Below are 114,070 nucleotides of genomic sequence, written 5' to 3' on the forward strand. Positions count from 1 at the left end.
TTCATCGACAGTTCCTGCATGCCGGTGGTCACTGCGGCGCCCAAAGCCTTGCCGGCCTTGGCGCGCGCCTTCGACAGTTTTTTCGCTTCGGTGAGGAAGGCTTCTTTAGCTTGGGCAACGGCTGCGTGCAGACTGTCGAGATCGGCTGCGGCGTCGAGCGCGGCAAGTTGCGCGCGGCGCGCTTCGTGTTCTTCCGGCAGCGTCTCCGGCTGCAGGCGGAATTTGCGCGCGGCCGAGTGCAGCGCGTCGAGACGCTTTTCGACCTGGGCGAGCCGGTCGGGATCGAGTTCGAGCTTCTGCGCGTAGTGGCTGAGCGAGTAGGCCGCTTCCTGCAACTGGATCTCGGCCGGTTCCAGTGCCGCCAGCACGTCGTTCAGTGCCGGGTCGATCTCAGCGAGGTCGCGCACCTTCGATATGATCGAGGCGAGATGCGTGATCATCGCCTCGTCCGATTCGGACAACGCACCGAGTGCCCCTTGAACGCCGTCGATCAGATTGGCCGAATGTGACAGGCGCCGGTGCTCCGTGTTGACCTCTTCCCATTCGCCCGGTTGCGGCGAAAGTTTGTCCAGTTCCGTGAGCTGCCAGGCGAGGCGTTCGCGCTCCAACTGCAGTTCGCGGTCGCGCGTTTGCGCATGCTCGACAGCCTGGACCTTTTCGCGCCACGACCGCCATGCACGGGAGACGGTTGCCGCGGTTTCCGTGAGGCCGGCATGGGTGTCGAACAGTTCGCGTTGCGCGTCCGGACGCATCAGCAACTGGTGGGCATGCTGTCCGTGGATATCCACCAGCATCTCGCCGACTTCGCGCAACTGCGTGAGCGTCGCCGCCGTGCCGTTGATGAACGCCCGCGAGCGGCCGTTCGCATCCACCACGCGACGCAGCATGACGGTGTTGCCGTGATGGCCGTCGTCGGCTGTCATGCCGAGCGCCTGGTCGTCGAGCCATTGCTCGACTTGCGCATGAGTCTCGAACTCCGCGGTGATGTCGGCACGGCTTTCGCCGGTGCGCACGACGTTCGCGTCGGCGCGGGCGCCGAGCGCGAGGGCCAGTGCGTCGATCAGGATCGACTTGCCGGCGCCTGTTTCGCCTGAGAAAACGGTAAAGCCGCTGTCGAATTCGAGATCGAGCGCGGCGACGATGACGAAGTCGCGTATCGAGAGGTGGCGAAGCATGGAGGTCGTCTGATGAGCTTGATAGTCAGGGTTCGGCAGCGGCGGCGTTCGCGTTCCGGGGGCCGGCCTTCCGGGGGCCGGCGTTCCGGTGTTCCGGCCCGGCGGTCCGGCCGCTCAGGGCTTGGTATCTTCTTCGTGCGACGGGTATTCGTTCCAATGCAGCTTCTTGCGCAGCGTCGCGAAGTGGCTGTAGCCGACCGGGTGCAGCATCGGCACCGTATGACGCGAGCGGTGCACTTCGATCGTGTCGCCCAATTCCAGCGAGGTGAACGACTGCATGTCGAAATTGACGTTCACTTCGCGGCCCGAGACGATCTGGATGCTCACCTTGGAGTCGTCCGGCAGCACGATGGGCCTGTTCGACAGCGCATGCGGCGCGATCGGCACCAGCACGATGCCTTGCAATTGCGGATGCAGGATCGGCCCCTGCGAGGACAGCGCGTAGGCGGTCGAACCCGTGGGCGTGGCGACGATCAGGCCGTCCGAGCGCTGGTTGTACATGAAGCGCCCGTCCACCGAGACATGCAGTTCCGCCATCCCCGAGAAACCGCTACGGTTGACCACCACGTCGTTAAAGGCCAGCGCGTGATAGATCGGGGTGCCGCCGCGCATGATGCGGGCTTCGAGCAGCATGCGTTCCTCCCGCTCGAATTTGCCAGCAAGCATTTGCGGCACGATCTCGCGCATGTCGGAGATCGGAATGTCGGTAATGAAGCCGAGCCGCCCGTGGTTGATGCCAATCAGCGGCGTGCGGTAGGGCGCAAGCTGGCGGCCAATGCCTAGCATTGTGCCGTCGCCGCCCAGCACCACGGCAACGTCGGCACGCGCGCCGATCTCGGCGGGACGTAGCGCCGGATAGTCGATGACGCCGATTTCGGCAGCCGTGTCGGCTTCGAACACAACCTCGAAGCCGCGTCTGGCGATGCACGAGGCGAGCTCGGTCAGCGGCTCGCCGATGCCCGGCGTATTGTTGCGCCCGACGAGCGCGACGGTCTTGAACTGGCTGGTCACTTGCATGCCGGCATTACACCATAGGTAGAGGCTGAAAAGAATCGCAGACAGACCCGGTAGGGCGCCTGCGCAAGCAGGCTGCCAGCACATGGGGCGATTATCGTTAGAATGGTGAAGCCTTGATGACACTCGTGCCGGTTGTAGACCGGCGGCGCGAGATAGTCAGGGGTTGGCGCCGTTAGCGCTCGCTGTAGTCGCGTCATTGAGCTAAAATTTTCCGTCATGCTAGATCCTCGCGCACAAACCCTCCTCAAAACGCTGATCGAGCGCTATATCGCCGAAGGTCAGCCGGTCGGCTCGCGCACGTTGTCACGCTATTCCGGCCTCGAACTGAGTCCGGCGACGATCCGCAACGTGATGTCCGATCTCGAGGACCTGGGGCTCGTGATCAGTCCACATACTTCGGCGGGTCGAATCCCGACGCCGCGCGGCTACCGGCTGTTCGTCGATACCATGCTGACGGTGGAATCCGCGGCAGACGAAGCAGCGGTCATGCGCGCCGTCAAGACTACGCTGCAGGCAGGCGAACCGCAGAAAATCGTCGCCGCGGCGGCCAGCGTGCTGTCCAATCTGTCGCAGTTCGCCGGCGTGGTGCTCACGCCGCGGCGCAGCCACGTGTTCAAGCAGATCGAGTTCATGCGCCTGTCGGACAAGCGCATCCTGCTGATCATCGTGACGCCCGAGGGCGACGTGCAGAACCGCATCATGGCGACCCAGCGTGACTTTTCGCCGTCGCAACTGGTGGAAGCCTCCAATTACATCAACGCGCACTTCGCGGGCCTCTCGTTCGACGACGTGCGCCGCCGCCTGCGCGAAGAAATCGACGAGCTGCGCGGCGACATGACCACGCTGATGCACGCTGCGGTCACGGCCAGCACGGATGAAACCGACACCGGCGAACACGTATTGATTTCCGGCGAGCGCAACCTGCTCGAAGTCGCCGACCTGTCGTCGGACATGGCGCGCTTGCGCAAGCTGTTCGATGTGTTCGACCAAAAGACCAGTCTCCTTCAGTTGCTCGACGTGTCGAGTCACGCCGCGGGCGTGCAGATTTTCATCGGCGGCGAGTCGAATCTCGTGCCGATCGAGGAAATGAGCGTGGTGACCGCGCCCTATGAGGTGAATGGCAAGATCGTCGGCACGCTCGGCGTGATCGGGCCGACCCGTATGGCCTACAACCGCGTGATTCCGATTGTCGATATCACCGCGCGGCTGCTTTCCATCACGCTCAGCCAGCAGTAATTCCTGGCACCTGCAGGCTGCGGCACCGCATGCTGCAAATGATGCGGGACGGCGCGCGGCTTGCCAATTGGCCGAATGGCCAGGGGGCCCTGGCGGACCTTGCCACGGACCGCGCCGCTATAATGAATCCCACCTGAACCGACTCCCCGCCTAAAGCGGTTACCTCTGCTGCCTATGCGCTTCGACCTCGAGCGGCCATCACAGAACGCCACGTCACACCGTGTCGCCGTGTTGCTGATCAATCTCGGCACGCCCGACGCGCCGACGCCGCGTGCGGTCCGTCGCTATCTTGCGCAGTTCCTGTCCGATCCTCGCGTGGTCGAAATTCCGGCGCTGCTCTGGCAGGTGATCCTGCGGGTGTTGATTTTGCCTTCCCGCAGCCGTGCGTCAGCAAAGAAGTACGCGGCCGTGTGGATGCCGGAAGGCTCGCCGCTGCGTGTCTTCACGGAGAAGCAGGTAGAAGGGTTGCGCCATCTGTTGCAACTGAACGACTACACGGTGCTGGTCGACTACGCCATGCGCTACGGCACGCCGGGCATTCCGGCCATGTTGAACCAGCTCAAGCTGGCGGGCGCCGAGCGCGTGCTGCTGATGCCCATGTATCCGCAATACTCTTCGTCGACCACGGCCACGGCTTTCGACGACGCCTTTTCAGCCCTCAAGCGCATGCGCAATCAGCCGGAAGTCCGCACGGTGCGCCAATACGCCGATCATCCGGCGTATATCGCCGCGCTCGCTGCTCAGGTGCATCATTACTGGCATCAGCACGGCCGGCCGGACTTCACGGCGGGCGACAAGCTGGTGCTGAGCTTTCACGGCGTGCCCAGGCGCACGATGGATCTCGGCGATCCGTACCATGAGCAATGCCAGCAGACCGGCGCGCTGTTGACGCAGGCGCTGGGATTGACGCAAGTGGAATGCCGCATCACATTTCAGTCGCGGTTCGGCAAGGCCGAATGGCTGCAGCCGTACACCGCACCCACGCTGAAGGAATTGGGCTCGGCGGGTGTGCGGCGTGCCGACGTGTTCTGTCCGGGCTTTACCGCCGATTGCCTTGAAACGATTGAAGAAATTGGCATGGAAGTACGCGACGAGTTCCTGCAGGCGGGCGGCAAGGAGTTCCATCGGATTCCCTGCGTGAACGCCTCGCAGCCGTGGATCGCCGCGCTAGGCGAAATCGTCGCGCAGAATCTGCAGGGCTGGCCCGTGCAAGCGGCGCCGGTGCCGCACACGACCGGAGCTTAAGCAGGCTCATGAATTACAGGATTTCAACCGAACCGGGCGCGAAGCTGCGCATCGACAAATGGCTTTGGGCGGCGCGCTTCTTCAAGACCCGCTCGCTGGCGGCGGACGCCGTCGACAAAGGGCATGTGCGCATCGGCGGCGCCAGCATCAAGCCGGCCAAAGATGTGCGGGTCGGCGACCTGGTCGAGATCGAGATCGAACGGATTGTATGGCAGGTGGAAGTGCTGGGCGTGTGCGACGTGCGTGGCCCAGCCAGCGTCGCGCAGACGCTTTATGCGGAAACCGAAGAGAGCAAGGCGAAGCGCCAGGTCGAGCAGGAGCGGCGCAAGACGTACCGCGAACCGGCCGCCGCTTTACACGGCAGGCCGACCAAGCGCGACCGGCGCACTATCGACAAACTTTCAGGTGGGGATTGAACAATTGTTCCATCGCCGCGTGCACACCGCCGTACTCGGTGGTGTGATCGTTGACGGCCCCGGACATGCAGATGGTCGTGGTGCCCGCGATCAGTACCAATGCGACCACCGATATTGCAAAGGTCAGTTTCACGGTACTCCCCTTGGGAAGATTCAGAACGGAAACGGGCAAATAAGGTGGAATTGCAAGAAATCGGTAAGGTTCGCGTTAGATTAGGGTTAACGTGTCTTTTCCGACGCTTTATTGGAGCATAGGCCACTTGGTTAGCGCACTCAATCTCGATCTGATTGCGACGCAATAATGGTTGTAACCGGGCATTTCCGCCGCCCGTCCGTGGTGCGAAAAGTTCCGGGAGAGGCGCTTGAAATGGGCCTTTCCGGCCCCATCTGCCGTTTCGATACGCGTTTACGCATCAAGCTGTGCACCAAGTTGTCTGTGGCAATTTTGCAACGCACAAATTGAGCTAGCTTTGACGCGTTGCCGCCACCGTTAGCTTTAACTTTTTATCGACTTTCAGCGACATGGAAAACACGCAAGAAAACCCGACGAGCCAGAATCCCACGCCCGCCGACGAAACCGCGCGCCAGGCCGCGGAGGCCGCAGCATCCCAGCAGGACGTGGCTGCAAACGCGGCGCCTGAAGCGCCGGCAGCCGGTGCGGAAGCCGCATTGGCCGAAGCCGAGGCGAAAATTGTCGAGCTGCAGGAGAGCTTCCTGCGGGCGAAGGCTGAGACTGAGAATGTGCGCCGCCGCGCCCAGGAAGATGTCGCCAAGGCCCACAAGTTCGCGATCGAAAGCTTTGCTGAGCATTTGCTGCCGGTGGTCGACAGCCTCGAAGCAGCCGTTGCCCACTCGTCCGACGACCTGCAAAAGGTCCGTGAAGGTGTCGAACTCACGCTGCGCCAGCTCTCCGGCGCGTTGGAGAAGGGCCGCGTCGTCGCCCTGAACCCGGTTGGCGAGAAGTTCGACCCGCACCGTCACCAGGCTATTTCGATGGTGCCGGCCGAACAGGAGCCGAACACCGTTGTTGCTGTGCTGCAAAAAGGTTTCGTGATCGCCGACCGCGTGCTGCGTCCGGCCCTCGTGACCGTCGCGGCGCCGAAGTAAGCATCACAGGCCGCATCGCAAGCCGTTTATCAGCCGTCTGTTCCGCCTGACAGGTACCGTCATGGCAACGTGCCCGTTGATGCCACCGCGTTCGCCGTTAGGTGGTTTCGCGGCAACGTCTACGAGCATCGCGAACCAGGCCGGCGTTTCATGCTTCACGGCGTGCCCACCGGGTTCTTCTTTTACCGCGGCAAGCGGCTCGGCCGGGCAACCGGCTGGCACGGCCTCGGGCAGCTCGAGACGACGGTCGCGGCCGCGCGGGAAAAGATCCGGGTGGCCAATGCGGCCGGTAGCGCGACCCATGGTGAAAAAAGCGGCAAAAGTTCGGCCGATTGAAAAAAATTAAAGACCGCATCGCAAAAGAGGTCTTGAAAACGATGCGGACGCACTTATGTTCAGTGCAGGTAGGAATTGAGAGCGGATCGCTTTACCGCCAACTGGGCAAAAAAGGCGATTCCCGCAGCGATCAAAGTCAGGAGATTAGTAAAAATGGGCAAAATCATCGGCATCGACCTCGGCACGACCAACTCGTGCGTGGCGATCATGGAAGGCAATTCGGTCAAAGTGATCGAGAACTCGGAAGGTGCGCGCACCACGCCGTCGATCATCGCTTACATGGAAGACGGCGAAATTCTCGTCGGCGCGCCGGCTAAGCGTCAGTCGGTCACGAACCCGAAGAACACGCTGTACGCCGTCAAGCGCCTGATCGGCCGCCGTTTCGAAGAAAAGGAAGTGCAGAAAGACATCGGTCTGATGCCGTACAAGATCATGAAAGCCGACAACGGCGACGCATGGATCGAAGTGCGTGACCAGAAGCTGGCACCGCCGCAAATCTCGGCGGAAACGCTGCGCAAGATGAAGAAGACCGCTGAAGACTACCTCGGCGAGCCGGTCACGGAAGCAGTGATCACGGTTCCCGCGTACTTCAACGACAGCCAGCGTCAGGCAACCAAAGACGCAGGCCGCATCGCCGGTCTGGAAGTGAAGCGGATCATCAATGAGCCGACCGCAGCCGCTCTGGCATTCGGTCTGGACAAGGCCGAAAAGGGCGACCGCAAGATTGCGGTGTATGACCTGGGCGGCGGCACGTTCGACGTCTCGATCATCGAAATCGCGGATGTGGACGGTGAAATGCAGTTCGAAGTGCTGTCCACGAACGGCGACACGTTCCTTGGCGGTGAAGACTTCGACCAGCGCATCATCGATTACATCATCGGCGAGTTCAAGAAGGAACAGGGCGTCGACCTGTCGAAAGACGTGCTCGCGCTGCAACGCCTGAAGGAATCGGCTGAAAAGGCGAAGATCGAACTGTCGTCGAGCCAGCAAACCGAAATCAACCTGCCGTACATCACGGCCGACGCGTCGGGTCCGAAGCACTTGAACCTGAAAATTACGCGTGCCAAGCTGGAAGCGCTGGTTGAAGAGCTGATTGAGCGCACCATCGAACCGTGCCGCACGGCGATCAAGGACGCAGGCGTGAAGGTCGGCGAAATCGACGACGTGATTCTGGTCGGCGGTATGACCCGCATGCCGAAGGTGCAGGACAAGGTTAAGGAATTCTTCGGCAAGGATCCGCGCCGTGACGTGAACCCGGACGAAGCCGTGGCTGTTGGCGCCGCGATCCAAGGCCAGGTGCTGTCGGGCGACCGCACGGACGTTCTGCTGCTCGACGTGACTCCGCTGTCGCTCGGCATCGAAACGCTTGGCGGCGTGATGACGAAGATGATCAACAAGAACACCACGATCCCGACCAAGCACGCACAGGTCTACTCGACGGCTGACGACAATCAGGGCGCCGTGACGATCAAGGTGTTCCAGGGCGAACGCGAAATGGCAGCAGGCAACAAGCTGCTGGGCGAGTTCAACCTCGAAGGCATTCCGCCGGCACCGCGCGGCACGCCGCAGATCGAAGTGAGCTTCGACATCGACGCGAACGGCATTCTGCACGTCGGCGCGAAAGACAAGGCGACCGGCAAGGAAAACCGCATCACGATCAAGGCGAACTCGGGTCTGTCCGAAGCCGAAATCGAGAAGATGGTGAAGGACGCCGAAGCGAACGCGGAAGAAGATCACAAGCTGCGTGAGCTGGCCGATGCCCGCAACCAGGGTGACGCGCTGGTCCACAGCACGAAGAAGGCGCTCACCGAATACGGCGACAAGCTGGACGCCGGCGAGAAGGAAGCGATCGAAACCGCGCTGAAGGACCTCGAAGAGACGCTGAAGAGCAATTCGAGCGACAAGGCCGCGATCGAAGCCAAGATCGAAGTGGTGGCGACCGCCTCGCAGAAGATGGGCGAGAAGATGTACGCCGACATGCAGGCTGCGCAAGGTGCCGAAGCTGCGGCAGCGGGCGCGGCAGGTGCGGGCGCATCGGCGGGTGGCGCGAGCCAGCAGCAGGACGACGTGGTCGACGCCGAGTTCAAGGAAGTGAAGAAAGACTAAAGCCGGGTCGCAATTGGACCGTAAAGCCGCACACAACACTGTGTGCGGCCCGGCTGCAAAACGGTTTGCTCCCGTCCGGGTGCATGAACCTGCAAAGCGGTTATCGCGCCTGGTGAGCCTTTTTGGGCTCTCCGGGCACATTTGTTTTATGGAGGGCGTTGTCTGAGCCGCGTAGAAAACGGTTTGAACAGCGGCCGGACGAGTCGCAAGACTCCAGCATTCAAGAGGAGCCACCGCGCCCCATTGCGCGAGTGGCGTTGAACCGATATGGCGAAACGGGATTACTACGAGGTTCTGGGCGTCGCAAAGAACGCGAGCGACGACGAAATCAAGAAGGCTTATCGCAAGCTTGCGATGAAGCACCACCCTGACCGCAATCCGGGCAACAAGGATGCGGAAGGGCATTTCAAAGAGGTGAAGGAAGCCTATGAAATGCTGTCGGACTCGCAAAAGCGTGCTGCGTACGATCAGTACGGCCACGCGGGCGTCGATCCGAACATGGGTGGAGCCGGCGCGCAAGGCTTCGGCGGTTTTGCCGATGCGTTCGGCGATATTTTTGGCGACATTTTCGGCCAGGCGGCCGGCGGTGCCGCACGCGGCGGCGCAGGCCGTGCCGGCCCGCAGGTGTATCGCGGCGCCGATCTGCGCTACAGCATGGAAATCACGCTGGAACAGGCCGCACACGGCTACGACACGCAAATTCGCGTGCCGAGCTGGGTGTCGTGCGAAATCTGTCACGGTTCGGGCGCGAAGCCCGGCACCAAGCCGGAAACCTGCCCGACCTGTAGCGGTTCGGGTTCGGTGCGGATGTCGCAGGGCTTCTTCAGCATCCAGCAGACCTGCCCGAAGTGCCACGGCACCGGCACCTATATCCCTGAACCGTGCGGCCATTGCCACGGCGCGGGCAAGGTGAAGGAAACCAAGACGCTGGAAGTGAAGATCCCGGCTGGTATCGACGACGGCATGCGCATCCGCTCGGCCGGCAACGGTGAGCCGGGTATCAACGGCGGTCCGTCGGGCGATCTGTACGTCGAGATTCACATCAAGCAACACTCGGTGTTCGAGCGCGACGGCGACGACCTGCATTGCCAGATGCCGATTCCGTTCACCACGGCGGCGCTCGGTGGCGAAATCGAAGTGCCGACTCTCGCGGGCCGCGCGAGCTTCACGGTGCCGGAAGGCACGCAGTCGGGCAAGACGTTCCGTCTGCGTGGCAAGGGTATCAAGGGGCTGCGTTCGAGCATTGCCGGCGATCTGTACGTGCATGTGCAAGTCGAAACGCCGGTCAAGCTCACCGAGCCGCAGCGCGAGTTGCTTCAGCAATTCGAGAAGGCACTCGTGGAAGGCGGTGCGCGGCATAGCCCGCAGAGCAAGAGCTGGTTCGATCGGGTGAAGAGCTTCTTCGATTAATGGCAGTTTGATTTGGCGGCAAGCATGACGGCAGATGAGCGCGACGCAGTGTTCGCGTTGCTCGACGATTGCGACGCGACGGCGGCGCGCCGTTCGAGTCGTCTGTACACGGGTTTTGTGCATGAACGGGTTTGCGCGGACGCCGCGCAACTTGAAACCGTGTGCGAGACCGTGGCCGCGGATACGCGGCGTGGTTTGCATGCGGTCGTGCTCGCCGACTACGAGTTTGGCCGCTGTCTTCTCGACGGTGGCCAAACTCACCGGGTATTGAACGAAACGCAGCGTGGCGATGCCACGCTGCGTTTTTTATTGTTTGGACGTTGCGAGAAACTGTCGCGCGACGATGTCGATACATGGCTCGTGGAACGCGATGGCGGCGCGGCCGAGGCGTCGGTAGCGGGCACGGCGAATGTGCGCGCGAGCGTCGATCCCAAGCAATTCAATGAAGCGATCGACGCGATCCATGCCGCCCTGCGCGCGGGCGATTCTTATCAGGTCAACTACACGTATCGGCTTGGTTTCGATGTATTCGGCTCTCCGACCGCGCTTTATCGGCGCCTGCGGGCCCGTCAGCCGGTGCCGTACGGTGCGCTGATCGCGTTGCCGGGCGACGCGTGGGTGCTGTCGTGCTCGCCGGAATTGTTTATCGAAAAGGAAGGCGCCATGTTGCGCGCCCGGCCGATGAAAGGCACGGCGCCACGATCAGCCGATCCCGTGGCCGATCGCCATGCCGCCGAGTTCCTCGCAAACGACCCGAAAAATCGCGCCGAGAACGTGATGATCGTCGACCTGTTGCGCAACGATCTGTCGCGCGTGGCGCAGACGGGTTCGGTAAATGTGCCCGCGCTGTTTTCGGTCGAGCCGTATGCATCGGTCTGGCAGATGACGTCGACGGTCCATTCGACATTGCGCGCCGGTACGTCTTTCGCCGAGATCATGCGCGCACTGTTTCCATGCGGCTCGATCACCGGTGCGCCGAAGCATCGCACGATGCAATTGATCGACGAGCTCGAAAGCACGCCGCGTGGACTCTACACTGGCGCGATCGGTTGGCTCGATGCGCCTGCGGTTGCTGCCGAAGTCGCCGCCACTTCCAGTGCCAACACTGCTGTTGACGCCGCTGGCGTCACCACTGTCGCAGTAGCATCTTTAGGCGCCACGCCCTCAGTCACTGCAAGCAACACCGCCTGCGGCGACTTCTGCCTGTCCGTCGCGATCCGCACTTTGACCTTAAGCCCGACCGCGCAGCAGGGTGAGCTACAAGGCAAGATGGGCGTGGGCGCGGGTATCGTGCTCGACAGCGTCGCCGCCGATGAATATGCGGAGTGCCAATTGAAGGCCCGCTTTCTGACCGGCGCCGAACCGGGTTTCGAGCTCTTCGAAACGATGTATGCGACGCGGGAAGAGGGCGTGCGGCACCTGTCGCGCCATCTCGCGCGACTCTCGGCGAGTGCCGCGACGTTGGGTTTCAAACTCGACGGCGAAATTGAAATTCGCGCGCAAATCGCAGGGAAATGTGCGGCGTTGCCAGCGCAAACCCCACACCGTATGCGCCTCGCGCTGAGCAAAAATGGCACCGTACACATCACTGCGGCAGTGCTGACGCCGCTGGCCGACTCGAAGGTCGGCGTGCTGCTCGGGCCGGACCACGCGTTTTCCGCGACGAACGCCAATGATCCGCTGCTGCACCACAAAACCACGCGGCGCGCCGAATACGATCGCGGCTGGCGCGAAGCGGAAGCGAAGGGTGCTTTCGACACGCTGTTTTTTAACGAGCGCGGCGAGTTGACCGAAGGGGGCCGGTCGAACGTGTTTGTGAAGCTGGCCGGACGGTGGTGGACGCCGCCATTAAAGTCGGGCGTGCTGCCCGGGATCATGCGGGGTGTGCTGCTAGAGGATACGAGCCTTCAAGCGGCTGAGCGTGTGCTGACGCGGGTCGATGTGCAGAATGCCGAAGCGCTTCTGGTGTGCAACGCACTGCGAGGCGCGGTACAGGCGCACGTGCTGGGCTAAGGTCGGGCTAAGGCTTTGTGATGCTACGCGCTGCAGGTTTTGAGCGTCGCGTGCCGCTGCATTGTCTCAACTGTGGCGAGCCGGCACGAAGCGGATCATCCATCCGGACAGGCGTGCGAGCCATGTGGATTCCCGCACGTCATGCGGTGCGGTGGCGTGGTTGCGGATTTCCGCTACGTCGATCAGGCAAAAGGGGCTCATGGTCATCTCTCTTCGGCGAGCGGCAAAGCCGCGTTAACAAGGTAGACGAAGATAGACGACCAGGTTCCTAGGCGATATCAGACGGGTCCCAAAACAGGCGCGAATGCGCCTGATTAATATGATTCGCTAGCAGGCCGGCTGCTTAGAACGTGTGCTCCGGTCCCGGAAACGAGCCGTCCTTCACCGCACGTACATACGCTTCCACGGCGGCCTGGATGTTCGGCTGCCCCTGCATGAAATCTTTCACGAAGCGCGGCCGCTTGCCAGGGAAAATGCCCAGCATGTCGTGCAGCACCAGCACCTGACCCGAGCACTCCACGCCTGCACCGATGCCGATCGTCGGAATCCGCAATTGCTTCGTGGCTTCACTCGCGAGCAGCGTTGGGATCGCTTCCATGACGATCAGTTGAGCACCCGCATTCTGCACGGCGAGCGAGTCGCGCAACAACTGGCTCGCGCCCGCTTCGGTCTTGCCCTGCACCTTGAAGCCGCCAAACGCATGCACCGATTGCGGCGTCAGACCGACGTGCGCGCACACCGGAACCGACCGTTCGACCAGAAAGCGCACCGTGTCCGCGAGCCACTCACCCCCCTCGAGCTTCACCATCTGCGCGCCGGCACGCATGAGTTCCACCGAGCTCCTGAAGGCGTCCTCCGGCGTGCCGTACGTGCCGAACGGCAAGTCGGCCACCACCAGCGCCGAGGGCCGCGCCCGCGCCACGCTCGCCGTGTGATAGGCGATCTCGGTCAGCGTCACCGGCAGCGTAGTCGTCTGGCCTTGCAGCACGTTGCCGAGCGAATCGCCGATCAACAGCACGTCGACGCCCGCGCGATCCAGCAGTGCGGCGAAGCTCGCGTCGTAACAGGTCAGCATGGCGATCTTTTCGCCGGCGTCGCGCATCGCCTGCAGTTTCGGCACGGTGATGGCGTTCCGGCTCGCTTCCTGCAAATAGGTCATGGGGAAGATCCGTAGAAAAAAGAGAGGGCGCGCCGCTTAAAGCGACGTGCCTTTGACAAAGAATTCCTTGCGGCCGCGCATGGTTTCGATGCGTTCGGCGAGTAGTGCAAGGTCCGCGTCCGAGTCGAGCGGATTCAGATGTTCAGCGTTGACCGTCAGCACAGGTGCGCGGTCGTAGTGATAGAAAAACTCGTTGTAGGCGTCGCAGAGTGCGTGCAGATAGGCATCGGAAATCTGCAGTTCCATGGGCACGGCGCGCTTCTGGATCCGCGCAAACAGTACTTCAGGACTGGCTTGCAGATAGACCACGAAATCCGGCGCAGGCCCGCTCACGTCGAGTCGTGCGGCGAGCGCGCGATAAAGCTGCCACTCGTCTTCCTGCAGCGTCAGACGCGCGAAGATGTCGTTCTTCTGCGTCATGAAATCGGTGATCAGCAGTTTGCCCGCCACATTCGCGGCCACCACTTCCTGGACCTGCTGCGCGCGCTGCAAAGCGAAGTGCAATTGCGTCGGCAGCGCATAGCGCGTCGTGTCGCGATAAAAGCGTTCGAGAAAGGGATTGTCCTGCGGCCGCTCGAACAGTTCCTGCATCGACCAGCGCTGTGCGAGCCGCCGTGCGAGTGACGTCTTGCCGACGCCGATCGGCCCTTCGATCGCGAGATAGCCGAAGGGCGGCCGCAGTTGCGGTGCGGTGACCGTGAGCGGTGGCGAACTCATTCGCAACGGCCCTTGTCCGCAGCAGGGGCGCCGGCATTCAATGCATTGAGCATTGGACACTGGCAAGGCCCCTTCACCTTTTCGATGCGTTGATCGCTCACGCGGTCAAGCAACGCCTCGGCACGGCCGTGTTGCGGGATGATCAGCGCTGCGTCGATTTCGACGAGCGGCACGAGAGCAAAGGCGCGTTCGATCAAACGCGGATGCGGCACGATCAGATCGGCTTCGTCGATCGATTGATCGCCGTAGAGCAGAATGTCCAGATCGAGCGTGCGCGGTGCATTGCGAAACGGCCGCTCGCGGCCGAACTGATGCTCGATCTTGTGGCACAGCGCAAGCAGATGCCGCACGGGGAGCGTCGTTTCGACCTTCACGACGCAGTTGAAATAGTCGTCACCGCCCGCGTCGATGGGGGCAGTGCGATACAGGCTCGACTTGGCGAGCACGGAGATGGTGTGCTGTTGTGCCAGGCACACCACCGCGTCTTTCAGGGTCTGGCGCGCGTCCCCGAGATTCGCGCCGAGGCCGAGATAGGCAACCGTCATGGCATAACTTCCTGCAACTATCGTTCGACGGCTACAGCCAACGCTGTGTCAGTCTTCGTGCGGGCCGTCATGGCCCGCGTCGTTGACTGTGCGTTCTGGCGAACCGCCCTCCATTCCGTCGCCCGGTTTGCGGGTTCTGGCGCCACTGCTGCGCCGCCGTCGTTTTCTGGGGCTTCGGTCCTTCCCGCCTTGCGTGAGCAAGGTCTCACGCGCAGCGACGTCTCCTTCGATGAACTCCGTCCACCACGCACCGACCGACTCTTCGAGTTCGCCCGATTCGCAGCGCAACAGGAGGAAATCATACCCCGCTCTAAATCTTTGGTGTTCCAGCAGCTTCAGGGCGCTTCTTCCCGAGCGTTTCTCGAGGCGCAACTGCAGGCCCCAGATCTCGCGCATATCCGATGAAAAGCGCTTGTGGATCGCGAGTTTCTCGGTTTGCATGTCGAGGACTTCGTCCATCGCGCGATGCAGGGCCGGCACCGGATATTCACCGTTCGCTTCAAATTGTTGCCAGCGCGTCTGGACGTCGTGCCACAGCAGCGTGGCGAACAGGAAGCCCGGCGAAACCGGCTTGCCGGCCCGCACGCGGGCGTCCGTATTGGTCAGCGCGAGCGTGATGAATTTCTCGCCGATCGGCTGTTCCAGCACCACGTCGAGCAGCGGCAGAAGGCCGTGATGCAGGCCTTCCTGGCGCAGACGCTTCAGACAGGCGAGCGCGTGGCCCGACAGCATCAGCTTGAGCATTTCGTCGAACAGACGCGCGGCCGGCACGTTGTTGATCAGATCGGCCATGTTGGCGATCGGCGCGCGGGTCGTGTCTTCGATCTCGAACTCGAGTTTGGCGGCAAAACGCACCACGCGCAGCATGCGCACCGGATCCTCGCGATAACGGGTCGCCGGGTCGCCGATCATGCGCAACAGACGTGCGCGCATGTCGGCCATGCCGTTGTGATAGTCCAGCACGGTTTGCGTGGCCGGATCGTAATACATCGCGTTGATCGTGAAGTCGCGGCGCGTGGCGTCTTCATGCTGCTCGCCCCAGACGTTGTCGCGCAGCACGCGGCCGCTCGCGTCCACCGCATGCGTGCGGCGGTCGAGCTCGTCGCGCTTGAGGCGGCGCGGCGGCGCTGCGTCGGCCGCGGGCGGATCGACCAGCGCGCGGAACGTCGAGGTTTCGATGATTTCCTGGCCGAACTGCACGTGCACGATCTGGAACCGGCGGCCGATAATGCGCGCGCGGCGGAACAGCTTCTGGACCTGTTCGGGCGTTGCGTCGGTTGCGACGTCGAAGTCTTTCGGCTTGATGCCGAGCAGCAGATCACGCACCGCACCGCCGACGATAAACGCGCGATGCCCGGCTTCCTGCAGACCCTCGGTGACGCGAATCGCGTTTCTCGAGATCAGCGACTGATCGATGCCATGCACGTCGTGCGGAATGATGACCGGCACGTCGGGGTCCCGCACGGCTTGGGCGGCGGGGCGCGCCGGCTTACGGCGCGCTTTGCTGGCGCTGGACGCGTTGCGTGCCGGTGCCTCGCCGGTTTCGTCTGCTTCGGCGGGCGGGGTGTCGTCAGCGGGCGCCGAGTCCTGGCCGAATAGCTTGCGGATAAGTTTTTTGATCACGAGGGTTGGAAGAGTTCGAGGATGCGCCAGCCTTTGGCCTGCGCATGGGCGCGCAATGTGTCGTCGGGATTGGTCGCGATCGGATCGGTGACCTTGTCGAGCAGCGGGATGTCGTTGTGCGAGTCGCTATAGAAATAGCTGTGCTCGAAGTCGCTCCAGGTCTTGCCAAGCGATGCCAGCCACGCCTCGGTACGGACGATCTTGCCTTCTTTGTAGCTCGGCGTGCCGGTGGGGCGGCCGGTGTACGGCGAATGCGGCTGGCCGTCGACGGTTTCCGCCTCGCAGGCGATCAGCGCATCGACGCCGAACGCCTGGGCGATCGGGCGGGTGATGAATTCGTTGGTCGCGGTGACCACGCAGCAGAGGTCGCCGGCTTCACGGTGCTCCCTGACCAGCTCCAGCGCGACCGGAAAGATCGCCGGCTTGATCACTTCATGCATGTATTGCGCGTGAAGGTCGGCAAGCTGGGCGCGCGTGTATTTCGCGAGCGGCGTGAGCATGGCGATCAGATAAGCGTGAATGTCCAGCTTGCCGGCTTTGTAGTCGGCGAAAAAACGGTCGTTTTCACGAGCGAAATTTTCGGCGTCGACCATGCCTTGTTTCACCATGAAGCGGCCCCATTCGTGGTCGCTGTCGGTGGGAATGAGCGTGTGGTCGAGGTCGAAGAGTGCGAGGTTAGCCATGGGGGCCTATTTTACTTGAAGCGGCGGGTGACGCAGATGAAGGGGGTGCCGTGCGCCGATCATCGGCGTCGGGCGAGGCCAGCATGGTGCGTAGAAGCGGCAGCGTGACCGCGCGTTTCTGTTCGAGCGAGAAGCGATCGAGTGCGTCGAGCAACGCCATCAGGCTCGGCATGTCGCGGCGAAAATGCGTGAGCAGGTAGGCGGGGACGTCGTCGGCAAGCATGAGGCCGCGCTCGCGGGCCGCGTGCTTCAGCACGGCGGCTTTGCCTTCGTCCGGCAGTGGCGCGAGGTGAAACACGAGGCCCCAGCCGAGGCGCGTGCGCAAATCTTCGCGCACCGTCATGCCGATCGGCGGCGCATTGCCCGCCGCGACGAGCGCGCTGGTCGGATGCGCGCGCACTTCGTTGAACAGGTTGAACACGGCAATCTGCTGCGCCGCGGACAGGCCGTCGCAATCGTCGATCGCATACAGCGCGACGCGCGGGTCGAACGTGAAGGCGGCAAGGCTGCTCTGCGGACCGGCAAAGCGCGCATGGCCCGGCGGCGCTTCGTGGACCAGCGCCTGCAGCAGATGCGTGCGGCCACTGCCGGCTTCGCCCCAGATGTAGAAGGTGCGATCGGCCACTGGACCGGCCGCGAGCGCGTTGTCGAGCTCGCGCAGCCGTGTGACCAGCTCGGCGTTGGCGCCGGCGAAGAAATTGTCGAATGTCGATGGCGGCGGGGTGCCGAGATCGAGCGTCAGTTGACGAAGCACAGTAGGTTAATGCCGAAAATGAGGCTTAGGCCGCAAATGGCCCGGACTTCGGGCCCTGAAACGTCAATAAAGAGTCAATGACTCAGTTGTTGTAAAGCGTGCTCGCCAGATAGCTTTGACGCAACTCGCGCATCGCTACCGACAGAATGGCGCTGACCGGTAACGCCAGCAACACGCCGAAAAAGCCGAACAGCTGGCCGAACGCGAGCAACGCGAAGATAACCGCGAGCGGGTGCAGGCCGATCCGTTCGCCGACGAGGCGCGGCGTGAGATAAAAGCTCTCCACGATCTGACCGACGCCGTAAATCAATGCGACGGCGCCGAAGCCGTACCAGTCGCCGAACTGTAGCAGTGCCGCGAGCAGCGCCAGCGCGAGCCCGGTTGCGAAACCGATGTACGGGATGAACACGGCAAGGCCCGTGAAAATACCCACCGGCAGCGCGATCTCGAAGCCGGCGACGGTCAGCGCAATCGCATAATAGACCGCGAGCACTGCCATCACGAGCAACTGGCCGCGCAGGTATTGCGACAGCATCTGGTCCATGTCGCGCGCGAGTTGCAGCGTCTTGTCGAGCCAGCGGCGCGGCACCACGATCTGCATGCGCGCGAGCATGCGGTTCCAGTCGTACAGCAGATAAAACAGCACGAGCGGCACCATCACGAGGTTGCCGACCACCGTCATCATCACGTTGCCGCTGGTGCGAACGGACGTCCACACATACAGCGCGACTTGTTGCGCGCTGCCTTCGAGCTGCCCCATCACCAGATCGCGGATACTGGCGAAATCGAGCGAGTCGGCAAGGCCCAGCATGGCAAGCTTGGGCTGCAGCCAGGCGCTCACGTGTGCAAAAAGCACGGGCACTTGTTGCTTCAGCTGCGGGCCTTCTTTCTGGATGACGGCCAGCACCAGCAGCACGAGCAGCGTCATCAGCAACGAGAACAGCAGCATCATCAGCAAGGCGGCGAGTCCGCGCGGCACACGGCGGCGCACCATCCACGCGACACCCGGTTGCAGAATGTACGCGAGAATGGCGCCGAGCAGGAACGGCGTGAGGACCGGACTCAGTAGCCAGAGCAGAATGCCGACAACCAGCGCGATCGCCAGCCAGATGAAGGCGCGGCGCTGCACAGGCGTCAGGATCGAGGAGTTCTGTTGCAAAGTTGTTTCCCAGGTGTCGTCCCGACCGGAAGATTCAGGATGATTCAAATTCCAGCCAGACGGCCGGCATCGGGTAAAATCGCATTTTACCGACCTTCTTGCCCTTCCCCATGAATCAACCGAAATCCGCCCCTGACGCCCAAGGGTTGTCGTATCGCGACGCCGGCGTGGACATCGACGCGGGCGACGCCCTTGTTGACGCGATCAAGCCCTTTGCCAAAAAGACGATGCGCGACGGCGTGCTGGGCGGCATCGGCGGGTTTGGCGCGCTGTTTGAAGTGCCGAAGAAGTACAAAGAACCGGTGCTCGTGTCGGGCACGGACGGTGTCGGCACCAAGCTGCGCCTCGCGTTTCAACTGAACAAACACGACACCGTCGGCCAGGATCTGGTGGCGATGAGCGTCAACGACATTCTGGTGCAGGGCGCCGAGCCGCTGTTCTTCCTCGACTATTTCGCTTGCGGCAAGCTGGACGTCGCTACGGCGGCAACGGTCGTGAAGGGTATCGCGCATGGCTGCGAACTGTCCGGCTGCGCGCTGATCGGCGGCGAGACGGCTGAAATGCCGGGCATGTACCCGGACGGTGAATACGATCTGGCCGGATTTGCAGTCGGCGCGGTAGAAAAGAGCAAGATTATCGACGGCAGCACGATCGCCCCGGGCGATGTGGTGCTGGGGTTGGCTTCCAGCGGCATCCATTCGAACGGCTTTTCGCTGGTGCGCAAGATCATCGAGCGCGCGCAGCCGGATTTGAACGCGGATTTTGATGGCCGAACGCTCGCCGACGCGCTGATGGCGCCGACGCATATTTATGTGAAGCCTTTGCTGGCCTTGATGCAGCAGATCGCTGTGAAGGGTATGGCGCACATCACGGGCGGCGGGCTGGTCGAGAATATTCCGCGCGTTCTGCGTGAAGGCCTGACGGCTGAGCTGGATCACACTAGCTGGCCGATGCCGCCGCTGTTCTCGTGGCTGCAGAAGCACGGCGGCGTGGCGGATGCGGAAATGCACCGCGTGTTCAACTGCGGGATCGGGATGGCGGTGGTGGTTTCCGCCGCTGATGCCGACGCTGCGATCGCGTCTTTGTCGGCTGCTGGCGAGCAGGTCTGGAAGATCGGCGTGATTCGCGAGAGCGCGGCTGGTGAAGCTCAAACGGTAGTTATCTAACCAGCCAGCTTCACCCAAGGCTGGTTTGCCTGCGCGGCGCACGGAAAGAAAGCGCCGCGCGGGCAAAAACCTCAAATCAGTTCTTCAATCAAGCTGACGACCTGCGCAGTCGCGCCAGGATCGCAGCAATCAACCACAACCCGCTCTGTCATGCTGCGCAGCCACGTGAGTTGCCGCTTGCACAATTGCCGGGTAGCAAAGACCCCTTTATCCCGCATGGTCGAATAATCGACCGCCCCGTCGAGATATTCCCAGACCTGCCGATACCCCACGCAGCGCATGGACGGCATCTCCGGTGACAAGTCCCCGCGCGCGCGCAATTTCACCACCTCGTCGATAAAGCCGTCGGCCAGCATGGCATCGAAGCGCTTTTCGATGCGCGCATGCAGCACGCTCCGGTCGGAAGGCTCAAGCGCAATCGGCACGAAACGCCACACCAAAGCGGCGTCATCCGTGCGAGCGGGTGCCGCCAGCAACGCGGACATCGCTTGCCCGGTCAGCATGAAAACTTCGAGCGCCCGCTGAATTCGCTGCGAATCGTTCGGCGCGAGTCGCGCAGCCGTAACGGGATCGACAGTGGCAAGCCGCGCATGCATCGCCGGCCAGCCGTCACGTGCGGCGTCGGCATCGAGCGTCGCACGCACGTCGGCATCGGCGGTGGGCAGGTCGTTGAGTCCCTGAGTGAGCGCCTTGTAGTACAGCATGGTCCCGCCGACCAATAACGGCAGCCGCCCGCGCGCACTGATCTCGCCGATCAGGCGCAACGCATCGCTGCGAAATTCCGCCGCCGAATACGCGTTGGCCGGATCGACGATATCGATCAGATGATGCGGTGCCACCGCGCGTTCTTCCGGCGTCGGCTTGGCGGTGCCGATATCCATCTCGCGATACACCAGCGCCGAATCGACACTGATGATTTCCACCGGCCGCCGTACGGCCAGCGCCAGCGCGGCGGCGGTTTTGCCGGATGCGGTGGGGCCGAGCAGGCAAGGGACTGTCGTGGGGGCGCGAGAAGTCATCGGCAGGACGGCGCGCGCCGGATAAGCGTAATCAGGTGCACCGTTATTGCCCGCGCATGAACAGCCGATCGAGATCGGACAGCGTCAACTGATACCACGTCGGACGCCCGTGGTTGCATTGGTCGGCGCGCTCGGTCGCCTCCATCTGGCGCAGCAGCGCGTTCATTTCATCGAGCGTCAGGCGCCGGTTCGCGCGCACCGCGTGATGGCAGGCAAGTGTGCCGAGCAGTTCGTGCTGACGCTCGGTCAACACGCGTGAACCGCCGAAGGCATGCAGGTCGGAGAGAACTGCGCGAGCCAGTACCTGCAAATCGGCATCTTTCAGCAAGGCGGGCACGGCGCGGATCGCAAGCGTGGTCGGCGACAGCACGGCGAGGTCGAAACCTAGTGCGTCCAGTGTGTCGCGCTCTTCTTCGACCGTGCCGATTTCGATCGGATCGGCCTGCATCGTCTGCGGGATCAGCAGCGGCTGCACGGCGATCGTGCGATCGGCCAGCGCATTCTTGAACTGCTCGTACAGGATGCGCTCGTGCGCGGCGTGCATATCGACAATCACCAGCCCGTGCGTATTCTGCGCGAGCACATAGATGCCGTGAATCTGGCCGAGGGCGAAGCCAAGCGGTTGCTCGTCTGAGGCATTGAACGCAGGCGATGCGTATGGCCCTGAGGTGTTGTACGGGGACGGCCCTTCCGCAGCCGAGTCGCGCGCTTCGAACAAGGTCGCGCCTTCCGCCGTGCCGGTGTTCGTGTCTCTACGGCCGAAAAGCGCGTCGTAGAACGCCAGCGGTTGGGCAACCGGCAGCGTGCCTTGTGTCATGCGCGCCTGGCGCATCCAGGTATTGCCTGGCTGCGAGGATCCGAATCCGCTACCCATCCCACCGCCGAGGCCGCCCGCGCCGGTGCCGAAGCCACCGCCGGCTGCGCCTGGGCCCGCACCGCCCAGCGGCGTAGCGCCGAACGAAGCCGGCCCACCCGGCGACGCTTCCAGATGCGCCGCATGCCCGCCGGCGGTCGTTTCCGGCGACGCGCCCGCGTGCCGCGCCAACGCGCGCTGCACCGCGTGGAACACGAACTGGTGGATCGAACGTGAATCGCGAAACCGCACTTCGATTTTCGACGGGTGCACGTTCACATCGACCGCTTCTGGCGGCAGATCGAGAAACAGCACGTAGGACGGATAGCGGTCGCCGTGCAGCACGTCTTCGTAGGCGGCGCGCACGGCGTGCGTGAGCAGCTTGTCGCGCACGAACCGGCCATTGACGAAGAAATACTGCTGATCGGCACGCCCGCGGCTCGCGGTCGGCAGCCCGGCGCAGCCATAGACGGCGAGCGGTCCGGCGGATTCGTCGAGCGGCAGATGAGCCGTCGCAAACGTCTCGCCCAGAATCTTCGCGACCCGCGCAGGCGGCTCGCTGGCATTCCAGTGTTCGACCGCCTTACCGTTATGCAAGACCGAAATCGCCACATCCGGCCGCGCCAACGCAGCGCGGCGAATCTGTTCGAGGCAATGGCCGAGTTCGGTCTGCTCGCTTTTCAGGAATTTGCGGCGCGCGGGCGTGTTGAAGTACAGCTCGCGGACCTCGATCGTGGTGCCCCGGGTACCGGCAGCGGGGCTCAGTACACCGGTTTGCGCGTCGACGCGAACGGCGTGCGGCGCCTCGGCGGTGCGGCTCGTGATGGCCATCTGCGCGACCGACGCAATCGACGCCAGCGCTTCACCGCGAAACCCCAGCGTGGCGACCGCTTCCAGTTCGGCGAGCGAGCGGATCTTGCTGGTCGCGTGACGCATCAGTGCGAGCGCGAGTTCGTTTTCGGGGATGCCGCAGCCGTCGTCGGTGATCGAGATACGTTTGACACCACCTTCGTCGAGCAGGATGCGCAGCGTCTGCGCGCCGGCGTCGAGCGCATTTTCCAGCAATTCCTTGACCACCGAGGCCGGCCGCTCGACCACTTCACCGGCGGCAATCTGGCTGATCAACTGATCGGGAAGGGGCTGGATCGCCCGCAACGGGCGTGAGACGGGCGCGGCGGCGGAAACTGCGGCCGCGTCGGCGGTGCCGGCAGGCGTTTCGGAGAATTCTGACATGGCGAAATTATAGCGATTCGGCGCGAGCAGTTTTTTTATCGCAACGGGGCACTTTCGGTATCATGACGCGGTCAATTTCCGGCGGCGAGCACGCGCTCGCTGCGCATCACCGGCAAGGCTGCTGACGCCGCCGTTCCCGCCACGGTCATATTCGCTTAATAAAGGACGCTTTTTGGACACGTTGCTACACTTCGTCAACCTTGTCTTGCATATCGACAAGTTTCTGGGCGACTTCATTCACGTGTACGGCACCTGGGTCTACGCGGTGCTGTTTCTTATCGTGTTCTGTGAAACCGGGCTGGTCGTTCTGCCTTTTCTGCCAGGCGATTCCCTGCTGTTCATCGGCGGCGCGTTCTGCGCGAGCGGTGAAATGAATCTCGGCCTGCTGATCGTGCTGCTGCTTGTTGCGGCGGTCGCCGGCAATACGGTCAACTACATGATTGGGCGGGCCATCGGACCACGGGTGTTCAATTCGCACATCCCTTTCCTTGAGCGCTTCCTCGATCGCGCCGCGCTGCAGAAGACCCATAACTTCTATGAAAAGCATGGCGGCAAGACGATCGTCCTGGCGCGTTTCATTCCGGTGGTGCGCACCTTCGCGCCGTTCGTTGCCGGCGCATCGGAGATGACGGTTAGCCGGTTCCAGTTGTTCAATATCCTTGGCGCGCTGTTGTGGGTATTGCTGCTGGTGTTGCTCGGCTACTTCTTCGGCAACATTCCGTTCATCCGTCAATATCTGAATGTGATCGTGCTGGTGGGTATCGGCGCGGCGGTGGTGCCGGTTCTGCTTGGCGCGCTGTGGAAAGTGACGCGTAAGAACGCCGCGGCCAAGCCGGGTAGCCGCTGACGCCTCGCGTAGTATGAAGCTAGACGAACAAACGGCGTCGCGAATCTCGCGACGCCGTTTTCGTTTGGTGCGGTCTGGTTCCCGATGAGTTGGACCGTTGAGGCAGCGAAGAAATGCTTCACCTTAGCGAGCGTCAACCTCAGTCCAGAGCGCTAAGCTCCGATCGTGCTCAACTGACGATACGCGGCGCAAGCGGCGTTTCCGGTGTCGGATAACCTGCATCCTTGAATGTCTGGATGATCGAGCGGTTGGTGTCGAAGTAGACCTGCCAGTAATGGTCGGTGTGCGTGTAGGGCCGCACGCACAGCAACGGTCCTTCCGGCGTGAAGCTCAGCACTTCGATATCCGGTGCAGGACTCTCGGCCACGTTAGGAATCTGCGTAACGGCCGCCTTCAGCCGGCTCATCGCATCCGTAGGATCGACGCCGTTCGCAATCTTCGCGGTCAGCTCGACGCGCCGCACCGGCAATGCGCTGTAGTTCGAGATTGTGTCCGAAAAGATCTTGTTGTTGCCCACGATGGTTACTACATTGTCCGGCGTCACGATGGTCGTGCCGAACAGCCCCAGTTCCGAGACCGTGCCCGTGACACCGCCCGCCATGACGAAATCGCCCACCTTGAACGGCCGTAGCACCTGCATGAAGATGCCTGCCGCGAAGTGGGCGAGCAAGCCGCCCCATGCGGTGCCGATTGCAAGACCGAGGCCGGCGAGCAAGGCGGCGAACGAGGTAGTCTGGACGCCGAACACTTGCAGGATCGCGAGGATCAGCAGCAGGTTCAGCAGCGCGCCGAGAATCGAACCGAGGTAGTGAGCGAGGGTTGGATCGACGCGGCCGTTTTTCGCCAGCAGTTTGCGAAGCAGGCCGGTGATCAGGCCAATGACCCAGCGGCCGACGACCCACAAGACAATCGCGCCGAGTACCTTGGTGCCGAGGTCGATGCCTCGAGTCATGATGAACACGCGTACGGTATCGAGATCCAAGATGTTCCTCGCTGGTTAAGTTGCCTTCGACTGATTGAACGACGGTAGTGCAATACAGCGGCAAATGCCCGGCAGCGGGCGCAGACGGTAACTCTCAATCTTCGGAAGTTATACGCGACGGCGCGCGCAGACGCAAGGTCCGTTCCCGTTGATGATGCGGATTGCGTGAAGGAAGAAAACGGACCGCGTGGGATTACATCGGCAGATGTGATTCGGAGTACGAGGACGTGCGAATGACCAGCGTGTTGTTGTTCGTTTTGGCGGCGCGCGCGCGACGTGCTGCGTACTGCCACGCTAACGCTGCAATGGCCGCCAGCACGTACGAGCTGTCGCGTTCGAAGAATGCGCTCGACGTGCTGAAATGGCCATAGCGGCTCTGCGCGTCGGCGAACACGAGAAAAGTCAGCGCGGCGTCGAGCAGCAAGGCCGCCAAGGCCAGCGCGACGAAAATATGCGCGCCATTGAGCGCGGCGCCGGGTACGAGCCGGTTGCACAGATGACACACGCACAGCACGATAGCCAGCAAAGTTAGGTTCGAGACGAGGTCGAACAGAAAATTGGTCATGGTGACGGAATGAACGCGCAGGGATCTGCGGTGTTGCCAAAGCGTCTGCTCACGCAGCGTTGCAGCGTGATTCGCAGAATCGGCGGCGATCATTGCACGTCTTTACATCTCAATAAATGTCAATGTTCGGAGTCCGTTGTATCTGTTCAGAATCGAAGAGGCGTGATGTAGGAATGTCCTCGTCCTTGCCTGCGTCATGATGATAGGCGCTGTGAGAATGTTTCACGCCCGTGCGAAAGACCGGGGCGATATCGCTTCGATTCCGTCGGTGTCGCGCGTCACATCAGAAGTGGTACGAAAGGCCAATTTGCAGCGTCGGATACCACCGATAGGGCGAGGCTTTGTCCCTCAGTTGTTGCAAGCCGGTCGCGATGATCTCCTGGCACATGGCGGGACCCGCGGCCTGAGTCAGAGCCGGCGACAACGTATAGGACGAGCGCGGTACGCCATAAGCGACGCCGAGATCGACCACCAGGCCGAATCCTTTGGCTGCGGGTTGCAAGCCGTAGCCCACGCCCAGATAAGGCATCACGGTAGGGTACTTGACGGTGGCGGTCGCATATTCGCCCGGAAAGGCCGGCGTGGTCGTGCCTTTGAATGTGTAGGTGCCGTTCGTGGGAACGGAATTGCCGCTGACCTCATCGTCCGTGAAGCGAAGGCCGGCGGTGACGCGAAAGCCGCTGTTCGACCACGGGAACAGATCGCCGTAGAGACCTCCCTAGCGAAGACGCACGCTGTCGTCATAGCGATTTCCGCCTACCGTAAAGTCATGCGAGAGGTTGATCGCGTTGAAGTCCGCGTGTATGCCGGACCAGGACGTGACGCTCAGCGCCGCGCCGATGCCAACTCCGAGCGTTCCGCCCTCGATGAATACTTCCTGAGCGTGCGACGTTTCGATCGAGATTGCCAAACCTGCTACCCAGATTACTTTTGCAGTGTTCATGGGCGCCCCCTGGGCGGTTGGGCAGCGGGGTCGTTTAGCCTGGCAGCCCTGTCTCCTGGTCTTTTTTTTGGGGCGCTCTTCCGGCACCGTGAAGCGATCATGCTTGCGCAAGACGTGGGCGGTCTGTGGGGTGCCGAACTATTTTGGGGATCGAGCGGGGAGGGCGATTCGCGGCCCACAAAAAGAAAAGGGCTTGCGACGCTGACGCGTGCAAGCCCTTGAATCTTTTGGTAGGCCGTACGGGATTCGAACCTGTGACCAACGGATTAAAAGTCCGCTGCTCTACCAGCTGAGCTAACGACCCAAAAGAGAAGCGAGATTATAGCGATAGCACCGATGGGCTGTCAACCCATGGCGGTGAGTCGAGCTATCCGCACTTCAGATAGTGAAAAGCCCGAGGTATTACTACCCCGGGCTTTCCAGCGAGAGGCGCGCGTGGCTGTTGATTTGGAGACTGCGTGGCCACTGCGCGTTACGCCAACTGCTAAACCTTCTACGACTACTTGATCTGCGACAGCTTGCTCTGAGCCGACTGCGCGACGTCCGAGCCGCCGTACTGCGCGACGATCTGCTCCAGCGTCTTCTTGGCCGCGGCCTTCTGACCTTGCTCGAGCTGATTGTTCGCAATCGCGAGCAGCGCATCCGGTGCGCGCGGATGCTGCGGGTAGTTCTTCACCACACCTTGCCAGGTCGCCGTCGAGCCCTTGTAGTCACGCAGCGCATACAGTGCGTTGCCGAGCCAGTACTGCGCGGTCGGCTGGTAAGGGCTGTTCGGATACTTGGAGATGAAGCTGCGGAACGACGCCGCCGCATTCTTGAAGTCGCCGTTGCGGAACAGCTGTGAAGCCGCGTTGAACGAATCGGTTTCACCCGGCTGCACCTCGCCCTGGACGCCGTCCACCGTCTGTTGCTGCGGCTCGAATTTCTTCAGCCGCGTATCCAGATCGGTGTAGTAGTCCTTCTGCTGTTTTTGCAGCGTAACGAGTTGGTTGCCCATATCCTCGTTCTGCCCACGCAACGTCGCGACCTGCTGATTCAGCTGATCGAGGCGGTTGGACTGATCGAGGATCGTGCGCTGTGCGGCCGACAGTTGGCTCGACAGGCTATCAGTCTTCGATCGCAGATCGAGAATGGCCTGGCGGGCCTGATCGTCGTCGAAGATGCCCGCATGCGCGGGCACAGCCGCGAAGGCCGTGCCCGCGACGCAGGCCGCTGCGGCAAACCGCAGCCAGGAGAAACGATGCGTCATTCGGCTCATCACCTGTTACTTACTGTTGGTACACGAGGTCGGCGCGGCGGTTTTGTGCCCACGACGATTCGTCATGACCGGTCGCCTGCGGCTTTTCCTTGCCGAGGCTCACGGCTTCCATTTGCGAGTCCGCCACGCCCATCAGCGACAGCGAGCGGCGCACAGCTTCAGCGCGCTTCTGGCCGAGTGCCAGGTTGTACTCGCTGGTGCCGCGTTCGTCGGTGTTGCCCTGGATCAGGACGTGACGTTGCGGATGGCTCTTCAGGTATTGCGCGTGTTGTTGCAGCAGCGATTGGTAGTCGTCCTTGACCGAGTAGCTGTCGAAGTCGAAGTAGATGCTGCGCTTGGCGAGCGGGCTGTTCGGATCGTTCAGCGGATCGACGTTGACCTGAGCGACATCAGTCGGATTCGGTTGCGTCGAAACTGCACCACCCTTGTTAGCGTTTTCGTCGAGCTTGACGCCCGAGTGACATGCAGCCAGCGCACCGACCATCAATACGGCAAATGCGAAACGAAGTTTTGACATCATTTTGTTACTCTCCTTGTGTTATTGCATCAACAATTACTGCATAAACGGGCCCCAGGACGGCTCGCGTACGCTGCCACCCTGAACGGACAGGACCTGCCGAGTGCGACCGTCGGTCGATACTGCGGCCAACACGCCACGGCCGTTCACCTCTGTGGCGTAAAGAATGTACTGACCGTTCGCCGCGAAGCTCGGCGATTCGTCATGTGTGGTGTCCGTCAGTCCCGTGGCCGTATTGCCTTGCAGGTCCTGGATATACAGTTTGAAACCGCCGCCGACACGCGAGATATAGGCGAGTTGCTTGCCGTCTGGGCTGACGCGCGGGCTCGTGTTGTAGTTGCCTGTGAAGGTCACGCGCTGCGCGGCGCCGGCGTTCTCGCCCTGGGCCGACATCTTGTAGATCTGCGGTTGACCGCCGCGGTCGCTGGTGAAATAGATCGACTGGCCGTCAGGAGAGAAGCACGGTTCAGTGTCGATTGAAGTGCCTTGCGTCAGGCGCCGCAGACCGCTGCCGTCCGCATTGACGGCGAAAATCTGCGTGTTGCCGGTGCGCGAAAGTGCGACGGCCAGCGTGCGGCCGTCCGGCGACCACGCCGGCGCACTGTTGTTACCCTTCTGGTCCGATACGATCACGCGGCGGCCCGTAGGCAGGTCGTGGATATAGACGATTGGCTTCTTCTTTTCGAACGAAACGTAAGCCACCTTGGTGCCGTCAGGCGACCATGCCGGCGAGATGATCGGCTCGGGGCTCGACAGCGCGATGTGCGCGTCCTGGCCGTCCGAATCGGAAATCTGCAACTGATAACGGCCGCCGGTCTTGATGACGTACGAGAGGCGCGTGGCGAACACGCCGCGGCCGCCCATCAGCTTCGCGTAGATGTAGTCCGCGACTTTGTGCGCACTCATGCGCAAGCCGCTTTCCGGGCTCACCAGCACGAGGCCGCCAAGGCTTTCGCCCTTGACCGTGTCGTACAGTTTAAAACGCACTTCATACTGGCCGTTCGGCAAGCGGTTCACGCTGCCCGACACGAACGCGTTGGCGCCCTTGGCCTTCCAGCTGCCGAGGTCGACGGAATCGGTTTCAGAGACCGGCGTGCTGCCCGCGTCGATATTGGTGAATTTCCCGCTGCGTTGCAGATCCTGACGCACGATCGTGCTGACCTGCTGCGGCGAGTTCGCTTCATTGGCGAAATTCGCCGTTGCGATCGGAAACTGCGTGGACCCGACGCCCGTCACGAGGACGTTGAGTTGCGCGTTGGCGGCGCCGCCAACGGCGATCAGGCACGATGCTACAAGTGTCCGCAGGCCTAGCTTGGTCATCAAACTCATGCTGAATGGTTTCCCCAAAAACGGTTTTACTAACACTTCATGACAGCAGAGAGACCCGAGAATATCTAATTCGTTCCCGGCCGCGCCGCGCTGGGCGGGGCGCGGCGTCTGCTGTCAACTGACTGTCAAATTGCTGCAATCACCCTGCCGGGCGCAACGTAATCTTGAAGCTGGTCGGCGTCTTCCCATCGATATCCTGAGGCATCGGATTGGAGCGCTGGACGGCCCGCAGTGCCGCATCGTCCCACGCCGGGTTGCCGCTGCTGCGCGAGATCTGCGCGTCCAGCAGCGTGCCCGTCGGCGAGCAGCGCACGGAGATGACGGTCTCCAGACCTTCCGTTTCACCACCCCAGGAGATGTTCGGGCGCACCACACGACGCACCTTGTCGGCGTAACCCGGCGACGTCGACGTGCCACCCGAGCCGCTACCCGTGCCGCTCTTCGCAAGCCCATTGCCGGTCGAGCCTTCGCCGCCCGCCGAACCTTGCATCTGGGCAAGCCGCGCACGCCGCTCCGCGTCCAGCTTCTTGGCTTGCGCCGCAGCATCGGACTGAGCCTTGGCTTTCGCCGCTTTCTGCGCGTCGGCCTTCTTCTGCGCGTCAGCTTCGGCCTGTTTCTGCTGCTCCTGCTGCTGCTTTTGCTGATCGGCCAATTGCTGCTGTTTCAGTTTCTCGGCCTGCTGCTGTTGCTGTTGCTGTTGTTGCAACTGTTTCTGCTTGGCCGCCGCGGCTTTTTGCGCGGCGAGTTGCGCAGCCTGATCGGCCGCCAACTGCTGCTGGCGCTTCGCATCGGCTTCCTGCTGGGCTTGCAGCTTCTGCTGACGCTGCTGCTCAGCCAGTTGTGCCTGACGGGCGGCTTCCTGCTGCTGGCGTCTCTTTTCCTGCAGCGCGATGTCGGCCTGTTCGTCCGGCAACGGCGGGGCAGGGGCTACCGGTACGGGCGGCGGCGGAGGTTGGCGCGGGATGGCCGTATCGGGCACCTCGGTCCATAGTTCGGCTTCCGCGCCGGCCGGCGTGCTGTTCTGCCATTGAATGCCGTGATACAGGAAAAATCCGAGCAGCGCATGCATCACCAGCGCGAACGCAAAGGCTCGCCCGGTGCCGCGTTCACGCGGTGGCTGGAGCGGGTATTCGGAATTCTTGCGGATCATTGCGATTTGACGAGCAGTCCAACGCGCTTGACGCCCTGAGCTTTCAACTCGGACATCACATTCATCACGACTTCGTACCGCACGGTCTTGTCGGCAGCGATCACGACCGGCTGGTCGGGATGCGATTGCGCGCGGTCGGCAATGAAGCCGTGCAGGTCGGCCTTCGTCATGTCTTCCTGTTGCTGCGCGCCTGCGTCGTCCTTGTATTTGACGCTCATGTTGCCGTCTGCGCGAATATTGACGATTACAGGCGGAGTCTGCTGCTGCGGCGCGGCGCCGCCGACGGTCGGCAGATTGACGATCGACGGGGCGACCAGCGGCGCGGTCACCATGAAGATCACGAGTAGCACGAGCATCACGTCGATGTACGGCACGACGTTGATGTCGGCCATCGCGCGGCGCTGACGGGAGCCGCGCATGCTGGAGGAAGAGCCTGCCATCGTGGACTCCTTACTGTGCCTGACGCTGCAAAATGTTAGAGAACTCTTCGATGAACGTCTCGAAGCGGATCGCCAGACGGTCGATGTCGTGCGCGTAGCGGTTGTAGGCGACCACAGCCGGAATCGCGGCGAACAGGCCGATTGCGGTGGCGGTCAACGCTTCGGCAATACCCGGCGCGACGTTCGCAAGCGTAGCCTGCTGCACGTTGGCGAGGCCGCGGAACGCATTCATGATCCCCCAAACCGTGCCGAACAGACCGATATACGGGCTGACCGAGCCGACCGACGCGAGAAATGCCAGATTGGCCTCGAGCACATCCATTTCACGCTGGAACGCGGCGCGCATGGCGCGGCGTGCGCCGTCGAGAATCGCGCCTGAATCGTTCAGGCGCTTTTCCTTGCCCTTCAGGAATTCGCGCATGCCGGACTCGAAAATCCGTTCCAGTGCGCCGATCGTGTGGCGATTGTTCGCGGCGCTCTGATAGAGCGCCTGCAGGTCGCCGCCCGACCAGAAATCGCGTTCGAAGCGTTCAGTTTGCGCGCGCGCCCGGCGGATCGCAAACCACTTGCGGAAGATGAAAGTCCACGACAACAGCGACAGTAGAAGCAGCAGCGCCATGACGGCCTGCGCCAGCAGGCTCGCATTGAGTACGAGGGAAATGATCGAAAGATCTTGTGTAGTGTTCATAAAGGTTCGTTTTAACGTCCCGGAAGGGGGCGTCCGGCTGCAAGGTCACTCGAAGCTTGCCGTGAGCAAAACGGAAGCATCGGCAATATTGCAAGCCGAACCATGCTTTGTGTTGCTTGATCGATATGAGTTCACTGGCCCCGTAACAACGGGGTTCAGTCGTTGTCCGTTGACAGACCGCGGTCGTTCACGTTCGGCCCGCGCCGCAAAGCAGCGAGAACCGGCGGAGGAATCGCGGCCGGCCGCAGCGCAATGCGGTCGACACAGCCGACCCTGATGGACCCGGTGGCAAGCAGCGTGCCGTCCCGCCACGCTTCCTGCGCAAAATCAACAGACGCGCGGCCAAGACGCTCGATTCGGCTTACGACTTTGACGACGTCGTCGAGCCGGGCCGGCGCCCGATAGTCGACCGCGGTGCTGCGCACGATGAAGATCGCGTCCGCTTCGTCGGCCAGCCGGTTCTGGTCGACGCCGCACGCGCGCAGCCATTCGGTGCGCGCCCGCTCAAAAAATTTCAGGTAATTCGCGTAAAACACGATGCCGCCGGCGTCGGTATCTTCGTAGTACACGCGGATTGGCCACGTGAAGCCGATTTCCGTGCCGGGCTGGCTGGTCGACATATTCATGCCGCGCATTTTACCGGAACGCACCCCCCGAGGTCTGTTTCAAGATGTGCGCCCCGCCCGGCGGGCCTCAGCCGCAATTTCAGCCGCAATTTCAGCCGCGATGAACCGACAAAGCGGAGAAGGATTGGGCCACCGGCATCAGCTCGATCGTGTTGATGTTGACGTGGGCAGGCCGGGTGGCGATCCAGTAGATCGAGTCGGCGATATCTTCGGGTGTCAACGGTTGTACGTTCTCGTACATTTTGGCCGCTCTTTCGTCGTTTCCGCGGAAACGCACGTTCGAGAATTCGGTGCCGCCGCACAGGCCCGGCTCGATATTGGTCACGCGCAATGCCGTACCGGCCAGATCGGCGCGCAGATTCAGACTGAACTGGTGCACGAACGCCTTGGTGGCGCCATACACGTTGCCGCCCGCATACGGCCAGCTGCCGGCCGCCGAACCCAGGTTGAAAATGTGGCCGCGGTTGCGCTCCACCATGCCGGGCAGGAGGGCGTGCGTGATCTGCACGAGGCCCGTGCAGTTGGTCTCGATCATGGTGTTCCATTCGTCGAGGTTCGCCTTTTGCGCGGGCTCGACGCCGAGCGCGAGGCCGGCGTTATTGACGAGCACGTCGAGCGCGGCGAAATCGGCGGGCAGCGAGGCCGGCACGGCTTCGACGGCGGCGCGGTCGCGCACGTCGAGTTCATACGGCAGAAGGGCGTCGCCGAGTTCGTCGGCGAGTGCCTGCAGGCGGTCCTTACGGCGCGCGGTGGCGACGACACGATGGCCGCCCTTGACGAAAGCGCGAGCGATAGCGGCGCCGAATCCCGCGGACGCTCCGGTGACGAACACGATCATTGCGGTTCCCTGGCTGGTAAAAGAGAAAGGTCCCAAGCCTACTTCCAATGCGGCGCTGCGGCAAGGATGAACCAGCCGTAACGAGCGGCTGTGGCAGGGGCGCGGAGTGGGTTCCGGGCGCGCTTTCATCAGACCTTTGCGCGCCGCCCGCACCGGTGCCATAACCGGCTGCGCGAGCGCCCGCCGGTCCGGCAGGAAGCCGGTTGCCTATTCGATCCTCTTCCAATAAACTAACGCGCTCATCCCTGCGTGACTGGCGATAGAACCGGTTCAAGCAATCGGGTTCAAGGTGGAACAACCCACCGTGAAGCGCAGGGTGCCGTTTTGCCGTTCGCCTGGGCAGCCGTGATCCGCGCGCATTGATCTGCGCTGGCGGTGGCTGTCCTGCCTTGCGTGTGCGGCGACTCTCCATCCGCCACGTCAGGGCTGGCCCAGCCGCCAGCAGCGCTGCGTACCCTCTACGCAAGATTCGGCGCACGATCCGGTCAACCTGAACACACTCAACGGAATCCGTATGTTTGACAGAGCCCAAAGCACCATCGCCAACGTCGATCCTGAACTCTGGAAGGTCATCGAGCAGGAAAACCGCCGTCAGGAAGAGCATATCGAGCTGATCGCGTCGGAAAACTACACGAGCCCCGCCGTGATGGCTGCGCAGGGCTCGCAACTCACCAACAAGTACGCCGAAGGGTATCCGGGCAAGCGCTACTACGGCGGTTGCGAATATGTCGACATCGCCGAGCAACTGGCGATCGACCGCGTCAAACAACTGTTCGGCGCTGAAGCCGCCAACGTGCAGCCGAACTCCGGCTCGCAGGCGAACCAGGGCGTGTTCTTCGCCATGCTCAAGCCGGGCGACACGATCATGGGCATGAGCCTTGCGCACGGCGGTCACTTGACGCACGGTTCGCCGGTCAACATGTCGGGCAAGTGGTTCAACGTGGTGAGCTACGGCCTGAACGAAGCCGAAGACATCGATTACGACGCGGCCGAAAAGCTCGCACAAGAGCACAAGCCGAAGCTGATCGTGGCCGGCGCATCCGCATTCGCGCTGCGTATCGATTTCGAACGCATGTCGAAGATCGCCAAGTCGGTCGGTGCGTACTTCATGGTCGACATGGCGCACTATGCCGGCCTGATCGCCGCGGGTGTCTACCCGAATCCGGTGCCGCACGCCGACTTCGTCACCACCACCACGCACAAGAGCCTGCGCGGCCCGCGCGGCGGCGTGATCCTGATGAAGGCCGAGTTCGAAAAGCAGATCAACTCGGCCATTTTCCCGGGCATTCAGGGTGGTCCGCTGATGCACGTGATCGCCGGCAAGGCCGTCGCGTTCAAGGAAGCTCTGTCGCCGGAGTTCAAGGCGTATCAGCAGCAAGTCGTCGAGAATGCGCGCGTGCTGGCTGAAACGCTGGTCAAGCGCGGTCTGCGCATCGTCTCGGGCCGCACCGAAAGCCACGTGATGCTGGTCGACCTGCGCGCGAAGAAGATCACGGGTAAAGCAGCGGAAGCTGCGCTCGGCGCCGCGCACATCACGGTCAACAAGAACGCGATTCCGAACGACCCGGAAAAGCCGTTCGTCACGAGCGGCGTGCGTCTCGGCTCGCCGGCCATGACCACGCGCGGTTTCGGCGTCAAGGAAGCGGAGCAGGTGGGTAACCTGATCGCCGACGTGCTGGACAACCCGGAAGACGCAGCCACGATCGAACGTGTGCGTGCGCAAGTCGCCGAGCTGACCCAGCGCTTCCCGGTTTACCGCTAAGCCGCCATGCACTGCCCCTTCTGCCGTCACGCCGATACGCAAGTTGTGGATTCCCGCGTATCCGAAGACGGCGCCACGATTCGCCGGCGCCGCCGCTGCCCGGCCTGCGACAAACGTTTCACGACGTATGAGCGGGTCGAGCTGGCGTTGCCGTCGGTCGTCAAGAAGGATGGCAGCCGCACGGAATTCGATCGCCGCAAGATCGTCGCAAGCATGCAATTGGCGCTGCGTAAGCGCCCGGTGGCAGCGGACGCGATCGACGCGGCAGTCGCCCGCATCGAGTATCAACTGCTCGGTAGCGGCGAGCGCGAGGTGCGCAGCGAGCGCCTCGGCGAACTCGTGATGAACGAGTTGCGTGCGCTCGATACCATTGCCTATGTTCGTTTCGCCTCTGTCTACCGGCGCTTCGAAGACGTCTCCGAATTCGAGGACGTGATCGAAGAATTTCGCCGCGCATCTTCTCCTCCCAAGCCGTCCCGCAAGCGTTGATTGCTGTCGCGCCTGAAATTGCGCGCCAGTTTTTGTTGTCCGCTGCGTAGGTTCGCGCATCTGCATCTCCGCTCCCGTTATGGTTCGTCATGCGTGCATTTTTGCGCGGGATAGCGTCCGAGTGCCACCTGGCCATTCGGCCGATTGTTGAGCCGTTTGCGAATCGCTAGATTGGCTGCATTCTTTGAAACGATCAGGGATGCAGATGAAATGGGATGCAGTCTGTTTGAAGCCGCAGCGCGGCTTTACGCTTGTCGAAACACTGGCCGTTGTCGCGCTTCTGGCGGTGATCGCGGTGATGACGACACCGTCCTTCGTTGCGTGGCACCTGCGGGACCAGGTCGACGCACGCGCGAAAGCGCTTGCTTCAACCCTCGCGTATGCGCGCAGCGAAGCATTGCGCCGTGGGGCTCGCGTCACGGTGTGCCGAATCGACGCGGCGCGCCGGTGTCTTGCCGCAGGGCAAGCTTGCGGCAATGGCGTCACCGACTGGTCGTGCGGCTGGGCCGTATTGGCCGAGCGCGGTGGCACGTTCTCGCTGCTGCGTGCGCATCCCTTGCTCGCAGCGGTCAGCATTACCGGGACGCAGACAAATCTCACGTTTACGCCGCCGGCGGGGCAGTTGATCGGCACCTTTCGCAGCTTCGATATCGCGCCGCGTGTGCCGTCGAAAGCGACTCAGGGCGACAAGTGGCGGCGTTGCATCCGCATCGCGGCGGGCGGGCGCGCGCGGATTGTCGAGGGCGCGTGCGGAGCGGCATCATAAATCTATACCCGTTGAACCTATGGGTGCGCAGCTATCCAGCAAGGCGCACAACAAGGTATAGAGGCAGCTCGCTGATTGAAGTGATGCTAGCCGTTACCCTGATGGCGGTGACGGTGCTCGGGTTGATCGCCGGTCAATTGTGGACTGCGCGCGAAGCCCGTGCGACGGCAATGCGCGAGCACGCAGCATGGATAGCCGATTCCATCGTCGAAGCGATGCGCGAGCCCTCAACAGGCGATGCTGCGACCAGGCAATGGCGCACGCGTGCAACGGCTCTGTTGCCGCACGGCGAAGCGTCGATCGTGGAAAGCGGCGGGGTGTCCGCCGCACGTGTCACGTGGACGGCCCTGCGTGATGTGCCGCGTGCCGACGATGTCATCGACAAGCCCGCGTCGTGCGGTGGCGCGGATGTTCCCGCGGGCGCCTCATGCGTTGCGCTGGCGTTCGTGAAATGACCCAGCGTAGGGTTATTGTGCGTGGCCACACGCTCGTCGAGTTTGTGATCGCCATTGTGCTGGGGCTGGTGGTGACCGCCGGCGCGGCCTCGCTCTATACAACTCAGCGTAGCGTGTTCGAGCGCGCGGGTGACGCGATGCGAATCCGCGAAGCCGGCCTGACCGCGCTGACGTTGATGGGCCAACAACTTCAAATGGCCGGCTTCGTGCCCGCGGGCGTCGCGAGGTTCAATAGTCCGCCGCCGTTATTCGGTTGTTCGGGCGGCCGCCCGACCGGTGCGGATGATAGCGTGGCCTGCGAGGCGTTGCCGAACCGCTCGGACGGTCTCGTGGTTCGTTATGTCGGGGACAACGTTTCGACGTGGCCGTCAGCGACCGGCCAATCGACCGACTGCCTCGGTCAAGCTGTAACGAACACCAGTGCGGCACTTGGCGGGCAGGGCGTGTTGGTGGTCAACCGATACTTCGCCAGGGTCAGTGGTTCGACGGGCGAGCCCGAACTTTACTGCGAAGGCAATGCAAGGCGGGGTCCGCGCAACCGCTGGTGGAAGGCGTCGAACGCGTGCGGCTCAAGTACTGGCTGGCCGGCGGGCTGACTGCAATAGATGCGGCGGCGGTGACGGCCGGTCAATGGGCAAAGATCGTCGCCGTCGATCTCTGCGTGCTCGTTCGCGGCGCTCCGCAAGGACGGCGTGTGCGCTATGTCGATTGCGACGGCGTGAGCGCGCTTGGTGCCGACATGCGGGCGCGGCAGGCTTTCTGGCGGCGGGTAGCGATACGCAATCACGCGGAGGATTCCCTGTGACAGGAGGACCTTGCAATGCAACGCAGCGCGCGGCGTCGAACCATGGGGCACGTCTTATCCGTACACGTCGTCGATCACGGGTTCGCCATAGCGGTACCGTCTTGCCGATCGTCCTGCTGATTTCCGCGATGATGTTGACCACCTCCGCAGCCTGGTTCGAAACATCGCTTGCGGCGGCGCGCGGCGCTAACAACGTTCGCGACTATTTGCAGGCATTTCATGCCGCGGATTCGGCGCTGAACTTGTGCGCCCGGAGCGTGATTGCCGCGGCAGGTTTCGAGCCGCAGCCAGTGGCGTCGCTCGCACCCGGTGAGCCGACGCAATGGAAGCGCGAAGCCGCGTTCGAGGCTGGCGCCGTCGCGCCTGTCGCGCAATGGCCCGGATCGCTGCGTGCGCCGCAATGTTTGATCGAAGCGTGGCGGCTGAGCACGCGCGCCGATGCCCGGGCCTATTTACTGACTTCGCGTGGTTTTGGCCGGACCAAAGAGTCGCAGGTCTGGTTGCAGATGGAACTCGTGATCGCAGGTGAGCAGACCGAGCACCATTGGCGTCGCGTCGCCGCACGCCCATTTTGACGGGAGGGTCATGACGAGGCCGCAACCATCCGCATTCACGCTTTTGGAACTGATGATCGCGCTGGCGATAGCTGCCACGCTGGTTGTGTTTGCCGTGCCCTCGTATCGGAGCCATGTCGCGCGAACACACAGGGTCGACGCGGCGTCCGCCCTTTATCGGGCAGCGCAATTCGTCGAGGGCGCGGCAAGCGACGGCACTGCGACATTGCCCCCGGGTCTGGATCAGGCGCCGCAATTCGGCACGCCAATCTACCGGTTGCACGTCCTGCCGGCGGACGACACAAACGGTTGCTATTCGGTAGAGGCAGCACCGACCGAAATCGGCCCTATGCGCGACGATGCTTGCGGCATCTTCACCCTGGATGCAACAGGGCTGCGCGGCAATAGAAGCGGTGCAAGCGGAACAGCGCCGGCAAGCGGCGAGTGCTGGAATACGAGCTAGGATGCGCCACTGGCGAGCGAGCCAACCAGGGAATCGAAACTCAATGGAAGGCAGGCAGACCGTTCTTGCGCGGCGCTTCAGTACCCGCTATCGACGGCCCTTTCCTTGTCGCGGGTAGACGCGGCGGAATCATTCTTTATCTGCTGCCAGATTCGATAGGCTTCCCAGCCGGCAAGTGCAAGGCTGCCCCATTTGAGCGCGGGTTTTGCACCCGCTGCAATGGTCGCGCGCAGCGGTTTGGCCAATAGCAGCGAAGCGATCGAACTGATGAACGGATACTGTTTGAGGAGTGCGCCGATGCTGCCCGCGTTGAGAAAGCTCGTCTTCGATCCGCTGCCCGTGCGCATGCCACCGAAGCCCGGCACAATGAATTTGAGCCAGCTGAAGCGCGTGACGGCCTGCCGCAATTGGGTGGTTGCCTGAGCGAGTTCCATGCGCTCGACATCCGCGCGCACCATCAGCAGTTCCTTGCGTAGCGCTCGCAGGTGCGGCGCACTCAGATCTCTGACCTGGGGGCGTCTGTTGCGGAAGGCGGTATCGGAATGGGTTTGGCTCATGGCGTGTCGGCGGCAGTGGAAGTGGGGCGGTAAAACTGTGCTGCGAATCGCTCGAGATGTTGACGAAGTATCTGCGAAGGCGCAGGGCGTTGAGGCACGCCCATGAGCCCGTTACGCTTGCCGCATCACGGTTTGCGGAACAGGTCGCGGTCTTTTTCGAACTCGGCAAGGGTGGCTTCGAACACCATTGGGGCATTGCGCAAACCGCTGCGCGCTTTCAGCGCACAGGCTATTCCTGCAATGGCATAAACCACTGTGATGCAGGCGAGCGCTTGCCATCGGTAGGTGTCCCAGAACGCGATGGCGATCAGCGCCGTCAATGCGATCAAAGCCATCGTTGCGAGCATCATGGCCGCGAGGCCGAGGAACAGCACGCCGAGCAGACGGTCTTTTTCTTCGGCGAGTTCGATGCCGACCAGCTCGAGCCGCGTTTGCATCATGGCAAACACGGATCCGATGATACGGCGCAACGGACTATGTTCGCCGTGCTGCGATTGTGATTCGATCGTCATGGCTTTGGGCGTTGCGCGTGAAGGCCTAAGCGGCGCGTGAAAACGAGCGCGCCAAGAGAAGCGGACCGGCCAGACGTGCGCCGGTCAACTCGATTCGCGGGTGTGCCGGACGCGGTTTGCCCGGCAGCGTTACCCGTGTTACTTGCGGTTGATCAACAGCCCAAGCAGAACGCCGACGCCCGCCGCGATGCCGATGGATGCCCACGGATGCTCATGCACGTAGTCGTCGGTGGCGCGTGCGGCCTTCTTGCCTTTCTCGACCACCACGACCTGCACGTCAGCCGCTTTTTCCTTAGCCTGCTTCAGGCGCGAAAGCGCCGTTTCACGCAGTTCCGAGGCGCGCTCGCCGGTGGCACTCGCGGCCTGTTTCAGCAAATCTTCAGCGTCCGCGAGGACGGTTTTGATATCCGACATCAATCTCTCCTTGTTGACTTCCGACATTGACAGCTCCCTTCGTCTCACGCCACGCGTGAATCGTAACCAAAGAAACGGCCGCTGGCGAGCGCAGCGCTCAATTCATCAAAATGAACGCACGAACCGTTCCCGGTTGAAGCAAAGTCTTAAAAACTCCACCTTTGCGGCACCACGCAGCAAAGCTTGTTTAAGATGGAGTTGATCTGTCCCGCAAAGTTTCCACTAAATCGGTGAAAATTACAAAAACGCATAAAGTAGTGACGCAATGTTGGTTCGTTGTGCACTGTCACGCCCTTATGCTGTAGTTTTGCCGGGCGCACTCTAGTGGGGCGCAGCGGGTGGATGCTTACGAGGAATATCCGAATACCATCTAGGAGTTGCACTATGAGTCTACGTCTTGGCGATATCGCACCGGATTTCGAACAGGAGTCGAGTGTCGGTCACATCAAGTTCCACGAATGGCTGGGCGATAGTTGGGGCGTGCTGTTCTCGCACCCCGCTGACTTCACGCCGGTCTGCACGACCGAGCTGGGTTTGACGGCGAATCTGGCCAGCGAATTCGAAAAGCGCAATGTAAAGACGATCGCTTTGTCGGTCGACAGTGCTGAATCGCACAAGGAATGGATCAAGGACATCAACGAGACGCAAGCCGCCAATGTCGGCTTCCCGATTCTCGCCGACGGGGACCGCAAGGTCTCTGAGCTGTACGACATGATCCACCCGAACGCCAATGAAACGCTCACGGTCCGGTCGCTGTTCGTGATCGATCCGAAGAAGAAGGTGCGTTTGATCATTACCTACCCGGCCAGCACGGGGCGCAACTTCGATGAAGTGCTGCGCGTGATCGACTCACTGCAACTCACCGACAATCACTCGGTCGCCACGCCCGGCAACTGGAAGCAGGGCGATGACGTGGTGATCGTGCCGTCGTTGAAGGACGAAGAAGTCATCAGGCAGAAATTCCCGAAGGGCTACAAAGCGCTGCGTCCGTACCTGCGTCTGACGCCGCAGCCGAACAGGTAAGCGGCTGATGAGTCGCGAAGCGCGCCGTTAGCTTCAACGCGGTGCCGCAACGAAAAAAGGCCGGTTCGAAAGATGAACCGGCCTTTTTCTTTTCTACGCTTCGATTTTCTATCCAGCGGCCAGGACGAAACACCGCCATCAACGCAATTGGCGCATCAGAAAAACGCCTGAATTCCCGTCTGCGCGCGCCCGAGAATCAGCGCGTGAATGTCGTGCGTCCCTTCATACGTGTTCACGACTTCCAGATTGACCAGATGCCGCGCGATGCCGAACTCGTCGGAGATGCCGTTGCCGCCGAGCATGTCGCGCGCGAGCCGTGCTATGTCCAGCGCCTTGCCGCACGAATTGCGCTTCATGATCGACGTGATCTCGACGGCGGCCGTGCCTTCGTCTTTCATCCGGCCGAGGCGCAGCACGCCTTGCAGGCCGAGCGTGATTTCGGTTTGCATGTCGGCGAGCTTCTTCTGGATCAACTGGTTCGCGGCGAGCGGCCGGCCGAACTGCTTGCGGTCCAGCACGTATTGACGCGCGGTGTGCCAGCACGCTTCAGCTGCGCCGAGCGCGCCCCAGGCAATACCGTAGCGCGCCGAGTTCAGGCAGGTGAACGGACCGCGCAAGCCGCTGACTTCGGGGAAGCGGTTCTCTTCCGGCACGAACACATCGTCGAGAACGATCTCGCCGGTGATCGACGCACGCAGGCCCACCTTGCTATGGATGGTCGGCGCCGACAGCCCCTTCCAGCCCTTCTCGAGAATGAAGCCGCGAATCGCGTCTTTACCGTCTTCCTCGAGCTTCGCCCACACGACGAACACGTCGGCAATCGGCGAATTGGTGATCCACATCTTCGAGCCCGACAGCGAATAGCCGCCGTCGACCTTCTTCGCCCGCGTGATCATGCTGCCAGGATCGGAGCCGTGGTTCGGTTCGGTCAGGCCGAAGCAGCCGATCCATTCGCCGGTGACGAGCTTCGGCAGGTACTTCTGCTTTTGCGCTTCCGAGCCGAACTCATAGATCGGCACCATGACGAGCGACGACTGCACCGACATCATCGACCGGTAGCCGGAATCGACGCGCTCCACTTCACGCGCGATCAGGCCGTATGCCACGTAGTTCAGGCCGGGGCCGCCGTATTGCTCGGGAATCGTCGGGCCGAGCAGGCCAAGTTCGCCCATCTCGCGGAAGATTTCGATGTCGGTCTTCTCGTGACGGAACGCCTCGAGCACGCGCGGCTGCAGCTTGTCCTGCGCGTAAGCGGCGGCGGCGTCGCGCACCATGCGTTCGTCTTCGGTGAGCTGCTGATCCAGCAGCAGCGGGTCTTCCCAGTGAAACTGCGCGGCCTCTGCCATGACGTATCTCCTGATTCCTTGCTTGACTAAAACGTGTCTGAGCTTGACTTAAGTTCCGCTATGCGAAACAATGTTTTGCAAACCACAACCGAGTGTATCACCACATGCTGCCCACATCCACTCTCTCCGAACCGCTCGACGAGCGCAAATTCGTCGTCGCCCTCGCACGTGGGTTGGACTTGCTGCGCGCGTTCAAGCCGGGCGAAACGATGCTCGGCAATCGCGATTTCGTCGAACGCACGGGTTTGCCGAAGGCGACCGTCAACCGTTTGGCCTACACGCTGACCGTGCTCGGCTATCTGCGGCTCGACGAAACCCTGGGTAAATATGCGCTCGACGCCGGCGTGCTGTCGCTCGGTTTCGCGTTGCTCTCGGGCACCGACACGCTCGAACTCGCGCGCCCGCATATGCGCACCTTCGCACGCGAAGTGGGCGCGGCGGTGTCGCTCGGGTGCCGCGACGGCCTCGACATGATTTATCTGGAGACAATCCGCAGCGAAACCGCGCTGACGCTCGGACTCGCCTCCGGTTCGAAACTGTCGATGCTGACCAGTTCGATGGGGCGCGCGTATCTGGCGGTACAGCCGTTGGACGTGCGTGCCGCGTTGCTGGTCGAGCTTAAGAGGGCCGCGGGCAAAGAGGGCGCTGCGTTGCTAGCAGACGCCGAAAAGGAAATCGAAGCCTTCGCGCAGGAACGCTGCTGCTATTCGTTCCGCGCATGGCATGACGACGTGAACGCGGTCGCGGTGCCGTTTCGCGAGCCGCGCGAAGGCCGCTGGCTGGTGCTGAGTTGCAGCGGGCCGGCGTCGTCGATGGGGGAGGCGGTGTTTAGGGAGACGGTGGCGCCGCGCCTGAAGGCGCTGGCGCGTCGCCTCGGTGATACCGGCTAAGCGGGGTTAAGTGCCTGGCAGCGAACCCAATCACACCGCCCGATCATGATAGTGCGCGGTAAACAGCGGCCCTTGCACGAAGCGCACATCGTACTGCTGCAGCGCGACGAATTGCGGCTCATCCACCACCCGATTGAAGATCAACGGAATCCGCAGCCGGCTCGCATAGCCGACTAGCGGCTTCACCATGGCATCGCGCAACGCGATCGCCGCATCCATTTTGATGAAGTCGAGCCGCGCCGTTTCCGACACCGACAGAATCTGCCCCGCGTTCGACAGATTGCCCGCCACCTTGAAACCATAGCGCTGATAGCTCGTGGTCAGATAGCCGAGGAATGTCTTGTGCGCAACCGCCGCCGCCGGCAACTCGATCACCACCCGCGACGGGTTCAGTCCGAACGACACCAGCACGGTTGAGAAATGCCGTCCGTGGTCGTACTTGACGCTCTTGAGCAGGCGCTCGTGCACGCGCAGAAACAGCAGCCCGTGGCGCTGCGCACCGAAGAAATTGATTGCGTGCAGCGCGCGTGACATGCGGTCGAGCGCGACCAGTTTCTGATCGTCGGCGATCCGCTCGAACGGATCGAAAACATCAAAGGGCGCGCCGTCGAGACGCTGCGTGACCGCCTGAAACCCAAGCTCATCGCCGAAACGATCCACGCCCTCGGCGCCCGACGACAATGACTGCGCCAACGCATGCACGCTGATATCGAAGATCGGCTCATAGCTACTGGCGAGTTCGATGCCGTCGAACTGCGCCAGCGCGATCTCGCTATGCACGCCGGTTCCCATCACCAGATGTTCGCCGAGAAATGGGTGATCGGCGGCGCGTGCAATCAGGTTGGGGATGGTCGGCGGAATCATGTAGGCGTGTGGATGGCGATAGGTAAGCGCTCAGCGCTCGGCAACGCGACTTGGTTGCCTCATCCACTGATGGTAGCAGTCCGGACCGCGCGCACTTGAACAAAATGCTCATAACGTTATCGGCCGAACGCTTGTCGCCACGGGCTGCCGGCGCTTTCGTGGCTCGCTTTCAGGGTATACGTTAATTTCACTATACGTAATTAGTTTTACCATACGTAAATTGCAGCGTGGCTGCGACGGCGGTGTTGTGCTCCGCGTTGCTGGTGATCGCGCTGGCTGCGGCGACGCGCCAACGTGGCAGCCCATCCGAGCCGCGAACGGCCTGAGACAGACAGTGCACGTCGACAGATCAAGTATCAACGGAGAACCTTGTATGAATACCCAAACCCGCACGCCGAATACCGCCAGCTCGCGGCTCGAGATCGAGCCGGGCTACCAGTCGGGCTTCGCGAACGAATTCGCGACGGAGGCCTTGCCGGGCGCGTTGCCCGAAGGCCGCAATTCGCCGCAACGCGCGGCTTATGGCTTGTACGCCGAGCAATTGTCGGGCACCGCGTTCACGGCGCCGCGCGGACATAACCGCCGTTCGTGGCTGTACCGGATTCGTCCGGCGGCGGTTCATAAGCCGTTCACGCAACTGCCCTCGGACCGGCTCGTCGCCAACTTCGCCGAGGTGCCGCCGACGCCGCCGAACCAGTTGCGCTGGGATGCCTTGCCGATGCCCACCGAGCCGACGGATTTCGTCGACGGCTGGGTGACGATGGCGGGCAACGGTTCAGCCGAAGCGATGAACGGCTGCGCGATCCACCTGTACGCGGCGAACCGCTCGATGAAGGATCGCTTCTTCTACAGCGCCGACGGAGAATTGCTGATCGTGCCGCAGGAAGGCCGCCTGCATATCGCCACCGAAATGGGTCAACTCGATGTCGAGCCGTTCGAAATCGCGGTGATTCCGCGAGGTGTGCGCTTCGCGGTGAGCCTGACGGATGGCACGGCGCGTGGCTATATCTGTGAGAACTTCGGCGCGCTGCTGCGTCTGCCGGATCTTGGCCCGATCGGCTCGAACGGCCTGGCCAACCCGCGCGACTTCCTTACGCCGCATGCCGCTTACGAAGATCGCGAAGGCGACTTCGAGCTCGTCGCCAAGATGAACGGCAATCTGTGGCGCGCGGACATCGGTCACTCGCCGCTCGACGTGGTCGCGTGGCACGGCAATTACGCACCGTACAAATACGATCTGCGTCGCTTTAACACGATCGGTTCGATCAGCTTCGACCATCCGGACCCGTCGATCTTTCTGGTGTTGCATTCGCAAAGTGATACGCCGGGTGTCGACACGCTCGACTTCGTGATTTTCCCGCCGCGCTGGCTCGCGGCCGAAGATACGTTCCGACCGCCCTGGTTCCATCGCAATGTCGCGAGCGAATTCATGGGCCTCGTGCATGGCGTGTACGACGCGAAGGCCGAGGGCTTCGTGCCGGGCGGCGCGAGTCTGCACAACTGCATGACGGGTCACGGGCCGGACGCGGACACTTTCGAGAAAGCGTCGCATAGCGATACGTCCACGCCGAAGAAAGTTGGCGACACGATGGCCTTCATGTTCGAAACGCGCACGCTGATCAAGCCGACCCGTTTCGCGCTCGAAACCGCGCAATTGCAGGCGGATTACTACGAGTGCTGGCAAGGTCTCAAGAAACACTTCAACCCGGAGCAACGATGAACGCATTGAGCGATCTTCAGGCGACGCTCGATCCGTCGCGCAAGAGCTGGGTCGAGTCGGCTAACGACTCGACCAACGATTTTTCGATACAGAATCTGCCATTCGGCATTTTCAGCGATAGGACCAACGACGCGCGTCGCGTGGGCGTGGCGATCGGCGATCAGATCGTCGATCTGAGTGTCCTCAAGTCCGCCGGCTTGCTCAAGCTCCCAATCGCCACGGCCGATCAATTCGTTGCGACAAAAGACCGGGCGTTTGAGCAGGACACCCTCAACGATTTCATTTCGCTTGGCCGCGATGCATGGCGCAGCGTGCGCATCCAGTTGAGCAATCTGCTGGCGCGCGACACCGCGACCTTGCGCGACGCCGCCGCCTTGCGTTCGAAAGTGCTGGTGCGCCAGGCTGATGCGCAACTGCATCTGCCCGTGCAGATCCCGGGCTACACCGATTTCTATTCGTCGAAGGAGCACGCGACGAACGTCGGCTCGATGTTCCGCGATCCGAAGAATGCGCTGTTGCCGAACTGGTCAGAGATGCCGATCGGCTACAACGGACGCGCCTCGTCGGTGGTGGTGAGTGGCACGCCGGTGCGGCGTCCTAACGGCCAGTTGAAACTGCCGGATCAGGAGCGTCCGGTGTTCGGCGCATGCCGCAAGCTGGATATCGAACTGGAGACGGGTTTCGTGATCGGCGGCGGCAATGTACTGGGCGAGCCGATTGCCTGTGCCGATGCCGAAGCGCACATCTTCGGCATGGTGCTGCTGAACGACTGGAGCGCGCGCGATATTCAGCAATGGGAATACGTGCCGCTCGGTCCGTTCAACGCGAAGACATTCGCGACGACGATCTCGCCGTGGATCGTGACGCTCGACGCGCTCGAACCGTTTCGCGTCGAACAGCCGACGCAGGAGCCACAACCGTTGGCGTACTTGCGTCATGATGGCAAGCACGCGTTTGACATCACGCTGGAGGTGACGCTGCGGCCGCAAACGGCAAAGCAGGCAACCACGATTTCGCGGACCAACTTCAGGCACATGTACTGGACGATGGCGCAACAGCTCGCGCATCACACGGTATCGGGCTGCAATACGCGGGTTGGCGACCTGATGGGCTCGGGCACGATCAGCGGCCCGACGGCCGACTCATGCGGCAGCCTGCTCGAGTCCACATGGAACGGCAAGAATCCGTTGGAATTGAAGGAGGGCGGCACACGAGGATTTATCGAAGACGGCGACGAACTGACGCTCGCCGGCTGGTGCCAGGGCGATGGCTACCGCGTGGGCTTCGGCACGTGTGTGGGAGAGATTCTGCCGGCGCAGAAGTAACGGGCATGGACAATGTCGCAGAGGTAACGGCGTACAAATAAGCTCGCTGGTCCACAATAAAAAACGGGGAAGCCATGATGGCTTCCCCGTTTTCGTATGGGCACGTTACGCAACGCGTTACGACATCAAACCTGAAGTGTGCCAAGGCACTTCGCCGAGGCGACGCTGATGGCTCCCACCACGTTCAAACGAAGCCATGGGTTTGCATGATGAACCCTTCCGGCGAGCACGCAGTGCGAGGCGGGAAGCATGACTGCTTTGTCACCAGGGCGGAATGTGCGAGAGCACGGATTCCAGATGCACCACTACCGTGGCTGTGCGGGGGACCCGCTTATGAGCTGGCGGTGTGAGCCGCTTTCTTTGCTTATCTTTCTTTGCGGCGGCAAAGAAAGTAAGTGCCGCCCCGCACAGGGGCAACGCTAGTAGACCACTAAGTAAAGAAAGCCCACCTAAAGAAAGCCCACCGCAGCAGGCGGTAACAAGAAAGACTCACGAGCCGACAACCCGCAACGGCGAGCGTCGCCTTTCCCACCAGGCGGCAACAAGAAACGCAAGCGCAGCAACCAAAAGCACGCCGACCATCGCATCGTTGCCGACCCCCTTCATCAACGCACCGGCCACTAGCGGGCCGCCGAAACTGGCGGCACACCACGAAGCCCCCACCAGCGAACTGGCCGACACCAGCGCGACACCACGAAACCGCTCACCGCAGGCGACCAGCGACAGCGTATAGATCGCCCCGGCCGTAGCGCCGAGCACATACAGCAGAGGCCAGCACAACCACGGCGATGCAATCGCCCAAGGCAGCAACGGCAACAGCACCACAACCATCACCCCGCAGCCAATATGCACGCGCTCACGCCCGAGCCGGTCGGCGAGCCAGCCAATTGGAAACTGCATAGTCGTGTCGCCGAGCAGCAGAGCCGACGCGAACAACACCGCCACCTCGCTCGTAATGCCGTGCGCCATGGCGAAGAGCGGCAGCAGCGACAGCGCGATCGTATCGAACAACGCGAAAAATCCCGTACCGATCACGAGCGCTGGCATCTGCGGCAACACATGGCGCCAGCTACCGTGCACCGCATGTTCATCCTCCGCCGCGTGCGGCGTCTTGCGGATGCTGGCAAGCGCCGGCAAAGCCAGCAGAAAGATCGCGCCGCAAATCAGGAAGCGCCAGTGCGTGGAGTCGGCGATCTGACTCACCAACACCGGGCCTGCCATCTGGAACAGCGTGAAGTTGGTCGCATAGATCGCGACGACGCGGCCGCGCGTGGCGTCGTCGGCGAGCTGGTTGACCCATGCTTCGCTGATCGTGAAGAGCAGCATCAGCGCCGCGCCGCAGAGGACGCGCAGCACCGCCCATAGCCACAGGTTCGATGTGAGCTGCATCAGCGCGGTGGCGAGCGCCACCATCAGCACCGCGCCGACGATCACCTGGCGGCCGCCGAAACGCGCCGCGACCCAGCCGGCGACCGGCACGACGATCAGGCCGCCGCCCGCTTGCGCGGCCGTCAGCAGGCCGACCACGTCGGTGCCATAGCCGGCTTGCGTCAGCGCGAGGGCCGTGAGGGGAAGCGTGGCGCCGCTGCCGAGTCCGACGACGGCGACGCTCAGGATCAGAGCGAGGAAATCGCGAGTGAAGATGACTTTCATCGGCCGAGATGCTACTACGGTCGCGGGTCGTTCGCACCTTTGTGCGGATTGCATGAACGCGGTCGTGCCTCGACTACCCGGCCACCGCCATCCGTTGCGCGCGCCGCTCGATCGACACCGACCACAGCGTCAGTGCCAGCGCACCGATCGAGGTCGCCACGCCGACCCATGGCAGCGTGGTGAGCGGCGCGCCCGCGCCGATCGCCATGCCGCCGAGCCACGCGCCCGTTGCATTGCCGAGGTTGAACGCACCTTGATTCAGGGTCGATGCCAGATTCGGCGCATGGCTCGCGCGGTCGACGATCAGCATTTGCAGCGGCGGCACGATCGCGAAGGCCAGAATGCCCCACACGAATATCGTGATCATCGCCGGGATCTCAGCGTGCATCGTGCCGGCGAAAATGGTCAGGATCACGACGATCGCGAGCAGGAACGCAACCAGCGAGGGCATCAGCCGCCAGTCCGCGAGCTTGCCGCCGAGTGTGCTGCCCACCGTCAAGCCGAGGCCGAACAGCAACAGCACGAACGTGACCGCATGCGGCGTGAAACCGCTCACGTCTTCGAGAATCGGCGTGATGTAGGTGAAGGTGGAAAACAGGCTGGCCGACGCGAGCACGCTGATGCCGAGCACCATCAGCACTTGCGGATTCTTCAGCACGCTGAATTCGTGGACGAGGCTGGCCTTCTGCATTTCGATCTTCGCCGGCAGGCATACCGCGAGCGCGCCCGCAGCGAGAATGCCAATGCCAGTGACCGCCCAGAAAGTTGCCCGCCAGCCCACTGCCTGGCCGAGCGCAGTGCCGAGCGGCACGCCGAGTACGTTGGCGAGCGTCAAGCCCGTGAACATCAGCGCGATGGCCTGCGCGCGACGGTTCGGCGCGACCAGACCGGCAGCGACCACCGAACCGATACCGAAGAACGCACCATGACAAAACGCCGTGACGATGCGCGCGGCCATCAGCACCGCGTAGCCCGGCGCGATCGCGCACAGCAGATTGCCGACGATGAAGACGCCGATCAGACTCATCAAGGCCTTCTTGCGCGGCATGTTGGCCACGGCAATCGCGACGATCGGCGCGCCGATGGTGACACCGAGCGCATACGCCGACACCAGCATGCCGGCCGCCGGGATCGACACGGACAGATCGCGTGCGACATCGGGCAGCAGCCCCATGATCACGAATTCAGTGGTACCGATTCCAAAAGCGGCAACGGCAAGGGCGAGCAGGGGTAAAGGCATGGTAACGGAGCGTGAATCGGCGCGACGGGAAGCGTCGTGCGGCAGGCGCGCATTTTTCGGGACGAGAACGCATGCGCCATGCGAGGGGAAAACAGTAGGGGATTCTACCTAAGTCAAAACAGCCTTGCTGAGCGTCCAGCCGGCTGTTGTTTTTTGCTGAAAGCCGCCTCGGAGCGCGCGTTGGCGCGCTTTGACGTGTACTCGCCGGCTCTATGGCGCTGTTTTATGGCGTACCGTCGTCTGACTTGAAGGTGTGGCCGTGACGGCCGGCGCCTTCGGCGAAACGTGCGGCGCCGGTCACGCCCTCGTCGAATACCGCCTGATAGCCGCCGGCACCTTCGCGCCGCAGCGCGAGAGCAAGATCCTCGAGCGTGCTGTTTTCCAATGCAGAGCGGCGATCCGCCAGCAGCGCTGCCTGCGGAAAGGCCGCCAGTTCAGCAGCCAGCTGTTCCGCCGCCGCGCGTGCCTCGCCCTTGCGCACGACGCGGTTGGCGAGACCGAAGCCGAGCGCTTCCTGCGCGTCCACCGCGCGGCCGGTCAGAATCAGATCGAGCGCCCGCGACAACCCGATCAATTGCGGCAAACGGATCGTGCCGCCATCGATTAGCGGAATTCCGACACGCCGGCAGAACACGCCGAGCACGGCATCTTCTTCGACGACGCGCAGATCGCACATCGCGGCCAGTTCGAGGCCGCCCGCGACCGCATAGCCGGCAATCGCGGCGATCACCGGTTTGCTGAAGCTCATGCGCGTCGGTCCCATCGGACCGGGACCACTGCCGTCGGCGTGCAGTTCATTGCGGCGGGTCTCGTCGGCGAGCGCGCTGAGATCCGCGCCGGCGCAGAAAGTGCCGCCCGCGCCGAACAGCACGGCCGCGCGCCATGCCGGCTCCGCTTCGAAGCGGCAGAACGCGGCGCTGAGCGCTTCCGCGGTAGGACGGTCGACGGCATTACGACGCATGGGCCGGTCGAGCACGATGGTGGCGACGCGGGCGTCCTCGTTGACTTCGATGCGCACGTGTTCATTCAAATATTGTGGGGTTATCATCGTCGTGTCCGTAAAGGTTCGCGTGCGGCCGCTCATGCCGTGTGATTAATACCGTTGGTTGTCATGCATCTTTCACAATCGGCTCGTAGCGTTAGCGCTCTTTTGACGCGCTGGCGTTTTTTGACTAACTCATCGAGCCTGCCTTTGCCCTTGTCCAATTCATCGCCCGCAGCCACGCCGGCCTCTGCCGAGATGGTCTGGAACGTGCCGCTGTATGAACATGACCATCCATGGTACGACCATGTGCGCCTGAAACGCGTCTTTGTGACTGACGGCACGCGCCATCAAGTGGTCATGGTCGACGCGCGCAAGCTGCTGGAATGCGCGGATCGCGACAACACGGATTATGTGTTGAAGCCGGTCGCCGAGTGGCATGCGGGCAAGGTGCGTGGCATCCGCGAATTTCTCGATCCGGACAATCCGCGCATTCCACAGATGCCCTATGTGACGATCTCAACGCGTCGCGCGCCGGGTCTGCTGGGCTGGGTCGGTCTCGAGCGCGAGGGCGTGGTGGCGTTTCGCAATGGCCAGCATCGCGCGCGCTATCTGGCCGATGCGGGGGCGCGCTGGTTTCCGGTGGAAGTGCACGAGCGCGAGGCGGCCTTGCTGCGCGAGATGTGTGGTGCAGCGGACGACGCCCGCACGGCGATCCGCCCGATTACCGTGGATGGCGGCGGCAACCCCCCTTAACTTCGCGCCTGCACGACATTGCGCGGCGTGCCGGCCTGCCATGCCGCGACGTTATCGAGCGTGGTCTGCGCGATCTCGTTCATCGCCTCGCGCGTGAAGAATGCCTGGTGCGCGGTGACGATCACGTTCGGGAACATCAACAGGCGTGCCAGCACGTCGTCCTGCAACGGCAGATTCGAGTGGTCCTCGAAAAAGAGGCCGCCTTCCTCCTCGTACACGTCGAGCCCGAGATGGCCGAGCTGGCCGTCCTTCAACGCGCCGATTAGCGCATTGCTTTCGACAAGGCCGCCGCGCCCGGTATTGATCAGCATCGCGCCTCGCTTCATCTTCGCGAGCGCGGACCCGTCGATCAGATGGTAGGTGTCGGGCACCAGCGGACAGTGCAGGCTGACGACGTCGCTTTCAGCCAGCAGTGTGTCGAGCGGCACGTAACGCGCGCCGAGCGCGAGCAGGTCGTCGGCCGGCGTGCCGGGATCATGGGCAAGCACCTGCATGCCGAAACCCGCCATGAGGCGGCCGAACACGCGGCCGATCATGCCGGTGCCGATCACGCCCACCGTCTTGCCGTGCAGGTCGAAGCCGAGCAGCCCATGCAGCGAGAAATCGCCTTCACGTGTGCGCGCGACCGCGCGCGGCAAGCGCCGGTTCAGCGCCAGAATCAGACCGACGGCATGTTCGGCAACCGCGTACGGCGAGTAAGCCGGCACCCGTGCAACCGTCATGCCGAGACGTTCGGCTGCGGCCAGGTCGACGTGATTGAAGCCCGCTGAGCGTAGCGCGATCATGCGCGTGCCGCCGGCATGAAGATGTTCCAGGACGGCGGCGTCGACGTTGTCGTTGACGAACGGGCAGACCACGTCATAGCCCCGGGCGAGCACCGCGGTTTCGACATCGAGGTGCGATTCCTGGAAGTGCAGTTCATAACGATGCGTACCGTTGGCCTCGGCGAACGTGTTGCTGTCGTATGGGTGGCTGCTGAACAGGATCATGCGCATGAATGGCTCCGAGGAAAGCGTGCCGGCGCGGTGAATGTCGGCTCAAGGCGCGGCATGCGGGCAGGTCAGTATATCGGCCCTTTATGGTAATGATCGCCGCTTGCGATACGCGGTCCGAAAATCATTTCAACCTTTACTAAAGATCATCTTTTGCGAAGCGAAACCGCTTGCAATTGAAAATCATATTGACAGCGCTGCCGAACTACAATATTTATTAAAAAAGAAGTCTCAAAAATGCATGAACAAATCATGCTGAAAACGGGCCATCAGCAGGGCTTGTCTATTTAAATGCGTTAGACAACTTCGCGAGGAACGTGTGACTGTCGAGCTTGCTGAAAAGTATTTCACTATCTTCGCTGCATTGCGGCATGTCTTTTTTGACGCCAAGAGCGTCATGCCATTGCCATAAAGTTTCCATTCAATGGAATCCGGTTATGCCGGATGCGTCATTCCTGAGTCGTGGCAGCTCGGATCGAAATCGCTTCAAAATCCAGAAAGATTTTTTCAACTTTCTGCTAATAAACCGTCAACCGGCGAACCTATATGATCGGTGAATTGCTGAGATCTCAACCGGCGATCGCGCTGTTCGCAAGCCTTGCAATCGGATACTTCATTGGTTCGTTTCGCGTGGGGCCAATCCAGCTCGGGGGCGTCTGCGGCACCTTGATCGTGGCCCTGTTACTGGGTCAGACGGGCGCGCGGCTTGCCCCCGATCTGAAGAACATCGCATTCGCGCTGTTCATCTTCGCGCTGGGCTTCACAGGCGGCCCGCAGTTCTTTGCCAACATCGGCCGGGGCTGGCGCTATGGCTTGCTCTCGGTGGTCGAGATCGTGTCGGTGCTGGTGCTGATTATGATCGCGGTCTTTGTGATGCGGCTCGACGCGGGCACGGCGGCCGGCTTGCTCGCCGGCGCCGCGACGGAGTCGGCCGTGATCGGCACGGCTTCCGAGGCGATTGCCAAGCTTGGCTTTAGCGACGCCGAGACACTGCGTCTGCAGGCCAACATCGTGACCGCGTATAGCGTGAGCTACCTGTTCGGCCTGGTCACCATCGTCCTGTTCACCAGCCAGTTCGCGCCGCTGCTGTTGCGCGTCAATTTGCGCGAAGAAGCCGAGCGCGTGTGGCACAAGCTCGGCGGCGACGGTGCGTTCGGCGAGGGTCAGCGGGCCGCGGCGCCGGCACTCGTCGGCCGCGCGTTCCGGGTCGGCACGGCGGCCGGCGGGACAATCCAGGCGTTGGAACAGACGTACGGCTTCAACCTGACCATCGAGCGGGTTCGGCGCAACGGAGCCGATGTGCCGGTCGACCCGCACCTGACGTTGGCGGCGGGCGACCTGATTCTCGTGGGCGGGCGGCGCGAAGCGATCGTGGCCGCGGCGGCTAGCCTCGGCGAAGAAGTGGCGGACGCCGGCTTTGGCCAGATCATGGCGGAGAAGCTCGACGTCGTGCTGACGAGCAGCGAGGCGCACGGTCTGACGATTGCGCAGCTGCGCGAACGGGCGAAGCCAGAAGAAGGGCGCGGCGTCTATATCGCGGCAGTCACGCGGCTCGAAACCACCGTGCCCGCGCTGCCCGGCACCGAGCTCAATCGCGGCGACGTGCTGACGCTGGTGGGCGCGAAGGCCGACGTCGAGCGTGGCGCGCGGCATCTGGGCTACGTGCTCACCGCGACCCAGAAGACCGACTTCGTCTATCTCGGCCTGGGCGTGCTGGTCGGCATGGCGATCGGTCATCTCGGCGGGCGCATCGGCGGCGTGTCGATCGCGCTCGGCACGGGCGGCGGCTGCCTGCTGTCGGGCCTGCTGTTCGGCTGGATCCGTTCGCGCCATCCGTTAGTCGGCTCGCTGCCTTCGGCGGCCGCGCAAATTCTCAAGGACTTCGGTCTTGCCACCTTCATTGCCGCCGTCGGGCTGTCGGCGGGACCCGATGCCATCAAGCTGGTGCGCGAATACGGTCTGGCGCTGCCCGTCGCCGGCATCCTGATGGTGCTCGTGCCCGGTTTGCTGTCGCTTTGGATCGGCCGCGCGTTTCTCAAGCTCGAAGCGCACATGCTGCTCGGCGCCATTGCCGGTCAGCAATGCAGCACGCCGGCGATCAGCGCGCTGGTCGGTGTCACCGGCAATTCGACGCCGGTAATCGGCTACACGATCACCTATGCACTCTCGAACATTCTGTTGCCGTTGATGGGGCCGGTCGTAGTCGGCCTCGCCGGGAAGTTCGGCTAGACGGGCAGATGGGCTGCGCGCGGCGTGGCGCGCAGTCGACCGCATGCGGATGCCTTGAGGTCCGCACGCATATGCAGCACCCAGTACTCAGTATCGCAAACTATCCAGCGAGGGCACGATGGACTGGCTACATCACATTTTTCAGAAATCACCCGAGATTGCGCTGTTTTTGTCGCTTGCAGTCGGCTACTTCATCGGGCAGATCAACTTCGGCAAATTCCAGTTAGGCGGCGTAGGCGGTTCCTTGCTCGCCGCGGTCGTGATCAGTCAGGCGGGCGTGACGATCGACAACGGCGTGAAATCGGTGATGTTCGCCGTGTTCATTTACGCCGTCGGCTACGATTCCGGACCGGGCTTCTTCAACTCGCTGAACCGCAAGACGCTGCGTGAGATCGCGATGGCGATCTTTCTCGCCGTCTCCGCACTGATCACCGTGGTGGTCTGCGCGAAGCTGTTCCATCTGAACAAGGGCCTCGCCGCTGGACTCGCGGGCGGCGCGCTGACGCAATCGGCGATCATCGGCACGGCCGGCGACGCCATCGCGCGTCTCGGTCTGCCCGCCGATCAGGTCAAGTCGCTGCAGTCCGACGTGGCGATTGCCTACGCGGTCACCTACGTGTTCGGTTCGCTCGGCGCGATCATCGTCTGCGTGAACATCCTGCCGAAGTTCATGGGGCAAGGGCTGCGAGAGGCGTCGATCGAAGCGGAGAAGGAACTGTCTTCAGGTTCGTCGTCACTCGGCGCGGGGCAAATTCGCGCGTTGCCCGAACTGGTGGGGCGTGCGTACAAGATCGATGTCAGCGCCGGGAAAACGGTCAAGGCAGTCGAGACCCAGCATCAGGACATGTTGACGATCGAGAAGATCAAGCGTGGCGGCCAGCAACTCGACCCGGCGCCCGATCTGGTGTTGAAACCCGATGACGTGGTGCTGGTGGTCGGCCGCCGCGAGGCTGTGGTCGCATTTGGCGCGAGCGGAGGCGAGGTTGCCACCGTCGAGGACGTCGGCGTCGTCATGCAATCGCGCGAAGGCGTGTTCACACGCAAAGGCATGAACCACACGACGATCGCCGCCGCACGCGAAGTCGTGGATCGCGACATGCGCCACGGCGTCTTCATCCAGAGCGCCTCGCGTGCCGGCCAGCCGCTGCCGATTCTGCCCGAAACCAAGCTCGAGCACGGCGACGTCATCACTTTCTACGGTTCGCCGAAGGACACCAAGCGCGCCGTCGATGCAGCCGGCTACGAGCTGCCGTACAGCAACAAGACCGACTTCATCTATATGGGCGTCGGCCTCGTGCTCGGTCTGCTGATCGGTCTGATCGTCCTCAACGTGGGCGGCATTCCGCTCACACTCGGTTCGGGTGGTGGCTGTCTGCTGGCCGGTTTGTTGTTCGGCTGGATGCGCGGCAAGCATCCGATGTACGGCGCGATGCCGGCGGCGGCTTCGCAGTTGCTGAAGGACTTTGGTCTCGCGGCGTTCGTTGCGGTGGTCGGTTTGAATTCCGGTTTGCAGGCGGTCGTGACGGTCAAGCAGAGCGGCATGACGATCTTCCTGCTTGGCGTGTTCGTCACATTGTTCCCGCTGCTCCTGACCATGCTGTTCGGCCGCTACGTGCTGGGCTACAAGAACGCGGCGATTCTGGCCGGTGCGCTGTCGGGCTCGCGCAGTGCCAACCCGGCGTTCGGCGGTGTGCTCGACAAGGCTGAAAGCGCCGTGCCGACCGTGCCGTTCGCGATCACCTATGCGATTGCGAACGTCGCGTTGACGTTGCTCGGACCGCTCGTGGTCGGGCTGGTTTAGCGCTGGCTTAGCGCACGTATTTATCGATCTCTCTTGCGCCGGCGTCAACTGAACGTGTCCCTCGCGACGCCGGCGTCATTCACTTGCACATTGGAGAACGCATCATGGCAAAAGAGAAAGGCGGCAAGAAACAAGGCGACATGGCTCAAGCCGGCTTTGCGGCGCTTAGCCCGTTCGAACTCAAGGACGAACTGATCAAGGCCGCCGGCGGCGGCGCGGTAGAGCGTGCGGCGAATGCATCGATGCTCAACGCCGGCCGCGGCAATCCGAACTTCCTCGCGACGATTCCGCGCCACGGCTTCTGGCAGCTCGGTCTCTTTGCGATGCGCGAGTCGGAGCGTTCGTTTGCGTTCATGCCCGAGGGCGTTGGCGGCTTTCCGCGCCGCGAAGGGCTCACAGAGCGCTTCGATCTGTTTCTGCGTGAAAACAAGGGCGTGCCCGGCATCGACTTTCTGCGCGGCGCCGTGTCGTATGTGCGCGATCAGCTCGGATACTCCGCGGGCGACTTTCTCTATGAAATGTGCGAGGGCATTCTCGCGTCGAACTATCCGGTGCCGGACCGGATGCTCAAGTTGTCCGAACTCATCGTCGGGCAGTACCTGCGCAAGGAGATGATCGGCAACCATCCGTTCGTCGGCGAATTCGACGTGTTCGCAGTGGAAGGCGGCACGGCGGCGATGACGTACATCTTCAACACGATGCGCGAGAATCACCTGATCAAGCCGGGTGACACGATTGCGCTTGGCCTGCCGATCTTCACGCCGTACATCGAAATTCCGCGCCTGAACGACTATCAGCTGAACGTCGTCAACGTCGAAGCCACGGTGGAAAGCGGCTGGCAGTATTCGAAGAAGGAACTCGACAAGCTGCGCGATCCGAAGGTGAAGGCGTTCTTCCTCGTGAACCCGAGCAACCCGCCTTCGGTGAAGATGAACGACGAGAGCCTGCAATACATCGCCGACATCGTCAAGGAACGCCCCGATCTGATCCTGTTGACCGACGACGTGTACGGCACCTTCGCCGATGACTTCGTCTCGCTGTTCGCGCTCGCGCCGAAGAACACCATCCTCGTGTACTCGTACTCGAAGTATTTCGGCGCGACCGGCTGGCGTCTCGGCGCGATTGCGACGCATCGTGACAACGTGCTCGACAGGCTGATCGCCGAGCTGCCGAAGGATACGAAGAAGCAGTTGCACGAGCGTTATGAATCGATCACGACCGAACCGGACAAACTCAAGTTCATCGATCGGCTGGTCGCCGACAGCCGCACTGTCGCACTGAATCACACGGCGGGTTTGTCGACGCCGCAGCAGGTGCAGATGGTGTTGTTCTCGTTGTTCGCGCTGATGGACACGCCCGATGCGTACAAGAACGCGTTGAAACGCCTGATCCGCAAGCGCAAGCAGGCGCTGTACGAAGAGGTCGGCATTTCGTTCGACGACGACGATCCGAACCAGGTCGATTACTACACGATTCTCGACATCGAGTTCCTCGGCGAGAAGATGTTCGGGCGTGAATTCGTCGAATGGTTGCTGAAGAACACCGAGCCGTCCGAATTGCTGTTCCGCCTCGCGCGTGAAGCGCGCGTGGTACTGTTGCCGGGCCGCGGCTTCGGTACACAGCATCCGTCCGGACGGGTGTCGCTGGCGAATCTGAACGAGTCGGACTATCGGCAGATTGGCCGCGCGATGCGCAAGCTGATCGAGGAATATGTCGAGCGCTATAACGCGGCAACTGGCAAGAAGCTCGATAAGACCAAGGTGAAGTGACAAACTCCTTGCGCAATTGCGCAGATCGGTGAATGATCGGACGAACGGCCCCGCCAGTATCATTGCTGGCGGGGCCGCTTGTTACTTTGCGTCCTGACATTCACGTACCGATCATGCCGACTTCATCCTCCCCCTCCGTTTCTACCGCTGTGCCTTGTCCGGTTGTCGAATCGCTCGACGCCATTCTTCCGGAAGAGCCGTTACTGATGATGGGCGCCGGCCCCGTGCCGATTCCCGCGGCGGTCGCCAAGGCCAATACGGTGGTGATCAATCACCTGGGCAGCACGATGGTGAAGGTGATCGGCCAGGTGAAGACGATGGCGCGCTACGTCTTCCAGACGAATTCGAAGTGGGTGCTGGGTGTAGCCGGGCCGGGTTCCGCCGCGATGGAAATGGCGATCTCCAACCTCGCGTGGGAAGGCACGAAAGTGCTGAGCATCAAGAACGGGTTTTTCAGCGAGCGGATGGCGGAGATGGGCCGGCGCGTCGGCGCGCAGGTTGTCACGCTCGACGTCGAGGATGGTGCGGTAGCGAGCCTTGAAAGCGTCGCCGAGGCGATCCGCCGCGAGCGGCCGGAGATCGTCACGGTCGTGCAGGGCGAGACGTCGAACACGGTGTGGAATTACCATTTGAAGGACATTGCCGCGCTGGCGAAGGCCGCGGGCGCGCTGGTCATTGTCGATGCGGTGTGCACGTTGAGCACGATGCCGCTGGAGATGGACGCGTGGGGGATCGATGCGGTGATTACGGGCGGGCAGAAGGGCTTGTCTTCGATCCCGGGTGTCTCGCTGATCGCGTTTTCGGATGAGGCATGGGCACGTGTGAAAGGGCGGACAGCGCCGAATGCACATTGGTGTCTCGACGCGTCGCTGGCGGAAAATTTCTGGCACAACGCGGGCTATCACTACACGGCGCCAGTATCCGGCGTGCTGGCTTTGCATGAGGCTTTGCGGCTGGTTTGTGCTGAGACGTTGGAGAAGCGGTTTGCGCGGCACTTGAAGTGTTCGTTGGCTTTGCAGGACGGGGTCACAGGTTTGGGCTTACAACTCTATGCGCCGCAGGCCTGCCGGTTGAACTCTGTGGTTGGGATCGAAGTACCCGCCGGGCTGAGTCCGGGGGATGTTTGCTCGCATATCTCACGGCAGCATCAGGTTGAGATTTCTGGTTCGTTCGGATTGCCGATTGTTCGGATTGGACAGATGGGGGAGCAGTGTCGCGAACATAACCTGTTCCGCACGGTGCACGCTCTCGGGAGGACGATGGTCGATCTTGGTGTTAAGGTTGATTTGCCAGCTGGCGTGGCGGCGCTTGAGCGTGGGCTTTCCGGAGGGAGATAGGGGCCGGGTCCTTTTGCCCCTCGCGCCCCTGTTCGAGCGGCGTTCGTACGGTGGCCGGGTAAGCGAAGTGGTGGATTCTGGGGGGCCAATGCCGCCAAAGAATAGTCAAACAGCGCCGTGCCGATTCTGCGATGCCACCTGATGCTGTTACCATGGCCAGCAAACGACAGGGGCCAAGATGAGCAAAACGACCAGCAAATCTGGCGGGGTACTGCCGGCGCTCACTAGTATCCGCTTTCTGGCTGCCCTGACGGTGGTGTTATCGCATTTCACCGAGTTGGGCTTACTCAAATTGCCCAAACAGTGGTTTGATTTCATAGACGGCGGTCGTCCCGCCGTGTCACTATTTTTCGTGCTTTCCGGGTTCATCCTCACTTATACGTACCGGCAAACAATTGGTACCGAGGGTGGCCCGATGCGCTTCTATGTCGCCCGCTTCGCTCGAATCTATCCGGTCGTGCTTCTTTCACTGGGTCTGGCTGCGCTCGTCACCGCTTATCTGCTCAATACAGGAGATGCATCGCTCCTGCTCGAGTGGTACGCGCTAAAGAATTGGATTTATATCTCACTCGCTATAAGCCTGGTCTTCCAACTGTTCTTGCTGAATGCCTGGTTTCCGTTCGCTGCAGTTAATCAGCCATGGAACGGACCCTCATGGAGCATCTCCTGTGAAGCATTCTTCTACGCGTTATTTCCGCTGCTGGTGCGCAGACTGGGAGCAATGCGCATGCGGACGTTGTACGTCCTTTGTGCGGGGCTCTGGATACTGCAAGGGCTGTGGATCGTGTTTCTTCAACATGCGCTGCCAGCGAGTCGCCACGGCTTTCTCGTCGCCGAATTTCCGATTACACACCTGTTCGAATTCGTTGTCGGCATATGCGCCGCGATCAAGTTTGACGAGTTGCGCACACGCGGCACCTCGTTCCATTCTCGCGGCCTATTACTGATTTCTTTGGCACTCGCTGCGATCGTCATCCTGGCAATCACGCGTCCCGTGTCTCCTGCGTATTACCTGGAATCGCCGTTCTTCGCCGCACTCATACTCGGCCTTGTCTTATTGGAGCGTCCAGTCATTGGCTTCCTGAATCAACGTTGGCTCGTTCTGCTTGGTGAAGCGAGTTATTCTCTCTACCTCATTCACGTGCCGTTAGCCCATCTGGCGCATATCGCCGGGTTCACCCAATCGAACGGATGGATCGCGATGATCTTCGTGATGTGCCTGAGCGTTGTGATCTTTAAGTGTTTTGAAGAGCCGATGCGAAAGCGGATCCGCGCGAGGCTATCGACCATCGCGCCGTCAGTGCGGCCGGCAACGATGCTGCACGATCGGGCCGCATGACGTTGCGGCAAGACGGCAGCGGCTCGCCGTCGGCGCGTGCGGCGCAAGGAAAGGCCAACGCCGTGGGCTGAAACAAAAACGCAGAATCGAACAACGAGGAATCAAAGCGCCGCAGGCAAATTCGTCACCTTGGCATTGCGCAAATACAAAACCGTAGAAAGCCCCACCGCAGCAGCAGCGGCAATCGCCGCAAAAAGAAACACCTGCGCATAGCCGAACTCCCCAGCGATATACCCGGCCAACGGCCCAGTAATCCCCAGCGAGAGGTCAAGAAACACCGAATAAGCCGACAAAGCCGCCCCCCGGCTAGCGGGCGGCACAAGCCCAACCGCTTCAACGCCGAGCGCCGGGAACACCAAAGCAAACCCGAACCCGGTCAAGGCCGCCCCAGCAAGGGCGATATGCGGCTCAGGCGCCAGCCACAACATCAACAGCCCGGCGCATTCAAACGAAAACGAAGCAATCGCGACCCGGAACCCGCCGTAAGCCTTGATCGTGTTGGCGAACAAGAGGCGCGCGCCAATGAACAGCGTGCCGAAAACAGTCAGCGACAAAGCCGCATTAGGCCAATGCCGCGCGGCATAAAACAGCGTGATGAACGTCGCAATCGACCCAAAGCCGGCCGAGCCCAGCGCCAGCCCGATCCCATGCGGCAGTACCCGCGTCAACACGCTCCGGTACGACATCCGCTCGCCGTGCACGATCGGCACCGGTGCAATGGGCCGCGCCAGATAAAAACCAAGCGCCGCCAGCAGAATCACCAGAATGCCCAACGCGGCGAACCCGACCGCGTGTGCAATCGCCACACCGAGTGGCGCGCCAACCGCGAGCGCCCCATAAGTGGCAATACCGTTCCACGAAATCACCTTGGCGTTGTTGCTCGTGCCCACTCGGCCAATGCCCCACAGAATCGCGCCGGTGCCGCACAGGCTCTCACCGAAGCCGAGCACGAGACGGCTGCACACCAGCAATCCCAGGCTCAACACCGGCCAGCGTCCACACAACACGGCGAGCAGCAACAAAATCCCACTCGCACCGCAACCCAGCAAGCCGATCGACACCGTCCGCTTCGGCCCCAACGTGTCGGCCGAACGGCCAGCGAGCGGCCGCGATGCCAGCGTCGCCAGGTACTGCACGCTGATCGCAGCGCCCGCCAGGACCGCGCTGTAACCCAGGTCGTCGTGGACGTAGCCAGGCAGCACCGCGAGCGGAATTCCGATCGTCAAATAGCAAAGAAATGTGAAAAAGACGACCGGAATGATCTGCATGGTCGTCGCAAATTCGCTGCGAGGTGTCGCTGAGTCGGTGGACATGGGGAAAACGAGACTTGAAAACGGCGGAAAGCCGTGATTTTCCCATGGAACCGATTCCCTTGCAGGGGTTGCTTAATAATTTCCCCGCCTAAAAAAGGGTGCCGGAGTCATATAGTCGTTCGTTTTCACCCTGCACGAGTGGTCCTGTCGTGCGCAGCGGATCAAGAGACCCTAAGCCGCGATGGCTATAAAACAACAATTTCTCAAAAAATACGGTGAACCGGTCATCTCACCATAAGCCAACCGACCCCCAAACCCATCTCTATATCGTTTCGCGAATATGTCCCGCATGCGATCCCTGCTATGGGTTGTATTTATTGATGATGATAGTTTTCGAACCATCATCGCAGCACGTCCCAACGGACACAGAACATTGAAGGTAACGAGACATGACTGAGCCGATTCGCTTCTACCACCGCAACGCGATCCGTGAGATCAAGGACGCGCCCGTCACCCGCACCGTCCTGCAGTATCTGCGCGAGGACGTGCATTGCACCGGCACCAAGGAAGGCTGCGCCGAAGGCGACTGCGGCGCGTGCACGGTCGTGATCGGCGAGCGTAACGAGGCGGGCGGCGTCGACTTCAAGGCGGTCAACGCCTGCATCCAGTTCGTACCGACGTTGGACGGCAAAGCGCTCTACACCGTCGAAGACCTGCGTCAGCCGGACGGCTCGCTGCATCCGGTGCAGGAAGCGATGGTCGAGTGCCACGGCTCGCAATGCGGTTTCTGTACGCCGGGCTTCGTGATGTCGATGTGGTCGCTGTACGAAAAGCACGGCCACGAACACAGCTGCGCGAACAAGACCGTGCCGTCGCGCGACGCGATCAGCAACGCGCTGACCGGCAACCTGTGCCGCTGCACCGGCTATCGCCCGATCGTCGACGCCGCCGTGCGCATGTTCGAAGCCCCCGCGCCGAAAGCGCCGGTCAATATCGAAGCGCTGTCGAAAACGCTCGCCACGCTCGAGCGCAAAGACACCTTCCACTACCAGCACGCCGGCCAGCAGTTCGACGCGCCGCGCACCGTCGCCGCGCTCGCGAAAATCAAGGAAGCCGAACCGGCCACCCGTATTCTCGCCGGCAGCACGGACATCGGCTTGTGGGTGACCAAGCAGATGCGTGAACTGGGCAACATCGTCTACGTCGGTCAGATCGCCGAGTTGCAAAAGCTCGAAACCAACGACAACTGGATCGAGATCGGCGCGGGCGTCAGCGTAGAACGGGCTTACGCGGAAATTGCGAAGCAATATCCGGAACTCACTGAAATGTGGCAACGCTTCGCCTCGCTGCCGATCCGCAATGCCGGCACGCTCGGCGGCAATATCGCCAACGGCTCGCCAATCGGTGATTCGATGCCTGGCCTGATCGCACTTGGCGCGCATGTGATCGTGCGCGGTGGCGAGATTGAACGCGAAATGCCGCTCGAGGATCTGTACCTCGCGTATCAGAAGAAAGACATGGCGGAGCATGAGTTCGTCGTCGGATTGAAGGTGCCGACCCGCACCGGCGCGCGCGCGAACCTGCAGTTCCGCACCTACAAGCTGTCGAAGCGTTTCGACTCGGACATCTCGGCCGTGTGCGCCGCGTTCTCCTTCATCGCCGACGGCAACGTGATCCGTGAGCCGCGCATCGCGTTCGGCGGCATGGCCGCCACGTCGAAGCGCGCGACGCATGCTGAAGCCGTGTTGCGCGACGCCGAATGGCACGAAGCGACCGCGCAGGCCGCGATGCTCGCGCTCGGCAACGACTACGCGCCGCTTAGCGACATGCGCGCCACCAGCAACTATCGCCTTGAAGCGGCGAAGAATACGTTGTACCGCTTCTGGCTCGAAACGCGTCCGAACAATCCGCTGCCGAAGAGCGCACTGGATGTTCGTGCAGTTGCCGCTGCCTGCGCCCCGGCCGGCGCGAGCGCCTGAAACGGGGCACAGCGCCCCCAACCCTGGCGCTACGCGCCAGGGTCCCCCGAGGGGGAATAAGAAAACCTGGGGCGGCCCAGCGTTTTCTTAAAAGAATACGGAGAACACCAGAATGAATCAGCACGCCGAACCGTTCCTCAAAGACCTTCAGGATCTCGACGACTTTACCCAGGTCCACATCTCGCGTCCGCACGAGTCCGCGCATTTGCACGTGAGCGGCCGCGCGACTTACACCGACGACATTCCGACGCTCGCCGGCACGCTGCACGCCGCGCTCGGCCTGTCGCCGAAAGCGCACGCGAAGATCGTCTCGATGTCGCTCGCCAAAGTGCGCGCGACGCCCGGCGTGGTTGCGATCTTCACCGCGCAAGATATCCCCGGCGTCAATGACGTCGGCCCGATCATCCACGGCGACGATCCGATTCTCGCTGACGGTCTCGTGCAATACGTCGGTCAGCCGATGTTCATCGTGGTCGCGACCTCGCATGAAATCGCGCGTCTGGCTGCGCGCCGCGCCGAAGTCGTCTACGAAGAATTGCCCGCGATCCTCACCGCGCAGCAGGCCCGCGCCGCGAATCAACACGTCTTGCCGCCGATGAAACTCGCACGCGGCGAATCCGCTACGAAGATCGCCCGTGCAGCGCGTCGCGAAGCCGGCGAGATGCTGCTCGGCGGCCAGGAACAGTTCTATCTGGAAGGCCAGATTTCGTACGCGGTGCCGAAGGACGACGACGGCATGCACGTCTACTGTTCGACCCAGCACCCGACCGAAATGCAGCACATGGTCGCGCACGCGTTGGGCGTGGCGTCGCACAACGTGCTGATCGAATGCCGCCGGATGGGCGGCGGCTTCGGCGGCAAGGAATCGCAATCAGGTCTGTTCGCATGCTGCGCGGCGCTGGCTGCATGGAAGCTGCTGTGCCCGGTGAAACTGCGTCCGGACCGTGACGACGACATGATGGTCACCGGCAAGCGCCACGACTTCCACTACACGTATGAAGTGGGCTATGACGACAAGGGTGTGATCGACGGCGTGAGCGTCGACATGACCTCGCGTTGCGGCTTCTCCGCCGACCTGTCCGGTCCGGTGATGACGCGTGCGCTGTGCCACTTCGACAACGCGTACTGGTTGTCCGACGTGACGATCGACGGCTTCTGCGGCAAGACCAATACGCAGTCGAATACCGCGTTCCGCGGCTTCGGCGGCCCGCAAGGCGCGTTCGCGATCGAGTACATCATGGACAACGTCGCGCGCTCGGTCGGCGAGGATTCGCTCGACGTGCGCCGTCGCAATCTGTACGGCAAGACCGAGCGCAACCAGACGCCGTATGGTCAGGTGGTCGAAGACAACGTCATTCACGAACTGATCGACGAACTCGAAGCCACCAGCGAATACCGCGCGCGCCGTGTGGCGATCAACGAGTTCAATGCGAACAACGAAGTGCTGAAGAAGGGCCTGGCGCTCACGCCGGTCAAGTTCGGCATCGCGTTCAACGTGACCCACTTCAATCAGGCCGGCGCGCTGGTGCACATCTACACCGACGGTTCGGTGCTGGTGAACCACGGCGGTACCGAAATGGGCCAGGGCTTGAACACCAAGGTCGCGCAGGTCGTCGCGCATGAACTGGGCATTGGTTTTAACCGCATTCGCGTCACGGCGACCGACACAAGCAAGATCGCCAATACCTCGGCAACCGCTGCATCGACGGGTTCGGACCTGAACGGCAAGGCTGCGCAAGACGCCGCGCGCCAGTTGCGCGAACGTCTGTCGGCCTTCGCCGCCGAGCGTTTCGGCGCTGGGCAGGTGGCCGCTTCGGAAGTGCGTTTCGTGCACGACCGCGTGGTGGTCGGCGAGATGATCGTGCCGTTTGAAGAGGTGATCGCGAAGGCCTATGTCGCGCGTGTCCAGCTCTGGTCGGACGGCTTCTACGCAACGCCGAAGCTCTACTGGGATCAATCGAAGCTGCAAGGCCGGCCGTTCTACTACTACTCGTACGGCGCGGCCGTGTCGGAAGTGGTGATCGACACGCTGACCGGCGAAATGCGTGTGCTGCGCGCGGACGCTTTGCATGACGTGGGCGCATCGCTGAACCCGGCGCTCGACGTCGGTCAGGTGGAAGGCGCGTTCATTCAGGGCATGGGCTGGCTCACGACCGAAGAACTGTGGTGGAACACGGGCGGCAAGCTGATGACGCACGCGCCGTCCACCTACAAGATTCCGACCGTCAACGATACGCCGCCGGACTTCCGTGTGCGTCTGTTCAAGAACCGCAATGCGGAGGACAGCATTCACCGTTCGAAGGCGACCGGCGAGCCGCCGCTGCTGCTGCCGTTCTCGGTCTTCTTTGCCGTGCGCGATGCGGTGTCGGCCGTGGGTAACCACAAGGTCAACCCGTCGCTGAATGCGCCCGCGACCAGCGAGGAAATCTTGAAGGCAGTCGGCGCAGTACGGGCAGCCACTGCGGCGGCGCGGCAGTAAGCGCGTGAGTCCTGGTCGAACCCCGGCGTGACTTCCGGGGCGCGCCATGAACCGCCTGCAAGTGGCCAGCTAACGCAAATCGTGCAAATATCGTAACTAACTGGATTGATCGCCATGAACGACTTTTCTTCCGTTCAGATCGGCCGGCGCAGCGCCGTGGAAGCGCCGCGTCCGGCGCCGATGCACATCGTGCTGTTCGGCGCGGGGCACGTCGGCCATGCACTTGTCACGCTGCTCGGCAGCTTGCCGTGCGTCGTCCAGTGGGTCGATGAGCGCGACGAACTGTTCCCCGACGAAACCCCGGCCAATGTGCAGGTGGAGGCGACGGACACGCCTGATGCGATCGTCGACACGGCGCCGCCCGGCGCGTACTTCCTCGTGATGACGCATAACCACGCGCTCGATTTTTCGCTCGCCGCGCGCATCATGCGGCGGCGCGATTTCACCTACTTCGGCATGATCGGGTCGAAGACGAAACGCGTGAAATTCGAGCGTCGTTTGCTGGATCGCGGCGTGGAGTTGGACCGGCTTGTGGAGATGACGTGCCCGATCGGCGTGACCGGCATTGTCGATAAAGCGCCTGCGGCGATCGCGGTCGCGGTATGTGCCGAGTTGCTGCAGATTCGTGCGCGCGAGGCCGCCGCGCAGGTGGTGACGCAGAAGCTCTGCGCGAACGTGTGAACGGGCAGAGCGAGGCACCTGGCGTGAGGGGCTCGACGTAAAGCTCGCAACATGAATCGCTCAAGATAAAAGCGTGCAGCCTAAAACGCTCGCCCCCGCCAAACTTCAAACCAGAACGTCAGCCCGCCGCGGCTGACGTTTCCTTTTTCGGCGACCGTTTTGCGCGCCGCACCTTCTGCGCAATCAGCTCGTCCGACACTTGCGACATCAACGTGCGCAGCCAGCCGACATCGCTCGGCCGGTCCGGCTGCGGATGCCAGAGCTGATAGCACTTGATGCGCGGAAACGGAATCGGCACCTCGACCACCGCGAGCGGCAGGATGCTCGCGTAATGCGCCGCGAAACGGCGTGTCGTCGTGAAGATCAGATCCGATTGCAGCAGCGTTTGCGGCACGAGGCCGAAATAGGGCAGCGTAGCGACGATGCGCCGGTCGGCGCGGGCCCGCGCAAAGCCGATGTCGACGGCGCCGCCGCGCGCGCCGCTATACGGCGTCGGTGCAAGGTGCGGCGCGGCCAGATACGCTTCGCGCGTGAGCGGCGCGCGGGTCAGCGGATGATCGGCGCGCATCAGGCACACGACGGTATCGGAGAACAGATCGCTGCGCCCGAAACGCGGATCGGGTTTCGGCCAGTTGCCGATCACGAGATCGAGTTCGCCCGCATCGAGTGCGGCGGAATGGTCGAGCATCGGGCTGAGCGAATCGATCTCCAGACGCGCATGCGGCGCCGCCTCGCGAAACTGCGCGATCACGGTGGGCATGAAGAAGTCATTCAGATAATCCGGAGCGGCCACGCGAAAGGTGCGGCGCGAGCGGCCCGGATCGAAATCGCCGTGCGGCGTCGCCACGAAATCGACTTCGCGCAGCACACGTTGCGCCGACGCCAGCAACGATTCGCCGTACTCGGTCGGCACCATGCCCGACTTGCCGCGCACGAGGATCGGATCGTTCAGCGTCTCGCGCAGTTTGCGCAGCGCGGTGCTGATGGCGGGCTGGGTCTGATTCAGACGCAGTGCCGTTTGTGTGACGCTGCGCTCGACGAGCAGCGTGCGCAGCACGCGCACGAGCCAGATATCGAGGGAGGCGGCGGAGTCGTCGTCCATGGTTTAGGCGAGGCGATGCAAGCAGGTCGGGCCCGGATGAAGCGTCGTACGGAGCCGCCCGCGAGCCAGATCGCAAGAGCGGGGCGCAAAGGTTATAACCTTAGGCCCGTTTGCCGTGTGGCGGCATAGCGGACACGGTATGGCCGGCATCAGGACAGCCCTTTTGACGCAATCACGGCTGCCGCGCCGCGCGCGGCGTGCCTTATTTGCACGAAGATTACGTTTTACCTTCGTTTAGTTGTCTGCAAAGCCTGAAGGCAGCGAACTGACCCGCTTCACTTCCTTCGAGTCGAGCCAGTTCGGCGTGCGTGCGCAATACAGCACCATGGGCAACGCGTCTTCGCCCCAGAACAATTGATCGTTCAGGTAGAAGGTCGGCACGCCGTACACGCCCAGACCAATCGCATCCGCGGTGTTGCGCTGCAATTGCGCTTTCACATCTTCTTTCTTGATGAGTTCCGGGCCGTCCGGCATACCGACGCGCTCGCACAGTTCGGCGAACGCTGCATCGCTCGACGGATCACGGCCTTCGCGCCAGATGAAACGGAAAATCTCGCGCACGAAGCCGATGTCGCCCTTCGCCGCAGTGGCGAGCAGGAGCGGCTTCATCGAGTCGAACGGATGGGCCGGCGGCATCTTGAACGGAATGCCGAGTTGCTCCGCGCGAAACAGTGCGTGGCGGTACAGGAACGTGCGTTTTGCCGGCACGCTGTAAGCGGGCCGCTGGCCCCAGTGGTCATATAGCTCGTTCAGCACGACCGGCGTGAACGCGAAGTCGAAGCCCGGCCATTTGTCGTGTTGCTCGAGCAACAGGTACGTGAACGGCGAGACAAAATCGTAAAACCACAGCGGTTGCCTGGCGTCGGTGCCAACGGTCATAAATGTCTCCCGGATTGCCCGTTCCGAACGATGCTGTCTGCTGGATCGTCGGATTTGTAATGATCTTACGCGGTGCAGCCGCGACTTGCATCGGTCAATAGGGTTTCGGGCCGGCGACGGCCGGCTCGGCGGACGTCGAACCCGGCTCGGAACCATCGCCCGACTCGCCGGATTCGTCCGACTCGCCCTCCGCATCGCGCTGAGCCTCGCGGCTATGGGTGAGCCGCTCGCGCACGAAGCCGATATGCTCGCGCAGCACGTAGAACTGATCCGCATAGGCAAGCGGCATTTTTAAACCGTTCACCGACTCTTCGATCGCATCGAGCCGCTCGATGAGCGAGGCGCGCTCGGCGGGAGAGTGGTCGCTGAGCGCGCTGCGTTCGATCGCGATCAGCGCGCCGTACCAGCGATAGATGCGCGATTTCACGCGCCACGCATACAGCGACGGCACGACGCGCAGCGCCGGAATCAGCAGCACGATCAGCGGCACCACGACTACCAGCAGCCGGTCCGCGAGGCTCGCTAGCCAGAACGGCAGGATCCGGTAGAGGAAGCTCTTGCCTGACTTGTAGTAACGGGCGGCGTCGTCGCTGACCGGGAAATCGTGGGCGAGCGGCGCGGGGAATTCGCCGGCGCGCTGCAAGATGTTCGCCTTCCCGTGGACCTCGCGTGCGGCTTCGATCAGCAGATCGGACAGTGCCGGATGCAGCGAGTCGCGCGCCACCAGTTCAGCGGTCGGCGCAACCATGTGCATCGGGGCGGACGGCAGATTCTTACCGAGGTCGAACGCGCCCATCGGTATCTCGAGCTGCGTCAGATACGGAAAACGGCGGGTGTAGGCATCGGCCTGGGTGAAATCGTAGAACTGCACATTCGGCGTGCGATTGAGCTTGCCCATCACCGCGGGTTGCGCCGAATCGCCGGCCAGAAACGCCGCGTCGACCTTGCCGGCGACGAGTGCCTGGGCGGCGTCATCGCCCGAGAGCGGCAGCAGTTTGGTCGCGCCGCCCGGTTCGATGCCGTTGGCCTTGAGCAGCGCGAGCGCCAGTTCGCGCGTGCCGCTGCCCTCGGCGCCGACCGCGAGGCGCAAGCCCTTGAATTCGGAGAGCCGTGCGACCGTCGGCCCGTGGTAGAAGATCGCCAACGGCACATACGCCACGCTGCCGAGCGACATCAAGCCATCGCGTGCCGTGCCGGGGGCGATGCCGTCCTGCACGAAGGCGACGTCGACGTTCGACTTCGGGTCGGAGAGCCGCTTGAGATTCTGCACCGAGCCTTCCGAGGGCAACACGTTCAGGGTGATACGGTTGCGCGCCAGAATCGCTTTGTACTTCTGCGCTGCGTTCCAGAAGGTGCTGCCTTCGGGGCCGGCGCTGATCGTCAGCGTACTGGGCGGGGCGGGCTGGATCAGGCGCACGGCGACCCAGATCGCCGCGACGGCGATCAGCAGGATCGGTCCGAACGAGACCGCCAGATCGCGCCAGGAGATCGCCACGAAACGGGCGACGAGACGGGGAGGGCGTTTGCGGCCGGTGGCTGGCTTCATCAGGTGACGTGACGGCTACGGTCGAAAGTGAACAGGGTGGTGGCGCTCTGCGGCGCGCGAACCGGGGGCGGGGCGCTCGCGCCATGCCGGACTGGCCGCCGCGCAAGACGCACAAGCCGCGCGGCAGCGCGTGTCGCGCCGATGGTACCTGAGAATCGCGCGGCGGCGCAGCGTCCGCCCGGGGCGGGCGCCGTCAAACCCGTAACAATTCGTGAACGGCGCATGAACATTCAATGAACCACTCCCGGATCAAAATATGAACGGCGCATGAATGAAACACGATCCATGCCCCTATGGCAACCCGCAGTCACCCCGAGGTACGACTAAACCCTTTGCGCTTCTGGCGCGGCTAGATTAAATTGTGGATCGCTGCCGCGAACAGATGTTTGCGCAGCGCGACCCGGCACGACAGACAAGAACCGGGCGCGCTGGCGGACTTCGCGGCTTGCCGGCTCTCGTACCGCATCGCATGCGGCTAACTTCAGCCAGCCTCTCTCGCCTCTCGCACACTGTGTTGCAGCCATAGTCGGCCGTCGCTGAGCCGCGCGTTGTCGCGTCTGCATGGCCGCCGGGAGTCGTAACGAAGCCGCTTTTACACGCGGTCCAATGTGTAGCTAAGGAGAATAGAAACTATGAAATCGGTCGGTTTTCTGAAAACGCTGGGCTCGGTTGTGGCAATGGTAGTGGCGTGCAATGTGTACGCTCAGGCAAGCGATGCGACGGCTACGGGCACGACCGCAGCGCCGGCTGCAAGCGCCAAGGCCGGCAAGAAGGCCAATAGCCAACTGGGTCACAAAGTGCGCGCCGCGCTCGCCAAGGCGCAAGGCATCGATGTGTCGAGCATCTCCGTGCGCGCTCGTGGCGGTGCGGTAACCTTGACGGGCTCGGTGCCTGAGCAAGGCCAGATCGACGCTGCCGGCGATGTGGCCAAGGGCGTCGCCGGCGTGACGTCAGTGTCCAACAAGCTGACCGTTGTGCAACAGTAAGACGGCTGCATTGAGCAGGCCGCAATCAGCGGCTTGCCATAAGCGCACGAAGCGCCGGTAGGCGTGGAGGGCTGCATAGGAACAGTGCATGCGATTCGATATCGCGATGCGCCATCGTGATGCATGTCAGCGCGAGGGCTCCGGCGACAAGCCGGAGCCTTTTTTCGATCAATTTTTGTGGCGATGATTTTTGAAACGGTGATGATGGGTCGGGTCAGTTCCGGGCTGAACGCCCGCACCGCAACGGCCCGTCTGTGTGCTGTGACACACTATTGACGCGTCGCGAAGCGTACTGTGATGCAAGCGGAACCGGAGTCAACGCCATGGAATCCACGCTTTTGCGTTATACCGATCTGCCGATCAGCGATCGGGCGGCTTTCGAACTGGTGTGTGCGCGGCATGGTTTTGCGCCGGCGCATTTCGACATCAGCGCCTGTCCGGACCCGGGCGATGCCGCGCACGAGCGACTCGTCACGGTGCGGCGCGGCGGCTGGGCGCAGTCGTATCACGATCATCAAGGGCAGTGGGTCAGACAGTTCGAGACCGATCTGACCTGCCGGTTTTTCAAATAGAGCGGCTTAGGTGCGCAGGCCTGTTTGCCGGCTCTTGAGGCAGGTATCTCAAGCTGACGCTTCAAGCCGGTTATCAAGGCCGCCTGTCAGGGCCGCCACTTCACTTCACGACAGCACGAGGCGCCCGCCGACCAGCGTGAGCGTAGCGGCGAGGAGGTTGCGCAGCAGCGCGTCCGGCGCGCGCGACGACAGATAGCTGCCGACCGCGATGCCCGGCAATGACCCCACCAGCAGCGACAGCAGCATCGACCAGTCGACCGAGCCCAGCAGCCAATGGCCCGCGCCCGCCAGCAGCGTGAGCGGCACCGCATGCGCGATATCGGAGCCGACGATGCGCGTGGTCGGCAGCAACGGATACAGCAGCAACAGCACCGTCACGCCGATGGCGCCCGCCCCCACTGAAGTCAGCGACACCAGCACGCCCAGCACCGCGCCGGTCAGCATGGTGAGCGCGAGCGTGCGCCCTTGCCTGGGCTTGCGCTGACGGCGTGCGCTGAGCGCCGCGAGTTGCGGGCGGAATACCAGCGCCACCGCCGTCACCAGCAGGGCGGCGCCGAGCACGATCTGGATCAGCCGGCTCGTGCCTGGTGTGTCCATCCCGTAACGATGCAGCAGGATCAAGGTAATGGTCGCCGCCGGTACGCTGCCGGCCGCGAGGCGCAGGGTGATCTGCCAGTCGACGGAGCCTTTCAGACCGTGCACCAGCGTGCCGGTCGCCTTGGTGGCGGCCGCGTACAGCAGATCGGTGCCGACCGCCGTGGCCGGATGCACGTTGAACAGCAGGACCAGGATCGGCGTCATCAGCGAGCCGCCACCGACGCCCGTCAGTCCGACCAGAAAGCCGACCAACAGGCCGGAGACGGAGTACAGCAGATCGATGTGGGGAAGAGCCATTGAGCAGACCGCTGACGGTCGGGTGGGTTGGACAGGTTAGGCGGCAAGGCCGGCGCGCGCTTGCCTTCGACTGTCGACGATGGTCGGCGATAGGGCGTGGCGGCGCGGCGAAAACGGCTATTGTCGCAAAACTGCGGCGCTTGCGTATGAAGCGCTACGACTGGCCCTGCTGCGCCGTCTGCATCCGGTTGTTCATTTGTGCGCTAGCTTAGCAGCTCGCCTCGCGGCACTATCTGCGAATGAACACACTCACTTCATCCCCATCGCCCCGTTCGGCGCGGCAGCCGCTGCTGGCGGCAGGCGCGGTCGCCTTCACCATCGTGTCCTGGGCGTCGGCCTTTCCATTCATTCGCATCGGCTTGCAGGGTTTGCCGCCTTTGCAATTGGCGGCGGCGCGTTTTGCCACTGCGGCGCTGCTGGTGATCGCGTGGCTCGCCTACCGGCGCCCGCGGTTGCCCACATGGCGCGACGGTCTGCGTTTCGTACTGTGCGGTTTCCTCGGCATCGCGCTTTACAACGCGCTGCTCAATACCGGCGAGAAGACGGTGGCGCCAGGCGCGGCGAGCTTCATCGTCAATACGCTGCCGATCTTCACGGCGCTGCTGGCCGCCGCGTTTCTCGGCGAGCGATTCAACCGCTGGGGATGGCTCGGCTCGCTCGTCAGTCTCGCCGGCATCGCGGTGATTGCGCGGGGTCAGCCCGGCGGGTTGACGCTCGGCGCGGGCAGTACGCTGATTCTCGGTGCGGCGCTGTGTTCGGCGAGTTACTTCGTGCTGCAGCGACGCCTGATTCCGGTCTACGGAGCGCTGACCTGTACCGCCTACACGTTGCTGGCCGGGGCGGTGTTGCTGGCACCGTGGCTGCCGGGCGCGTTGAGTTCGCTTGGCAGTGCGCCGCACGGCACGTTGCAGGCCGTGCTGGTGCTCGGCGTGTTTCCTGCGGCGCTCGGCTATGCGACGTGGACCTTCGCGCTGGGCTATTTTGGCGCCGCGCGTGCGGCCAATTTCCTGTATCTCACGCCTGCAGTGGCAACGGCGTTATCCGCGGTGCTGACCGGCGAGCGCCCGGGTCTCGCGACGCTATGCGGTGGTTTGCTGGCGATTGCCGGTGTGGTGTCCGTGGCGTTGCGCGGTCGCTCGTGAGTCCGAAGGCTCGACTGCGAGCGTCCTTGCGCAGCGCTGTTCATCCCTCCTCAAATCGCGCGGCGAATCTCGACGATACCGAACGCGGCCAGCGTGAACCCGACGATCCGATCGATCGCCACGCGCAGCTTGCTGCCGATCGCGTGACGCGCGAGCGACACCACGGTCACGAGGAAACACCACCACGCGATCGAACCGCAAAACACGCCACCGACGGTGGTCAGCGCGATGCTCGATGAAAACGCCCCACGCGGCGCGAGCGTCGTGAACAGCGCGGCGAACATGATGACGGTTTGCGGATTCGTCAACGTGAGCAGCAACGAACTCGCATATGCGCGCAGCGCGCCGGCGCGGCCCACCTGCGCGAGCTTGCTGTCGCCATTACCGTTCGCCGCCTCGACGGGTGCTTGTTGCAGCAAGGTACGCACCCCGAGATACAGCAGAAACAGACCGGCGAGCAGATGCAAGGGCCGGTCGTAGGCGAGCATGAACTGCGAGATGCCGACAAGGCCAAGCGCTGCGATCAGGCCATAAACCGCGTCGCCGGTCGCAATGCCGAAGCCGATTGCGAGCCCTGCGCGCGGACCGCCGGTCAGCGTGCGGCGGATGCACAGCATGCCCATCGGGCCGACCGGTGCGGCGATTGCGAGGCCGACGCCCGCAGAGGTGACGAAGAGACTGGCGGTGGACATGGGCAAGCCTTGATGGGTTGTTTGGCTTCGTGTAGGCAGCGCTGCGCTTTTGCGTGCGTGCGGGCAGGCGTCAGGGCGGCGCGTCCCCAAGCATAGCCAGACCGAAAATCCCGGGCAAGACTGCAGGGATCAAGCAGTGCGAACCAGCGCCGCATCAAACTACGTCATCCGGCACACGATCGACCTGCGCGACGCAGCACCGCATCAACTTGCGCAGTCTGACATACGTTCAACCTTCGCAACTCAGCACACGATCAACGGCGCCAACCGGCACGCCGGCCGTGGATACCCTGGGATGGACTCGGCCGCCGCCTTCCTCGGGCATAATTTTCCCACTTCAAATACCCAGGGCACGCCCGTTCATGTGGCAAATCGATCAGGTGACGTTGCGCTTGTTCATCGCCGTCTGCGAGGAAGGCACGATCGCACGTGCGGCTGAACGCGAGTTCATCGCGCCGTCCGCGGTCAGCAAGCGGCTCGCCGATCTGGAAACGCTGGTCGACGTCGCGCTGCTCTCGCGCAGCCAGCGCGGCGTGCGCGCGACCGCCGCCGGCGAAGCGCTGCTCAGGCATGCACGTCTCATCATGCGCGGCCACGAACGTTTGCAGGCGGAGCTCAGCGAATACGCGGCCGGCGCACGCGGTCATGTGCGGGTGCTGGCGAACGTGTCGTCGATGGTCGAGTTTCTGCCCGAGGCGCTGGCGGTGTTTCTGAAGGCCAATCCGCAGGTTCGTGTCGATGTCGAAGAGCGCGTCAGCACCGAGATCGTGCGCGGTCTGGAAGAGGGAGTGGCCGATCTCGGCATCTGCCGCGATGTGGTGCCGATGGGCAGTCTCGACGTGCTGCAGTATCGCTCCGATCATCTCGCGCTGATTGTGCCGCGCGATCATCCACTAGCCGGTGAGGCCGCAATCAGCTTCGAGCAGACCCTGGCATTCGATCATCTCGGGCTTGCATCGAATGCGTCGGTGAATGCGCTGATGCAGCGTATCGCGGTGGAAAAAGGCCGCGAGCTCAACTATCGAACCTACGTGTCGACCTTCGACGCCGCGTATCGCTTCATCCAGGCGGGCCTTGCCGTCGCGATCCTGCCGGGCGAGGCGCTGCCCAGGCATGCCGCCGACGAATACGGCATCGTCGCCGTGCCGTTGCGCGAAGCGTGGGCAGAGCGGCGCTTCGTGATCTGCATGCGCGATCGCAATGCGCTGACGCTGACGGCATCGCACTTACTCGACCATCTGCTTCGCTCCGTTTGAGCGCCAGCTGTGATTTGCTTCTTGAGCGCGGTCTGAACGCCCTCTGAGCGTCCGCCTGCGGTGTCCCAGCCCCAAGGCCCTCCCAAGGCCCTCCCAAGGCCCTGCTAACGCTCACCGACGTCCTCTGCACGCGCTCACAACGTCTTCTCATCCTCCTCTGAAAAGCCCTTAAGGGTTTTCCCTTTTCGACAGCGCATGCCCGTCCCGCTTGCCTGAGTCGCCATCGCGAGCGGCGATGGAGTGCGTCGTCAACGCAGACTTTGCCGCTCGGTCGTGCGCGGGCAAGCTGTCACTCAGTTGCTTCATTCCCCGCATTCCACGCAAGACTCAAGACCGGGATTCAAGACCATGAGTAACACCCAGGAGCGCGTCGTCGTGACCGAAGTCGGCATGCGTGACGGCCTGCAAAGCATCGCTCGCACGATGCCCACCGAGTCCAAGCGGCGCTGGATCGACGCCGCCTATGCCGCCGGCGTGCGGCATATGGAAGTCGCGTCGTTCGTGCCGGCGAAGCTGCTGCCTCAGATGGCTGATGCCGAGGAAGTGATCGCCCACGCGCTCACCTACGACGATCTGATCGTGACGGCGTTGGTGCCGAACCTGAAGGGAGCGCAACGCGCGCTCGAGTCCGGCGTGCATCGGATCGTCGCGCCGATTTCGGTGAGCACGGCGCATAGCCTCGCCAATGTTCGTAAGACCCCTGTCGAGATGATCGAGGCATTTGCCGCGATGCGCGAACTGATCGATAGCGCGGCTAGCGCGAATAAGCGGCGTGTCGAATTGATCGCCGGATTGTCGACGGTATTTGGCTGCACGCTGCAAGGCGCGGTGCCTTACGCCGATATCGCCACGATTGCGCGCGCCGCGTTGCAGGCGGGCGCCGATGTCATCGCGCTCGGTGACACCACCGGCGAAGCGACGCCGCGCCAGGTTGGCGAAATCATCGAACTGGTGCGTGAGGTCGCCGGCAGCAAGCTGCGTTCGCTGCATTTCCATGACACGCGCGGCCTCGGTCTCGCGAATACGCTGATCGCGCTGCAGCACGGCATCCGCGAATTCGACGCGTCGCTGGCCGGCCTCGGCGGCTGTCCGCATGCGCCGGGTGCGACCGGCAACGTGAACACCGAAGATCTTGTGTTCATGCTCGACAGCATGGGCTTCGACACCGGCATTGACCTCGCCAGACTCATCGCATCGCGCGACATACTCGCCGACGCGTTGCCCGGCGAACCGCTGTACGGCTATCTGGCGCGTGCCGGTTTGCCGAAGCAGTTCAGTGCCGCTGTTCAACGTTTTGACCCGTCCGAATCACAGGTGCTGTCATGAATCCGTTTTCTTCTACGTCTGCTTCCTCGGCTTCCTCCGCTTCTTCCGCCTCTGCGTCTTCGACGGAGCAGCAGGGCGCGTTGCCGCTTGCGGGCATTCGCGTGGTCGAGTTGTCGCATATGGTGATGGGGCCGACGTGCGGGATGATTCTTGGCGACCTCGGCGCTGAAGTCATCAAGGTCGAGCCGCCGCGCGGCGACGGTACGCGCCGTCTGCTCGGCACAGGTGCGGGATTCTTTCGCACCTTCAATCGCAACAAGAAGAGTGTCGCGCTCGACCTCGATAGCGAAGCGGGACTGGCCGCGCTGCACAAGCTGGTCGATACCGCCGACGTATTCGTCGAGAACTTCAAGCCGGGCCGCATGGCGAGCCTGGGCCTCGATTACGCGGCGCTGCGCGAACGCAATCCCAGGCTGATCTATGTCTCGCACAAGGGCTTTCTGAACGGTCCGTATGAACACCGTCTCGCGCTCGACGAAGTCGTGCAGATGATGGCCGGCCTCGCCTACATGACCGGACCGGTAGGCCGGCCGTTGCGCGCGGGCAGTTCGGTCAACGACATCATGGGCGGCATGTTCGGCGCGATCGGCGTGCTTGCCGCGTTGCACGAACGGCATACGAGCGGACGCGGCAAGGAAGTGCAGAGCGCGCTGTTCGAAAACTGCGTGCTGCTCTCCGCACAACATATGCAGCAGTTCGCCGCGACCGGCGTGCCCGCTGCCCCGATGCCCGAGCGCATCAGCGCATGGGCCGTCTACGACGTGTTCCGTCTTGCCAACGACGAGCAGATGTTTATCGCCGCGACCGGCGATGGGCAGTGGCGCGCACTGTGCGCGATTCTCGGCCGCGACGACCTGCTGGCCGACCCGCGCCTCGCGACCAACAACGACCGCGTGCTGGCGCGCGAATGGTTGCTGCAGACGCTCGGCGAAACCTTGAGTCGTTTCGAAGGCGCCGCGCTCGTGCCGCTGTTTGAGCGCGATCACATTCCGTTCGCGTCGATCACGAAACCCGAAGACCTGTTCGACGATCCGCATCTGAACGAGAGCGGCGGCCTTGCGCGACTGACGCTCGATGACGGAAGCGAAACCGCGATGCCCTTGCTGCCGATTTCGATGGATGGCGCGCGTTTGCAACCGCGCCAGCCGATCGCGAAGATCGGCGAACACACCGCCGACGTGCTGCGTGGGTTGGGCTATGACGATGCGCAGATTGTGGCGCTGGGCGGCGGCGTGGCGCAGGCGCCGCAAGAAGCGACCTGAGCGGAGCGGGTGACGAAGCGTCGAGCGAAATTGCTGGAGCACAGCGCCCTATGAGGTGTCCCGCGTAAATGGCTGAGCATAGCGACCCTGTTTTCGGACGCTCGATGCGTCGAACGTAGTTAATCAATCTCATCCGGCGTCAGACCGGAATTCAGCAACCATTTTGCTTGGGGTCGGAGTAAGTGCTAAAGCGCCAACTCCGGTCGACAAAGGAGACAGACGATGAAATCGTCGAATCATGCGGTGTATGCGACAGCGGTCGGTGATGCTGGCGCGCTGGGTGGTGTGCCCTCAGGCGCCGGTGCATCGGCAGGTGGCCGCGCTGAAGAGATCGCGCTAGACGGCGCGCGTATTTCCGCGCGGCTCGACCGCTTGCCCGCCACGCGTTCCATCTGGCAACTGGTGATGCTGCTTAGCCTCGGCCTCTTCTTCGAACTGTACGACCTGATGTTCTCCGGCTATATCGCGCCGGGCCTCGTGCGCAGCGGCATTCTCACCGCGACGACGCATGGTCTGTTCGGCACCAGCGGCGTGGCGAGTTTCATCGCGGCGTTGTTCGCGGGGCTGTTCATCGGCACGGCGGCATGCGGTTTTCTTGCAGACCGTTTCGGGCGGCGCGCGATCTTCACGTGGTCGCTGTTGTGGTACACCGCGGCCAACATCATCATGGCGTTCCAGGACACGGCGCTTGGGCTCAATCTCTGGCGCTTCATCGCGGGGATCGGCATCGGCGTGGAGATCGTGACCATTGGCACCTACATCTCCGAGCTCGTGCCGAAGCATGTGCGCGGCCGCGCGTCGGCCTTTTCGCAGGCGGTTGGTTTCTGTGCGGTACCGATCGTCGCGTTTCTATCGTATTTGCTGGTGCCGCACCGTTACTTCGGCCTCGACGGCTGGCGTCTGGTTGTGCTGACTGGCGTCGTGGGTGCAATCGTGGTGTGGTGGATTCGTCTGCGTTTGCCGGAGAGCCCACGCTGGCTTGCGCAGAAAGGCCGCATCGAGGAAGCCGACGCGGTGATGACGCGACTCGAAGCGCGGGTGGAACGGGAATATGGACGGCCTTTGCCGGAGCCGGCCTTGCCTGAACCGGTGCGCGCGCGTGCGGCGTTTCGCGATCTGCTGGTGCCGCCGTATCGCAAGCGCACGCTGATGCTGATCATCTTTCACGTATTCCAGACGATGGGGTATTACGGCTTCGCGAACTGGATTCCGACGTTGCTGATCAAGCAGGGCATTACCGTTACGACGAGTTTGATGTACGCGAGCATCATTGCGATTGCGGCGCCCCTTGGACCGTTGCTGGGGATGCTGATTGCCGACCGCTTCGAGCGTAAGACGGTGATCATCTGCATGGCGGCGGTGAACGTGGTGTGCGGGCTGTTGTTTAGCCAGGCGCGGGAGACGGTGTTGCTCGTGAGCTTGGGCGTGTGCCTGGTGCTGGCGGGCAACATTATTTCCTATAGCTATCACGCATATCAGGCCGAGCTGTTTCCGACCAGTATTCGAGCGAGGGCAGTGGGGTTCGTTTATTCGTGGAGCCGGATTTCGGCGATGTTTTCCGCGTTTGTGATTGCGGGATGTTTGAACCGCTTTGGCGTGAACGGGGTGTTTGTGTTTATTTCCGGCGCGATGGTGATCGTCATGCTGGCCATCGGGACGCTTGGGCCGAAGACGCGGGATGTCGCGTTGGAGGATATTTCGAGGTAATGCCTGGCGGATGGTTGATGCCCGCCTGACGGGGCGGGCTTACTCGCTTAGTGTTTCTTTTGTGTCGCCGAAGCGCTCGGTGTTACGCGAATCGGCGGTGCGCCAGACGGTGAAGTCGCCGGTTTTAGTTTCTTCTCCTGTTTCGGTTTCTTCGCTTCGCGGTTACTGCGTACTTGACCTTTTGCCATGATGGACTCCCCAGTTGGCGTTGTCGCTCCACGAGGGAGCAGTAGGATAGTGTGCGCTGATTTTGGGGTTTCTGGGTGTGTTTTTGTTTTTTTGCCTTCGCGGCGCTTGTTTCTGTATGCCTACGGCGTTGGCCTTTCCTTGATTTGTTATTGGACTATTAGCGTCGCCCCTGTGCGGGGCGGGCACCTACTTTTCTTTGCCTGCCGCCAAGAAAAGTAGGCAAAAGAAAGCGGCTCACACCGCTAATTCTTAAGCGGGTCCCCCGCACAGTTGCGGTAGTGGTGCATCTGGAATCCGTGCCCTCGCACCTTCAGCGTCAGTGACAAACCGCTCATCAGCTCCCACTCCGCACTGCGTGCGTCGCGGATGGGTATGCATGGGAAACCAGGGGCTTCGCTTTGCGCAGCGGGGACCATCGGCTTCGCCTCGGCAAAGTGCTTCCGCACTCAGAGGCGAACCCCACTTCAAATGAAGTGTCAATGTGCCGCACCCGCACCCGCACCCGCACCCGCACCCGCACCCGCACCCGCACCCGCACCCGCATTCTCTCAGCCTCTTAGCCTCTCACTTGTACACTTGCAACGGCAACGGCAACGGCAACGGCAACGGCAACGGCAACGGCAGCTACAGCCGCAGTGGTGATGGAATGGCGAGTCGCGGTACCGGGCAAAACGCGAGAGCTAAAGCGTAGCGGGTGGTTTTATGAAGTGCTCTTCGGCGCGCGCAGCGCCGCCGGAAGTATGACTGCCTTGTCACTGAGGCCGAATGTGCGAGGGCACAGATTCCAGATGCACCACTACCGCAACTGTGCGAGGAGCCCGCTTAAGAATTAGCGGTTTGAGCCGCTTTCTTTTGCCTACTTTTCTTTGCGGCAAGCAAAGAAAAGTAGGTGCCTGCCCCGCACAGGGGCGACGCTAATAAACCGATATCAAATCAAGGAAAGGCCAACGCCGTAGGCACACAGAAACAAGCGCCGAACAGGCATACAAGGGCAGGAAAGCCCAACGCCGCAGGCACACAGAAACAAGCGCCGCACAGGCAACCAGCTCAAGGAAAGCCCAACGCCGTAGGCGCACAGAACCAAGCGCCGCGAAGGCAAACAAACCGATCCTTAACCCCCGCGGCCCTTACTGCGCCGCCACGTCTCCGACGGCAACTCCCCAAACTGCCCTCGATACTCGTTGGAGAAATTCCCAAAATGCCAAAACCCCCACCGCGTAGCGACCTCAGTAACAGACCCGGAACCTCGCAATTCACGCCGCACGTGATCGAGCCGAACCGCTCGTATATACGCTGAAGGATTCACCCCAAGGGTATCCTCAAACGCATATTGCAACGTTCGCCGGCTCGCGTGAAACCGCGCACATAGTTCGGCAACAGACAGCGGGCAATCCGGCGACTCTTCCACCACCTCGCGAATCCCTCGCACGAGCTGCCAATTCCGCGCGGTACGTGCCTCGACATTCCCGTGCGGGTCCGCATGCTGCATGCCCTGCAATGTCTCAGCGAGACCGAAGATCACCGACTTCTCAAACGACGCCGCCACGTCGGCATCATCGAGCAAAGTCGGCGTCGCAGCCACGGCATCGAGCAAATTCTTCAGCACTTCGCGAAAGCCCTGCAATCTCACAGGATCGACATTCACTACGCCAGGCTTCGTGCCCAGCAGCGATGTAATTTCATCGAGCTGCGAGCGCACCCGTTCATCGCCGATCGCACCAGGCTCGATCTCCAGATTCACTACGACGTGCTTATCGGGCGATAGAAACTCAAACCCGCCATCGCCGGAAAATACATGCAGGCCGTCGCGATGACTCGTCTGCCCACACAGCAGTGCATGCCCTTCGAGTTGAAACGGAACGCCCACCGCCAGCTTGGATCGCGCCACCTGGCCGCGTTGATAGACCGTGCGGTTCAGCCGTTCCACCAGCACCCGCACGCCGCCCGCAAAAAACGAACTCACCGAGCCGTCGAAGGCGCCGCGCGAAATCTGGCAATAGCTCTGGTTCCACGCGTCGAGCAACATCGCCTGCTCGTCGATGTTCCGGCAACAGCGAATCTCGACGGCGCTGCTTGTCTGATTGACCGGCTGCATAGCTTCTCCCGATTCTGGTGGCACTCCCCGAAAGCCTCGTGCCGATCAGTGTATGCGAAAAAAAAACCGCGCCGCAGTGTTGAAGCGACCCATCCCGGGCAGTCACGCGCCGCTTCCTGCTCCGTGTCCGCACATATCACGAGCACGGAGGCAACCAGATGCGGCAAGCATCCAGACCTGTCTGTAATGAATTTGTCAGTAACCCGGATTTTTACGGGATTTTTACTTTTTGCCAATTTTGGATAGTCGCCGCTTTTTGCCGCCCCTACTTTGTGCACAAGGCGACGCAATCGAACGCAACGCACTGGACACTAGAACGGGAGTCACGCATGAGCAGATCGGCAGGCAGGCTTGAGGGCAAGATCGCAATCGTGTCAGGCGGCGCAACCGGCGCGGGTGGTGCGGCGTCGCTGCTGTTCGCGCAGGAAGGCGCGCAGGTCGCCGTGGTCGATATCAATACCGATGCAGGCGAGGAAGTCGTGACACGAATTCGCGCGGCAGGCGGCACAGCCGAACTGTTTGCCGCCGATGTGTCGAAGCGCGAAGCGGTGGAAACCGCCGTGGCGAACGTCATGGCGCGCTTCGGGCGCATCGACGTGCTGTTCAACCACGCCGGCAGCATCGTCGTGAAGCCGTTCGTCGATACCACGGACGAAGACTACGACTGGCTCATGAACGTCAACGTGAAAAGCATGTTCATGATGACGCGCGCGGTGCTGCCGCACATGCTCGCCGCGGGCGGCGGTTCGATCGTGTGCACGGCGTCGATCTCGTCGGTGGCGGCCACGCCGCTCGAAGTGCTGTACTGCACGACCAAAGGCGCGTGCGCCATGTTCGCGCGGTCGATTGCCGTCGAGTATCGCGACCGTGGTATTCGCTGCAATGCCGTGTGCCCCGGATTCATCGATACGCCGCATGGGCGCCGTGAAATCAGTGCGCTCGCGAAGTATGGCTTCGATGCGAGCGAGGCGGCGCTGTCGGTGCAGCAGGGCCGTCTGTGCGCGCCGGAAGAAGTCGCGCGCGCCGCGCTCTTTCTCGCCAGCGACGACGCCAGTTTCGTCAACGGCGCACACCTGTACGTGGATAACTGCTTCACGGCTGCGTGAGCCGGTCCTTCGTCGCGCGGTCACGCCTCTGCATCGCTTAGCCGCTTCGTCATAACCCTGTTCAAAGGATCGCGTCATGGACATCAACACGGCCGTGCCGTCGGCGGAGTCCGCCGACAACGACGTCAAACTGTTGCACAAGATGGGCTACGCGCAGGAACTGTCCCGGCGCATGGGGGCGTTCTCGAACTTCGCGGTGTCGTTCTCGCTGATCTGCATTCTGTCGGGCGGCATCACGTCGTTCCAGATGGGCTTGTCAGCGGCGGGCGGGGCGTCGATCGGACTCGGCTGGCCGCTCGGCTCGCTGTTCGCGTTGGTCGTGGCGGCGGCGATGGCGCAGATCGCTTCGTCGTATCCGACGGCCGGCGGTCTCTATCACTGGAGCTCGATTCTCGGCGGCAAAATGTGGGGCTGGCTCACCGCGTGGCTGAATCTGCTCGGCCTCGTGTTCGTGGTCGCCGCGATCAATTACGGGACCTATGATCCGTTCTTTCGCACGCTGATCGCACCGATGTTCGGTGTGAGTCCCGATTCGCTCGGCTGGTGGCAGCAAACGCTCTTTCTGACGGTGATCACCGCTTCGCAAGCATTCCTGAATCATCGCGGCATTCGCATCACCAGTAAGATCACGGACCTGTCGGGCTATCTGATCTTTGTGGTGACGGTCATGCTGGTGGTTTCCCTGCTGGTGTATTCGCCGGTCAAGATCGATCTGTCGCGGCTTTATACCTTCACCAACTTCACGGGTGTCGACGGCGGCGCGTGGCCCAAGCAGACCATCGCCATGGCGTTTCTGTCCGGCCTGCTGCTGACCGCTTATACGATCACGGGCTTCGACGCTTCCGCGCATACCTCGGAGGAAACGCATCAGGCGGCGCGCAATGTGCCGCGCGGCATCGTCGGCTCCGTGTTCTGGTCGACGACCTTCGGCTACGTGATGGTGTGCGCGTTCGTGCTGGTGATGCCGGATATCACCGCGGGGGTGAAGCAGGGCACCGGGTTCTTCGAAGCGATTCTCGCGCCGATTCCGGGACCGCTGCGCATCCTGATCGAATTGCTGATGTTCTTCATTAACTACGTATGCGGTCTGGCAGCCGTCACGTCGACCTCGCGCATGATGTTCGCGTTTGCCCGCGATGGCGGTTTGCCTGGCTCGAAGTGGCTGCGCAAAGTGAATGCGGCTCACCGCACACCGGGCGCGGCGATCTGGACCTCGGCGGTGCTGGCGATCGTGGTGACGTTGTACGGCGATGCATTCACCGTGCTGAGCGCGGGTAGCGCAGTGTTTCTGTTCATCTCCTACGCGATGCCGGTTGCAGCCGGTATCTTCGCCGAGGGGCGTACGTGGAAGGAAAAAGGGCCGTTCCAGTTGGGCATGCTGTCGAAGCCGTTCGCGGTGGCGGCGGTGTTCGGCGCACTCGTGCTCGCCTATGTCGGCATGCAGCCGCCTAATCAGAAAGTGGTGTACGTACTTGTCGGTTTGCTCGCGGTGCTGCTGGCGATCTGGTACGGCGCAGGCGTGCGCAAGAGCTTCGCGGGGCCGCCGATCGGCAAGGTGTCGAAGGAGCGGGAGCTTGAATTGAGCGGGATGGAGGGGCAACTGGGGGAGAGCTAAGCAAGTTGGCTCGTGCGCTTCATGCCCCGAAAAAAAACGTCAGCCGGCCCTGGGGCCGGCTGACGTATTCACATCTACCGCACGAGGTGGCGTTCGCGGGTTAGATACCGGTGTATCCCACCGGGACCGTCGAGTTGGCCTTGGCGACCGACGCGTTGTTCGACACCACATACACCGGCGATTCTGTCAGGTTGAGCGTGAGCGTACCGTTGGTGTAGTTCACGCTCGACGCATTGCCCATCATGTCGATCACTTTCACCGTGCCGCTCGTGCCCGGCGCATCCACGGTGAGGCTATACGGCACGCTGTAGGTCGAGCTGAAGCCGACGCTCGCGTCCCATACGCTATTGCTGTGCGTCCACAAAGCGGTGATCACCGCGCCGTTGCCGACCTGCTGGAACGCGTAGGCGTAGACGCCGGTCGGCGTGCCGTTTACCGCTCCGAGCGTGTGGGTGCCGTCGAGCGTGTGCGTCATGGCGGCGATCGCCATTGCGACCGGCTTCGGACTGATGTTCGTCGCGCCGAATGCGCCTTGCGCGTCGTTCAGATCGAAGAACGTGCCATAGCCGACTTCGCCCGGATAGTCCGCGCCATAGAACACGTAGGTCTGATCCGCCCCTTCACCCAGCGTGATGATGTGCATGCGCGCCGCGACTGCGGCTTGCGCGTACAACACGTTCGAGCTCGGATAGTTCGGACCGTACGAGGTCCCGAGGTCGTAGCTGATGCCGGCTTCCGTCGAGAACAGCTTCATGCCCGGACGGTAATCAGTGGCCATTTCCGCGCGCAGACCGCGCATCTGGCCGCGCAGCGAACCTGAAGCCGTGGACGGATCGGCATCGTAACGCTCAGGCGGATGCGAAGGGGACGTGCCCGCGTCGTAGTAACCGTGCGTGGAGACGGCGTCGATGTATTTGCCGAAGCCGAGCGACGCGATGCGCTGCAGGCGCGTCGTGGTCAGGCTCGGGAACGCATCGGTCGGGCCCATCACCACCGCGTTCGGATCGGTCGCATGGATGCCTTGATAGACGGACTGATAGAGCGCGACGAAGTTGGCGTCCGTGTCGGTCCAGAACTGGTTGGGTTCCCACGTCACCTGATAATAGTTGGCCGACTGCTGCGGGAAATAGGTGGTGCGAATCGTGTTCGATTCCGTACCGACGCGGCTCATGTAGCTCTGGTAATACGAAAGACTGGTTGGCACGCTCGTGTCGTCCTGGAATGCGCCGGTGCTGCTCGCCCACGCGGGAATCCCGTCGAGGCGGATCAGGCGCATCACGTTGCCGGTCGTGTAGAACGGATCGAGATTGTTGGCCGCCGGATTAAACGTGTTCGGTCCGCTCGGTTCCATCGTCGAGAGCTGGCGGTCGTCGATGGTCGACGAGATACCGAGGTCGGCGAGCAGCGGGCCGTTGTCGTTCGCGCCTTGCATGCCGAAGCGGTGCTGCTCCTGATGCGCATAGGTGACGGCAGGCACGACCTGGGCGAGGTTCGGCAGCACGCCGAAGGTCGCGATGCCGACCGGACGCGTGCCGGCCTGCGGCAACTGGCCACCGTTCTGCGCGAGCGTGCCCGTCGCGGCGAAATAGCCGGCGAGCGTCGAGGTGCAGCTGAGCGTGATGGTGTTCGATCCACTCGGTACAGCGGTGCTGCCGCTCGCCGCGACTCTGCCGAGGGTGTCTGTAACGGTCCAGTTCAGGGTGTCCGCGGACGAAACGTTGGTGGTGAAAGCGAGCGGGAAGGTGCTGCCGGAAGCGAAGATCCGTGTGCCGTTCGCGCTGGGCGTGTCGGCGGAAAGGGGGGCGCTGCCGGAGCCTGCCGAGATGGCCGGCGATGTACAAGTGAGTGCCGCGACGGTGCTGCCCGCGCCGTTCACCGTAGCGGTGCCGCCGGTGCTGCTGTTCCCTGCCGCAGCCAGGTTGGACGAGCCGGACGGGCTGGCGGTTCCGTTGAGCTGGGTGGTTGCGTTGCTGCTGGCGCCGTTACCGCCGCCGCCACCGCCGCAGCCCGCGAGTGCCAGGGAAAGTGTTGAGAGTAGGAGTAGTTGCGATTTCATCAATCTCTAACCAATGCGTGAGCTGAACATTCGTTCGCCTCTTCGCGCGAAGCGCGTCGGGAGACGGAGCGAACATCGGGGTTCAATGGCAAGCCGGCCGATGACCGAGGCTCCGACACTTGCCGTCCTGGGCGCGCAACGGTTCGGTTGCGCGACGGTGATGCCTTCCCGGGTTGTGGGCCCCAAACGCATTTCTCTGCAGAGAAATTCATATCGTACAAATCCGTGCCGCTCGTCATGGCGGGTTTGGCGGAATTGGACGACCGGGGAAGGTACGACGAAAACAATCAGCGTCTTGAAGAACCGTGCAATTCACATCGCAGTTCTTGAGTTCACGGCGCCGTTCGACGAACTTTTTACTGTCTTGTAAGCAAGACGGGCCCTGATGGGAAGAATCGACCGCAACAATACGCATGACTATGCTTAAAAGAAGTAACGAGTCGTTACGTATGATCAATAGTGCAGTACTAATTGCATTGATCGCACCAAATAATACGTATGGCGATACCAGTCTTTATCCGCCACATGAAATTGGGGTCGAAAAGATTTGTAATGGATGCCTAACTATGCGAATGGATGTAATCAGCTGAGAAATGGGCGATAGCGCTCATTCCATAGCTGATTGAATCTTGGAGTTGGCGGGAAAATGCTGGACCTTCGGTGTAAGGTTTCCTCGCGATAGTAGCTTCGCGGCGGAACTGTCGCTGTTTTACGAAAGACGAGGCCGCGCCCCGAGAAAAGGGGCGCGCGAGATAAACGATGATGGGGTGTCGATGTTTGTTGGGACCGGTACTTGCTAGTCGGCATGTCCATCCGCCGCGCACAAAGGGCGGTTATCCAGAGAGATAAATCGTGAGAATTCTTCAGTTGGTTTACGCACCGCGGCTATCTGGGGCAGAGGTACTGGTAAAAGGGCTCGCGATTTATCATCAACGCGCCGGCCATGAGGTCTGTATTACATCGCTGCTTCCAGAGCAGGATGATTTCGCCGACATTCACGCGGAGCTTCAGGCCGCCGGCGTCACCTGCCTGTTCCCGAGCATGCATCACGGCAAGCTGGGCAAACTGCTGCACCTGTATCGCGTGGTGCGTCAGTTCCGTCCCGACTTCATCGTGGCTCATGCCACGCTCGCCGCACTCTATGTGCGTCTTCTGCCCGTGCACACGCCGATCGCCTGGGTGATGCACTCTGGCGTCAACGACTTCGAGAACGGCGCGCTCAAACGGGCTGAGCGCCTGCTGTCACGGCGGGCGAGAGCGATCATCGGCGTATCGCAGCAAAATATCGACGACTACCTGCGGGAGATCGGCGAACATCCGGCCATGGTCGTGATCCCGAATGGCGTGGACGCGTCGTTGTTCGCGGCGGACAACGGCACATCGGCACCGGACGCCGCCGTGCCTGCCAAGCAGATTGTTCAGTTAGGCCGCTATATAGAAGGTAAGCGCCAGTTGGACACGATCCGCGCGTTCGAGCGTGTCGTGCAGAGCGAACCCGAGGCGAGCTTGCTGCTGTGCGGCGTCGTCGAGGAGATCCCCTATCACGAGGCGGTGCTGTCGCTCGTTCATCAACTCGGGTTGGACAGCCGCGTGACGGTGTGCGGGCCGCGCTCGGATGTCGCCGCGATCCTTCGCGCCTCGCGTGTCTTTGCCATGCCTTCGCGCTTTGAAGCGCAGAGCATCGGCTTTCTGGAGGCGCTCGCCTCGGGTATTCCTGTCGTCGCGAACCGGATTCCGTCGTTCGGCTTTGCCAGTGGATTTGCCGGCGTCAATCTTGTCGATACGACCGATCCGGAGGTCTATGGCCGGGCTTTGCTCAGGGCGCTCGACATGCCGCGTGCGAACCGGCAACTGGCGGGCTATACGCTGCATGACACGGCAGATCGCTACATGACGATCGCGCGGCAGTTCGTCCGGCCGCTGCGGGTTTCGGCCTGAACTGCGTCGGATCGACCGGCTCGCGCTACTGCGCTAACCGATCGATCCGCACCGTCTCCGAGAACAGCCCTGGCAGTTCACCGAGATCCTGGGCTGGGCCCAGGGCGAAGCCGTTTCCTATCGGATAGCGCGTCAGCGCCGGTGCGCCGCCGGTGAAATAGAAATCGCTGAGCGTCGCGTCGGTTCTTCGATAAAGCACGAGCGCCGCATTACCCTTGTCAAGCACGAAGGCCGGGAAGACATCCGACCACGACATGCCCTGCAATGTCGCTGCCCGGACAGGCACACTGGCTGCATCCGCCGTGTCGAGGGTGGCTACGTCGATGAGCGCGTCGTCGTTCGTGCCGTCGAGATGCGGCGTTAGCAGAATCAGCGTATTGCTCGCCGTGCCATGCACGGCGCCGACCGTCACTTTGACGAAGTCCGGTAGAAAATTCGCCGGCAGTACCTTGCGCTCACCGATTGTCATGCGCGTGCCGTCGTTGGCGATGGGTGTGAGCGCAAGCCGTCCGTCCGCACCGTCCAGCGCAACCAGTGACGCACGGGCTGCAGCCGCCTGCACCGGCAGAAGATTGACGTTCTGGCGCAGGTTTCTTGCCTGGGTCATCAACGTCGGCGCCGAGCCGGCGGAGCCCGTGGACGACACCAGCCAGAGGTCGAGCCCGCTATCGGTTCGCTTCTGCGCGATCAGCACGCCGGTTCGCCCCGTTCCACTGAAATCCGCCGCCACATACTGCTGGGTCAGGTCGGGCCTGAACGCACTGCTGGTCTGGAGCCAGAGACGGGGGGCTTCGAAGTGCTCGCCGGTACTGTGAAGCAACCAGAACGCGGTGCCGCCCTGGCGCGCGGTGATAACCATCAAGTCAGCCTTGCCGTCACCTTCGAAGTCACCGAGCAGGAAGCGGGCGCTGTCGAAGCACAGCGTGTCAGTCGTGCAACTCGGCGCCGTGGCGCGCGGATCGAATGGGACGGTGCTGGCGTACCACAGGGCGGGGCGTGACGCTTTCGCGAGCGACGCCGCATACACGTTGAATCCGGGTCCATCGTGTTGGCGCTGCACGTAGACCGCGGATGTCTCGCCTGTGCCAGCGATGTCGCCAACCATCGCGGTGGCGAGTCGCAGGTCGGTGGCCTGGGTATGTTGCGTGGTTGCCCAACGGTAGCGCGTGGTGAGCGAGGTGCAGCCGCGCATGGTGAGCCGGCCGTCGTTTTCACCGAGGCAATGCCGCAGTGGCGTATAGACGAGGCCGAAGTCCCACGGCGTCCAGCGCTGCGCCATGTCCCATTGATCGCAGGTCTCGGAGGTCAGATAGCCGTCGCGTTCGGCGATGCATTGCGAAGTCGCGACGCTGACGAGCGCTGCGTTCTGCGTATTGCCGGGATAGACGGTCAGTGGATCCCATCGCCATAGTTGCGTCGATGAACCCGTGCACGCGGCGAGTGTCGGCGCCTGGCCGCTGCCCGCGGAGGTCAGACAGCGGTTCGCTGCCGCATTGAAGAGTTGAATGGGACGCGCCTGAAAATCCGTGACGCGGTGATCGCTGCGATCGGCAAAGGCATAGCGGCGCGCGACCCAATTGCCGTTCCACTGGAACTCGCCGAATACCTCCGCAGACTCGTTGCCGTCGACAGAAAAATAGCTGGCAACGATATCGCGCTTGCGCTGCACTTCAGCCGCCGGAACGTTGCCGGGCCAGTCGCCGGTCGGATAGGTGACGTGGTACACGATCGGCACGCTTTTGTTCAGCGTCTGGGCAACGTGGCGTGTGATGCGCGCGGAGTAGATGTGATCGGGGTGCTCGAGAAACGGTACGGTGTCCGGATTGAGCGTGTAGATTTGTGACGCCTCGGCGAGTATCACTTTCAGCGTGGCCGACAACGAGGCCCGATCGTATTGCACACGCACGGAACCGTCGGCGTTCATCGGATAGGTGGAGAGCGTGGCGTGCTGTTCCCACAAAAGACCGAGCGGTACGCGGCCGCCGCGCACGGCGCCGCCGGGCAGCCGGAATTCGAGCAGACGGACCTGCGGCTTCGCCTTCAGCACCATCTGATGCAAGAGCTTGCCGGCGATCGGAATATTCGTTTCGATCCATTCGTCAGGCACCCCCGCCATGCGCGCATAAGCGAGCCGCGAAGCCTGTTCGCGAGTCTGCACATAAGCGAAATTCGCACCGTTGGCGCCGCCGATCAGATGCACGGTCGTGATGCACCAGCCGGCGTCGAGCCGTTCGCTGATAGCGGGGTCCACGAAAAGCAGATCGTCATCGAGGTGGGCGACGACCGTGACCAGGGTGCCGGCGCCGCAATTGGCCGCGCGTGCCGAGCCGGGGAGGAAAGCGAAGAAAAGTAGCGCTAGAAAAGCAATGGATGAATCGCGAACGAGTCTGGCTGCCGATGATCGCATGTTGATTCGAGCCCTGGAGGTGAGCTCGATCATACTGTATCGACGTGGGCCGCCACGTTGGCGAACTCACAGTGGGCATCACTTTGCGCGCCGGCAATGGGGCACGCCGACGCCCGGGGGCGCGAGCGCTGACGGTGACCTTGGCGGCGGTAGCCGTGGCGCTGGCGCTAGCGTTAGCGGAAGTAGGCCTTGGTGTTCTCGTGAACATCGGCGCGCGCGAGCAGCGCCGCAGGTGCGAGCCAGAGATATTCGCTGTGCTGATCGAGCCGGCCGACGGAGACGGTGCTGGTGAACTGCAGCGCATAGGCGAGCACGATGTAGTGCGTCGACACGTCAGGCTCGGCGGCGAAGTTGTCCAGGTAGTGGTGCTCGAAAACGCCTTCGAAGCGGGCCGCCGAGCGCGCCAGTTTCGCGATGCCCAATTCGGCGTCGGCAATGCGTGCGAACGCTGCGTCGAGCGTTTCGTCTTTAAGAATGCGCCCGCCAGGCACAAACCATGTGCCGCGTGCAGGGCGATTGCGACGATGGCCGATCAGCACGCGGCCCTGGGCGTCGCTGACGATCAGATCGATCGCGACCAGCGGCGTCAGACGCACGACGTCCAGGAAATCGATCTCGGTCAGCATGTCATCTCCCGTGGGGCGTGCACCGGTTGAGCGCACGGCGATCCTGAAGGCACTAATAGTCGTGAGGGTGCTCATCGTCCCGGGTGAGGCGATTTGAGACATTCGCCAGCAGCAGGGCGACCAGCACCGCGCCGACCGTCGCGAAGAGAAACGCCCCGGCCATCGCGGCTAGCACCATCATGGTCCATGCGAGGCCGTTCATCTCTCGGCTCCAGCGCGTTGATGTGCATGCGAACCAGCACCCGCCTGGATTCTACGTGCGCGAACAACGGGCTGCCCTGTCACATCACGCCGAAGTATCGGCAGATCGCGACAGCGAGCGCGCTGTCGAAGTGCCTACGGCCGCCACGACGCGCGCGACGCACCACGCGCGGCCCGTCTAGCGAGGAACGTAACCTTCCGGGGTCATGACCGCGTCCTTGAACACGCCGGCGTTGTCGGAGACCACATAGATGGGCGTCGGCGACAGCTTGAGGCTCGCGACACCGTCGCGATACGTCAGGGTCGACGCGTTGCCCATCATGTCGAACACCGTCACTTCGCCCGACGTGCCGGGCGCGTCGACCCTCAGACGATAGTCCGCGCTCTGGCTCGCGCTGAAGCCGGTTTTGGCGTTCCATGCGTCGTTGTCATGCGTCCACAGCGCGGTCACGATCTTGCCGCCGCCGAGCCGGCGGAATGCGTACGCGTAAACGCCTTTTGGCAAATTCCTGAGCGGCCCGAGCGTATCCGTTCCGTCGATGATCCGCGTCATCGCCGCCACGGCGAGCGCGGCAGGTTTGGGGCTGATGTGAGTGGGGCCGTAGGCGCCATCCGGATGATCGAGTTCGAAAAAAATTCCGTAGCCTGGCGCGGTGTCCGGCATGTCCGCGAGGTAGAACACATAGGTCATGTCCGCGCCTTCGCCCAGCAGGATGAGATGCGTGCGCGCCACGACCGCGGCTTGCGCATACAGCACGTTCGCGCCCGGGTAGTTCTTGCCATATGCCTGACCAATGTCGTAGCTGATACCGGTTTCGGTGACGAACAGGGGCGCACCGGGCTTCAGGTACTGATGCAGCTCATGGCGCAGCGCACGCATCGCGGCGGGCAGCGCGCCTGGCACGGTGCCGAGATTCCCCGGGTCGGCGACGCGCTCGGGGGGATGCGACGGCGTCGTTCCGATGTCGTAATAGCCGTGAATGGTCATGCCGTCCATATAGCGGCCGATTCCGAGCGGACCGAGACGGCGCATCTTCTCGACATTGACCTGCACGGAGGCGTACGTTGTACCCATTACCACGGCGTGCGGGTCCGTCTGATGAATGCCCTCCCAGACCGCCTTGTACATCGCGACGAAATTTGCGTCTGTATCGCGCCATGGCAGGCCTCCATCGGCGTCCGGTTCCCACGTCACCTGATAGTAGTTGTCGCGCTGTTTGGGGAAGTAGGTCATCCGCGTGCGGTTGGACTCGGCGCCGACTTTGGCCATGTAGTCCCGCATTTGCGCGAGCGAGGTCGGCGCGTAGCTGTGCGTCTCTTTGCCGGTCGGGCTGGCCCACTGAGGAATCCCGTCGAGCTGGATCAGGCGCATGATGTCGCCGCGCCGGAAGTAGGGGACCAACTGTTTGCTGGCGGGATCGAAAGTGCCCGCGTTTTTCGGCTCCTCCATATACCAGTTGCGGTTGTCGTTCGCCCACGAAAGGCCGAGCGCCGTATAGACCGGCCGATAGCCGTCACCGTCGCAGCAATGCTGCCCGGGCGCAAGGTAGGCGGTGCCCTGTCCGCCGAATCGATGCAGATCCTCATAGGGGAAGCGTACGGCGGGTAACGCAGCGGAGGTGTCAGGCAATACGCCGAAGGTGGCGATGCCCGCAGGGCGTGTGCCGCGCGATTCGAGCTGGCCGTGTGCGCGTTCCAGTGAAGCGGAGACGGCGAAGTAGCCGGCAACGGTCGACGCGCAACTGAGGGTCGATAGCGTGGCGCCCGCCGCAACGGGGAAGCGGCCGCTGGCGCGCACGGCATTCCAGCTGTCGCGGATCTGCCAGTCGAGCGTGTCGTTTTGCGAGGGACGGGTTGTGAAGACGAGCGCGAACGGTTTGTCCGCGGCGAACAGGCGCGTGCCGTCGCTCGGCGTATCCGCTTCCAGCAGATCGCCGTCGGCGGCCGCGCGCACCTGCGAGGTGGGTGCGGCGCAGCGCAGGCCCTGTCCGGGCGGTGCCTTCAATGCAGTGGGCGCGGTGGCTGTCGATTCCGGCGCGGCGGCTGGCGCGGTGCCCGGGTTCGCCGCAGCCGCTCTCGCTGCCGTGCCCGCGTCTGCCGCGCTAACCGCAAACGCGCAACGCTTCTCCACACCGGGCGCTGGATCGCCGAACACACCATTATTGCAATCGGCGCTGTTCGAAAACGTCTTCACTACATGCTGCGCGACTGTGCCGTACAGCACGTCACGCGTGCCGCTGAACCGGCAGGTGCCGTACTCCGCCGCGCAGGGTGTCCACTTCCTGCCGTCGACCGTTAGATCGGCGGGGCTCGTGCTGTCCGGACCGGCTGCAGCCGCAGCCGTGCTGCAGGGGCCGGCGGTGAGGCCCAGCAGGACAAACGCCGCTGCCAAGGCAGCGGCGCGCAGCGCTAACCCGTGAGTGGCGAAGGCGCCGGCGAGTGGTCGCAGCGCGCGATGTTCACGTACATTCGACATGTGTTCCCCGTGTCGTTCGACGTATAAGTTCCGGCGACAAGGCGTCGCTGAATGGCTAGTTGACCAGGTCAGACCCGCCTCAGGCTACCTCGGATCGAAATGTGTTGCGGAAACCGCATAGGCCATTTCCGCAATTGAGTGGCGGAATCATACCGGCTCTCATCCGACAGAATCCGCCATTGGCCCGTCTATTGCCGGGCGGGCTAAAGTTGTCTTATTGCCGTGTTTCACGTTTGAAACATTAATCGTCCTGTTTATATTCTCCAGATCCAATAACAACGAATTAAATAATTTTGTCGCTCCAAAAGTGCTTATATTAGAACCTGTTTTACATGTCTCTGCGGACCGAATATATCGTCAGAAGAAAGCCCTTTGGGCATCTGGTAAAAGCAGCGGCTGGTAGGAGCAGGGCGGCTGCGCTCATTCTGACGACGTGATGGGAAGAAGTTACTTCAAATCTGCGGAATGACGGGCGGATCAAATTGCAACTCAAGCATTTCGAGCGGCGATTGTATGTGTGCCAGCGCACGAAAAAGCGCATTAATTGGCATTAAGATTCGCGGAACGTAAAGTCATTCATATGCAGAATCGGCAATTAATTCACTGAAAAAACAGTAGTGGCGGGATTGTTCTGAAAATGACTGGTTGGCCACCATATCAAAGCGCCAACATGTCTGCAGTTTCGGTCATGGCGGCTAAATGCTTGATGGCAGATGGCTATGATGCACTGCACAGAGCATTCCTCTGTGTTGGCGTTCAAGGTTGAAAAATCGATCCGTTTTATGGTGAGAGGATGACTATGACCTGCGCGAGTCTCGAGTCTGCAATGCTGCGCTGGGTGCATGCACCGAACAAGGGTATGCGTCGCATCGCGATACTGATGTTCAACGACTGCTCGCTGCAGGGCGCGGGCGTGGTTGCCGAGGTGTTTCAGGCCGCGAACGAGCTGGCATCGTCCGGCTCGGGCGGCTGGTTGTATGACGTTTCCTTCCTGTCGGCCGACGGCGGCATGGTGACCTCGTCGTCCGCACTGCGGGTCTGGACCGACGGACTTGACGCGCGGCATTACGGCGGCTTCGACGCGTTGTATGTCGCCGGTGGCAAAGGCGCATTCGCCGCAGCTGGCGACGAGCGGCTGATCGCCTGGTTACGGCGCGTTCGCCGCAATACCGGCATGATCCGGCCGATCGCGGAAGGGCGCGCGCTACTCGAGGCGGCCTATGTGCCGGACTGCAAGGAAAGCGGCGATTTCCACCAGCAGCAGCCGGTGCTGTCGCGCCAGGCCGAGCAGAACGGTGATGCGGGCGACCGGCTTGAATCGATGAGAAGCGCGCTTGCCATGATCAAGCGCGATCTCGGTGGCGCAGCCGCCCGCACGGTGGCGGAGCGCCTGCTGGCCGACTCGTGCTCAAACCTCGCACCGCTGCTTGGCGAAGACGGTGGGTTGAGCCCCGGCGACAAGGTGCGCGCGGCGGCTCGCTGGCTGCAAGAGAATTGTCAGCAGGCCATTTCGATTGCCGATGCGGCTCAGTTTGCCGCGATGAGCGAGCGCAACTTCCTGCGCCGCTTCAAGATGGAAATGGGCATCACACCCTCGAGTTTCCTTTTGCATGAGCGCCTTGCGGTGACCTGCAGCCTGCTGACCGAGTCGGAATTACCGGTGGACAAGATTGCCCGGCGCACCGGCATGGGTAACGGTGACCGCCTCGCGAAAGTCTTCCGCAAGCGGATGAGAATTTCCCCCACTGAGTTCCGGATTCAAAGCCGCCGCATGGTCGGCGGGTAGCGCACGCGGCGCGAGCCGCGCTGACCGCGCCCATCAAGTAGTCGTTTCACGCAGTACTTCGGTAAATATTTCGTTGATCTCACAGAATTATAAGGAATGCGAATATGTTGACTCAGGGAGCTGTGAGCGCTACGTCGGTGAACCCGGACGGCGCCAATGCCGGGACCGCTGGCGCGCATTGCGCGCGCATCGTCCCGGTCATTCTTGCCGGTGGTTCGGGTACGCGGCTGTGGCCGCTGTCGCGTGAAAACTATCCGAAGCAACTGATCGACGTCGTCGGTTCTGACTCGTTGCTGCAGGCGACCGCGCGGCGTATGGACGGATTTCCCGCCGGCTGGAACGTGGACGCGTCGCCGATCATCGTGTGCGGTGAAGAACACCGGTTTGTGATTACCGAACAACTTCTTGAAAACGGCATGGCCGCGCGTCTGATCGTCGAGCCTGCACGGCGTGATACGGCGCCGGCGTTGACGCTGGCGGCGTCGCTCGCGTGCGCTAATGGCGACGACGCGATTCTCATCGTCATGCCGGCCGACCACTCGATTGCGGATGTGCCCGCGCTGCAAGGCGCGCTGGAATGCGCCGCCAGGTACGCGGAACGGGGCGCGATCGCCACGTTGGGCGTGCCGCCCACGCGCCCCGATACGGGCTTCGGCTATATCCGCGTCGGCGCGACATTGCCTGATGGTGGCCATGCGATCGACGGCTTCGTCGAAAAGCCGGCGGAGGAAATCGCCGCGCAGTACGTCGCCGCGGGCACGTACTGGTGGAACGCCGGGCTCTTTGTCGTGCGGGCGCGCGTGTGGCTCGATACATTAAAACGGCTGCAGCCCGAGATGCACGCGGCCTGCGAACGCGCATTCGTGGACGGCCGCACCGAAGGTGCGTATTTCCGTCCGCTGGTGGACGCTTTCCTGAGTTCGCCCGCTGACTCGATCGACTATGCGGTGATGGAGCGTCTGACGGACTTGAGCGCCGCGGATGCCGTGGACGAGGCGGCTGCGACCCACGACGCGGACCCGCAAGCAGGGGCCGGCGCGAATCCGTCGGGCGTGGTCGTGCGACTCGATGCCGGCTGGTCGGATCTCGGCTCCTGGGACGCCGTCTGGGCTGCGATGGAGAAGGACGCCAACGGCAACGCCGGGCGCGGCCGCGTGGCGTTCGAAGGCGCGGTGTCGAGCTATGCGCATTCCGAAGGCCGGCTCGTTGCCTGTGTCGGCACGACCAATGTGGTGGTCGTCGAAACCGCAGACGCTGTGCTGGTGGTCGACCGTTCGCACGTGCAGGACGTCAAGGGCCTGGTATCACGCATCAAGGCGCAGCACGCACCCGAGGCCGATGCGCATCGCAAGGTGCGCCGCCCGTGGGGTTTCTACGATTCCATCGACCACGGCGAACGCTTCCAGGTGAAGCGCATCGTCGTCACGCCAGGCGCGAAGCTGTCGCTGCAATTGCATCACCACCGCGCCGAACACTGGGTCGTCGTGCGCGGCACGGCGCTCGTTACGCGCGGCGAAGAGCAGTTCCTGCTGAGTGAAAACGAATCGACCTACATCCCGCTTGGCACGCGACACCGGCTCGAGAATCCCGGCAAAGTGCCGCTCGAAATCATTGAAATCCAGTCTGGCACCTATCTCGGTGAAGACGACATTGTGAGGTTCAACGACAACTACGGCCGCTGCCCCTAACAGCGCGTCCGGAATCATTTGCGGAAAAGAACGACCGGTAAGAACGAGGTAAGCAAAATGCGCAAGTTTCAGGATTTGCTCGCGCGAGTTTTCGATGTCGCGTTGGTGCTCGTGGGTGCGGCGGTGGCGTCGCAGATCCGCTTTGATTACCTCGCTCAATCCGGGTTCTATTGGGCGCTGGTGATGTTTTCCGCCGCCTTCGCGCTGGCCATCTTTCCAGCGTTCGGCGTGTATGAGTCATGGCGCGGCCGCTCCAAGCTCTCGCTGGCCGGGCAGGTGTCGCTCGCATGGCTGATGGTGCAGGGTAGTGCGCTCGTGCTGATGTATTCGCTGCATCGCATCGACTTCGTGTCGCGGCTGTGGTTCTCGTACTGGACCGCGGTGACGGGTGGCCTGCTGATCGCTTACCGGCTGATCACGCATGTGGTGCTGGCGCGCGCGCGCAGCGCCGGTTTGAACCTGCATCAGGTCGCGATTGTCGGCAGCGGCTCGCAATGCGACGCGATCATTCGCCGGATCGAATCGGAGCCGGGCACGGGTTTTCGCGCCACGGCCGTCTACAACACGCGCCCGGATGTGTCTGCTGTTTCCAGCACGCGAGTGCCTGTCTGCGAGACGGTGGATGCGCTTGCCGACTACATTCGCACCAACGACGTGCACGAGCTTTGGCTCATGTTGTCGCTCGCCGAAGAGCCCCTGATCTGCAAGCTGATCAGCGAGTTTCGTGACGATCTGGTGAATATCCGCTTCATGCCGGACGTGCGCAGCATTGCATTGTTCGATGGCAGCGGCGTGATCGATCTGCTCGGCGTGCCGGCGATCAACCTCGTGGCGTCGCCCCTGTCGGCCAGTTCGATGCTGAAGAAGGAAATCTTCGACCGCCTGTTCGCCGCGGCGGCGTTGATCGGCCTGGCGCCAATCCTGCTCGCCATCGCGATCGCGGTGAAGCTCTCGTCGCGTGGCCCGGTGCTCTTCAAGCAGAAGCGTAAAGGCGCGGACGGCCGCGTCTTCACGATTTACAAATTCCGCTCGATGCGTCTGCATACCGAGCAAAAAGGCACGCTCAAACAGGCGACGCGCGACGATCCGCGCGTCACGAGAGTCGGCGCATTTCTGCGCCGCACGAGCCTCGACGAACTGCCGCAGTTCTTCAACGTGTTGCGTGGCGACATGTCGGTCGTTGGACCGCGTCCCCATGCACTCGAGCACGACGATCTCTATCAGAAAGTGGTCGCCGGCTACATCAATCGCTATCGGATCAAGCCGGGCATTACGGGCTGGGCGCAGATCAACGGCTTTCGTGGCGAAACCGACCGCATCGAGAAGATGGAGCGTCGCGTCGAACATGACCTGTACTACCTGGGGCATTGGTCCTTCGCGCTCGATATGCGGATTATCGGCGCGACGATTGTCGCCGGACTGGTGCATCGAAACGCTTACTAAGTAGTTAACAAGCACGCTGGGCGCTACCTCCCCCGAGGACGATGCCCTGGCGCAAGGAGGAAACACCATGAGCTCGCTTGGTATACGCACGGGAAGTCTCGTGATTTTCACAGTTGCAGTACTGCTTGCCGGATGCGGGATCGTACCGGGTCAGCGGATGGTTACGCCAGCCGCGATTCAGGACACGGGTGGGGACTACAGCACGGAACCCTCGCAGCAACAGCAGATACCGATTACCGATATCAACCTCGCGCTGCTGCGCAAGATGAAGGCGGAGCAGACGACCGCGGCATTGCCGCCGCAGACGCTCGCGCTGTTCGGCAAACCGAGCGCATACAAGGTCGGCCCTGGCGACGTGCTGCAGATCGTCGTGTGGGATCACCCTGAACTCGCCGCAGCGCTTGGCCAGCCGGCGCAGAACACGAAAACGACCGATGCCGCGCCCGGTTTTCTGATCGACGAAAACGGCGACATTCAGTTCCCGTACGCGGGCAATTTGCACGTGGCAGGCAAAGACGTCGCATCGATCCAGAAGGAGCTGCATAAGCGCCTGAGCGTCGTCTATCAGAAGCCGGAAGTGACCGTGCGGGTCGCCTCGTTCCGTAATGCCCAGGTGTATGTCGACGGCGAAGTGCGCACACCGGGCGCGCAATCGCTCAACGACATTCCGATGTCGTTGACGAGCGTGATCAACCAGGGCGGCGGCTTTAGTGCCAACGCGGACCGCAGCCGGGTTGAACTGATCCGCAACGGCGTGACGTATCCGCTCAACGTGGACGACCTGATCAAGCGCGGCCGCAATCCGTCGGACATCTACCTGCAGGCCGGCGACATCGTGCGAGTGGCTTCGCGCGAAGACAGCGGCGTCTACGTGATGGGCGAGGTCAACAAGCCGGCGACGATCCAGCCGATGCGCAACGGTTCGCTGACGCTTTCGCAGGCCATTTCCGATAGCGGCAGCTTCGATTCGAACACGTCGGCGCCGAGGCAGTTGTTCGTGATCCGCAATTCGACAAGCGACTCGCCGCAGGTCTACCACCTCGATGCGACCTCGCCGGTGTCCATGGTGCTCGCCAATCAGTTCGAGCTCCAGCCGAAGGACGTCGTGTACGTCGGTCAAGGCGCATTGGTCCGCTTCAACCGTGTGTTGAACCTGCTGCTGCCGGCGATCAATGCGGCTGTGACGGGTGCTGTCCTGACGAAATAACAACCGTGCAACGTGACCTTGAACCGCCGGGCTTTGTTGGGTGAACAAAATGGCAATTAACTTCGAAAACCGCTATACCGACGTGTCCAGATCGGACGAGCTGCATCTGTCGGACTATCTGCGCACGATCGTGAGGGGCTGGCGCACGATCGTAATGGTGACGCTGATCGCACTCGCGCTGGGGTGCGCGTATGCGTTCCTCGCGCCGCCGACGTATCGCGCGGATGTCCTGTTCCACGTCGAGGACAAGACGGCGAACGCTAACGCGAACGGCAAGGATTCCTTGCCGCCGCTTACCGGCATGTTCGACACCAAGCCCTCGACGGCGGCGGAGATCGAGCTGCTGAAGTCGCGGCTCGTCACCGAGGAAACGGTCAAGAGCCTGCACCTCGACATTATGGCTGCGCCGCGCACTCTGCCGTTCATCGGCGGGATGGTCGCGGGATTGGTGAACGGGCAATGGGGCTTCAGGTTGCCGTCGTTCATCAACCTGTCGGGCTACGCATGGGGTAACGAGAGCATTGCCGTGTCGCGCTTCGACACCACGAAGGAGTTTTACGACACGCCCTTCACGCTGATTGCGGGCGAGGGTGGTTCATACGTGCTGCGCGACAAGAACGGTATCGCGATTCTCTCCGGCCATGTCGGCGAGACCGTGGAAACCGACACCGCCGACGGCCCGATCGCGTTGCACGTCGACAAGCTGGTCGGCGCGCCCGGCTCGCGTTTCGAACTGCAGCGCGCCTCGACGCTGGGGACCGTGGACCGCCTGCAAAAGGCACTCGTGGTCGCCGAGACCACGCTGCAATCCGGCGTGATCCGCACGAGCCTCGAAGGCGGCGACCCCGCACTGACCGCGGCGATCGTCAACAGCATGGCGCGCGAATTCGTGCGTCAGGATGTGGAGAGCCGTTCGACCGAAGCGGAGCACATGCTGGCCTTCCTCGATCAGCAACTGCCTGGCTTGCGCAAGGAACTCGACGACGCCGAGCAACGCTATAACAAGTTCCGCAACCAGCACGGCACGGTCGATCTCGGTGAAGAGAGCCGTCTGCTGCTGCAGCAGGTGGTCGACAACAAGACCAAGCTGCTCGATCTGCAGCAGCAACGCGCGGAGATGTCGCAGCGCTTCACGGCGAATCACCCCGCGGTGGCCGCGCTCGATGCACAGATTGCTGAGTTGCAGAACGCGGCGGCCAGCATGAACCGCAGCGTGGCCGTGATGCCGGATACCGAGCAGACCGCATTGCGCCTGCTGCGCGACGTGCACGTCGACACGGAGCTCTATACCAATCTGTTGAACAGCGCGCAGCAACTCCGGGTGGCGAAAGCCGGCCAGGTGGGCAACGTGCGGGTGGTGGACTTCGCCGAAACGCCTGACGAGCCCGTTCGTCCGAAGCGCGTGCTGGCGATTCTGATCTCGCTCGGCGGCGGCGTGATGATCGGCATCATGCTGACCTTCTTCAAGCGCGCGATGTACGGCGGCGTGGAACGTCCGGACGAACTCGAAGCGGTGCTCGGCGTGCCGGTGTTCGCGATCGTGCCGCGCAGCCAGACTCAGCTGCGTTTGCAGGAAAACGTCATGCTGCGCCGTCGCGGGCTTCATGTGCTCGCGCAGCAGGCGCCGGAAGACATCGCCGTGGAAGGCGTGCGCAATCTGCGGACCTCGTTGCAGTTGTCGCTCGATCACGCCGAGAACAACGTCGTGATGATCACGGGTTCGCGGCCCGACACCGGCAAGTCGTTCCTGTCGGTGAATCTGGCGGCGCTGGTGGCGTCGGCGAACAAGCGGGTGCTGATTATCGACGGCGACATGCGGCGCGGCGATGTCCATTCGCATTTCGGCATCGGCCATCAGCCGGGGCTCTCGGACGTGCTGAGCGGCGGCGATCTTGGGGCCATGATCCAGCGCGACGTGCTGCCCGGACTGGACGTGCTCGCCAAGGGCACGCTGCCCTCGCATCCGTCTGAATTGCTGATGAGCAAGCGCTTCGAAACCATGCTCGAAGAATTGAAATCGCACTACGACATCGTGATCGTCGACACGCCACCGGTGCTCGCTGTGACCGACTCGACGGTGATCGGCAAGTACGCCGGCACGACGCTGCTGGTGGTGCGCCACGGCCGCCATCCGCTGAACGAGATTGCCGAGACGGCCAAGCGCCTCTTCAATGGCGGCGTATCGCTCAAAGGCGTGTTGCTCACCGATGTGCCTCAGGAAGCGGCATTCCTCGGTTCTGGCTATCAGGGCGGTTATTACGGTTACGACAGCATCGCCGGCTAAGGGTTGATGCGGCGGCGGCCCCATGACGGGGCCGGCCACTCGACCGTGCTATGGCACGGACATCGCAAAGTGCAATGAGGAGAGAGCTCCATGAAACGTAAGGTCGCGTTGATCACCGGTATCACTGGACAGGACGGGTCGTATCTGGCCGAGCTGCTGCTCAGCAAGGATTACGACGTACATGGCATCAAACGCAGGTCATCGCTGTTCAATACAGACCGGATCGATCATCTCTATCGCGACCCGCATGACCCCGACCAGCGACTCTTTTTGCATCACGCCGACCTGACCGACTCGACCAGCATTCTGCGCGTGATCCAGCGGGTCGAGCCCGACGAGATCTACAACCTCGCGGCGCAGAGCCACGTGGCGGTGTCGTTCGAGGAACCGGAATACACGGCCAATGCGGACGGCCTTGGCGCCTTGCGAATTCTCGAGGCGATCCGCATTCTGGGGCTGCAGCACAAGACGCGCTTTTATCAGGCTTCCACCTCGGAGCTATACGGCCTTGTGCAACAGGTGCCGCAGTCCGAGACCACGCCGTTCTATCCGCGCAGTCCGTATGCGGTCGCCAAGCTGTTTGCCTACTGGACCACGGTCAATTACCGCGAGGCCTACGGGCTCTACGCCTGCAACGGGATTCTGTTCAATCACGAATCGCCGGTGCGGGGCGAGACCTTCGTCACGCGCAAGATCACGCGCGCCGTGGCGCGCATCGCGGTGGGCATGCAGAAGACCTTGTATCTCGGCAATCTGTCGGCGTTGCGCGACTGGGGCCACGCGCGCGACTACGTGGAGATGCAATGGCGCATGCTGCAACAGGAGCAGCCGGAGGACTACGTCATCGCCACCGGCGTGCAGTACAGCGTGCGTGAGTTCGTTCAGCACGCCGCCGCCGAGTTGGGTGTCACGGTGCGTTTCGAGGGCAGCGGCGTGGATGAGGTCGGCATTGTCGAGAAGGTGGACGGGCGCGAGATCAAGATGTCGCCCGGCGACGTGATCGTGCGTGTCGATCCGCGCTACTTCCGGCCCGCCGAAGTCGAGACGCTGCTGGGCGATCCGTCGAAAGCCCATGCGCAGCTCGGCTGGAAGCCGACTACGCCGTTCAGCGCGCTCGTCAAGGAAATGGTGCGGGCGGACTATCAGATTGCAAGACGTGACGCGCTTGTCACGCTGGCCGGCTTCACGGCACTGGAACATCACGAGTAACGGCGATGAACAAACACGCACGCATCTTCGTCGCGGGCCACCGCGGCATGGTCGGCTCCGCGCTGGTCCGGCGGCTGAATGCCGAGGGTTACCACAATGTCGTCACGCGTTCGAGAGCGGAGCTCGACCTCACGGATCAGGCTGCCGTGAACCGCTTCTTCGAGCAGGAAAAGATCGACGTGGTGCTGCTCGCGGCCGCGCGCGTGGGCGGCATTCTCGCCAACGCGTCGCAGCCGGGTGAATTCATTTACGAAAACCTGGTGATCGAAACCAACGTGATTCACGCCGCGTTTCGTGCTCAGGTCGACCGGCTGGTGTTCTTCGGTTCGTCGTGCATTTATCCGAAGGAATGTCCGCAGCCGATCCGCGAGGCGTATCTGTTGACCTCGCCGCTCGAGCCGACCAACGACGCCTACGCGATTGCGAAGATCGCCGGTCTCAAGCTATGCGAGGCGTACAACCGTGAATACAACACGCAGTACGTCTCGTTGATGCCGACCAATCTGTACGGCCCTAACGACAACTACGACCTGAACAGCAGCCATGTTTTGCCGGCGCTGCTGAGGAAGGCGCACGAAGCGAAAGTGAACGGATCCGCGACCTTGACGGTGTGGGGATCGGGCACGCCGCGCCGGGAGTTTCTGCACGTCGACGATCTCGCCGCGGCGACGCTCTTCGTGCTCGAACACAATGTGACAGAAGGCCTGTTCAACGTCGGGGTGGGTGAAGACCTGTCGATTCGCGAGCTGGCCGAATGTATCTGCAAGGTGGCCGGCTTCGAGGGCGAACTTGTTTTCGACGCCTCCAAACCCGACGGCACGCCGCGCAAGTTGCTTGACGTATCGCGGCTCGCGCAAATGGGTTGGCACGCGACCATTGGCCTTGAAGAGGGCATCGCGTCCACGTATCGGGAATTCGTTGAGTTACACGCTGGCTCGACACCCGCCGCCATGCAGGCCTAGGCGCGCACGGAAGGCCGTGGAGCGCGATTCCGGAATTGAGATTGTAGGGACGCGTGGGGCGTTTCGCGCGAGTCGCGTGCAACGCACACAGGGACGATTTTTCGAGGAGTTGAATAAAAATGACTGCGTCAGTCACGATCTTCCACAACGTCGTATGGTCGCGTCACAAGGGTGTCGTGTTCTCCGCTTTGCATAACATTTCGTCGACCGGCGCGATTCGCTATTCGATGGTGCAGATCGCGGATACCGAACACGATCGTGTCGGCTTTTCAGATGTCGACTATTCGTACCATCGCTATCCGATGCACAAGTTGTTCGACGGTTGCTACGAGGATGTGCCGACGCTGAAGATGATCGCGCGGCTCACCTGGGAGGTCCTGCGGACCAAGTCGGACCTGATCGTTCTGCCGGGCTACCACCGTCCGGAATACTGGGCGATGCTGGCGGCGTGCATCGTGACCGGCAAGCGGCGTGCGGTGTTCTGCGATTCGACCGCGCGCGACCGGCCCAAGAAGCTGCTGACGTCGATTCCGAAGCGCGTGTTCTTCTCGCTCTGTGACGGCTATTTCGGCTTCGGTGAGCGCAGCCGCGAGTATCTGCTGTCACTCGGGGCGAAGGGCGACAAGATTTTCGTGCCGTGTCAGGCCGCCGCATTGCCCGGCTCGTTCTCGCCGGAGCGCGCGCTGGTCGAGCGGGTCGCCGCGCGCGCCGGCAATCCGCCGGTGTTTCTCTATGTGGGCCGTCTCTCGGAAGAGAAAGGCATCGGCACGCTGATCGAGGCGTTCGCCGGCTTGCGGCGGCGTATTCCAGCGGCGAAGTTGCGCATTGTCGGCACAGGGCCGATGGCGGAGAGACTGCACGAGGAAGTAGCCAAGCTCGACCTGGGCGACGCCGTCACCTTCGCCGGCAGTTTGCAGGACGAGCCGCTCACCCGCGAGTATTACGGCGCGACCTGCATGGTGCTGCCGAGCTACAGCGAGCCGTGGGGACTCGTCGTCAACGAGGCGCTCGCGCATGGCTGCCCGGCGGTGGTCAGCGAGAGTTGCGGCTGTGTGCCGGAACTGGTGATCGACGGCGTAAGCGGCTATGCATTCACGGCGGGCGACGTCGCCGGACTGCAGCGCACGATGCTCAAGGCGATGGAGGCGTTCGCCGACGCCGGCGGCACGGCGCGCCGTTGCATGGATGTGATTCGCCGATTCGATCCCCCTACCGCCGCAGCCAATATCGCTCGTGGCTGCGCGCTGATGCTGAGCGACTGAAGCGCCTTACGGCCCCGTTGCGCATGCGCAGCGTTAACACGTTCTGGCAGCCACAATGAAGATCCTGATCTACGGCCTCAACTACGCGCCCGAACTGACGGGAGTGGGCAAGTACACGGCGGAGATGGCTGTGCTGCTGGCCGGCCGCGGTCACGAGGTTCGTGTGGTGTGCGCGCCGCCCTATTACCCTGATTGGTGCGTTGCCGCAGGCTACGTGTCCTGGCGGTATCAGCGCGAGGAGCGCGACGGCGTGACGATCTGGCGCGCACCGCTGTGGGTGCCGGCGCGCCCCAGCGGGCTGAAGCGGATGGTGCATCTGGCGAGCTTCGCGGCCAGCTCGTTGCCGCTGCTCGCCCGGCAGATGCTGTGGCGCCCCGATGCGGCGATGCTGATCGCGCCGACCCTGATGTGCGCGCCTGCTGCACTGGCGCTCGCGCGACTCGCTGGTGCGAGTGCGTGGCTGCATATTCAGGACTTCGAGGTCGATGCGGCTTTCGATCTGGGTCTGCTGAAAAGCTCGCGCGCAGCCCGCGTGGCGCGCTGGATCGAAAGCACGCTGCTGCGGCGCTTCGATACCGTGTCGTCGATTACGCCGCAGATGAGTGCGCGTGCGGTGGTCAAGGGTGTCGAGCCATCGCGGGTCGTGTCCTTGCCCAACTGGGTCGATGTGTCGACCATTTTTCCGCTTGCGCGCGCGAGCGACTACCGGCGTGTACTGGGCATTCCGGTGGACCAGAAGGTGGTGCTGTACTCGGGCAACATGGGCGCGAAACAGGGCATCGAAACGCTCGCCGATGCGGCGGCGTTGCTTGCCACACGGGCCGATGTCACCTTCGTTTTCTGCGGCAGCGGCGCTGCGAAAGCGAGCTTGATCGAGCGCTGCGCGGGATTGACGAACTGCGTTTTTATTCCGCTGCAACCGGTGGAACACCTGAACGAACTGCTCAACCTCGCCGACATTCATGTTCTGCCGCAACGTGGCGATGCCGCTGATCTGGTGATGCCTTCGAAGCTCACCGGCATGTTCGCCAGCGGGCGCGCGGTGGTGGCCATGGCGCGGCACGGCACGGGTCTCTACGACGCGGTGTCGCCGCGCGGCGTGGTCGTGCCGCCGGACAACGTCAAGGCATTAGTGGCGGCAATCACCGTGCTGGTGAGCGATCGCGAACGCCGCGCGGCGCTCGGCCGGGCCGCACGCCATTATGCGGAGCGCGCGCTATCGCCGGAGTCGACGATTCGCACCTTCGAAGAGCGGCTCGCGACGCTGGTTCGTAAGCCTCGCGGCGAGCTTGCGCACGTGGAGCCGCCGTATTTTGATGCCTCGAGATCTTCAACCGCTGTGGCCGGGCGGCGGCGCAAGCCGGCTACAACGGAGGAAGCCGCGCCGGATTGATCCGGCAAGCGGCCATCTCATGAATGGGATATCACCACGGGGATTTGTAGACGGCGTGCTTGCCCGCATCGTACGGATCGGCGTAAGTGGCTTTCGCTGCGCCATCGGGCATCAAGCCGTCGGCTGCATTCGGACCGCCCGGCTGGCCGGCCACGCGCACCTTGCCGTTGGCGGCGGCCTGCGCCTTGTTGCGTTGTTGGCCCTTGCCCACAGCCGGCTGACCGCCTTGCCCTCCCAACACCGTCATGCGTTGTTCGTCGAGCAGCGCGGCCTGCTGGGCGTCGGCGGTATTGCCTTGTTGCGCGTCTGGCGAACCGTAATCGCGCGGCGCGCCGAGCAACTGGGCTTCGCTGTTGCGATGCGCGGCGCCGGGATTGGCGGGTGCCGCCGGGGTGGGGGGGCCGTAGCTGGTCGCAGCCGTAGCGGCAAGGGCCGGTGCAGCGGGCGCGGGTGCTGCGTTCTGCGCGAGCGCCGGCGCGGTGCATGTGCCGATGTAGGTGGCGATGGCGAGAAGCAGCAGGGTGGTGGTACGCGGAAACGAGATGGTCATCGTATGCCCCAGGAAGATGCGGTCTCAATAGAGCTATCGTGCGCCAACCGGCACGTGTGCAGCCGCCAAAACGCTTGCCCGTACGGCCATGAAACCAGGGTCAGTAAGGACTAGTAACATAATGTAACCATGATGCGCGGGCATGTCGATTCCCGTTCGTGGTGTGGAGAAAGATGATGGGTAACGTTGCCGACGATCCGCAGATCGGGCGCATGCCGGAAGTCGACGGTGTTCGCGAGGAGGGCCGTGTCATCGATCTGAGCCGCGCGGGAAAGGGAAACTATTGCGCGAAGCGCGGTGCCCTGATCGAGCTCATCTGGTTTGTCGTTGAAGCCTGCGTGATCAACAACAAGCTGCTGCCGTTTTCCTCGGTCCGGGTTGCGCTGTTACGCCTGTTCGGCGCGAAGATCGGCATGGGTTGCCGCTTCGTGCACCCATTGCGTGTGAAGTCGCCGTGGAATCTGGAAGTGGGCAATAACTGCTGGTTCGGCGTCGACGTCTGGATCTACAACCAGGCGCTGATTCGCATCGGCTCGAACGTCTGTATTTCCCAGGGGACGTTCCTGAGTGCCGGCTCTCACGACATGAGCACCACGATGGATCTGCGCGTGGCGCCGATCGTCATCGAGGATGGCGTCTGGATCACGTCGAAATGTGTTGTGCAGATGGGTGTGACGATCGGCCGGTCGGCCGTGGTGACGCCCTTGTCCGTCGTCCATCGTTCACTCGATCCAGAGGGCGTGTATGGCGGCAATCCCTGTCGTTTTATCAGGAAACGGTTCGATTCCGTGACCTGAAGCACAGATAGAGAACCGCAGCGTTTATACGCTGAGGAGGCCAAGTCGTTGACACGCCGGAATGCCGCCGGACGCAGTGGGATTGTTGTCGATCGATTCTGTTGATCGACGCCCGCGGCGATGCCGATGCTGTGTCCGGAAACGACATGTGCGTGGTTTGCTTGCCAGCCCCGGTTGGATGAGTAGCCGGATTGACGCATTCAGAGATGCGTGAAAAAGATGGGAGTAGGGATGTTCATCGATACTCGTACAGTTGAACACAACACAGTCATTGAAACGACGGTCTGCATTATCGGCGGAGGTGTCGCCGGTATTACGCTTGCGCGGGAGATGTCGAGGGCGGGGGTCGACACCTGTGTGCTCGAAAGCGGGGGCTTCGGGCCTGACGATGAAACCCGCGACCTCTGTCGCGGCGAGAACGCCGGACTGCCCTATTCGTTCGCGGACGGCTCGCGCAGCCGCTACTTCGGCGGCAGCAGTAATTGTTGGGGCGGCTGGTGCCGCCCGCTCGATCCGTGGGACTTCGAGAAGCGCGACTGGATCCCGCACAGTGGCTGGCCGTTCGGCCTCGACGAACTGGCGCCGTACTATGCGCGTACCCATGAACTGCTGAAGCTCGGCCCGCAGAACTTCGATCCTGCCTACTGGGAGCGCGAGATCGGGCGCCATGACGTGCGCCGCATTCCGCTTGCAACCGGCGATATGCGCGATACCGTCGCGCAGTTCAGCCCACCCGTGCGCTTCGGAAAGGCCTATCGCGACGAGCTGTCGCGTTCGTCGCGGGTGCGCGTGTTTCTGTATGCGAATGTCCTGAATATCGACGCCGACGCTCAGGGCACGTCCATTTCGCGGCTCCAGGTGGCGACCCTCAGTGGCCGCAAGATGACGGTGGTCGCCAGGATCTTCGTGCTGGCCACGGGCGGCATCGAGAACGCGCGCCTCCTGCTGGCCTCGAACAACGTGCAGGCGGCGGGCCTTGGCAATGCCAACGATCTGGTGGGCCGCTACTTCATGGATCACCCGCGGATGATGTGCGGCAAAGTGCGTTTTCGTCCGGGCAATGCTCGCAATAAGCTGTACGACATCAAGTATCACTATCAGAATGCCGCCGTGTCGGCGCACGGCACGAAGATATCGTCACAGTTCGCGCCGAAGCAGGAGTTGATGGAGCGCGAGAAGCTGCTGAATTCGCGCGTGTGGCTCTATTCGCGCTGGTTCGGCGAAGGAACCGCAGGGTCCGAAGCGTTGATCCACTGCAAGGAAGCGCTGCTGCAGAAGGACCAGCCGGGCCGCAGCCTGAAGACCGATGTCGCGACGATGATCGCGCACCCGCTGCACACCGTGGGCTACGGTTTGACGCGACTCCTCCAGTGGCCGGTGCTGATCACCGACGTGACGTTGCAGGCCATCGTCGAAGCGGTGCCCAATCCCGATAGCCGGGTCACGTTGTCGGCCGATAAGCGCGACCGGTTCGGCATGCCGCGCGTGAAGGTGGAGTGGCGTCTGGGCGAACAGGTGCAGCGCACCTTCGACAGAACGTTCGCGTTGCTCGCGCAGGAGTTGCAGATGGCCGGCATCGCGGACGTCGAACTCGATGCGCCGCTCGAAGGCCGGCACTGGCCGGCGAAGCTGGAGGGCACGTGGCACCACATGGGTACCACGCGCATGCACGAATCGCCACGTGAAGGCGTGGTCGATCGTGATTGCAAGGTGCATGGGGTGAGCAATCTCTACGTGGCGGGCAGCTCGGTATTTCCCACCGTCGGCGCCAACTTTCCGACCATCACGATCGCCGCGCTTGCACTACGCCTCGCGGGTCATCTGGTGCGGCAACTCGAGGTGCCGGATATCGTCGGCAACGCGCGGGGCGACGCCGCCAACAGTTCGGTGATGTCGAATCAGCCGCAGCAGCCTCAAGCCGGCACCCTGCCGATCGCAGCCTCGACCTTGACGCCGTTGATGAAGGAGCAATGAGGAACGGGCCGGTGACGGTATGCGCCCGGTGGCGTACGGTCACCGGCTCGGTTGAGTGGCTTCGCGCAGCGTGGGAAGCGTGTTTTCACGCGTTTCGCCGGTGCTGCCCTTCGATTCCAGCAAAGCGGTCAACGCGCTGACCATGGTTTCGACCCGGAAGCGTGCTTCGAAAGTACGGACCGCCTGAGCGCGCATGGTGGCGCGCGCGATGTCGTCGAGTTCGAGCCAGCGCAGGAGATTCTTTTCCGTACCGTCGACCGTGTCGGCGGCAACCATTCCCGCACCGTCCGCTTCGATTTCGCGCCACACGTTGACCTTGTCGGAGATCAGCGCCGGCAGTCCACAGCCGAGCGCTTCCGCAACCGCCACGCCGAAGTTCTCCTGATGCGAGGGCAGAACGAACACGTCGCTGGCATGAAACGCGCCCCACTTGAGATCACCCTGCAGCATGCCCGGCAGACTGATGCGGTGCGCGATACCGGCTGCCTGGGCCTGGGCGCGCAGACTGGCCACCCAGCCGGCCTCGTCGGGACCCGCGATGACGAGATGTAGCGACGGGTCGCGGCTGGCGACGCGCGCGAATGCATCGATCAGCAGATCGCAGCCTTTTTTCACGTGCACGCGGCCAAGAAACAGCACGATGCGTTTGTCGCGCAAGCCGGGCACGGCTTGCAGGAAGGCTTCGCGCAAGGGCGCGGCTTCAAGCGGCGGCACGCTCGTGCCGTACGGCACGACCTGCTCATGCGCCCGGTACAGCCAGAACGACTGACGCGCGCGGGCGCGCTCTTCCTCAGTCGTATAGATGACGACGCGTGCGTCGCGCAACACCCGGTATTCGGCCCACGGCCAGTACAGCCACTTCTTCAGATGCTTGAGCGGGTAAGCCTGTTTGAACCACGGGTCGAGCATGCCGTGCACGTACACGTAGTAGGGCACCTCGCTTTGGCGCAGCGCTTTCCATGCCGCGAAGCCGTGGTATTGCCACAAGCCGTGCACGATGACCGCGTCGAAGCGGTTCGCGTTGGCGGCGAGCCACGGCGCGAGTTGTGCGCTGTAGCTGTAGCGGCTGTTGACGGGGCCGAACGCGTGGACCGGAAACGGAAAGGCTGCCAGGTAGGCGTCGCCGGGGGCATCGCAGGTGGCCACTTCGATTTCGTGCCCGGCATCCTGCATCGCTACGCCGCTGCGTCGCACGCCTTCAACCGGGCCGCCGGCGCGGGGATCGATACTGGCAAGCAGATGGAGGATTTTCATCGGGCGAGTTTCGGTCGATTGGGGCGTTGCGTCGACGGGGTGCGCGACACGAGGGCGCCGTACGGGCGGGAGCCGGGCGCGGCGGTTGCCGCGCGGGACATGCCGAGGGCGGTGGCGAGATCGGCACGGCCCATGCCGGGCTGGATTCTGCCCGGCAATTCAGGCATGGCGGCCGGGCGCAAATGCGGTGGAGTCCGCACGCGTTTAATCCGCGCCGGCAGCGCGCGCTGCAATCGCGCGTGCGTGGCAATCATCAGGCCGAGGGCGACGCCGAACACCAGCCCTGAGAACCGCGGCCCGAGCGGATTGCCGCCGATCGACATGGCCGGCAGCCCGGCAAACAGCATGATGGCGCGTCCCAGCACCGGCAGCATGGGCGCGTCCGGAACCACCGAGCGCCAATAGCGATACGAGCAGAAGCAGACCGCCAGGGCGACGAGGGTCGCCAAAGGCATGGCGACGCCGAACAGCAATCCGCCCGCGAAGAGTTGATAGACCCAGAAGTTGTGACCCGCGGCCCATTCGTTGATCGCGTAGAAGTCCTGCTCGCTGATCTGGCCGGCGAGGTCCGGCAGATAGACGGGGGAATAGTGATAGT

The 114,070-nt window shown here is 62.5% G+C and carries 99 protein-coding genes, 1 tRNA gene, 2 pseudogenes and 1 riboswitch (1 of these 103 cut by a window edge); of the genes and pseudogenes, 51 read left to right on the forward strand and 51 right to left on the reverse strand.

Annotated features, from left to right (window positions below; all coding sequences use genetic code 11):
• Positions 1–1,175 (reverse strand): AAA family ATPase (locus GNZ12_RS32805; RefSeq protein WP_172316191.1); only part of this gene is annotated, 1,175 nt, incomplete at its 3' end.
• Between the two features lie 114 nt (positions 1,176–1,289).
• The gene (locus GNZ12_RS32810) at positions 1,290–2,192 is read right to left on the reverse strand and encodes an NAD kinase (RefSeq protein ID WP_172316192.1); all 903 of its coding nucleotides are present in this window, start codon (positions 2,190–2,192) and stop codon (positions 1,290–1,292) included.
• Between the two features lie 216 nt (positions 2,193–2,408).
• Between GNZ12_RS32810 and hrcA the strand changes: the two genes are divergently transcribed.
• The 3 genes from hrcA to GNZ12_RS32825 all read left to right on the forward strand — a co-directional run bounded on the left by hrcA (position 2,409) and on the right by GNZ12_RS32825 (position 5,089).
• Positions 2,409–3,428, forward strand: coding sequence for a heat-inducible transcriptional repressor HrcA (gene hrcA, locus GNZ12_RS32815; RefSeq protein WP_172316193.1), 1,020 nt, complete (start codon positions 2,409–2,411; stop codon positions 3,426–3,428).
• A 174-nt stretch (positions 3,429–3,602) separates the two neighbouring features.
• Positions 3,603–4,673, forward strand: a complete 1,071-nt coding sequence (hemH, locus tag GNZ12_RS32820) for a ferrochelatase (protein ID WP_172316194.1) — start codon at positions 3,603–3,605, stop codon at positions 4,671–4,673.
• 8 nt (positions 4,674–4,681) lie between these two features.
• Positions 4,682–5,089: an RNA-binding S4 domain-containing protein gene (locus tag GNZ12_RS32825; RefSeq protein WP_172316195.1), complete on the forward strand. Its 408-nt coding sequence runs from the start codon at positions 4,682–4,684 to the stop codon at positions 5,087–5,089.
• On the opposite strand, the gene GNZ12_RS32830 is transcribed toward GNZ12_RS32825, so the two are convergent.
• Positions 5,061–5,222: a hypothetical protein gene (locus tag GNZ12_RS32830; RefSeq protein ID WP_172316196.1), complete on the reverse strand. Its 162-nt coding sequence runs from the start codon at positions 5,220–5,222 to the stop codon at positions 5,061–5,063. The two genes, GNZ12_RS32825 and GNZ12_RS32830, sit on opposite strands and share 29 nt — an antisense overlap.
• A 389-nt stretch (positions 5,223–5,611) precedes the next feature.
• Here GNZ12_RS32830 and grpE point away from each other — a divergent pair, with 389 nt between their 5' ends.
• The 5 genes and pseudogenes from grpE to GNZ12_RS32855 all read left to right on the forward strand — a co-directional run bounded on the left by grpE (position 5,612) and on the right by GNZ12_RS32855 (position 12,061).
• Positions 5,612–6,196, forward strand: a complete 585-nt coding sequence (grpE, locus tag GNZ12_RS32835; protein WP_172316197.1) for a nucleotide exchange factor GrpE — start codon at positions 5,612–5,614, stop codon at positions 6,194–6,196.
• 87 nt (positions 6,197–6,283) lie between these two features.
• A pseudogene (locus GNZ12_RS32840) lies at positions 6,284–6,532 on the forward strand (thioredoxin family protein); the annotation flags it as partial.
• Positions 6,533–6,685: 153 nt separating this feature from the next.
• The gene (gene dnaK / locus GNZ12_RS32845) at positions 6,686–8,638 is read left to right on the forward strand and encodes a molecular chaperone DnaK (RefSeq protein ID WP_172316198.1); all 1,953 of its coding nucleotides are present in this window, start codon (positions 6,686–6,688) and stop codon (positions 8,636–8,638) included.
• Between the two features lie 267 nt (positions 8,639–8,905).
• On the forward strand, positions 8,906–10,048 hold the full coding sequence (gene dnaJ / locus GNZ12_RS32850; protein ID WP_172316199.1) for a molecular chaperone DnaJ: 1,143 nt from the start codon (positions 8,906–8,908) through the stop codon (positions 10,046–10,048).
• Positions 10,049–10,072: 24 nt separating this feature from the next.
• On the forward strand, positions 10,073–12,061 hold the full coding sequence (locus GNZ12_RS32855) for a chorismate-binding protein (protein ID WP_172316200.1): 1,989 nt from the start codon (positions 10,073–10,075) through the stop codon (positions 12,059–12,061).
• A gap of 66 nt (positions 12,062–12,127) precedes the next feature.
• On the opposite strand, the gene GNZ12_RS45125 is transcribed toward GNZ12_RS32855, so the two are convergent.
• From GNZ12_RS45125 to GNZ12_RS32890, 8 genes are all read right to left on the reverse strand, one after another.
• Positions 12,128–12,262, reverse strand: a complete 135-nt coding sequence (locus GNZ12_RS45125; protein ID WP_268959072.1) for a hypothetical protein — start codon at positions 12,260–12,262, stop codon at positions 12,128–12,130.
• 142 nt (positions 12,263–12,404) lie between these two features.
• Complete coding sequence (gene panB, locus GNZ12_RS32860; RefSeq protein ID WP_172316201.1) at positions 12,405–13,220, reverse strand: 3-methyl-2-oxobutanoate hydroxymethyltransferase; 816 nt, start codon at positions 13,218–13,220, stop codon at positions 12,405–12,407.
• Positions 13,221–13,256: 36 nt separating this feature from the next.
• A complete protein-coding gene (locus GNZ12_RS32865; protein WP_172316202.1) occupies positions 13,257–13,937 on the reverse strand; it encodes a deoxynucleoside kinase in 681 nt (226 codons plus the stop codon).
• Positions 13,934–14,482 (reverse strand): 2-amino-4-hydroxy-6-hydroxymethyldihydropteridine diphosphokinase, encoded by a 549-nt coding sequence (gene folK / locus GNZ12_RS32870; RefSeq protein ID WP_172316203.1) that lies wholly within the window; start codon positions 14,480–14,482, stop codon positions 13,934–13,936. The genes GNZ12_RS32865 and folK overlap by 4 nt, the downstream gene beginning before the upstream one ends.
• A gap of 48 nt (positions 14,483–14,530) precedes the next feature.
• Positions 14,531–16,105 carry a polynucleotide adenylyltransferase PcnB gene (pcnB, locus tag GNZ12_RS32875; protein WP_172316204.1) on the reverse strand — a complete coding sequence of 525 codons (1,575 nt, stop codon included), beginning with the start codon at positions 16,103–16,105 and terminating at the stop codon, positions 14,531–14,533.
• Positions 16,102–16,788, reverse strand: a complete 687-nt coding sequence (locus GNZ12_RS32880; protein ID WP_074285363.1) for a histidinol-phosphatase — start codon at positions 16,786–16,788, stop codon at positions 16,102–16,104. Before GNZ12_RS32880 ends, pcnB begins: the two co-directional genes overlap by 4 nt.
• Positions 16,781–17,542: a DnaA regulatory inactivator Hda gene (hda, locus tag GNZ12_RS32885; RefSeq protein ID WP_172316205.1), complete on the reverse strand. Its 762-nt coding sequence runs from the start codon at positions 17,540–17,542 to the stop codon at positions 16,781–16,783. Before hda ends, GNZ12_RS32880 begins: the two co-directional genes overlap by 8 nt.
• 82 nt (positions 17,543–17,624) lie before the next feature.
• Complete coding sequence (locus GNZ12_RS32890; RefSeq protein ID WP_172316206.1) at positions 17,625–18,701, reverse strand: AI-2E family transporter; 1,077 nt, start codon at positions 18,699–18,701, stop codon at positions 17,625–17,627.
• A 110-nt stretch (positions 18,702–18,811) separates the two neighbouring features.
• On the opposite strand from GNZ12_RS32890, the gene purM reads away from it, so the two are divergent.
• Positions 18,812–19,867, forward strand: coding sequence for a phosphoribosylformylglycinamidine cyclo-ligase (purM, locus tag GNZ12_RS32895; RefSeq protein WP_172316207.1), 1,056 nt, complete (start codon positions 18,812–18,814; stop codon positions 19,865–19,867).
• Positions 19,868–19,938: 71 nt separating this feature from the next.
• Here the strand turns inward: purM and miaA are convergent, their stop codons facing one another.
• Positions 19,939–20,886 carry a tRNA (adenosine(37)-N6)-dimethylallyltransferase MiaA gene (gene miaA / locus GNZ12_RS32900; RefSeq protein ID WP_172316208.1) on the reverse strand — a complete coding sequence of 316 codons (948 nt, stop codon included), beginning with the start codon at positions 20,884–20,886 and terminating at the stop codon, positions 19,939–19,941.
• 43 nt (positions 20,887–20,929) lie between these two features.
• Positions 20,930–22,972 carry a DNA mismatch repair endonuclease MutL gene (gene mutL, locus GNZ12_RS32905; protein ID WP_172316209.1) on the reverse strand — a complete coding sequence of 681 codons (2,043 nt, stop codon included), beginning with the start codon at positions 22,970–22,972 and terminating at the stop codon, positions 20,930–20,932.
• 172 nt (positions 22,973–23,144) lie between these two features.
• Between mutL and GNZ12_RS32910 the strand changes: the two genes are divergently transcribed.
• Positions 23,145–23,819 (forward strand): DedA family protein, encoded by a 675-nt coding sequence (locus GNZ12_RS32910; RefSeq protein WP_172316210.1) that lies wholly within the window; start codon positions 23,145–23,147, stop codon positions 23,817–23,819.
• 169 nt (positions 23,820–23,988) lie between these two features.
• On the opposite strand, the gene GNZ12_RS32915 is transcribed toward GNZ12_RS32910, so the two are convergent.
• The 13 genes from GNZ12_RS32915 to ydfG all read right to left on the reverse strand — a co-directional run bounded on the left by GNZ12_RS32915 (position 23,989) and on the right by ydfG (position 33,155).
• Positions 23,989–24,801, reverse strand: coding sequence for a mechanosensitive ion channel family protein (locus GNZ12_RS32915; RefSeq protein WP_172316211.1), 813 nt, complete (start codon positions 24,799–24,801; stop codon positions 23,989–23,991).
• Positions 24,802–24,994: 193 nt separating this feature from the next.
• Complete coding sequence (locus tag GNZ12_RS32920) at positions 24,995–25,366, reverse strand: hypothetical protein (protein WP_172316212.1); 372 nt, start codon at positions 25,364–25,366, stop codon at positions 24,995–24,997.
• A gap of 283 nt (positions 25,367–25,649) precedes the next feature.
• Positions 25,650–25,898: a hypothetical protein gene (locus GNZ12_RS44660; RefSeq protein WP_235993952.1), complete on the reverse strand. Its 249-nt coding sequence runs from the start codon at positions 25,896–25,898 to the stop codon at positions 25,650–25,652.
• A 186-nt stretch (positions 25,899–26,084) separates the two neighbouring features.
• Positions 26,085–26,309, reverse strand: coding sequence for a hypothetical protein (locus GNZ12_RS44665; RefSeq protein ID WP_235993953.1), 225 nt, complete (start codon positions 26,307–26,309; stop codon positions 26,085–26,087).
• Between the two features lie 228 nt (positions 26,310–26,537).
• Positions 26,538–26,613 (reverse strand) — tRNA-Lys (locus tag GNZ12_RS32930).
• Positions 26,614–26,808: 195 nt separating this feature from the next.
• Positions 26,809–27,558 carry a tol-pal system protein YbgF gene (gene ybgF, locus GNZ12_RS32935; protein WP_172316213.1) on the reverse strand — a complete coding sequence of 250 codons (750 nt, stop codon included), beginning with the start codon at positions 27,556–27,558 and terminating at the stop codon, positions 26,809–26,811.
• A gap of 19 nt (positions 27,559–27,577) precedes the next feature.
• Complete coding sequence (gene pal / locus GNZ12_RS32940) at positions 27,578–28,087, reverse strand: peptidoglycan-associated lipoprotein Pal (RefSeq protein ID WP_028198812.1); 510 nt, start codon at positions 28,085–28,087, stop codon at positions 27,578–27,580.
• A gap of 33 nt (positions 28,088–28,120) precedes the next feature.
• Positions 28,121–29,413, reverse strand: a complete 1,293-nt coding sequence (gene tolB / locus GNZ12_RS32945; RefSeq protein WP_172316214.1) for a Tol-Pal system beta propeller repeat protein TolB — start codon at positions 29,411–29,413, stop codon at positions 28,121–28,123.
• Between the two features lie 139 nt (positions 29,414–29,552).
• Entirely contained in the window at positions 29,553–30,563 is a 1,011-nt protein-coding gene (tolA, locus tag GNZ12_RS32950; protein WP_172316215.1) for a cell envelope integrity protein TolA, read from the reverse strand.
• On the reverse strand, positions 30,560–31,003 hold the full coding sequence (gene tolR, locus GNZ12_RS32955) for a protein TolR (RefSeq protein WP_074285342.1): 444 nt from the start codon (positions 31,001–31,003) through the stop codon (positions 30,560–30,562). Before tolR ends, tolA begins: the two co-directional genes overlap by 4 nt.
• 10 nt (positions 31,004–31,013) lie before the next feature.
• Positions 31,014–31,691, reverse strand: coding sequence for a protein TolQ (gene tolQ, locus GNZ12_RS32960; RefSeq protein WP_074285341.1), 678 nt, complete (start codon positions 31,689–31,691; stop codon positions 31,014–31,016).
• 155 nt (positions 31,692–31,846) lie between these two features.
• A complete protein-coding gene (ybgC, locus tag GNZ12_RS32965) occupies positions 31,847–32,326 on the reverse strand; it encodes a tol-pal system-associated acyl-CoA thioesterase (protein ID WP_172316289.1) in 480 nt (159 codons plus the stop codon).
• An 82-nt stretch (positions 32,327–32,408) separates the two neighbouring features.
• Positions 32,409–33,155 carry a bifunctional NADP-dependent 3-hydroxy acid dehydrogenase/3-hydroxypropionate dehydrogenase YdfG gene (ydfG, locus tag GNZ12_RS32970; protein ID WP_172316216.1) on the reverse strand — a complete coding sequence of 249 codons (747 nt, stop codon included), beginning with the start codon at positions 33,153–33,155 and terminating at the stop codon, positions 32,409–32,411.
• A 239-nt stretch (positions 33,156–33,394) separates the two neighbouring features.
• Positions 33,395–33,503: riboswitch (ZMP/ZTP riboswitch) on the forward strand.
• A 166-nt stretch (positions 33,504–33,669) separates the two neighbouring features.
• Here ydfG and glyA point away from each other — a divergent pair.
• The 7 genes and pseudogenes from glyA (at position 33,670) to GNZ12_RS33005 (ending at position 38,449) form a co-directional block, all read left to right on the forward strand.
• Positions 33,670–34,917, forward strand: coding sequence for a serine hydroxymethyltransferase (gene glyA, locus GNZ12_RS32975; protein WP_172316217.1), 1,248 nt, complete (start codon positions 33,670–33,672; stop codon positions 34,915–34,917).
• Between the two features lie 6 nt (positions 34,918–34,923).
• Positions 34,924–35,406: a transcriptional regulator NrdR gene (nrdR, locus tag GNZ12_RS32980; RefSeq protein WP_027799387.1), complete on the forward strand. Its 483-nt coding sequence runs from the start codon at positions 34,924–34,926 to the stop codon at positions 35,404–35,406.
• 199 nt (positions 35,407–35,605) lie between these two features.
• On the forward strand, positions 35,606–36,172 hold the full coding sequence (locus tag GNZ12_RS32985; RefSeq protein WP_407947744.1) for a GspH/FimT family pseudopilin: 567 nt from the start codon (positions 35,606–35,608) through the stop codon (positions 36,170–36,172).
• An 83-nt stretch (positions 36,173–36,255) separates the two neighbouring features.
• Positions 36,256–36,627 carry a hypothetical protein gene (locus GNZ12_RS32990; RefSeq protein ID WP_235993954.1) on the forward strand — a complete coding sequence of 124 codons (372 nt, stop codon included), beginning with the start codon at positions 36,256–36,258 and terminating at the stop codon, positions 36,625–36,627.
• Positions 36,624–37,432 (forward strand): annotated as a pseudogene (locus GNZ12_RS32995) (PilW family protein). Before GNZ12_RS32990 ends, GNZ12_RS32995 begins: the two are co-directional and overlap by 4 nt.
• A gap of 128 nt (positions 37,433–37,560) precedes the next feature.
• Positions 37,561–38,007, forward strand: coding sequence for a pilus assembly PilX family protein (locus GNZ12_RS33000; RefSeq protein WP_172316290.1), 447 nt, complete (start codon positions 37,561–37,563; stop codon positions 38,005–38,007).
• A 10-nt stretch (positions 38,008–38,017) separates the two neighbouring features.
• On the forward strand, positions 38,018–38,449 hold the full coding sequence (locus GNZ12_RS33005; protein ID WP_172316220.1) for a type IV pilin protein: 432 nt from the start codon (positions 38,018–38,020) through the stop codon (positions 38,447–38,449).
• Between the two features lie 77 nt (positions 38,450–38,526).
• On the opposite strand, the gene GNZ12_RS33010 is transcribed toward GNZ12_RS33005, so the two are convergent.
• The 3 genes from GNZ12_RS33010 to GNZ12_RS33020 all read right to left on the reverse strand — a co-directional run bounded on the left by GNZ12_RS33010 (position 38,527) and on the right by GNZ12_RS33020 (position 39,959).
• Entirely contained in the window at positions 38,527–39,006 is a 480-nt protein-coding gene (locus GNZ12_RS33010) for a DUF3318 domain-containing protein (RefSeq protein ID WP_172316221.1), read from the reverse strand.
• A 125-nt stretch (positions 39,007–39,131) separates the two neighbouring features.
• Positions 39,132–39,518: a phage holin family protein gene (locus tag GNZ12_RS33015; RefSeq protein WP_172316222.1), complete on the reverse strand. Its 387-nt coding sequence runs from the start codon at positions 39,516–39,518 to the stop codon at positions 39,132–39,134.
• Between the two features lie 138 nt (positions 39,519–39,656).
• Positions 39,657–39,959, reverse strand: a complete 303-nt coding sequence (locus GNZ12_RS33020; protein WP_074285332.1) for a DUF883 family protein — start codon at positions 39,957–39,959, stop codon at positions 39,657–39,659.
• 357 nt (positions 39,960–40,316) lie between these two features.
• Here GNZ12_RS33020 and GNZ12_RS33025 point away from each other — a divergent pair, with 357 nt between their 5' ends.
• Entirely contained in the window at positions 40,317–40,955 is a 639-nt protein-coding gene (locus tag GNZ12_RS33025) for a peroxiredoxin (RefSeq protein WP_172316223.1), read from the forward strand.
• A gap of 155 nt (positions 40,956–41,110) precedes the next feature.
• Here the strand turns inward: GNZ12_RS33025 and GNZ12_RS33030 are convergent, their stop codons facing one another.
• Positions 41,111–42,301 (reverse strand): acyl-CoA dehydrogenase, encoded by a 1,191-nt coding sequence (locus GNZ12_RS33030; RefSeq protein WP_120297794.1) that lies wholly within the window; start codon positions 42,299–42,301, stop codon positions 41,111–41,113.
• A 104-nt stretch (positions 42,302–42,405) separates the two neighbouring features.
• Here GNZ12_RS33030 and GNZ12_RS33035 point away from each other — a divergent pair, with 104 nt between their 5' ends.
• Positions 42,406–43,191 (forward strand): IclR family transcriptional regulator, encoded by a 786-nt coding sequence (locus GNZ12_RS33035; protein ID WP_172316224.1) that lies wholly within the window; start codon positions 42,406–42,408, stop codon positions 43,189–43,191.
• Between the two features lie 30 nt (positions 43,192–43,221).
• Here GNZ12_RS33035 and GNZ12_RS33040 read toward each other — a convergent pair whose 3' ends face one another.
• Entirely contained in the window at positions 43,222–44,055 is an 834-nt protein-coding gene (locus GNZ12_RS33040; RefSeq protein ID WP_172316225.1) for an EAL domain-containing protein, read from the reverse strand.
• A 373-nt stretch (positions 44,056–44,428) separates the two neighbouring features.
• Here GNZ12_RS33040 and hmgA point away from each other — a divergent pair, with 373 nt between their 5' ends.
• Both hmgA and fahA read left to right on the forward strand, forming a co-directional pair.
• Positions 44,429–45,775, forward strand: coding sequence for a homogentisate 1,2-dioxygenase (gene hmgA, locus GNZ12_RS33045; RefSeq protein ID WP_172316226.1), 1,347 nt, complete (start codon positions 44,429–44,431; stop codon positions 45,773–45,775).
• Entirely contained in the window at positions 45,772–47,100 is a 1,329-nt protein-coding gene (fahA, locus tag GNZ12_RS33050) for a fumarylacetoacetase (RefSeq protein ID WP_172316227.1), read from the forward strand. Before hmgA ends, fahA begins: the two co-directional genes overlap by 4 nt.
• A gap of 489 nt (positions 47,101–47,589) precedes the next feature.
• On the opposite strand, the gene GNZ12_RS33055 is transcribed toward fahA, so the two are convergent.
• From GNZ12_RS33055 to GNZ12_RS33065, 3 genes are all read right to left on the reverse strand, one after another.
• Positions 47,590–48,753, reverse strand: coding sequence for an MFS transporter (locus GNZ12_RS33055; RefSeq protein WP_172316228.1), 1,164 nt, complete (start codon positions 48,751–48,753; stop codon positions 47,590–47,592).
• A gap of 73 nt (positions 48,754–48,826) precedes the next feature.
• Positions 48,827–49,993, reverse strand: a complete 1,167-nt coding sequence (locus tag GNZ12_RS33060) for an MFS transporter (RefSeq protein ID WP_172316229.1) — start codon at positions 49,991–49,993, stop codon at positions 48,827–48,829.
• 223 nt (positions 49,994–50,216) lie between these two features.
• A complete protein-coding gene (locus tag GNZ12_RS33065) occupies positions 50,217–51,041 on the reverse strand; it encodes a crotonase/enoyl-CoA hydratase family protein (protein WP_172316230.1) in 825 nt (274 codons plus the stop codon).
• 63 nt (positions 51,042–51,104) lie between these two features.
• On the opposite strand from GNZ12_RS33065, the gene GNZ12_RS33070 reads away from it, so the two are divergent.
• Positions 51,105–51,731, forward strand: a complete 627-nt coding sequence (locus GNZ12_RS33070) for a plasmid fertility inhibition factor family protein (RefSeq protein WP_172316231.1) — start codon at positions 51,105–51,107, stop codon at positions 51,729–51,731.
• Here GNZ12_RS33070 and GNZ12_RS33075 read toward each other — a convergent pair.
• A complete protein-coding gene (locus GNZ12_RS33075) occupies positions 51,728–52,726 on the reverse strand; it encodes a 2-hydroxyacid dehydrogenase (protein ID WP_172316232.1) in 999 nt (332 codons plus the stop codon). The genes GNZ12_RS33070 and GNZ12_RS33075 overlap by 4 nt on opposite strands.
• A gap of 543 nt (positions 52,727–53,269) precedes the next feature.
• Between GNZ12_RS33075 and aspT (GNZ12_RS33080) the strand changes: the two genes are divergently transcribed.
• The 5 genes from aspT (GNZ12_RS33080) (at position 53,270) to GNZ12_RS33100 (ending at position 61,198) form a co-directional block, all read left to right on the forward strand.
• Positions 53,270–54,952, forward strand: coding sequence for an aspartate-alanine antiporter (gene aspT, locus GNZ12_RS33080; protein ID WP_172316233.1), 1,683 nt, complete (start codon positions 53,270–53,272; stop codon positions 54,950–54,952).
• Positions 54,953–55,070: 118 nt separating this feature from the next.
• Positions 55,071–56,753: an aspartate-alanine antiporter gene (gene aspT, locus GNZ12_RS33085; RefSeq protein ID WP_172316234.1), complete on the forward strand. Its 1,683-nt coding sequence runs from the start codon at positions 55,071–55,073 to the stop codon at positions 56,751–56,753.
• A 104-nt stretch (positions 56,754–56,857) separates the two neighbouring features.
• Positions 56,858–58,522, forward strand: coding sequence for a bifunctional aspartate transaminase/aspartate 4-decarboxylase (locus GNZ12_RS33090; protein ID WP_172316235.1), 1,665 nt, complete (start codon positions 56,858–56,860; stop codon positions 58,520–58,522).
• Positions 58,523–58,635: 113 nt separating this feature from the next.
• Entirely contained in the window at positions 58,636–59,859 is a 1,224-nt protein-coding gene (locus GNZ12_RS33095; RefSeq protein ID WP_172316236.1) for a pyridoxal-phosphate-dependent aminotransferase family protein, read from the forward strand.
• A 178-nt stretch (positions 59,860–60,037) separates the two neighbouring features.
• On the forward strand, positions 60,038–61,198 hold the full coding sequence (locus GNZ12_RS33100) for an acyltransferase family protein (RefSeq protein WP_172316237.1): 1,161 nt from the start codon (positions 60,038–60,040) through the stop codon (positions 61,196–61,198).
• A gap of 101 nt (positions 61,199–61,299) precedes the next feature.
• On the opposite strand, the gene GNZ12_RS33105 is transcribed toward GNZ12_RS33100, so the two are convergent.
• Positions 61,300–62,511: an MFS transporter gene (locus GNZ12_RS33105; protein WP_172316238.1), complete on the reverse strand. Its 1,212-nt coding sequence runs from the start codon at positions 62,509–62,511 to the stop codon at positions 61,300–61,302.
• Positions 62,512–62,900: 389 nt separating this feature from the next.
• On the opposite strand from GNZ12_RS33105, the gene xdhA reads away from it, so the two are divergent.
• From xdhA to xdhC, 3 genes are all read left to right on the forward strand, one after another.
• Entirely contained in the window at positions 62,901–64,430 is a 1,530-nt protein-coding gene (xdhA, locus tag GNZ12_RS33110; RefSeq protein ID WP_172316239.1) for a xanthine dehydrogenase small subunit, read from the forward strand.
• 112 nt (positions 64,431–64,542) lie between these two features.
• Positions 64,543–66,909, forward strand: a complete 2,367-nt coding sequence (gene xdhB, locus GNZ12_RS33115; protein ID WP_172316240.1) for a xanthine dehydrogenase molybdopterin binding subunit — start codon at positions 64,543–64,545, stop codon at positions 66,907–66,909.
• Positions 66,910–67,023: 114 nt separating this feature from the next.
• On the forward strand, positions 67,024–67,590 hold the full coding sequence (xdhC, locus tag GNZ12_RS33120; RefSeq protein ID WP_172316241.1) for a xanthine dehydrogenase accessory protein XdhC: 567 nt from the start codon (positions 67,024–67,026) through the stop codon (positions 67,588–67,590).
• Between the two features lie 118 nt (positions 67,591–67,708).
• Here the strand turns inward: xdhC and GNZ12_RS33125 are convergent, their stop codons facing one another.
• From GNZ12_RS33125 to GNZ12_RS33135, 3 genes are all read right to left on the reverse strand, one after another.
• Positions 67,709–68,692 (reverse strand): LysR substrate-binding domain-containing protein, encoded by a 984-nt coding sequence (locus GNZ12_RS33125; protein WP_172316242.1) that lies wholly within the window; start codon positions 68,690–68,692, stop codon positions 67,709–67,711.
• A gap of 234 nt (positions 68,693–68,926) precedes the next feature.
• A complete protein-coding gene (locus GNZ12_RS33130; protein WP_172316243.1) occupies positions 68,927–69,571 on the reverse strand; it encodes a 2-hydroxychromene-2-carboxylate isomerase in 645 nt (214 codons plus the stop codon).
• Between the two features lie 94 nt (positions 69,572–69,665).
• Entirely contained in the window at positions 69,666–71,117 is a 1,452-nt protein-coding gene (locus tag GNZ12_RS33135) for a TAXI family TRAP transporter solute-binding subunit (protein ID WP_172316244.1), read from the reverse strand.
• 632 nt (positions 71,118–71,749) lie between these two features.
• Here GNZ12_RS33135 and GNZ12_RS33140 point away from each other — a divergent pair.
• Together GNZ12_RS33140 and GNZ12_RS33145 are read left to right on the forward strand one after the other, a co-directional pair.
• Positions 71,750–72,103 (forward strand): BON domain-containing protein, encoded by a 354-nt coding sequence (locus GNZ12_RS33140; protein ID WP_172316245.1) that lies wholly within the window; start codon positions 71,750–71,752, stop codon positions 72,101–72,103.
• 323 nt (positions 72,104–72,426) lie between these two features.
• Complete coding sequence (locus tag GNZ12_RS33145) at positions 72,427–72,675, forward strand: hypothetical protein (protein WP_172316246.1); 249 nt, start codon at positions 72,427–72,429, stop codon at positions 72,673–72,675.
• A gap of 105 nt (positions 72,676–72,780) precedes the next feature.
• Here GNZ12_RS33145 and GNZ12_RS33150 read toward each other — a convergent pair whose 3' ends face one another.
• Positions 72,781–73,569 (reverse strand): sulfite exporter TauE/SafE family protein, encoded by a 789-nt coding sequence (locus tag GNZ12_RS33150; protein ID WP_172316247.1) that lies wholly within the window; start codon positions 73,567–73,569, stop codon positions 72,781–72,783.
• 239 nt (positions 73,570–73,808) lie between these two features.
• On the opposite strand from GNZ12_RS33150, the gene GNZ12_RS33155 reads away from it, so the two are divergent.
• Positions 73,809–74,711: a DMT family transporter gene (locus GNZ12_RS33155; protein ID WP_172316248.1), complete on the forward strand. Its 903-nt coding sequence runs from the start codon at positions 73,809–73,811 to the stop codon at positions 74,709–74,711.
• Between the two features lie 50 nt (positions 74,712–74,761).
• On the opposite strand, the gene GNZ12_RS33160 is transcribed toward GNZ12_RS33155, so the two are convergent.
• A complete protein-coding gene (locus GNZ12_RS33160) occupies positions 74,762–75,403 on the reverse strand; it encodes a LysE family translocator (protein ID WP_172316249.1) in 642 nt (213 codons plus the stop codon).
• A gap of 362 nt (positions 75,404–75,765) precedes the next feature.
• Here GNZ12_RS33160 and GNZ12_RS33165 point away from each other — a divergent pair, with 362 nt between their 5' ends.
• From GNZ12_RS33165 to GNZ12_RS33180, 4 genes are all read left to right on the forward strand, one after another.
• Complete coding sequence (locus GNZ12_RS33165; RefSeq protein ID WP_172316250.1) at positions 75,766–76,659, forward strand: LysR substrate-binding domain-containing protein; 894 nt, start codon at positions 75,766–75,768, stop codon at positions 76,657–76,659.
• A 348-nt stretch (positions 76,660–77,007) separates the two neighbouring features.
• Positions 77,008–77,985 carry a hydroxymethylglutaryl-CoA lyase gene (locus tag GNZ12_RS33170; RefSeq protein WP_172316251.1) on the forward strand — a complete coding sequence of 326 codons (978 nt, stop codon included), beginning with the start codon at positions 77,008–77,010 and terminating at the stop codon, positions 77,983–77,985.
• Positions 77,982–79,247 (forward strand): CaiB/BaiF CoA transferase family protein, encoded by a 1,266-nt coding sequence (locus tag GNZ12_RS33175; protein WP_172316252.1) that lies wholly within the window; start codon positions 77,982–77,984, stop codon positions 79,245–79,247. The genes GNZ12_RS33170 and GNZ12_RS33175 overlap by 4 nt, the downstream gene beginning before the upstream one ends.
• A gap of 222 nt (positions 79,248–79,469) precedes the next feature.
• On the forward strand, positions 79,470–80,954 hold the full coding sequence (locus tag GNZ12_RS33180; RefSeq protein WP_172316253.1) for an MFS transporter: 1,485 nt from the start codon (positions 79,470–79,472) through the stop codon (positions 80,952–80,954).
• Between the two features lie 47 nt (positions 80,955–81,001).
• On the opposite strand, the gene GNZ12_RS33185 is transcribed toward GNZ12_RS33180, so the two are convergent.
• Both GNZ12_RS33185 and GNZ12_RS33190 read right to left on the reverse strand, forming a co-directional pair.
• Positions 81,002–81,142: a hypothetical protein gene (locus tag GNZ12_RS33185; protein WP_172316254.1), complete on the reverse strand. Its 141-nt coding sequence runs from the start codon at positions 81,140–81,142 to the stop codon at positions 81,002–81,004.
• A gap of 1,112 nt (positions 81,143–82,254) precedes the next feature.
• Entirely contained in the window at positions 82,255–83,238 is a 984-nt protein-coding gene (locus tag GNZ12_RS33190; RefSeq protein WP_172309658.1) for a helix-turn-helix domain-containing protein, read from the reverse strand.
• A gap of 329 nt (positions 83,239–83,567) precedes the next feature.
• On the opposite strand from GNZ12_RS33190, the gene GNZ12_RS33195 reads away from it, so the two are divergent.
• Together GNZ12_RS33195 and GNZ12_RS33200 are read left to right on the forward strand one after the other, a co-directional pair.
• Positions 83,568–84,344: an SDR family NAD(P)-dependent oxidoreductase gene (locus GNZ12_RS33195; RefSeq protein ID WP_172309659.1), complete on the forward strand. Its 777-nt coding sequence runs from the start codon at positions 83,568–83,570 to the stop codon at positions 84,342–84,344.
• A gap of 76 nt (positions 84,345–84,420) precedes the next feature.
• A complete protein-coding gene (locus tag GNZ12_RS33200) occupies positions 84,421–85,959 on the forward strand; it encodes an amino acid permease (RefSeq protein WP_172309660.1) in 1,539 nt (512 codons plus the stop codon).
• Between the two features lie 100 nt (positions 85,960–86,059).
• Here the strand turns inward: GNZ12_RS33200 and GNZ12_RS33205 are convergent, their stop codons facing one another.
• Positions 86,060–88,015 carry a glycoside hydrolase family protein gene (locus tag GNZ12_RS33205; RefSeq protein ID WP_172309661.1) on the reverse strand — a complete coding sequence of 652 codons (1,956 nt, stop codon included), beginning with the start codon at positions 88,013–88,015 and terminating at the stop codon, positions 86,060–86,062.
• Positions 88,016–88,867: 852 nt separating this feature from the next.
• Here GNZ12_RS33205 and GNZ12_RS33210 point away from each other — a divergent pair.
• Positions 88,868–89,953, forward strand: a complete 1,086-nt coding sequence (locus tag GNZ12_RS33210) for a glycosyltransferase family 4 protein (protein WP_172309662.1) — start codon at positions 88,868–88,870, stop codon at positions 89,951–89,953.
• A 25-nt stretch (positions 89,954–89,978) separates the two neighbouring features.
• Here GNZ12_RS33210 and GNZ12_RS33215 read toward each other — a convergent pair whose 3' ends face one another.
• From GNZ12_RS33215 to GNZ12_RS33230, 4 genes are all read right to left on the reverse strand, one after another.
• Positions 89,979–92,360 carry an RICIN domain-containing protein gene (locus tag GNZ12_RS33215; RefSeq protein WP_172309663.1) on the reverse strand — a complete coding sequence of 794 codons (2,382 nt, stop codon included), beginning with the start codon at positions 92,358–92,360 and terminating at the stop codon, positions 89,979–89,981.
• 173 nt (positions 92,361–92,533) lie between these two features.
• The gene (locus GNZ12_RS33220) at positions 92,534–92,986 is read right to left on the reverse strand and encodes a GDP-mannose mannosyl hydrolase (RefSeq protein WP_172309664.1); all 453 of its coding nucleotides are present in this window, start codon (positions 92,984–92,986) and stop codon (positions 92,534–92,536) included.
• A 52-nt stretch (positions 92,987–93,038) separates the two neighbouring features.
• On the reverse strand, positions 93,039–93,188 hold the full coding sequence (locus tag GNZ12_RS33225) for a hypothetical protein (protein WP_172309665.1): 150 nt from the start codon (positions 93,186–93,188) through the stop codon (positions 93,039–93,041).
• 177 nt (positions 93,189–93,365) lie between these two features.
• A complete protein-coding gene (locus GNZ12_RS33230; RefSeq protein ID WP_172309666.1) occupies positions 93,366–95,663 on the reverse strand; it encodes a hypothetical protein in 2,298 nt (765 codons plus the stop codon).
• 799 nt (positions 95,664–96,462) lie between these two features.
• On the opposite strand from GNZ12_RS33230, the gene GNZ12_RS33235 reads away from it, so the two are divergent.
• From GNZ12_RS33235 to GNZ12_RS33275, 9 genes are all read left to right on the forward strand, one after another.
• Positions 96,463–97,449: a helix-turn-helix domain-containing protein gene (locus GNZ12_RS33235; protein ID WP_172309706.1), complete on the forward strand. Its 987-nt coding sequence runs from the start codon at positions 96,463–96,465 to the stop codon at positions 97,447–97,449.
• A gap of 104 nt (positions 97,450–97,553) precedes the next feature.
• Entirely contained in the window at positions 97,554–99,137 is a 1,584-nt protein-coding gene (locus GNZ12_RS33240; protein ID WP_172309667.1) for a sugar phosphate nucleotidyltransferase, read from the forward strand.
• 57 nt (positions 99,138–99,194) lie between these two features.
• Positions 99,195–100,580 (forward strand): undecaprenyl-phosphate glucose phosphotransferase, encoded by a 1,386-nt coding sequence (locus GNZ12_RS33245; protein ID WP_172309668.1) that lies wholly within the window; start codon positions 99,195–99,197, stop codon positions 100,578–100,580.
• 67 nt (positions 100,581–100,647) lie between these two features.
• A complete protein-coding gene (locus GNZ12_RS33250; RefSeq protein WP_172309669.1) occupies positions 100,648–101,787 on the forward strand; it encodes a polysaccharide biosynthesis/export family protein in 1,140 nt (379 codons plus the stop codon).
• A 49-nt stretch (positions 101,788–101,836) separates the two neighbouring features.
• The gene (locus GNZ12_RS33255; protein ID WP_172309670.1) at positions 101,837–104,071 is read left to right on the forward strand and encodes a polysaccharide biosynthesis tyrosine autokinase; all 2,235 of its coding nucleotides are present in this window, start codon (positions 101,837–101,839) and stop codon (positions 104,069–104,071) included.
• A 90-nt stretch (positions 104,072–104,161) separates the two neighbouring features.
• Entirely contained in the window at positions 104,162–105,280 is a 1,119-nt protein-coding gene (gmd, locus tag GNZ12_RS33260; RefSeq protein WP_172309671.1) for a GDP-mannose 4,6-dehydratase, read from the forward strand.
• A 5-nt stretch (positions 105,281–105,285) separates the two neighbouring features.
• Complete coding sequence (locus tag GNZ12_RS33265; protein WP_172309672.1) at positions 105,286–106,242, forward strand: GDP-L-fucose synthase family protein; 957 nt, start codon at positions 105,286–105,288, stop codon at positions 106,240–106,242.
• 119 nt (positions 106,243–106,361) lie between these two features.
• Positions 106,362–107,504: a glycosyltransferase family 4 protein gene (locus GNZ12_RS33270; protein WP_172309673.1), complete on the forward strand. Its 1,143-nt coding sequence runs from the start codon at positions 106,362–106,364 to the stop codon at positions 107,502–107,504.
• A 55-nt stretch (positions 107,505–107,559) separates the two neighbouring features.
• Entirely contained in the window at positions 107,560–108,897 is a 1,338-nt protein-coding gene (locus tag GNZ12_RS33275) for a glycosyltransferase WbuB (protein WP_172309674.1), read from the forward strand.
• 31 nt (positions 108,898–108,928) lie between these two features.
• Here GNZ12_RS33275 and GNZ12_RS33280 read toward each other — a convergent pair whose 3' ends face one another.
• On the reverse strand, positions 108,929–109,447 hold the full coding sequence (locus GNZ12_RS33280) for a hypothetical protein (protein WP_172309675.1): 519 nt from the start codon (positions 109,445–109,447) through the stop codon (positions 108,929–108,931).
• Between the two features lie 176 nt (positions 109,448–109,623).
• Between GNZ12_RS33280 and GNZ12_RS33285 the strand changes: the two genes are divergently transcribed.
• Positions 109,624–110,244 carry an LbetaH domain-containing protein gene (locus GNZ12_RS33285; RefSeq protein WP_172309676.1) on the forward strand — a complete coding sequence of 207 codons (621 nt, stop codon included), beginning with the start codon at positions 109,624–109,626 and terminating at the stop codon, positions 110,242–110,244.
• 231 nt (positions 110,245–110,475) lie between these two features.
• Positions 110,476–112,218: an FAD-dependent oxidoreductase gene (locus GNZ12_RS33290; protein WP_172309677.1), complete on the forward strand. Its 1,743-nt coding sequence runs from the start codon at positions 110,476–110,478 to the stop codon at positions 112,216–112,218.
• Positions 112,219–112,257: 39 nt separating this feature from the next.
• Here GNZ12_RS33290 and GNZ12_RS33295 read toward each other — a convergent pair whose 3' ends face one another.
• Positions 112,258–113,472, reverse strand: a complete 1,215-nt coding sequence (locus GNZ12_RS33295) for a glycosyltransferase (RefSeq protein ID WP_172309678.1) — start codon at positions 113,470–113,472, stop codon at positions 112,258–112,260.
• Positions 113,469–114,070: the 3' portion of an O-antigen ligase family protein gene (locus GNZ12_RS33300; protein ID WP_172309679.1), read on the reverse strand. 907 nt of this gene lie beyond the right edge of the window; the window shows 602 of its 1,509 coding nt (coding positions 908–1,509); the start codon falls outside the window, past its right edge; it ends in the stop codon at positions 113,469–113,471. Before GNZ12_RS33300 ends, GNZ12_RS33295 begins: the two co-directional genes overlap by 4 nt.

It is taken from the genome of Paraburkholderia solitsugae (assembly GCF_013177695.1).
In the GTDB taxonomy this organism is placed as follows: domain Bacteria; phylum Pseudomonadota; class Gammaproteobacteria; order Burkholderiales; family Burkholderiaceae; genus Paraburkholderia; species Paraburkholderia solitsugae.

What these genes read in the sequence shown, in the direction of transcription:
- GNZ12_RS32810 (WP_172316192.1), bottom strand. Translation starts at nt 2,192, where the DNA reads ATGCAAGTGACCAGCCAGTTCAAGACCGTCGCGCTCGTCGGGCGCAAC.
- hrcA (WP_172316193.1), top strand. Translation starts at nt 2,409, where the DNA reads ATGCTAGATCCTCGCGCACAAACCCTCCTCAAAACGCTGATCGAGCGC.
- hemH (WP_172316194.1), top strand. Translation starts at nt 3,603, where the DNA reads ATGCGCTTCGACCTCGAGCGGCCATCACAGAACGCCACGTCACACCGT.
- GNZ12_RS32825 (WP_172316195.1), top strand. Translation starts at nt 4,682, where the DNA reads ATGAATTACAGGATTTCAACCGAACCGGGCGCGAAGCTGCGCATCGAC.
- grpE (WP_172316197.1), top strand. Translation starts at nt 5,612, where the DNA reads ATGGAAAACACGCAAGAAAACCCGACGAGCCAGAATCCCACGCCCGCC.
- dnaK (WP_172316198.1), top strand. Translation starts at nt 6,686, where the DNA reads ATGGGCAAAATCATCGGCATCGACCTCGGCACGACCAACTCGTGCGTG.
- dnaJ (WP_172316199.1), top strand. Translation starts at nt 8,906, where the DNA reads ATGGCGAAACGGGATTACTACGAGGTTCTGGGCGTCGCAAAGAACGCG.
- GNZ12_RS32855 (WP_172316200.1), top strand. Translation starts at nt 10,073, where the DNA reads ATGACGGCAGATGAGCGCGACGCAGTGTTCGCGTTGCTCGACGATTGC.
- GNZ12_RS45125 (WP_268959072.1), bottom strand. Translation starts at nt 12,262, where the DNA reads ATGAGCCCCTTTTGCCTGATCGACGTAGCGGAAATCCGCAACCACGCC.
- panB (WP_172316201.1), bottom strand. Translation starts at nt 13,220, where the DNA reads ATGACCTATTTGCAGGAAGCGAGCCGGAACGCCATCACCGTGCCGAAA.
- GNZ12_RS32865 (WP_172316202.1), bottom strand. Translation starts at nt 13,937, where the DNA reads ATGAGTTCGCCACCGCTCACGGTCACCGCACCGCAACTGCGGCCGCCC.
- folK (WP_172316203.1), bottom strand. Translation starts at nt 14,482, where the DNA reads ATGACGGTTGCCTATCTCGGCCTCGGCGCGAATCTCGGGGACGCGCGC.
- GNZ12_RS32880 (WP_074285363.1), bottom strand. Translation starts at nt 16,788, where the DNA reads ATGGCTAACCTCGCACTCTTCGACCTCGACCACACGCTCATTCCCACC.
- purM (WP_172316207.1), top strand. Translation starts at nt 18,812, where the DNA reads ATGAATCAACCGAAATCCGCCCCTGACGCCCAAGGGTTGTCGTATCGC.
- miaA (WP_172316208.1), bottom strand. Translation starts at nt 20,886, where the DNA reads ATGACTTCTCGCGCCCCCACGACAGTCCCTTGCCTGCTCGGCCCCACC.
- mutL (WP_172316209.1), bottom strand. Translation starts at nt 22,972, where the DNA reads ATGTCAGAATTCTCCGAAACGCCTGCCGGCACCGCCGACGCGGCCGCA.
- GNZ12_RS32920 (WP_172316212.1), bottom strand. Translation starts at nt 25,366, where the DNA reads ATGACCAATTTTCTGTTCGACCTCGTCTCGAACCTAACTTTGCTGGCT.
- GNZ12_RS44665 (WP_235993953.1), bottom strand. Translation starts at nt 26,309, where the DNA reads ATGAACACTGCAAAAGTAATCTGGGTAGCAGGTTTGGCAATCTCGATC.
- ybgF (WP_172316213.1), bottom strand. Translation starts at nt 27,558, where the DNA reads ATGACGCATCGTTTCTCCTGGCTGCGGTTTGCCGCAGCGGCCTGCGTC.
- pal (WP_028198812.1), bottom strand. Translation starts at nt 28,087, where the DNA reads ATGATGTCAAAACTTCGTTTCGCATTTGCCGTATTGATGGTCGGTGCG.
- tolB (WP_172316214.1), bottom strand. Translation starts at nt 29,413, where the DNA reads ATGAGTTTGATGACCAAGCTAGGCCTGCGGACACTTGTAGCATCGTGC.
- tolA (WP_172316215.1), bottom strand. Translation starts at nt 30,563, where the DNA reads ATGATCCGCAAGAATTCCGAATACCCGCTCCAGCCACCGCGTGAACGC.
- tolR (WP_074285342.1), bottom strand. Translation starts at nt 31,003, where the DNA reads ATGGCAGGCTCTTCCTCCAGCATGCGCGGCTCCCGTCAGCGCCGCGCG.
- tolQ (WP_074285341.1), bottom strand. Translation starts at nt 31,691, where the DNA reads ATGAACACTACACAAGATCTTTCGATCATTTCCCTCGTACTCAATGCG.
- ybgC (WP_172316289.1), bottom strand. Translation starts at nt 32,326, where the DNA reads ATGCGCGGCATGAATATGTCGACCAGCCAGCCCGGCACGGAAATCGGC.
- ydfG (WP_172316216.1), bottom strand. Translation starts at nt 33,155, where the DNA reads ATGATCGTGTTCGTCACCGGAGCGTCCGCGGGATTCGGCGCCGCTATC.
- glyA (WP_172316217.1), top strand. Translation starts at nt 33,670, where the DNA reads ATGTTTGACAGAGCCCAAAGCACCATCGCCAACGTCGATCCTGAACTC.
- nrdR (WP_027799387.1), top strand. Translation starts at nt 34,924, where the DNA reads ATGCACTGCCCCTTCTGCCGTCACGCCGATACGCAAGTTGTGGATTCC.
- GNZ12_RS32985 (WP_407947744.1), top strand. Translation starts at nt 35,606, where the DNA reads ATGCAGATGAAATGGGATGCAGTCTGTTTGAAGCCGCAGCGCGGCTTT.
- GNZ12_RS32990 (WP_235993954.1), top strand. Translation starts at nt 36,256, where the DNA reads ATGCTAGCCGTTACCCTGATGGCGGTGACGGTGCTCGGGTTGATCGCC.
- GNZ12_RS33000 (WP_172316290.1), top strand. Translation starts at nt 37,561, where the DNA reads ATGATGTTGACCACCTCCGCAGCCTGGTTCGAAACATCGCTTGCGGCG.
- GNZ12_RS33005 (WP_172316220.1), top strand. Translation starts at nt 38,018, where the DNA reads ATGACGAGGCCGCAACCATCCGCATTCACGCTTTTGGAACTGATGATC.
- GNZ12_RS33010 (WP_172316221.1), bottom strand. Translation starts at nt 39,006, where the DNA reads ATGAGCCAAACCCATTCCGATACCGCCTTCCGCAACAGACGCCCCCAG.
- GNZ12_RS33015 (WP_172316222.1), bottom strand. Translation starts at nt 39,518, where the DNA reads ATGACGATCGAATCACAATCGCAGCACGGCGAACATAGTCCGTTGCGC.
- GNZ12_RS33020 (WP_074285332.1), bottom strand. Translation starts at nt 39,959, where the DNA reads ATGTCGGAAGTCAACAAGGAGAGATTGATGTCGGATATCAAAACCGTC.
- GNZ12_RS33025 (WP_172316223.1), top strand. Translation starts at nt 40,317, where the DNA reads ATGAGTCTACGTCTTGGCGATATCGCACCGGATTTCGAACAGGAGTCG.
- GNZ12_RS33030 (WP_120297794.1), bottom strand. Translation starts at nt 42,301, where the DNA reads ATGGCAGAGGCCGCGCAGTTTCACTGGGAAGACCCGCTGCTGCTGGAT.
- GNZ12_RS33035 (WP_172316224.1), top strand. Translation starts at nt 42,406, where the DNA reads ATGCTGCCCACATCCACTCTCTCCGAACCGCTCGACGAGCGCAAATTC.
- GNZ12_RS33040 (WP_172316225.1), bottom strand. Translation starts at nt 44,055, where the DNA reads ATGATTCCGCCGACCATCCCCAACCTGATTGCACGCGCCGCCGATCAC.
- hmgA (WP_172316226.1), top strand. Translation starts at nt 44,429, where the DNA reads ATGAATACCCAAACCCGCACGCCGAATACCGCCAGCTCGCGGCTCGAG.
- fahA (WP_172316227.1), top strand. Translation starts at nt 45,772, where the DNA reads ATGAACGCATTGAGCGATCTTCAGGCGACGCTCGATCCGTCGCGCAAG.
- GNZ12_RS33055 (WP_172316228.1), bottom strand. Translation starts at nt 48,753, where the DNA reads ATGAAAGTCATCTTCACTCGCGATTTCCTCGCTCTGATCCTGAGCGTC.
- GNZ12_RS33060 (WP_172316229.1), bottom strand. Translation starts at nt 49,993, where the DNA reads ATGCCTTTACCCCTGCTCGCCCTTGCCGTTGCCGCTTTTGGAATCGGT.
- GNZ12_RS33065 (WP_172316230.1), bottom strand. Translation starts at nt 51,041, where the DNA reads ATGATAACCCCACAATATTTGAATGAACACGTGCGCATCGAAGTCAAC.
- GNZ12_RS33070 (WP_172316231.1), top strand. Translation starts at nt 51,105, where the DNA reads ATGCATCTTTCACAATCGGCTCGTAGCGTTAGCGCTCTTTTGACGCGC.
- GNZ12_RS33075 (WP_172316232.1), bottom strand. Translation starts at nt 52,726, where the DNA reads ATGCGCATGATCCTGTTCAGCAGCCACCCATACGACAGCAACACGTTC.
- aspT (WP_172316233.1), top strand. Translation starts at nt 53,270, where the DNA reads ATGATCGGTGAATTGCTGAGATCTCAACCGGCGATCGCGCTGTTCGCA.
- aspT (WP_172316234.1), top strand. Translation starts at nt 55,071, where the DNA reads ATGGACTGGCTACATCACATTTTTCAGAAATCACCCGAGATTGCGCTG.
- GNZ12_RS33090 (WP_172316235.1), top strand. Translation starts at nt 56,858, where the DNA reads ATGGCAAAAGAGAAAGGCGGCAAGAAACAAGGCGACATGGCTCAAGCC.
- GNZ12_RS33095 (WP_172316236.1), top strand. Translation starts at nt 58,636, where the DNA reads ATGCCGACTTCATCCTCCCCCTCCGTTTCTACCGCTGTGCCTTGTCCG.
- GNZ12_RS33100 (WP_172316237.1), top strand. Translation starts at nt 60,038, where the DNA reads ATGAGCAAAACGACCAGCAAATCTGGCGGGGTACTGCCGGCGCTCACT.
- GNZ12_RS33105 (WP_172316238.1), bottom strand. Translation starts at nt 62,511, where the DNA reads ATGTCCACCGACTCAGCGACACCTCGCAGCGAATTTGCGACGACCATG.
- xdhA (WP_172316239.1), top strand. Translation starts at nt 62,901, where the DNA reads ATGACTGAGCCGATTCGCTTCTACCACCGCAACGCGATCCGTGAGATC.
- xdhB (WP_172316240.1), top strand. Translation starts at nt 64,543, where the DNA reads ATGAATCAGCACGCCGAACCGTTCCTCAAAGACCTTCAGGATCTCGAC.
- xdhC (WP_172316241.1), top strand. Translation starts at nt 67,024, where the DNA reads ATGAACGACTTTTCTTCCGTTCAGATCGGCCGGCGCAGCGCCGTGGAA.
- GNZ12_RS33125 (WP_172316242.1), bottom strand. Translation starts at nt 68,692, where the DNA reads ATGGACGACGACTCCGCCGCCTCCCTCGATATCTGGCTCGTGCGCGTG.
- GNZ12_RS33130 (WP_172316243.1), bottom strand. Translation starts at nt 69,571, where the DNA reads ATGACCGTTGGCACCGACGCCAGGCAACCGCTGTGGTTTTACGATTTT.
- GNZ12_RS33135 (WP_172316244.1), bottom strand. Translation starts at nt 71,117, where the DNA reads ATGAAGCCAGCCACCGGCCGCAAACGCCCTCCCCGTCTCGTCGCCCGT.
- GNZ12_RS33140 (WP_172316245.1), top strand. Translation starts at nt 71,750, where the DNA reads ATGAAATCGGTCGGTTTTCTGAAAACGCTGGGCTCGGTTGTGGCAATG.
- GNZ12_RS33145 (WP_172316246.1), top strand. Translation starts at nt 72,427, where the DNA reads ATGGAATCCACGCTTTTGCGTTATACCGATCTGCCGATCAGCGATCGG.
- GNZ12_RS33150 (WP_172316247.1), bottom strand. Translation starts at nt 73,569, where the DNA reads ATGGCTCTTCCCCACATCGATCTGCTGTACTCCGTCTCCGGCCTGTTG.
- GNZ12_RS33155 (WP_172316248.1), top strand. Translation starts at nt 73,809, where the DNA reads ATGAACACACTCACTTCATCCCCATCGCCCCGTTCGGCGCGGCAGCCG.
- GNZ12_RS33160 (WP_172316249.1), bottom strand. Translation starts at nt 75,403, where the DNA reads ATGTCCACCGCCAGTCTCTTCGTCACCTCTGCGGGCGTCGGCCTCGCA.
- GNZ12_RS33165 (WP_172316250.1), top strand. Translation starts at nt 75,766, where the DNA reads ATGTGGCAAATCGATCAGGTGACGTTGCGCTTGTTCATCGCCGTCTGC.
- GNZ12_RS33170 (WP_172316251.1), top strand. Translation starts at nt 77,008, where the DNA reads ATGAGTAACACCCAGGAGCGCGTCGTCGTGACCGAAGTCGGCATGCGT.
- GNZ12_RS33175 (WP_172316252.1), top strand. Translation starts at nt 77,982, where the DNA reads ATGAATCCGTTTTCTTCTACGTCTGCTTCCTCGGCTTCCTCCGCTTCT.
- GNZ12_RS33180 (WP_172316253.1), top strand. Translation starts at nt 79,470, where the DNA reads ATGAAATCGTCGAATCATGCGGTGTATGCGACAGCGGTCGGTGATGCT.
- GNZ12_RS33185 (WP_172316254.1), bottom strand. Translation starts at nt 81,142, where the DNA reads ATGGCAAAAGGTCAAGTACGCAGTAACCGCGAAGCGAAGAAACCGAAA.
- GNZ12_RS33190 (WP_172309658.1), bottom strand. Translation starts at nt 83,238, where the DNA reads ATGCAGCCGGTCAATCAGACAAGCAGCGCCGTCGAGATTCGCTGTTGC.
- GNZ12_RS33195 (WP_172309659.1), top strand. Translation starts at nt 83,568, where the DNA reads ATGAGCAGATCGGCAGGCAGGCTTGAGGGCAAGATCGCAATCGTGTCA.
- GNZ12_RS33200 (WP_172309660.1), top strand. Translation starts at nt 84,421, where the DNA reads ATGGACATCAACACGGCCGTGCCGTCGGCGGAGTCCGCCGACAACGAC.
- GNZ12_RS33205 (WP_172309661.1), bottom strand. Translation starts at nt 88,015, where the DNA reads ATGAAATCGCAACTACTCCTACTCTCAACACTTTCCCTGGCACTCGCG.
- GNZ12_RS33215 (WP_172309663.1), bottom strand. Translation starts at nt 92,360, where the DNA reads ATGCGATCATCGGCAGCCAGACTCGTTCGCGATTCATCCATTGCTTTT.
- GNZ12_RS33220 (WP_172309664.1), bottom strand. Translation starts at nt 92,986, where the DNA reads ATGCTGACCGAGATCGATTTCCTGGACGTCGTGCGTCTGACGCCGCTG.
- GNZ12_RS33225 (WP_172309665.1), bottom strand. Translation starts at nt 93,188, where the DNA reads ATGAACGGCCTCGCATGGACCATGATGGTGCTAGCCGCGATGGCCGGG.
- GNZ12_RS33230 (WP_172309666.1), bottom strand. Translation starts at nt 95,663, where the DNA reads ATGTCGAATGTACGTGAACATCGCGCGCTGCGACCACTCGCCGGCGCC.
- GNZ12_RS33235 (WP_172309706.1), top strand. Translation starts at nt 96,463, where the DNA reads ATGACCTGCGCGAGTCTCGAGTCTGCAATGCTGCGCTGGGTGCATGCA.
- GNZ12_RS33240 (WP_172309667.1), top strand. Translation starts at nt 97,554, where the DNA reads ATGTTGACTCAGGGAGCTGTGAGCGCTACGTCGGTGAACCCGGACGGC.
- GNZ12_RS33245 (WP_172309668.1), top strand. Translation starts at nt 99,195, where the DNA reads ATGCGCAAGTTTCAGGATTTGCTCGCGCGAGTTTTCGATGTCGCGTTG.
- GNZ12_RS33250 (WP_172309669.1), top strand. Translation starts at nt 100,648, where the DNA reads ATGAGCTCGCTTGGTATACGCACGGGAAGTCTCGTGATTTTCACAGTT.
- GNZ12_RS33255 (WP_172309670.1), top strand. Translation starts at nt 101,837, where the DNA reads ATGGCAATTAACTTCGAAAACCGCTATACCGACGTGTCCAGATCGGAC.
- gmd (WP_172309671.1), top strand. Translation starts at nt 104,162, where the DNA reads ATGAAACGTAAGGTCGCGTTGATCACCGGTATCACTGGACAGGACGGG.
- GNZ12_RS33265 (WP_172309672.1), top strand. Translation starts at nt 105,286, where the DNA reads ATGAACAAACACGCACGCATCTTCGTCGCGGGCCACCGCGGCATGGTC.
- GNZ12_RS33270 (WP_172309673.1), top strand. Translation starts at nt 106,362, where the DNA reads ATGACTGCGTCAGTCACGATCTTCCACAACGTCGTATGGTCGCGTCAC.
- GNZ12_RS33275 (WP_172309674.1), top strand. Translation starts at nt 107,560, where the DNA reads ATGAAGATCCTGATCTACGGCCTCAACTACGCGCCCGAACTGACGGGA.
- GNZ12_RS33280 (WP_172309675.1), bottom strand. Translation starts at nt 109,447, where the DNA reads ATGACCATCTCGTTTCCGCGTACCACCACCCTGCTGCTTCTCGCCATC.
- GNZ12_RS33285 (WP_172309676.1), top strand. Translation starts at nt 109,624, where the DNA reads ATGGGTAACGTTGCCGACGATCCGCAGATCGGGCGCATGCCGGAAGTC.
- GNZ12_RS33290 (WP_172309677.1), top strand. Translation starts at nt 110,476, where the DNA reads ATGTTCATCGATACTCGTACAGTTGAACACAACACAGTCATTGAAACG.
- GNZ12_RS33295 (WP_172309678.1), bottom strand. Translation starts at nt 113,472, where the DNA reads ATGAAAATCCTCCATCTGCTTGCCAGTATCGATCCCCGCGCCGGCGGC.